We start from the raw sequence: 115,343 nt of genomic DNA on the forward strand, positions 1-115,343 counted from the left end.
GCGTTGTCGATGTTGGCAGCAGCGCCCGATACGCTTGCACCGGTCAGAACTACAGTACCGCTACCTACGGACAGGCTGACGGCGTCGAACTTGGAGCTCAGTACCAGGTCGATGTGGTTAGCCGAACCGGTGTTTGCGCCCACTTGCAGGGTCACAGTACCAGCCGAACCGTCCAGCAGGTTTTTGCCGTTCAGGTTGGTGGAAGCAGAGATACGGGTCAGTTCGTCCGACATCTGGGCGAATTCGTCGTTGGTTGCTTTCTGGTCGATGCTGCCGTTGGTACCGGTACGGGCTTTAACAGCCAGTTCACGCATACGCTGCAGAATGTCGGTCGAAGCTTGCAGAGCGCCTTCAGCGGTCTGAGCAACGGAGATACCGTCGTTGGCGTTCTGGATCGCCTGGTTGCCACCACGGATCTGGGAAGTCATACGGGTAGCGATCTGCAGGCCAGCGGCGTCGTCTTTAGCGCTGTTGATTTTCAGGCCGGAAGACAGGCGCTGCATCGAAGTCGACAGAGCGTCGGAAGCGCGGTTCAGGTTTTTCTGAACGTTCAACGACGTGGTGTTGGTGTTTACTGTTAAAGCCATGACGAATTCCTCGTTGGTTGGGTACTGCGGCTTCCGGCCCTGGCAACCGCCGGGTATGGCCTAGAGAACCTTCGTAATAGTTATCGTCGGGTTTGCAGGTTGCTTGAGGGCTTTTTGAAAAAAATTTGCCATCACCCTGCCACTCCCAAAAAAACAAAGGCTTAGCACGCCCCCACCCACGAAAAAATGACGCCATAAAACTGCCCGCAGCATCAACCCTTGTACCAGAGCCGTCGCCCCCCTTCAGCGCTGCGCGCTTTCCAGCAATTCAATCAGTTCATACTCGATGAAATCGGCAAGCCCCAACCAATCCTGGCGTTCCTGACACGCCAGAATGTCTGTCAGGACCTGTGTCCACGACTGCTGGAGATCCGCACGGGCGAGCGAAAACAACCGCTGCGCCTCGTCGAATACCTCGACCATGATCAGCGCCGCTTCGACATCACGTCCCAGACGAAACAAGCCGGCGCATTGCCGGCATGCGCTGATGCACGTCACCTGCACACTCATTGCACAAACTCCGGATTGAACTGCGTACCCACGATCATCGCCCCTGCCCGACTGCTGTTAAGGAAGCTGACCTCTGGATGCCGCGCGATATAACGCTCCAGCACGCACAGGTAGCCACGAAAATTCAGCTGCGTCCTGACCCGTTCGCCATTGCCGTCATGGACCCAGTGCCGCGCCTGCTCCAGGGCCGGGCCGAGGTCGCCATCGTCCCATCCGGCATGTGTCTTGTTCATCGGGAAGGCAAAGTCGGCGCCGAACAGGGTGATGCGCGTGCCGCCCATTTTCACCGCCAGGTCCACTGCAGGGTGAATTACGCTGCCGCCGGCATGCAATTCGGCCCGAGGGTGCTGCTCACGCAACGTGGCGTAGACCGGGCTGGCGGTATAGGCGCCATAGCGCTTGCCCTTCCAGGCCTTCAACACCTGCGGCGAGCTCATCGGCAGATACACCAGCGGAATGCCGTCGGACTCTTCGAAAGGCAGATGCCGAAAGCTGATGAGCTGATCGATCGTCACCACCAGATCGGGGATGATCCCGTGTTGACGCAAAGGCCGATAAGCCGTGTCGACACAAATGAACAACGGCCGCTCGGCCTGGCCGCGCACCGACGCCAGCCGTTCAAAATGACTTTCCAGGCTCGGTCCGGTGCCGATCACATAGATTTCGCGGCCAACGCAGGTGCCAAACAGTTGCGCCACGTCATCATCGGCCAGCAGCACGTCCAGACTGTCGCGCAAGCGCTGCTGAATCACCGGCGATTGCGGATCGAACTCGCGATTGTTGAAACTCAGGTGAACTTCATTGACCAGCCGATCACGAATCTTCGCGCTGAAATCATCGGCCAGGAGCATTTCGGCGGGCAGCGCAAAAAACGGCGTGTAGATATCCGCATGATCGCCGGCATACATCAGTTCCACTCTGGGGTCTTCCAGCCATTGCCGCTGGTCGAGCAACTGCAGCACCAACGCAAACAAGGCGCCGTTGAGGATATGCACGTACAACCGCTCAAGTGCGGCGCGCTCAAGCAACACCGACGGCAAGTCTCCAAGGCCGGTGCCGTAGACGTGCAACCGAGGCTTTTCCGGCAGGCTGGCCGCCTGCACCCTGGCCTCGTGGATCCGGTCGTGGCGACTGGTCAGTTGAATCCCGTCCACACTCAGCGTAGAGCCCAGGCCTTGCACCAGTTCGGCCTGAATGGCCGAAGTGTCTTCAGTCACCAATCGTGCAAACAGTGCCGGCCAGCGCCGCTGCAACACCTCGGCGTTGGCTTGGAAAAACTCGCTCATGGCGCCTCGCGCTCCCTTACAGGCAAAAAAATAGCGCTCAAGGTTAACCTTGAACGCTATTTTTGTATCCGCCGTTTTTGATCGGACTCAAGGGCGATAGATGATCGCCGAGCCCCACGACAGACCGACACCAAAACCGCTCAGCGCAATACGCTGCCAATCGGAATCGATGACGTGTTTTTCCAGCAGCAACGGAATGCTCGACGACACGGTATTGCCGGTCTCGACCATGTCCTTGATGAACTTCTCCGGCTCGCCTTCGAAGCGCCGCGCCACGGCGTCGACAATCGCCGCACTGCCTTGGTGAATGCAGAAGGCATCGATGTCATCCGCCTTCAGACCAGAGTCATCGAGCAACTCGTGCAAGTGTGCCGGGACTTTCAGCAACGCAAAATTGAACACCTGACGACCGTTCATGAAGAACACGCCATCGGTGACTTTCAAGTGCGGTGCACCGGAGCCGTCAGTGCCGAATTTGGCCTTGCCCAGCGCCCAGGTCGGCTCTTCGCCCATCCACGTCGCAGTCGCGGCATCGCCAAACAGCATGGTGGTATTGCGGTCTTCCGGGTCGACGATTTTCGAATACGGGTCAGCGGTGATCAGCAGGCCGTTCTTCAGGCCGGCGGCTTCCATGAAGCCCTTGATCGCGTAGATGCCGTAGACATAACCGGAACAGCCCAGGGAAATATCGAACGCCGCCACATTGGTCGGCAGACCGAGTTTGTCCTGCACGATCGCGGCGGTGTGTGGCAGGCCTTCTTCATCACCGTTCTGGGTGACGACGATCAGTGCATCGATCGATTCACGCTTCAGCTCAGGGTTATTGGCAAACAGCGCATTGGCCGCTTCCACGCACAGATCGGAAGTTTCTTGTTCAGCGTCTTTGCGCGGCAGGAACGCCGAGCCGATCTTGCCAAGGATGAATTCTTCATCCTTCTCGAATTTTGCACCTTGTGCGTAATTGTCCACGCCGGCTACAGGAACGTAGCTCGCAATGCTTTTTATGCCAATCATTACGGCTTCCCAATAAAAAACAGCCCAAGACCACCGCTCGCAAGGATTTCGAGGGGCGCCGACAAACAGAAAACGGCCGCCACAACGGGCAGCCACGGGGAGCGCAAAGGGCTATCACTGGAATCGAAAACGAGCCAGGCGCCATCTCCCCGATCAATACAATACAGTGAAGATGCGCGTTATGACTCGCAGGTCACGCTATTTTGCCGAATCGGTGCAGATCGGGTTATTCGACCAACGACCAGTCCAGCGGTGTGCCGCGCTTGATCGGCGCGCGCGCGCGGCGGCCGAGGACGGCGTCGGTGTGCTTGGGCGGCAGACCGAGACCCGGGCGAATGGCGCGCAGATTGTCCCCGGTAAAGGTGTCACCGGCGGCCATGTCGGCGGTGACGTACAGCGAGCGGCGATAGACCAGCGACTTGCGTTCCGCCTCTGTGACGCCGTAATGCACCTGGCCCATGGCTTGCCAGGCACGCTCGGTTTCCACCACCAGACTGGCCATTTCCGCTGGTTCCAGCGAAAAACTCGCATCGACGCCACCTGCTGAACGGTCGAGGGTGAAGTGCTTTTCCACCACCGTCGCGCCGAGCGCCACGGCGGCCACGGACACACCAACGCCCATCGAGTGATCCGACAGCCCCACTTCGCAACCGAACAATTCGCGCAGATGCGGGATCGTGCGTACGTTGCTGTTAAGCGGTGTCGCCGGATAAGTGCTGGTGCATTTGAGCAGCACCAGGTCCTTGCAGCCTGCCTCGCGGGCGGCGCGTACTGCTTCATCCAGCTCAGCGATGCTGGCCATGCCGGTGGAGATGATCAGCGGTTTGCCGGTGGCCGCCACACGGCGGATCAACGGCAAGTCAGTGTTTTCGAAACTGGCGATCTTGTACGCCGGCACATCAAGGCTTTCGAGAAAGTCCACCGCGCTGTCATCGAACGGCGTGGAAAAGGCGAGCATGCCCAATTCTTTGGCACGGGCGAAAATCGGCGCATGCCATTCCCACGGTGTATGAGCTTGTTCATACAAATCGTAGAGCGAAGTACCCGCCCACAGACTGCCCGGATCCTTGATGAAGAATTCGCCTTCAGCCAGGTCCAGCGTCATGGTTTCGGCGGTGTAGGTTTGCAGCTTCAGCGCATGCGCCCCGGCCTTGGCCGCGGCCTCGACAATCTGCAGGGCAAGGTCCAGCGACTGGTTATGGTTGCCGCTCATCTCGGCGATGATGAAGGGCGGCGCGTCGGCGCCGATCAAGCGGTTGCCGATCTTGAAACTAGTCATGCGGGTGATCCTTCAAAACACGGGTGAACGCACAGGCACTCTTGGTGAACCCGGCGTCACGAAACACATTCAACGAGGGACGATTGTCCGGCAATACCCGAGCGGTAATGACCGTCAGTTGCGGCCAGTGCGCGGCAACAAATACCTCGCCACGGGCCAATAGCGCCCTGCCCCACCCCAGGCCCATCCGCCGTTCGAGCAGGTAGATCGAGACTTCGGCTGCAAACCCGCGCAGGTCATACCGCACAACGCCGACCGCGCCGTCGTCCGCCTCGGCGATCAGCAGCAGGCGCTGCGGATTGCGCAAGCTCGCCGTCAGCCAGTTCAGGTGCTGCGGCCAATCGATCACGCCGCTGTCCAGCGACCAGCGCCGTACCGTTTCGGCATTGCGCCCATCGAACAGTAACTGCGCATCGTCCAGCGTCGCCGCGCGCACCTTGAGCACGGCACCGGCCAGTGCCGCCGCGACACGCTCGGCACCGCGCCCGTCGACCAGTTGCCGCGAGCGCTCGGCCAGACTCTGGCGCAAATAGTGATTGCCGGTGACAAAGCCGATGGCGTCGCGCAACTGCTCAACACTGACCTGCTCGCGGGCGCCCATGAACACATGCGCGCCGGCTGCCGCCATGACTTCGCCGTTGGCCTGCTGATTGTTCGACACGGCAATACAGATCGTCGGCAGCCCCATCGCTGCCCGCTCCCAACTGGTGCCGCCACCGGCACCAATAAACAGATCAGCTTCGGTCATGCGCTGGTAGAAGTCGCTGACAAAACTGTGCAGACGCCAGTTCGGCCTTGTCTCGCATAAGGCCTGCATCTGCGCCCATGCCGGATTGTCGGCGCCAGCGACGAAGTCAACCTGCAACTCGGCAAAATCGGCCAGCGCGAGCATCGCGTGGTGGGTTTGCCGCGCGGCATCGAAACCGCCGAAGTTGACCAATACCCGTCGGGCCCGGTCTTTGATCTCGATGGCCGGGCAGCGGAATTCTTCACGCAACATGGCATAGCGTGGGCCGAGCAAGGTGCGGCAACCTTCTGGCAACAGCGCTTGATAACTCTCGTACAGGCCCGAGAGATTCTGATTGAGCAATAGATCGACGCGGTAGCGCCGCGTGGCAAGATCATCCACTGCCGCAATTCGTGGCGCCCACTGTCGAGCAGCCGTCTGCCATTGGTGATCGAGGCCGTAGTGATCGACGATGACCCAGTCAAACTCGGCCTGACCTTCAAGCTGCATGCCCAACGCGTCGATGTCGGCCTGCCACGGCAACATCGATTCGATGGCCTGCTGTGGGTCTTCAGCGGCGTAGCGCTCGGGTAGCGCAAACGTCTCGAAGCCCTCGGCGTTCAAGGCATCCAGGCGATGCCCCGGCAAGCACCGGCAGGCAAACGCGACGTGGCTGCCCTGCGCGCGCAACACGCGCGCCAGCGTCAGGCAACGGGCAATGTGGCCGCTGCCGATGGTGGGCGAGGCGTCGGCACGAATCAAAACTCTCATTGCAACTCTCCCCCGGCCTTGAGCGCAGCGTAAAGGTATTCGGCGCGTTTCCAGTCTTCAGGGGTGTCGATGTCCTGCACCAGATGGCGGGGCAGAATCACCGGCAGGCTGGCGGGCGAATAGAGCACTTCGCCACGCAGCCACGCTGCACTGCGCCCCCAGTAAAACTGGCCAGCGTCCTGAAACGCTTCGGGCAGGTCCTGGGAGCGAGTCTCGCGAAATTCGGGATACAGCGCGGTCAAGGCGCCCTGTTCGTCCAGCGTCAGCGCACGCTGCACCGGAAAACCAAAACCGCACACGGAGAACGCGAAGGACTTGTCTGGACGTTGCTCAAGCAACTCGATGCCCTGGCGCAGATAACGTGCCTGCAACAGCGGCGCCGTGGCGTACACACAACAGGCGTAATCAAAGGCCGGCAGTTGCTGCAAGGCGTGCACGATCACAGCCGCGGTGCCGGTGTAGTCATCGGCCAGCGCCGCCGGACGCATGAAGGGCACGTGCGCACCGTGCGCTCGCGCCACATCGGCAATCTCGGCATCGTCGGTGCTGACCACCACCTGCTCGAACAAACCTGAATCCAGCGCCGTGCGGATCGAACGAACAATCATCGGCACGCCATCGAACGGCAAGAGATTCTTGCGCGGGATGCGCTTGCTGCCGCCACGGGCCGGGATGATTGCGACGTTACTCAAGGGCGTTTTTCCAGCAGAAACCAAGTGATGTCGTCCGCCGGGAATTGCGGATCGCGGTGATAGACAAAACCATAATCGAGCAGCTGCAGATCGGCATAGCGATCAAGCATCTCGCCGGCGAAATCACGTTTGAACAGCTTGCCGCTGTTGCCACGATAAGTCACTTCTACCGGCGCCGGATTGTAATATTCGGCGATCAGAATGTAGCGCTGACTCAACTCATACAACTGCGCATAAGCCGTCGGCAACAGCTGCGGTGCGAGGTGAATCAGCACACCCTTGCTCAATGTCAGGTCGTAGCGGCGTTCGCGTGGAAAATCGAACAGTGAGCCATGCCAGATCTGTGCAATGTCCAGCGCACGTGCCTGAGCACAGGCGTTGTCGTTGATCTCGACGCCGAATAGCTCACAGCGTGGAAACAGTTGATGCAACGCCTGCAAATTGTTGCCGACGTTAGTCCCCAGTTCTACCAGACTTTCGATACCTGCGGCGCGGCTGAGCGCTTTGGCAAACAACGCCTGGTTCGCCGCCATCAGCGGCTGACCCGCATTGCGCTCGACGTACTGGTTACCGAAGTCGCCCTGCCAGAACTTTTCCTGCTCACTCAACTGACGCATTGCAGATACTCATCCGTCGCCGCAGTGGCAATTATTCGGTCAGCCGACGCAATTGCTCGACCACGTAATCCTGTTGCTCATCGCTCAGCAGCGGGAACAGCGGCAGGCTGATCGCCTCGGCGTAATAACGCTCGGCTTCGGGGAAATCGCCCTCGGCGAAACCCAGGTCGCGATAGTAGGGCTGCAAGTGCACAGGAATGTAATGCAGATTCACGCCAATACCAGCACTGCGCAAGCCCTCAAACACCTGACGGTGACTGAGGCTGATGTGATCGGTCTGCAAGCGAATCACATACAGATGCCAAGCCGACTCTGCCTCAGGCTGAAGGCTGGGCAACGTCACCGGCAAATACGCCAGCAGACGATCGTAACGCGCCGCCAGTTCGCGACGCCGGGCGATGAAGTCGTCGAGTTTGCCCAGTTGCGACCAACCCAGTGCTGCCTGCAGATCGGTGATCCGATAATTGAAACCCAGCTCGATCTGCTCGTAGTACCACGGACCGTGGCTCGGCTTGCTCATCTGCTGCGGATCGCGGGTCATGCCGTGGCTGCGCAGGCGTTGCAGGCGCTCGGCCAGCTCCGGGCGATTGGTCAAGACCATACCGCCCTCGGCGCTGGTGATGATCTTCACCGGGTGGAAACTGAACACCGTCATCGCCGCGAATTGGCCACAGCCCACCGGCCGCCCGGCATAGGACGCACCGACCGCATGAGATGCATCTTCGATCACGGTGAAGTTGTAGCGCTCGGCCAGTTCGGCAATCCTGCGCATGTCGCAGCTCTGCCCGGAGAACGCCACCGCCACCAGCACTTTCGGCAAGACGCCGTCCTGCTCGGCCTGATCGAGTTTCGCTTCGAGGGCGAAGGCATCGAGGTTCCAGGTCAGCGGATCGATGTCGACGAAGTCAACGTCGGCACCGCAATAACGTCCACAGTTGGCCGAGGCGAGAAAGGTGTTCGGGGTTGTCCACAAACGATCGCCCGGCCCCAAGCCTGCCGCCAGGCAAGCAATGTGCAGCGCCGCCGTGGCGTTGCACACCGCAACGGCGAAGTCCGCCTGGCAACGTTCGGCCAGCGCCTGCTCGAAGCGCTCGATGCTCGGTCCCTGGGTCAGCCAGTCCGATTGCAGCACTTCGACGACCGCATCGATGTCTGCCTGATCGACGCTTTGCCGACCGTAGGGAATCATACCGAGAGCTTCGCGTGCAGGTCGGTGATCTGCCCGACCGAGAGGAAATGCGGATTGGTGTCGGAGCGGTATTCGAAATCTTCGCTCACGGCACGCCCCTGCTCGCCAAGATTGTCGACGGCAAAATCGACATCGACGCTGGTAAAGCGAATCGACGGCTGAATGGTGTAGTGATCCGCAAACTCCAGGGTCATGCGCGCATCGTCCAGCGGCACCATCAGCTCATGGAGCTTTTCGCCGGGACGAATGCCGACGTTCTTGTGCGGCAGATGTTCAGCCATGCCGCGCGCCAGATCGACGATGCGGATCGACGGAATCTTCGGCACGAACACTTCACCACCGTGCATGCGCGCAAAGCTGTCGAGGACAAACTGCACGCCGTGGTCGAGGGTGATCCAGAACCGCGTCATGCGCTCGTCGGTGATCGGCAACTCCTGCACGCCGTCGGCGATCAGCTTGCTGAAGAACGGCACTACCGAACCGCGCGAACCCGCCACATTGCCGTAGCGCACCACGGCAAACCGGGTTTGCTGCTCGCCGGCAATGTTGTTGGCGGCAACGAACAACTTGTCCGAGAGCAACTTGGTCGCGCCGTACAGGTTGATCGGGCTGGCCGCCTTGTCGGTGGACAACGCCACGACTTTTTTCACGCCGTTATCGATGGCGGCGGCGATGATGTTCTCCGCGCCATTGACGTTGGTGCGAATGCATTCGGTCGGGTTGTATTCCGCCGCCGGCACTTGCTTCAGCGCGGCGGCGTGCACGACGTAGTCGATGCCGCGCATGGCCTGACGCAGACGATCGGCATCGCGCACGTCACCGATGAAGTAACGCATGCATGGCGCGTTGAACGTCTGCTGCATTTCATACTGCTTCAGTTCATCACGGGAAAACACCACCACGCGCTTGGGCTGGTATTGCTCCAGCAGGCGGGCGATGAATTTGCGCCCGAACGAGCCGGTGCCGCCGGAGATGAAAATCGATTTACCGTTGAACATGTCTGAATTCCTGTGTCCTGTTCGCCAGGCTTAGCCGAGCAATTGCGCCCAATTGATCGGGGCACTTTCACCCAGGGTAAAACCTTTGCCGGTCAGCGCCAGGTTGGCGTTGTACGCCGGATCCTGGGCAAACGCCGCGCTCCACTTCTCACGCAATGCCGCCAATGCTTCAGGGGCTTGCGGCAACTCGCCGGTGTGCAAGACCTGCACCAGCGGTGTCCACACGGTGAGGTAACCAGCCTGCCCGGCCTTGAGACACAGATCGATATCGCTGAAGCCGGCGGCGAAGGTCACGTCGTCCAGGCCACCCAGCGCTTCGAACAAGTCCTTGCGCACCATCAGGCACGCCTTCGACACCGCCGAGTAGTTCTGCTCGACCGCCAAGCGCTGCATGTAACCCTCGTTAGCGTGTTTCTCGCCGATGAAGGCCGAAGCTACCCCGTCGTTCAATCCGAGAATCAAACCTGCCTGAGAGATCTTGCCGTCGCGGTCCACCAGTTTGGCACCGACGATACCGACCTCAGGACGCTGGCCGTGATTGAGCAACGACTCGATCCAGTTCGGGTTGACCACTTCACTGTCGGTGGCCAGCAGCACCAGATATTCGCCCTGCGCCTGCTGACTGGCCGCGTTGTACAGCGCCACTTGATCAAGCGGACGATCAACCTGCAGCACGCGCACTTTGGCGTTGTGCAGCGTTCCCAGCCAATCATTGATCTCGGCCGACGGGTTCGAGCCGACCGCAATCAACAGCTCATAGCGGGTGTAACGGGTTCTGAGCAGCACGCCATCCAGGCAGCGTTTCAATGCGGCAAGATCGTCGCCGGCGGAGACAATTACCGAGACCAGCGGCCGCTCGGCATGACGATAGTCAATCTGCCAGGTGCCTGGCTGCGTCGAAGTGACCTGAGCCTTGTAACCACGATTGCCCAAGTGCCGCAGCAGCGCCTGACGCTCGTGAGGATTTTCTTCCAGCACCGGCGCCCGGGTGATCAGCAGTGGCTCATCGAGATGGGCCAGACCGTCAAGACCACCCTCCTCGATGATGCGCAGCAGTACATCCAGCTCAAGCGCCTTGCTGAAATCGGCCTGATAACCGCCGAGCCCTGTCAGCACTTCGCGACGAATCAACCAGTGCCGTGCCATCAGTGACGGAACGCTTTGCAGCAGATCCAGGTTGAAGCCCGGGCGGAACAGATCCACCAGAGCCCCGTTTTCCTGGCGCTGGATTTCATCCGTGGCAACCGCACGCACACCCGGCGCAGCCATCAGTTCCAGACCGGCACGCAACAGGCCGGCAGCCGTGAACTCTTCACCCGCCTCAACCAGCAGCAACCAGTCGCTGGTCGATTGATTAACGCTCTGGTTGAGCTTGTCGACGAAGTTGCCTTGGGTCACTCGCACAAAGTGCAGGGTATTTTGTGCAGTGGTTGCCGCCGGCGGTTCACCGGTGGTGAACACCACGACCTTGAAGGCTTTGCTGTGGCCTTCGAGCAAGCTGTCCAGGGAGATTTGCAACTTGTCGATGTCGTTGTCCAGATCGAGCAGGAAGATGCCGAACTGCGGACCGCCGGCATTCTCTGCCAGGTGACGGGCAATCGCCGTGGCCTGCTCGGTATCCGGCGCACGCGCGGCGAGCCACTCGAGCAGGCGGCCGGTGAGCATCTTGGCGAATGTCGGCTGATGCCCTTCGAGCAACACCGCGTCCAGACGCGCGACCCAATCGCGCAGCACTGGCGCGTCGTCTTCCTCGTCCAGCGGTTGCAATTGCACGAGCAGTTGCTTGATCACCGCGCGATTGAACACGTTGGCGTCGTGCGCCTGCCACAAGCGGTCGAGCACACTTTCCGGGGTGTCATTGTTGCGTGCCAGCATCAGGCTCTGCTGGCGAGCCCAGATACCTTCCAGCTCTTTGAGCTGAACGCGTCCGGCCGGCATCGCGTGCAACAGAAACTCGAATTGCGTCAGTTGATCGAAAAACACTTGGTTATAGAAAGGCATTTCCACGTATTGCTTCGGCCCGAACCGACGCTGCGGGCCGGACTCGATATCGATCCAGGTCGACTCGAAGATCAACTCGGCGGTGAGTGCCCGGTAGGTCCGCAGGCTTTCGGCCAGCGTGGCAAAACTCTTCAGGGCAAACTGTTTGCCCTGCTGTGGATCCTGATGCTGAAGCTGGGTCGGCAACGACGCGAGGAACTCGGCAAACGCTTCGCGCCCGGCCACGTTCTTGGCGTCCATATAGGCCAGCGTGTGATAGATCTCGGTATTGTGATCGGACTGCTCGTAGTTGATTTCGCGCACGACATACGGGATCGGCAGAATCCGCACCTTGCCCCGGGCCAGCATGTAAAAGGTGTGACCGACTTCCTGCCACTGGAAGATCGTGTCTTGCGGCATGGCGGCGTACCAGTCGCGCAAGATCGCCGTACGCTGCACGGCATAGAACGGCGGCAGGTACTGCTGCATGTAATCGAGCAAGCGCTCCTCGGCCTGATCGGCCGAGTAGTCTTCGCAGACTTTCTTGTCACGGCGGTAGTAATTGACGCTGTTGGCCAATGCCAGATACATCAGGCTGTAGCCATGGCACAGGCTGTAATCGGGGTTGGCATCCATGAATGCCACGGCTTCGTACAGGGCATCATGCACAAGGAAGTCGTCGTCGGCGGCAAACACCATGTAGGGCGTTTGCAGTTGCTCGACACCGTAAGCCAGCTTGGCGCGAATACCCCAGTAGCCGAACTGCGGCAAGTGCTGATAATCCACGCGGGTGAATTCCTCAGGGATGCCCTGCAGCGCCACCGCCGATGAATCGAGCACCAGAATTCTGCACGGCAGGCTGCTGTAGAAGCGAATGGCTCTACGCAGAAAAGCCGGGCGTTCGTGAGAGATCAGCACAACCGTCAACTGTTCGTTGAGTGCCAGATCGGTTCCTGAAATGTTCTTGCCTTGCATATATTCCCCACAAGCGGCGCGTCGCCGAAAACCCATCGTTGTTTGTCGATTAACGCACGCGGCGCAGATAACCATCCGGCGCGACAGTGATCAGCAATTTGCTGTGGATCGACTGATCGATCTCGAAATCGCGGTTCTCTTCCAGGTAGGCCCACACCGCGGTTTTCGGGTTGTCACCCTTGCCCCACGGACGATCCGGGAACGCATCGGCCGGCATGTCTTCAACGACGGTGTCCATGACCACGCAATAGCTGCCCACCGACACCAGTGGTGCATACAGGCGAAGCTCTTCGAGGACGTGCTCGTGGGTGTGGTTGGAGTCCAGCACCACCAGCACTTTTTTGCCCTGCACACGCTCGCGCACCTGATCGACGATGGCGCTATCGATGCTCGAACCCTGGATCATGCTGATGCGTTTGAACATCGGGTGCGCTTCGATGGCTTCGCGGTTGTGCTCGCGGATATCGATGTCGATGCCCAGTACTTCGCCGTGGCCGATTAGTTCCAGGATCGAGGCGTAAAACACCAGCGAACCGCCGTGGGCGATGCCCGTCTCGACGATCACGTCCGGGCGCAGGTTCCAGATGATTTCCTGCATCGCGACCATGTCCTGCGGGAACTGAATGATCGGCCGGCCCATCCAGCTGAAGTTGTAGGTGTACTTGTGCTTGGCCGTGGTGCCGACCCAGTCCAGGGACTCGGTTTGCAGGGCCTTGTCGTTCTGCAGGCCTTCGATGTTGGCTTTTACTTCTTCGCGAAACTGTTCATGCGGATTCATTGCAACTCTCCAAAAATTCGGGAAACGGCTTACCTGAACACCCTGGCGTCCGGGTAAGGCACTGCGTTGGTCTTGATGATCCTGGCGGGATTGCCCGCCACGACCGAAAAATCCGGAACATCTTTGGTCACGACCGCACCGGCACCGATGGTCACCCAGCGACCGATGCGCAGGCGCGGCAGGATCGTGGCGTTGGTGCCGATAAAGGTCCCGTCACCGATTTCCACGCAACCGGCGATACACACGCCCGGCGCCATGAACACCGAATGGCCGATCTGCCCCTCATGCCCCACGACACTGCCGGCACTGATGCTGGTGTTGTCGCCCAGTGTCACCTCGGCCTGCATCAGCACGCCTTCCTGCAGATAACTGCCCTGCCCCATGCGGATCATGCTCAGGTCGATACCCGGATGAACGAACTGGCCAAGACGTGCACCGGCATCCACCAACTGACAGGTGGTTTCGTAGCGTAACCGCGTACTGCCGGTGATCAGATTGACGAAGCGCACGTCCTCGCCATTGAGTTCGCCGACAAGTTCGCAACCACCGAGCACCGGCACCCCGTAGAACAGCGTGCCGTGCTTGCGCGGATCGTTGTCGAGGAAGGCGAATTCGACGTTCGGCGTGCTGCGCTTGACGGCGTGCAGCATGCGCACCGCTTCCGGGTTGGCGGCCCCCAGCAAATACAGCTTCACACTGTGTGCCTGTGAGCCAGCAGATCCAGCACCACTTGCACCACGCGCTGTTGATCGGCGTCGGTCATGTCGTGATAGCTCGGCAGGTTGAAGGCGCGCTCGGGCAACGCAAACGCCAGCGGCGTGTCGACCGCGTATTCGCTGAACATCGGCAGCGACGACAGCGGCCAGAAAAACACCCGGGCGTCGATGTCGGCGGCCTGGAAGGCGGCAATCATTTGCTCGCGGTCGATGCCGGTGGCGGCATCGAACACCACGGTCGGCATCCAGTAGCCATTGCGAGCATGGGCCGGCTCGGGGTTGAGCGACACACCCGGTACGCCTTCGAGCGCTCGGGCGTAGTTGGCAAAAATCGCCCGTTTGCGCGCGATCAACTCGTCGATTCGCTCGACCTGGGCGCAGCCAACGGCGGCCTGCAGATTGCTCATTTTGTATTTGAAACCGACAAACTCCGGCCAGAACTGTTTAGTGCAACCCGCCACTCGCCCATGGTTGGACAGGGTCAGAACACGCTCATACAAAGCTTTGTCGGAAGTGACGAACATGCCGCCCTCACCGGTGGTCATGGTCTTGGTGCCATGAAACGAAAAAGCGCCGAAAGCCCCCAGCGAACCGGCAGCCTGGCCGCGCCATTGCGAGCCGATGGCTTCCGCCGCGTCTTCGATCACCGGGATGCCGAACTCGTTGCCGATGGCGAGCAGTGCGTCCATGTCACACAGGTTGCCGTACAAATGCACGGCGAGAATCGCCTTGGTGCGCGGGGTGATCGCTGCTCTGACACGTTGCGGATTCAGGCACCAGCTGTCCGCCAGTACATCGACGAACACCGGCGTGGCGCCCAGGTAAGTGATCGGTGCCGCCGACGCAATCCAGTTGGTGTTGGCCAGGATCACTTCATCGCCAGCACCCACGCCCAGGGCGGCCATGCCCATGTGCAGCGCACCGGTGCAGCTGGAGGTGGCGATGGCGTAGGTGGCGCCCAGATGCTCGGCAAAGCCGTGCTCGAAACGTGTCAGGTATTCGTAGCAACGTGCGCCCCAGCCGTTTTGTACGGCGTCCAGGGCGTACTGCGCTTCGAGTTCGCCAACGCTGGGTTTGGTGTAATGAATTCTGCTCATTGGATGATCAACTCCGGAACGGCGACGACAAAGCGTGCGCCCCATGCCTTGGCCGCAGACAGTTGCTGCGTCACTTCGCTCAACAGGTTCCACGGCAACACCAGAATGTAGTCCGGCTGCTCCTGGGCAATCCGCGCAGGTGCAACAATCGGAATGCGGCTGCCCGGCAAGCATTTTCCCTGTTTGTGCGGGTTGGCATCAGCCACCCAGGCCAACAGATCCGGTTTGACCCCGGCATAGTTGAGCAAGGTATTGCCCTTGGCCGCCGCGCCATAACCGACCACCCGTTTGCCGTCAGCCTTGGCCTGCAACAGGAAGCGCAGCAGCTCGTGCTTGATGCGTTCAGCGGCGGGCGCGAGGGTCGCGTAGTACTCGGCGGTTTTCACCCCGGCATCGAGTTCGGCCTGCAACTGTTGCTGCACCGTTGGCTGCACCGGGCGACGCTCGCCGTCCTTGCGCTGCACGAACACCCGCAATGATCCGCCGTGGGTGCTCAACTGGCTGACGTCGAACACTTCCAGGCCATTGCGCTCGCACAGCGTCTGCACGGCAGTCAGCGACAGGTAGGAATAATGTTCGTGGTACAGCGTGTCGAACTGCGCGCCGGCCATCAGCGTCAGCAGTTGCGGGAATTCGAAAGTGGCCACGCCGGTTGGCTTGAGAAACGTCGCGAAACCACCGAGGAAATCATTGATGTCCGGCACATGCGCAAGCACGTTGTTGGCCGCCATCAAATCGGCGCCCCAGCCTTCGCTTTGCAACTGCGCGGCGGTGTCGCGACCGAAGAACAACTCACGAATCTGCAGACCTTTCGCGCGCGCCGCTTGTGCGGTGCTGCGTGTCGGCTCGACGCCGAGGCACGGAATACCGCGACCGGCTACGTACTGCAGCAGGTAACCGTCGTTGGCGGCGATTTCCACCACGCGGCTGTCGGCAGTCAGGCCGAAGCGCTCGACCATCTCGGCGACATAGCACTCAGCATGGGCCAGCCAGGTGCTGGAGAACGAACTGAAATAGGCGTACTCGGCGTCGAACAGGCTGTCGGCGCTGGTGTAATCCTCGGTCTGTACCAGCCAGCATTGCTGGCACACCGCGATCTTCAGCGGCACCCACTGCTCGGCCTGCTCCAGGCGATCAGCGTGGACGTAGGCGTTGGACGGCGGCGAGGTGCCAAGGTCGATCAGCGGCAGGCTCAGCGGTGCGGCGCACCCACGGCAGTTCATAGACGCACTCCAGCAAAGTGTTGATCGAGCGCGGGATGGCTGGAATCACGCGCTGACAAATTATTGACAGGCAACGGCCAGGCAATTGCCAGCCGTGGATCGTTCACCGACAGACCGCCCTCGTGTTCCGGCGCGTAATCGGCGCTGTGCAGGTAGAGCAATTCGGCATCTTCAGTGAGGGTCTGGAAACCATGAGCGAAACCGGCCGGTATCAACAGGCTGCGGCCATCGCCGGCCTTCAGGTGCTCGGCGTGCCAGTGCAGAAACGTCGCGGAGTCAGGACGCAGATCCACCGCCACGTCCCACACTTCACCGCGCAGGCAGGTGATCAGTTTGGCTTCCGGGGCGTTGCCATTCTGATAATGCAGACCGCGCACACTGCCCTTCTCGCGAGTGCAGGAATGGTTGATCTGACGGATATGGAATTCACTGCCAAACGCGCTCAGGCTGCCTTCGCAGAACAACCGGGCGAAGTGCCCGCGTTGATCTTCGAAGCGTTTGTGCTGAACGCTGAACAGGCCAGCCAGCGGCAACGCCTCCAGGGAAAACTCGCTCACAGCGCGCCTCGATACAGGTTCAGTTGGCCGAGGGTGACGCTGCGCATGTCATCGCCGTTCTGCCACGCCAGGTGCCAGTCGAGGGTCTGGGTCAGGCATGCCTGCAAGGTCCAGCGTGGTTGCCAGCCCAGCAGTTGACGTGCGCGGCTGCTGTCCAAACGCAGCAGGCCGGCCTCGTGCAATTCGCTTTTTTCGATGCGCAGACCGCGCGCCTGCGGCCAGCGGCTGGCGAGCTGTTCGACCACTTCGCCAACGCTGCACATGTCCGCCTCGCCCGGGCCGAAGTTCCACGCCCCGGCGTATTCCGGACCTTGTTCGTAGAGGCCGGCGGCCAGTTGCAGATAACCGGCCAAAGGTTCCAGCGCGTGCTGCCATGGGCGCACGGCTTGCGGATAGCGCAGGGTCACCGGCTCGTTGGCGGTCCAGGCCTTGAGCACGTCGGGAATCAGTCGCTCTGGGGCAAAATCACCGCCGCCCAAGACGTTGCCGGCACGCGCCGTGGCCAAGGCCAGACCGTGCTCAGCGTATTTGTCCGCCGGAAAGAATGACGCGGCATAAGACTGCGCCAACAGTTCGCAGCAAGCCTTGCTGCTGCTGTAAGGATCGTGGCCACCAAGGGCTTCGTCTTCGCGGTACGGCCACAGCCATTCCTTGTTGGCGTAGACCTTGTCGGTGGTCACCAGCACACAGGCGCGCACGCAGCCGACCTGACGAATCGCTTCAAGCAGGTTCAGCGTGCCCATGACGTTGCTGGAGTAAGTGCCGAGCGGATCGCGATAGCCTTCACGCACCAGCGGTTGAGCCGCCAGGTGCAAAACAATCTCCGGCTCGGTGTCGGCGATGATTTCCAGCAAGGCACCGAGATCACGCAGGTCACCGCGCTGATCGTTGATGCCTTCGTGCACCCGCGCCAATTCAAACAGACTCGGCTCGGTCGACGGATCGAGGGAAAAACCGCTGACTTGCGCGCCGAGGCTTTGCAGCCACAGGGTCAGCCAACTGCCTTTGAAACCGGTGTGCCCGGTGACGAGGACGCGTTTGCCGCGCCAGAAATCCGCACTCAGTCCCATTGCTTCCATGGGGCCTCCCCGCTCTGCCACAGGGCTTCGAGATGGTTCTTGTCGCGCAGGGTGTCCATGGGCTGCCAGAAACCGTCGTGCTGAAACGCCATCAACTCACCGCGTGCGGCCAGTCCGTCCAGCGGGCCGGACTCCCACGACGTCGAATCGCCTTCGATCAGCGGCAGAACCTTGGGCGACAGCACGAAAAAGCCGCCGTTGATCCAGCCACCGTCGCCGCGTGGCTTCTCGGTGAAACCCAGCACCCGGTCACCTTCACGATCCAGCGCGCCGTAGCGGCCCGGCGGTTGTACGGCGGTGACGGTGGCCAGTTTGCCGTGAGTCAGGTGGAAATCGACCAATGCGCTGATGTTCAAATCGGAAACGCCGTCGCCATAGGTGAAGCAGAAGGCCTCTTCATTTTCCAGATAGCGCGCGGCTCGCCCCAGGCGGCCACCGGTCATGGTCTCTTCACCGGTATCGATCAGCGTCACACGCCATGGCTCGCTGTAATTCTGGTGAACGTCCATGCGATTTTCACGCATGTCGAAGGTCACATCGGAGGTGTGCAGGAAGTAGTTGGCGAAGAAGTCCTTGATCGCGTACCCCTTGTAGCCCAGGCAAATCACGAAATCGTGAATCCCGTGGGCGGAGTACTGCTTCATGATGTGCCAGAGAATTGGCTTGCCGCCAATCTCGATCATTGGCTTGGGCTTGAGGTGCGACTCTTCACTGATGCGCGTGCCCAGACCACCCGCCAAAATAACTGCCTTCATCCTCTCCCCTCTCGTTCGTCACAGGGCTGCGCATCGCTTTCTTGAGCGTTGCGGCCTTCTGGCTAAACCTTTCTGCCGTTTCGGGCGCAGGGGCAATGACCGCGAGCGCTCGTTTTATGGCGATTTGAGGGGGACTTGCAGGAAACGCGCCAGCTCGGTGCGCTACGTGTCGCAGGACGTGCAGCCATGAAAAAAGGGATGAATCCGTCACCGGACTCATCCCTTTCATCGAGCTGTTTCAACGATTGGAACCGGTCAGTCCGCCAGCCAGCCATTCTCCCAGTAGCGCAGGTTATCGCCACGCAGCACGTAATCGCGCAGCACCACCTCACGCAACTCATCGCCCATGCGGTAGCTGGCATCCGGATCGGCCAGGTGCATGCGAATCGCCTGCAGCCACTCATCGGTGGTGTTGGTCTTGACCCGCGTGCACGGCAGGTAGCCGCGATAGGCTTCGGTGTCAGTGCAGATCACCGGGTAGCCGCACGCGCCGTACTCCAGCAGCCGCAGGTTGCTCTTGCAGTCGTTGAAGATGTGGAACTCCAGCGGTGCGAGGGCCAGATCCAGGTTGAGGCTGGCCAGTTTCGCCGGATACACGTCGAGCGGGATCACCCCGTGGAACTCATGCATGTACGGACGCAGGTCATCCGGGCACATGCCGAAGAACACCCAGTCGACTTCATTGGCCAGTTCGCGAACCACCTCGGCGATCACGGCCAGGTCGCCGTGGTGGCTGGTGCCACCGCCCCAACCGACCCGTGGCTTTTTCGACGTACGCCGCTGGCTGCGCAGATTGCTCCAGAGGTCTTTGGCGAGCATGTTCGGCACCACACGAATGTCGTGGTGCATGTCCGACAGCGCATTGGCCAGTGGCTGAGTCGACACGACCACCCGATCACACAGGCCGATTGCTCGACGCACCATGCGCTCCATGTCCTGCTTGCTCGGCATGTTGCGGATGTGGGCATTGCGATGAGGAACGTCGATGACATAGTCATCCAGTTCGAAAATACGCCGGGCACTGAAATACTTCTTCAGCGGCGGAATTTCATCGATGGCGTGCTCCGAGTAGCGCCCTTGCAGCACGATCACGTCGGGGGCCTGACGCTCGATTTCGACGATCGACGGCAAGCCGTAGCAGATGCGCCCCTCGACCCGGTTGGCCGCCTCCAGCTCGATCATCGGCTGGCTCATGCGGTAATGGCCGATGGCAGACGCGTTGATCGGCACCACGAGCACGTTGGGCAGACTCGACCTGGAAAACGCACTCCAGCCGGTCAGCAGACCCGGTTCGAGGCTAAAGTTGCTGGCCCCGATACCTTGCAGCGCTAGGTTGACGTTGTAGGCGGGATCGCGCGCAATCTGCGGCAGCCAGCGCTGGTAAAACGCATCCTGCTCGCGCTCGTGCTGTTGTTGCTCTTCGCTTGTTGCCACGGCGACCGGGCGCGTGCCCACCGCCAGCCGGGCATGCGGATTCCACACCACCAGATAACCTTCGCGACCGACCCGCAGGCACAGATCGACGACGTTGTAGGCGACCTTCAAGTCCTGTTCGTCGAGCCCCGCGACCTCCTCGAAGACCGACTTGCGAACCATCAGGCAGTCACCGCCGACAGCGCTCAGATCCTGCACCGCCTGCAGCCGGAACATATAGCCCTCCGATTGCATCGGTTGACCAAAGAACGGCAAACCGGCCGGCCCCTGCAAGCCGAGAATAAGGCCGGCATGCAACACCCCGCCGTCCGGGTCGAACAACTTGGCGCCGACCACCCCGACTTCGGGGCGCTGCGCATGATTGAGCAATTCGTCGAGCCAATCGGCTTGCGTGATCACCGCAAAAGCGTTGAGCAGCAACACATACTCGCCACGCGCCTGGCTCACGGCAAAGTTGTGAATGGCGGCGGGGTTGTGCTTTTGCGGGTAGCGCAACACACGAATCAGGTCACTGCCCAATTGCTCCATGCCGTCGAGCCAGGTCAGCGCCTCGGCGCTTTCGCTGCCGCTGTCGACCAAGAGAATTTCGTACTCGGTATAAGCGGTGTTTTCCAGCAGCGTTTCGACACACCGCTGCAAGGCCGCCGTCTGATCCTGAGCGACGATGATCACCGACACCAGCGGGCGTCGGGCATGGCGATAGTCGACCCGGTTGAGCAGTTCACTGCCCTCGCGTCGAGTCTCGTAGGCAATCCCCAAGCGCTGCAGATGCGCATCGAGCACCCGTGGATTCTGTTCCAGGACACCCGGGTCGGTGAGCCATTGGGACAGATCGAATTTCGATTCAAGCAACACTTCGGCGACGTGCCCGATCACTTGAGTGCCGTCGCTCTCGACCATGCGCCAGAGCAGGTCGTGAGGCGCCAGTTGGGCAAAGTCAGGCGTCAGGCCGCCCAACTCCAGAACCCGCTCGCGCTTGAACGCCAGCGCCCGCCCGACGTAGGGATAGCTGCGCATGAGGTCGAGGTTGAAATCCGGCTTGAACGCAGGCTCTGCCGACTCACCACTGCGCAGACTGCCTTCGTCGCTGTACAGGCAGGTGAAGGACCGCGAATGCGCGATGCGGTCAGCCATGATCAGCAACGCCGTGGCCACCGGCCGATCACCGGGTTGCAGCAGGTAGAACCAGTCGGCGCCTTCCAGTTGCGGCAGCAAGCTATTGAGCTGCTCCAGCCCGTCGTCTTGCAGCGGCAGGCGAAACACGCGCCCATCCAGCTCCGCTTCGGCACAGGACGCGGACAGGACCAGCACCAGTTCCGCCGGGTAATCCTGATTGGCGAGGGCCTCCAGCGTACGTTCCACACCGGCGCGACTGCCTTTGTCGTCGATGATGACCGGCACTATTCGCGGCTGGTGCGACCAACCGGCGATGGTTTCCGGCAGCATCTTGCGCTGGCCTTCGGTCAGTACCCGGCACGCCAGCCATTGCGCATAGAGTTCGCCGAAACTCAGGCTGTCCACCCCGACGCCACACTCCTGGCGGCTCTGCCGGGAACCCAGGGTGCGACTCAACGGCAGCTCATCCCAAACCCTAGGCGACTCATCAGCCTTTGCCAGCGGGATGTAACGCACCCAGCCTGGCGCCGGCGCCGACTCACCGTTGCGGACCTTGAGCATTTGCGAGAGCCACTCGCGCTCGACATCCATCGCGTCCTTCATCGGTTGTTGCGCACTCAGCCGCTCCGGATAAAGACGCTCGGCGCTCAGCACGTTGTTGGACACCGCCAGGTTGCCGCGTCGCAGCAGGCAGATATACAAGGCAAAATCCAGGCTCGCGACGAAGCCGCCGCCCTCCTCGGTCAATGCCGGCAGCAGCTCGGCAACGTCCGCGCGGCGAAACAGCGCGTTGCTGAAACCGCCGAGTACGTTGACCGGGAATTTTTCAAAGATCGCCAGTAAATCGTCGCCCTTGAACAGGCCACTGACCGGCGACAGCGAAGTGTTTTCCAGACGCGCAGGCAGGATGATGTCGTTCGCGTCCCAGAGCAGTCGCTGCGCCAGCACCAGGCTGACCTCTGCACGGCGCATCTCGTGCGCCTGCTGCTCGATACAGGCGGAATACAGCAAATCATCGTCACACAGAAACTTGATGAACTCGCCCTGCGCCTGATCCAGGCAGGCTTTCAGATTGCCGACCAGGCCCAACGTGCGCGGGTTGCGGACATAACGGACGGCGACGCCGCTCTCCTCGCTGACATTCGAGACGATGGTCTCGATCTCGACGCCACGACTGTCATCGCAAACGATGATTTCCAGATGGCCATAGCCTTGGGCAACGGCACTGCGCAAAGCACGCTCGAAAAAGCGTGGATTGAAGGCGGGAATGACAAGGCTGACGAGAGGGAGTGAATTCACGGCGGGCTCACAGGCGGTACGAGCCCGCTCGGTAAAGCGAGCCCTGGAAACCGCTAAAAAACATTACTTGAAGGACGGAGCAAACGGGCGCTCACGCGCCCGCTAATCGTCAGATCTTGTTGAACAGACCCAACTGGCTGATCTTGCTGAACGCCAACTGCGCGGCTTGCAACATGGTCTGCTGCAGGGTCAGGCGGGTCATGACTTCGGCGGGATCCGAATCACGGATCGAGCCCTGGGTCGTGGTGTTCGCCGTGCTCAAGCTGAGGTTAGTCGCGGTTTGCATTTCCAGCGCCTGGCCACGGGCACCAATGGTGGTGACAGAAGCGCCAATCTGGTTGGTAGCGGCGTCGATGTTACCGAGACCCGACTCCATGACACCCTGAAACTTCTGCTTGGCAACATCATCACCGTCGATCGGCGTATTCAATGCCGTAATCATCTGGCCCAGCGTGTCGAGCACGTTCTGGGTCTGGTGATTGTTCGGCTGGATCGAGAACTGATCGCCAGCGGCCGGCGTGTTGCCCAGCGCGAAAGTCACGCCCGCAGCGGTCGCGTTGCCGCCGGCCACGGTGCCAGACGACACGGGTTTGCTGTCTGCAGTGACTGGCGCCGCATACAGATCGAACGCCGTGGCGCTGGTGAACTTGAGCACCGCGCCGCCTTGCGGGAAGGCGTTTGTATAGGCCGACTGGTCGGTGATGGTCGAACCGGTAATCACCGCAGTAGACGGGTTGCCCGGGCTGCGCGCGGTGGTGAACGAGTCAGGTTGGGTCGACAACTGGAAGCTGTGCCCGGCAATGACCGCGTCCGGGTTGGTGTCACCCGCTTTCAGGTTGATGTTCAGCTTCAGGTCGACGCCACGGAAACTGACCGTCTGGTTGGTGCCGGTGGTGTTGACGATCGCGCCGTTCTGGCTGGCTTCGGCCGTCACGTCGTTACCCAGCGCATCGGTGATTTGCAGTTGGGTGCTGCTGACGAAGCTGACGGTGTACGGCTGACCACCGGAGAACTTGGAGTTGTAGGTGGCCACATTGCCAACGGTACCGCTGGACAGCACGACACGGCCGTCATCCACTGCCGGAGCCGTCATGTTGGTGCTGGTGCGGCCGGTGTTGATGGTCTGCTGAAAGGCATCCCAACCGGTGGTATTGGTGCCGACCGTCATACCGTCGCCGATGCCCAGGTTGATCGTGGTCTGGTCACCGTTGTAGGTGTAAGTGCCGTCGGCATTCTGCGAGTACGGCGCGGTATCGGTCTTCGAACCGGAGAACATGTAGTTGCCGTTGGCATCCTTGGAGTTCATCAGGCCCAGCACTTGTTGCTGGATCTGACTCAGTTCCGCAGCGTAAGCCTGGCGATCCTTGTCGGTGCGCGTGCCGGTGTTGGCGGCCAGGGCGAGTTCCTTGGCACGCGCCAGTGCGGTGGTGATGGAATCCAGCGTGGACTCCTGCACATTCAACGAATTTGTGGTGCTGTCGACGTTGGTCTTGTACTGATCCAGCATCGCGGCCTGCTGGCCCAGTTGCAGCAAACGACCGGCGCCGATCGGATCATCGGACGCATTGGTGATGCGTTGCAGGCTGCTCGCCTCGCTGGCGGTGGCGACAGCCTTGTTGAAGTTACGCTGATAGTCCGACGCTTGCGTGCCGTAATACTGGGCGGTGGAAATGCGCATGAATTACGACTCCTTAAAGGCTGTTGATCAGCGTGGCGAAAGTTTCCTGCGCAGCTTTGATGATCTGCGAAGACGCTGTGTAGTACTGCTGGTATTTGACCAGGTTGCCGGTTTCTTCATCCAGGTTCACGCCGGACAGCGAATCGCGGGCACCTTTGGCGTTATCCAGAATCGCCGAGGTCGCGGCGCTGTCGGACTTGCCTTGGGCAGTCTTGGTGCCGACGTTGGTCACCAGCTTGTTGTAGGCGTCAGTCAGGCTGATGCCTTTACTGGCCGAACCGGTGTCGACGGTCTGCGCGGTTTGCAGGGCGACCAGCGATTGCGCGTTGCGGTTGTCCGAAGACGCCGCACCGGTCAGGTTCATGGTGAAGGTTTCGCCAGGCTTCGGCGTGCCGCCAACAGTGGTCTGCACGGAGAAGGTTTTCTGTACGTTCGGCGTAACGCTGGTGTCCAGCACCGGGTTGCCGCTGGCATCGACGATGCCGACTTTAAGTTCCAGCGCGTTCGATTGACCGGGAACGATAGTGCCGCTGCTGATGAGGCCGCCCTTGGCATCCACAAAAGTGTAAGACTGGCTGCCCCCGGTCACCGCACCGAAAACCAGTTTCACCGGCGTCGAATTCTTCAGCGCCGCCTGCATGTCAGCCTGGGCAGTCGGGTTGTAGATATCGATCTTGCTGGTCAGCGTCGGCTGGGTGAAGGTGCCCAGACCGCTGGCGCTGGCCACACCGGTCAACGGACCGGCCGCGGCGATTTTCTTCGGATCGGTGAGCACCGTCTGAATGCTCGCCGCCGCATTGCGGGTCGGGGTGATTTTGAAGCTGTCACCGGCGCTCAACGCACCACCCTTGAGCGCGAGGGTAAAGCCGTCGATCACTGGCGGCGGATTGGTCGTGGTGCTGAAAGCACCCAGGTCGGTGCCGTCGGAGCGCTTGACGGTGTAGTCAGTGGCGCTGGTGAACGTCACTTGATAATCGCTGGTGGTCAGCTTGCCGGTGTCCTTGATGGTGACATCGAGGTTACCCGAACCGGTGCTGTTGCCCGACTGCGCGATGCTGCGCGAACTGACCAGCGCGGCACTGTTGATGTTGTTGAAAATCGCCGCGCCGAAGTCACCGTTCTTGTCGATGCCTTGGGCTTGCTGGCTGTTGACCTGATCCGCGATCACCAGCGCCACTCGGCCCAGCTCGTTGAGCGACGGGTCGAGGACTTCTTTGCGGTAAGTCAGCAGGCCGCCGATTTCGCCACCGCTCATCGCCGAGGTGATGTCGATGGTGCTCGAACCGCGATCCATCTGGATGGCCATGCGCGACGGATCGTCTTTGCTCGCGACCATGCTCAGCGTGTTGGTGGTGTTGCCGATCACCAGCGGCTGACCGCTGCCGATGTAGACGTCAAAACTGGTACCACGCTCGACGACCTGTGCGCCGGTCAACTCGGACAACTGGCGTACGGCTTCGTTGCGGCTGTCGAGCAGATCGTTCGGCGCACCACCGCTGGTGGAGATCTCGCCGATCTTCTGGTTCAGGTTGGCAATCGAGGTGGCCAGCTTGTTCACCTGGGACGTCATGTCGCCCAGGCTGCCATTGATGGTGGTGTTCTGGTCGTTGAGCTGTTTGGCAATGGTGTTGAAACGACTGGTCAGCGCCTGCGCACCCGTCAGCACCGATTGACGGGAGGTGTCATCGGTCGCCGAGGTCGAAACGCCCTGCATCGTGGTGAAGAATTTCTGCAGCACGCCGGTCAGGCCGGTGTTGGTGTCCGACAGCATCGAGTCCAGCGGTGTGGCCTGCGCCAGGTAAGCAGCCGATTCGCTGTCGAGCGAAGTGGCTGTGTGCAGTTGGCTTTCCAGGTACGAGTTGTACACCCGGCGTACGTCAGCCAGGGTGGTGCCCGTACCGATGAACACGGTGCCGAACTGCTGCGAGGATTTGGTGCCCTGCACGGTTTGCTGGCGTGAATAACCGGCGGTGTCGACGTTGGCAATGTTGTTGCCTGTCGTAGCCAAAGAGGACTGGCTGGCCGACAGTCCCGACATCCCGATATTGAGCAAACTCATGGTTCAGACCTTATACCTTGTGCCTTATAAAGGCGTGGTGGATACACCCGCCGCAGCGTAGTTTTGGAAACTGTTCATCTGCTTGGCTATCTGCGAAATCTTGCTTGCGTAGTTCGGGTCGGTGGCGTAACCGGCCTTTTGCAACTCGCGTACAAACTGTTCTGGGTTATCGGCAGACTTCACGACATCTTGATAGCGATTATTGCTCTGCAGCAAAGTCACCAGATCGTGGAAGCTGTCCTTGTACGAGGCATAGGAACGGAACTCGGCCGTCTCCTTGACCATCGCGCCATTGCGGAACTCGCTGGTGATCGCCCGGGCCGAATCGCCCTTCCAGTTGCTGCTCGCCTTGATGCCGAACAGGTTGTGGCTGCTGCTGCCATCCTGGGCGCGCATGACCGATTTGCCCCAACCGGTTTCCAGCGCCGCCTGGGCCACCAGATAACGCGGATCGACGCCGATGCGGTCGGCCGCTTCCTTGGCCATCGGCAGCATGGTGTTGACGAATTCGTCGGCGGAACTGAAGGCTTTCTTCGCCGGCGCCAACGGAATCTGCGCCATGGCGCGACCATAAATCTGCATCTGTGCGCCAGAGGCTTTTTCGCCCTCGGCGCGCGCCAGCCAGTCGCCGTTGTACAGCGGGCCGGCGCCGGTCGTGGCTGCGGTCGTGGCGCGCTGCGGCAACTGGGTCGCTGCCGTCGGTGTGGCCGACGGCACCAGCCCGGCGAGCAAACGATCGGCCAGTTTCGGCGGCAAGGCCAGACGACGCTGGTTGATCATTTCCATGTCGTTGCGATGGGCGAGTTGCGTGTTCGGCGCATTCACCGAACGTGACGCCCACAACGGACGCTCGCCATTGAGGCGCGACAATGGGCCATTGGTGGCAACGGTGCCAGCGGCAACCGGTGTGACCACGGCCGCGGCTTTTGCCTTGGCTTCTTCCTGCTTGGCGGCGGACGCGGCAGCGGCCTCGCCCGGCGCCAGCGGTTTGTTCTTCGACATCTGCCGCATCAGTACGTCAGCCAGACCGATACCACCGCCCTCGCGGGACATGGAAACGGCCAGCTGCTGGTCGTACATTTCCTGATACTGCTTGGCCGCCGGCGTGTTGAGCGGGTTGTCTTCACCCAGGGCGTTGGTCGCCGAGCGCATCGACTTGAGCATTTCACCGAGGAACAGCGATTCGAATTCCTGCGCGACTTTGCGCAGGTTGCCATCGCTGTTCTTGTCGCCGACCTTGAGTTGATTCAGACGATTGAGGTCCGAGTAGGAACCCGAATCGCTGCTGCTGACCAGACCGCTCTTGCGCATATCCATGGGGTCGGCCTCAGATCACGATCAGGTCGGCTTGCAACGCGCCGGCCTGCTTCAAGGCTTCGAGAATCGCCATCAAGTCACCCGGTGCCGCGCCGACCTGGTTCACCGCCCGCACGATCTCGTCGAGGGTGGTGCCAGGGCCGAACTTGAACATCGGTTTGGCTTCCTGCTCGGCATTCACCCGCGAGCGCGGCACGACAGCGGTCTGGCCATTGGACAGAGGGCCCGGCTGGCTGACGATCGGGTCTTCGGTGATGGTCACGGTCAGGCTGCCGTGGGTCACGGCGGCTGGCGACACTTTCACGTTCTGGCCGATGACGATGGTGCCGGTACGCGAGTTGATGATGACTTTCGCCACCGCCTGACCCGGATCGACTTCGAGGTTTTCCAGAATCGACAAGTAGTCGACGCGCTGGCTCGGATCGAGCGGCGCAGTGACACGGATCGAACCGCCATCGATGGCTTGCGCGACGCCAGGGCCGAGCATGTCGTTGATCTTGTCGACGATACGCTTGGCCGTGGTGAAGTCGGAGCGATTGAGGTTCAGCGTCAGGCTGTTGCCCTGGTTGAAACCGCTCGGCACCGAACGCTCCACCGAAGCACCGCCAGGGATGCGACCGGCCGACGGAACGTTGACGGTGATCTTCGAACCGTCACGCCCTTCGGCATCGAAACCGCCAACCACCAGGTTGCCCTGAGCGACCGCGTAGACGTTGCCATCGATACCCTTGAGCGGAGTCAGCAGCAAGGTGCCGCCGCGCAGGCTCTTGGAGTTACCGATCGAGGACACAGTAATGTCGACCTGCTGACCTGGCTTGGCGAACGCCGGCAAGTCGGCACTGATCGACACCGCCGCGACGTTTTTCAACTGCACGTTGCCCGATCCCGGCGGCACCTTGATGCCGAACTGCGAGAGCATGTTGTTGAAGGTCTGCAGGGTGAACGGGGTTTGCGTCGTCTGGTCACCGGTGCCGTTAAGCCCGACCACCAGGCCGTAACCGATCAACTGGTTGGAACGCACGCCGGAAATGCTGGCGATATCTTTCAGCCGCTCGGCGTGGGCACCAAAAGCGGCGGACATCAGGGTCGCCGCCAGCATGAAGCTTTTCAGATTCAACGTAGCCACCTAGAAAGGGAACAGCGGGCTGAGGAAGAAACGGTCGAACCAGCCTGGCTGACTCGTATCGGCAAACGCGCCGGTACCCGAGTAGGTGATGCGTGCATCGGCGACCCGGGTCGACGACACGGTGTTGTCCGTGGCGATGTCATCGGCGCGCACCAGGCCGGCAATGCGCACCAGTTCGTCACCAGTGTTCAGCGTCAGCCACTTCTCGCCACGCACGGCGATGATGCCGTTGGGCAGCACGTCAGCGACGGTCACGGTGATCGAACCGGTCAGGCTGTTGCTCTGCCCGGACTTGGCGTCGCCCTTGGTCGAACGGTCGGCGCTATAGCCGGCGTTCAGACTCAGGTCATTGCCGCCGATCGGGTTGTTGGTGGTCAGACTGGAGCCGAACAACGAGGTCAGACCGACCTTGTTATCGCTGTTCTTGTCCATCTGCGAGTTGGCGTTCTTGCTCGCCTGCGTGCGCTCGTTCAGGGTGATGGTGATGATGTCCCCGACCCGGAAAGCCTTGCGGTCGCTGTACAGGTTCTGCTCGAAGCCAGCCTGATAGATCGAGCCGTTGTTGGCCGCAGCCGGCAACGGCGTGCGCGGCAACACCGGGGCGTAGTAAGGGTCATTGGGCTTGGGCGTCGGAGCGACGCAGCCCGCGAGCGAGACGACCCCACTCAATGCCAGAACAGATACAAAGCGATTCATGACCCTACCTCACGGTGTTGCAGGCGACCTCATGGCCGCCTCATAGACTTGATTACAGATTCTGCGTTACGAACGAGAGCATCTGGTCAGCGGTGGAGATCACCTTGGAGTTCATCTCGTAAGCGCGCTGAGTGGTGATCATGTTGACCATCTCTTCAACGGTGCTGACGTTGGAGGTTTCCAGGGTGTTCTGCAGGGTGGTACCGAAACCGGCCAGACCCGGGGTGCCAACTTGCGGCGCGCCGGAAGCGGCAGTTTCCAGGAACAGGTTGTTGCCCACGGCCTGCAGACCGGCCGGGTTGATGAAGTCGGCGGTTTGCAGGTTGCCGATCACCTGCGACGCAGCGTTGCCAGCGACGGTGATGGACACGGTGCCGTCGCGACCAACGGTGAAGGTCTGGGCATCGTTCGGGATGACGATGGCCGGTTCCAGAGCGAAACCGCTGGCGTTAACGATCTGGCCATTGGAATCGAGGTGGAAAGTACCGTCACGGGTGTAGGACGTGGTGCCGTCCGGTTGCAGAATCTGGAAGAAACCGCGACCGTCGATGGCCATGTCCAGCGGCTGCTCGGTGGTTTGCAGGCTGCCGGCGGTGAAGTTTTTCTGGGTGCCGACGATGCGCACACCGGTACCCAGTTGCAGACCCGACGGCAGTTCGCTGTCCTGGGTCGACTGAGCGCCCGGCTGGCGCTTGATCTGATAGAGCAAGTCCTGGAACTCGGCGCGATCACGTTTGAAACCCGTGGTCGACACGTTTGCCAGGTTGTTGGAAATGGTGGTCAGGTTGGTGTCCTGGGCGGACAGACCGGTTTTGGCAACCCATAGAGCCGGAAGCATTCGATTCTCCTCGTGCGCCTGTTTTTCGGCGCGACGTTCTGATAATTAGCTGATCTGCAAGACCCGAGCCATGGCCTGGTCGTCGTCTTTGGCGGTGTTCATCATCTTGACGTGCAACTCGAACTGCTTGGCCAGGGCCAGCACCGAGGTCATCTCTTCGACGGCGTTGACGTTGCTCGACTCAAGGAAACCCGACACCAGTTTGACGTTGGCATCGGCCGGTGCCGGCTGGCCGTCCTTGGTGTAGATCGAGCCATCGAGGCCCTTGTTCATGTTCTTGATATCCGGGTTGACCAGTTTGATCCGGTCGACTTCAGCCATGACACGCGGGCCTTCGCCCATCGCACGAATACTGATGGTGCCGTCTTCACCGACTTCGATCTGCTGCTCGGGCGGCACGGCGATCGGGCCGCCATTGCCGATCACCGGCATGCCGTTGCCGGCGCGCAGCACGCCGAGGGCGTCGACGTTGAGGCTGCCGGTGCGCACGTAGCTTTCGCCGCCATTCGGGTTCTGCACGGCGATAAAACCGTTGCCGGTCACCGCGACGTCGAGGTCACGACCGGTCTGCACCAGTGAACCAGGAGTGAAGTCGGTGGCAGGTCGTTCGCTCATGGCAAACGCACGCGCCGGAAAGCTGTCACCGAACACCGGCATCGAACGCGCCTGCTCCAGGTCGCGCTGAAAACCGTTGGTGGAGATGTTCGCCAGGTTGTTGGCATGAGCCTTCTGCGCCAGCGCATTCTGGCTGGCACCGGTCATTGCCACATAAAGGTACTTGTCCACACTCTTTCCTCTGCATGCCGGACGTTTGCCGCCCACCGCTGTACTGCTGAGCCATAAGCAATTTGCAGACCAACTTTTTTCTGGCGGACGAAGACCCGGCAAACAAAGGGCTTGAGGGATAGCGAAGGGAAATTGGAAATGTATCGAAGTCGAAAAACCGGCGGTGTTATGCCGCTTGGCGGCAAAAGATCAAAAGATCGCAGCGTGCCGCAGCTCCTACATTTGAAATGCGTATTCCTGTAGGAGCTGCCGAAGGCTGCGATCTTTTGATCTTAAGCTTCGGGATCTTTGCCGACTTCATACTCACGCAGTTTGTTGGCAATGGTGGTGTGCGAAACCCCCAGCCGCTTACCCAACTGCCGACTGCTCGGATGCTCGGAATACAACCGCTCCAGCACCGCTTTCTCAAAGCGCCCGACAATCTCGTCCAGCCCACCCTCCAGCGAGAAATCGCCAAGCGGCTGACGCACGCTGTAATCCGGCAGACGAATATGCTCGGCCTTCACCGTGCCGCCGTCGCACAGCGAAACCGCCTGGAACAGCACGTTCTCCAGTTGCCGCACGTTGCCCGGCCAGTGGTAATGACTGAGCCGATCCATCGCCGCCGGCGCCAGTTTCGGCAGCGAACAGCCGATCTGCCGACTGGCCTGATCAAGGAAATGCTCGACCAGCGGGGTCAAGCCGTCGAGGCATTCACGCAGCGGCGGGATGTGCAAGGAGAGCACGTTCAAGCGGTGATACAAATCCTGGCGAAACTCGCCCCGCGCGCACAGTTCCGACAAGTCGACCTGCGTGGCGCAGATCACCCGCACATCCAGGTAAACCTCTTCATCACTGCCAACCCGGCGGAAGCAACCGTCCTGTAGAAAGCGCAGCAACTTCACCTGCAAGCGCGGGCTCATTTCACCGACGCCGTCGAGAAACAATGTGCCGCCCGCGGTCAACTCCAGCAGGCCGAGCTTGCCTTCAGCCCGTGCCCCTTCAAAAGCGCCAGGACCGTAGCCGAACAGTTCGGTCTCAGCCATCGACTCCGGCAAGCCTGCACAGTTGAGCGCCATCAACGGCGACTGCCCGCGCGGACTGGCGAGGTGGCAAGCGCGTGCGAGCAATTCCTTACCGGTGCCGGTTTCGCCTTCAATCAATAACGGCGCATCGAGCGGTGCCATGCGCCTGGCTTCACGCACCACCGCCGCCATGACTTTAGAGCTCTGGAAAATGCTGTCGAAACCACGCAGTTCCTGTTTGCGCACGTTGTAGATGCGCTCGCCGACACGGTCGGCGCGGTGCAAGGTCAGCACCGCACCGGCCATCGCTTCACTGTCGTCATGCTCCGATTGCAGCGGCGCAATGTCGGCCAGAAAGATGTCGCCCTTGACCTTGACTCGCATGCCATTGATTCGCGATTTATTGGCGCGCACCAGTTCCGGCAAGTCGAAATCTTCGGCGTAACGCGACAGCGGAATCCCCGGCACCTCGTCGACCCGTACACCGAGCAACTGCGCCGCCGCACGGTTGGCCGCGACGATCGAGCCGCCCATGTCGATCGACAGCACCGGAAACTCCAGCGCGCCGAGCAAGGCGTTCAACTCCATGTGCCGCCGCTCGCTGGGCATCAGCCCTACCCGCTTGACGCCAAACACCCCGGCGATCGCCTCGAACTTCGGCCGCAGCGCCTGGAACTGGATATTGATCAGGTTCGGGCAATGCAGATAAATCGCATTGCCATGCTCGCCACCGACCTCACCGCGCGCCACGTTGATCCCGTAGGCAACCAGCAGGTTGAGGATGTCACGCAGGATGCCGATGCGGTTCTGGCAGTGGACTTTGATGCGCATATATAAGGCCCGACAAGATGGGGAGTTGAATACCGAACCTGTGGGAGCGAGCTTGCTCGCGAAGGCGTCAGCACATCCAGCATTGATGTGTCAGACCCAGCGCTTTCGCGAGCAAGCTCGCTCCCACAGGGTATTGAGGTGCGCCCGAAGCTCATTTTTCTGTCGAGGCACGCAGATAGTTGTCAAGATTATGTGACAGGTACTGACCTTTTCAAACCCGGGAATCACCGCAAATGCGAGATACCCGCCAAACCGTAACGATAACTTTACGAATTAAAGAGAAATTTCCTACACGCAGACGATTCAACCTGCTGCACATCAACCCGCTCTCGGGTAATTCTGAATCCATCGCTGGACATAACAAGAACGAATTCCCCTAGCAGGAGAGCAGTATGAAGCAGACGCAATACGTGGCCCGCGAGCCCGATGCGCAAGGTTTTATCGACTACCCCGCCGAAGAACACGCGGTGTGGAACACGCTGATCACTCGCCAGTTGAAAGTGATCGAAGGGCGTGCCTGCCAGGAGTATCTGGACGGTATCGAAAAACTCGGTCTGCCCCACGACCGCATTCCGCAACTCGGCGAGATCAACAAGGTGCTCGGCGAGACCACCGGTTGGCAGGTCGCCCGCGTTCCGGCACTGATCCCCTTCCAGACCTTTTTCGAACTGCTGGCCAGCAAGCAATTTCCGGTCGCTACGTTTATTCGTACCCGCGAAGAGCTGGACTACCTGCAAGAACCGGATATTTTCCACGAGATCTTTGGTCACTGCCCGCTGCTGACCAACCCGTACTTCGCCGAATTCACCCACACCTACGGCAAACTCGGTTTGCAGGCCACCAAGGAGGAACGCGTTTATCTGGCGCGTCTGTACTGGATGACCATCGAGTTCGGCCTGGTCGACACCCCGCAAGGCAAACGCATCTACGGCGGCGGCATCCTGTCCTCGCCCAAAGAAACCGTTTATTCGCTGTCGGACGAGCCGGAGCATCAAGCCTTCGATCCGCTCGAAGCCATGCGCACGCCGTATCGCATCGACATCCTGCAACCGCTGTACTTTGTCCTGCCGAATCTCAAGCGTCTGTTCGACGTGGCGCATGAAGACATCATGGCCATGGTTCGCCAAGGCATGCAGCTGGGTCTGCACGCACCGAAATTTCCGCCGAAACCGAAAGCCGCGTGAACCGCGACTTTTGCAGACAATTGAGCCTGTCAGTCGCCGCCACTTTGGTTTAGCGTGACGGCATTGACGGCTCAAACGCTTTAATAAAAAAAACACACTCGATTTCAGGAATACGCCATGTCCACTTTGAACCAAGCCCACTGCGAAGCCTGCCGCGCCGATGCGCCACAAGTCAGCGACGAAGAACTGCCGATCCTGATCAAGCAGATCCCTGACTGGAACATCGAAGTACGCGACAGCATCATGCAGCTGGAGAAAGTTTTCCTGTTCAAGAACTTCAAACACGCGCTGGCCTTCACCAACGCTGTCGGCGAGATCTCCGAGGCCGAAGGTCACCACCCGGGCCTGCTGACCGAATGGGGCAAAGTCACCGTGACCTGGTGGAGCCACTCGATCAAAGGCCTGCACCGCAACGACTTCATCATGGCCGCGCGCACTGACGAAGTGGCCAAGACCGCAGAAGGACGCAAGTAATGCACTTCGACGCCATCGGCCGGGTACCCGGCGACCCGATCCTCGGCTTGATGGAGGCGTATGCGCAGGACGCCAACCCGCGCAAATTCGACTTGGGCGTTGGCGTCTACAAGGATGCCCAGGGCCTGACGCCGATCCCGGAAGCGGTGAAAATTGCCGAAGCGCGCCTCGTCGAAAGCCAGGACACCAAGACCTACATCGGTGGTCACGGTAACCCGCTGTTCGGCAAAGTCATCAATGAGCTGGTGCTCGGCGCCGACGCGAAGCTGATCGCCGAACAACGTGCCGGCGCCACCCAGACGCCGGGCGGCACCGGTGCCCTGCGTCTGGCTGCCGACTTCATCGCCCAGTGCCTGCCGGGCAAAGGCGTGTGGCTGAGCAACCCGACCTGGCCGATCCACGAAACCATTTTCGCCGCGGCCGGGGTCAAGGTCAGTCACTACCCGTACGTGGGCAGTGACAACCGCCTCGACGTCGACGCCATGCTCGCAGTGCTCAACGAAGTACCGAAGGGCGATGTGGTGCTGCTGCACGCGTGCTGCCACAACCCGACCGGTTTTGATTTGAGCCATGACGACTGGCAGCGCGTGCTCGATGTGGTACGCGCCCGCAATCTGCTGCCGCTGATCGACTTTGCCTACCAGGGCTTTGGCGACGGTCTGGAGCAGGATGCGTGGTCGACCCGGCTGTTCGCGGCAGAAGTGCCCGAGCTACTGATCACCAGTTCCTGCTCGAAGAACTTCGGCCTGTACCGCGACCGTACCGGTGCGCTGATCGTCTGCGCGAAAACCGCCGACAAGCTCATCGACATCCGCAGCCAACTGGCCAACATTGCCCGCAACCTGTGGTCGACGCCGCCAGATCACGGCGCGGCAGTGGTCGCGACCATCCTCGCCGATCCAGAGCTGAAAGCCCGCTGGGCCGATGAAGTGGAAGCCATGCGCCTGCGCATTGCGCAACTGCGCAGCGGCCTGGTCGAAGCGCTGGAGCCACACGGTTTACGTGAGCGCTTTGCGCACATTGGCGTGCAGCGCGGGATGTTCTCTTACACCGGCCTGTCGCCGGAGCAAGTGAAACAACTGCGCGAGCATCACAGCGTGTACATGGTCAGCTCGGGCCGGGCGAACGTCGCCGGCATCGACGCCACGCGCCTCGCGCTGCTGGCCGAAGCTATCGCCAGCGTCTGCAAGTAACACCGCAATACCCTGTAGGAGCTGCCGAAGGCTGCGATCTTTTGATCTTTTTTTAAAGCAGGATCAAAAGATCGCAGCCTTCGGCAGCTCCTACATTTGTTTTGTGGTGACCTGCAGGTTTGCCCTCCCCCTGCGGCCATCTGTCGCATTAATTTGAATTAAAAGTCTGATTGTCATTTTTCCTGCTGTATCCTGCGCAGGCTTTCAAGAAGCGCGGATCTACCAGATCTATCAACAGACTTAGCGAGGAGCGCAACCATGCACGAGATTCCTAATCTCCCCTTCCCAAGCCTGCACGTACCTGAGCAGACGACCACGCAACAAGCCGGCGCGGGGCAACCCGAACCGAAAGAAGCCGTTGAGAGCCGCCCGGCCGACAACGAAGAGTAAGACCCGTCGTACAGACCGTGTGGAAAGCGCTAACATGCGCTTTCCACACTGCCTGAACCCCGAGCCCGCCATGACCGACGAATTCTCTGAAAGCCAAGCTGCCGTCCTGATCAGCGCCACCGAGAAAATGATCGAGATCTGGAACCGTCTCTCGCCCGAGAAACAAGCCGCCCTGCTCGCCCGTTTCGGCAGCGAAGAAAATGCCCTGGCGGCGCTGGTCACCACACAACTGGTTGCCCCGGCCAAATCCTGAAACGCACCCCGGCAAATAGTTTTACTTTTCCCGCCCCAGATCCGTCCGCGCCGGTATCATAAGCAGCCTATCTAATCTGCCGCTCCCGTGGATCGTTACCCATGTCGTCCTCTATGCCAGAACCCCAGCGCCCCCTGGCGGTCACGCTGCAAGTCGTTTCCATCGTCCTCTTCACCTTTATCGGTTACCTGAACATCGGCATTCCGCTCGCGGTGCTGCCGGGGTACGTCCACAGTGATCTGGGCTTTGGTGCGGTGATTGCCGGTCTGGTGATCAGCGTGCAATACCTCGCCACCCTGCTCAGCCGTCCGTATTCCGGCAAGATCATCGATAATCAGGGCAGCAAACGCGCGGTGATGATTGGCCTCGCCGGGTGTGGTTTGAGCGGTGTGTTCATGCTGATTTCGGCGTGGACCCCGAGCATGCCGATGCTCAGTTTGATCAGTCTGTTGATCGGTCGACTGGTGCTGGGCAGCGCGGAAAGCCTCGTCGGTTCCGGCTCGATTGGCTGGGGCATCGGCCGCGTTGGCGCGGCAAACACGGCCAAAGTGATTTCCTGGAATGGCATCGCCAGTTACGGCGCACTGGCGATCGGCGCACCGTTCGGTGTGTGGCTGGTCGGCCAGTTGGGTCTGTGGAGCATGGGCGTCAGCATCATCCTGCTCGCCGCGTTGGGCCTGTTGCTCGCCTGGCCAAAAACCCCGGCACCGATTGTCGCCGGCGAGCGTCTGCCGTTCATGCATGTGCTCGGCAAAGTGTTTCCCCACGGCTGCGGTCTTGCACTGGGCTCGATCGGCTTCGGTACCATCGCCACCTTCATCACCCTGTATTACGCGACCCAGCATTGGGACAACGCGGTGCTGTGCCTGAGCCTGTTCGGCGCCAGCTTCATCGGTGCGCGGCTGCTGTTCGGCAACCTGATCAACCGCCTCGGCGGCTTTCGTGTGGCGATTGCCTGTCTGTCGGTGGAAACCCTAGGCCTGCTGCTGTTGTGGCTGGCGCCGGATGCGCACTGGGCGCTGGCCGGTGCGGCGCTGAGCGGGTTTGGTTTCTCGCTGGTGTTCCCTGCGCTGGGTGTGGAAGCGGTGAATCTGGTGCCCGCGTCCAGCCGTGGCGCAGCGGTTGGCGCCTATTCGCTGTTCATCGACTTGTCGCTGGGGATCACCGGGCCATTGGCCGGGGCGATTGCGGCGGGATTCGGTTTTGCCTCGATCTTCCTCTTCGCCGCCCTCGCCTCGCTAAGCGGCTTGGCACTGAGCGTGTATCTGTACAAGCACACGGCGAAGTACCGCGAAGACTAGAAATCCACCTTGCCACGCCCGGCCTTGATGCTGCCGCGCTTGGTTTTCGATTCGAGCCGGCGCTTCTTTGAACCGAGGGTCGGCTTGGTCGGACGGCGTTTCTTTTCCACTTTGGTCGCACTGAGAATCAGCTCGACCAGACGCTCCAGCGCATCGGCGCGGTTGGCTTCCTGCGTGCGGTACTGCTGGGCCTTGATGATCAACACGCCGTCGCTGGTGATGCGACTGTCGCGCAGCGCCAGCAGCCGCTCCTTGTAGAACTCGGGCAAGGACGAGGCCGGAATGTCGAAGCGCAGGTGCATGGCGCTGGAGACCTTGTTGACGTTCTGCCCACCGGCGCCTTGCGCGCGGATGGCGGTCAGTTCGATCTCGGCATCCGGCAGATGCACGTTGTTGGAAATCACCAGCATGGAAAAGCGTCCGTAATCAGAATGCGCAGGATACCGCGAAACAGACCTCGAACCTGCTGAAGATCCATTGCAGACCTTCGCCTGTTCACGCAGAGGTCAGTGCAATCGCCATCGATTTGGCAGAAATCGATCAGCCGCCCAAGTGCGCAACTTCTTGCGCACCTGCCTTCAAAAAAACGCCCGCCAATCGCCTGCAGGCCATGTCACACGGGCCCTGTAGCCGAGTGCGCAAGAAGTTGCACAGCACTGCGCAACTTCTTGCGCACTTTGACGCGGTTTCCCACAGCAAAAATCGATTTATCCCGCAGACACACGGCGCAAACCCTTGCCGCGCAATGGCCATATAGTGGCTGGCACGGATTTTGATATCAAATCGGCACTAACGCCTGCTGAACGCAGGCAGGAAAGACAGGGTTGCTCGCCGAGCCAGCCACCCTCGGTCAAAGGAATGACGCAATGAAAGACGCAATTCGCTTGGGCGACTCCACCACTCACGGTGGCAAAGTCCTCGAAGCCTTCTCCCGCACCGACCTCAACGGCAAGCCGATTGCCGGGGTCGGTCACAAGGTCAGCTGCCCGTTGTGCAAAGGGGTTTTCCCGATTGCCGAGGGCAGCAGCACCTACACCGTCGATGGCACCCCCATCGCACTGGACGGCATGAAAACCGCCTGCGGCGCCGCACTGATCGCCAGTGGCCCGAAAGGCGCTGTCGTCAGCTAATCCTGTTTTTTCACTTTGATGCGTACCTCTGAGAAGCGGCTTGTTGTCGCCCGCTCGCTGAGGTCTTCAATTTTTGCCCGCAAAGCCCGGCCATTGTTGGCGGGTGAGATGCCGTGATGACCACTGAAACTGCTGTCGCAAAACGTGAGCCCCAAGCTGCCATCGTTCCACTCAATGCCATCGACGTTCAGGACGTCGCCAGCAGTGCGGCGGCTTTCGATGCCTGGCTGCAATCCGCCACGGATGGCGTGGTCACGCTTGATCGAATCAAGAACTACGCCGGTTTCTTGCCGGTGGTCGGCAACATCATGGCGCTGGTCGATGCGCTGAGTGACATCGTCACCCTGTCGGACGCCAAGCAACGCGACTTGCTCACGTGGGCCAGCCTTGGCATCAACCTGATCGGCGTCTTGCCGTTGCCGCCGTCGATGGCAGCGGCGCGCATGACCCTGCGGCCGACGCTGTTTCTGGTACGTCAGGAGATGAGGGCCAGCGGCAAGTTGTTGCTCAGCACTTCCGTGATCGAGGTGCTGGTCGGTCACCTGAACGCCTCGATCATCGGCACCCTCGATGACTTTGTTGAGCAAGCCAAAGGCAAGTTGCCGGGGATTCTGGCGGACGCTGGCAAGCTCGGCGAACAAATCATCAACGAGATTGCCACCGGTATCGAAACAACGGCCCTTGGCCGGTTTGATGCCAAGGGTGATCTGGAGGAAGCCAGCGCAAGAGCAAGCGTCGGGCGCGGCCAACTCCTCAACGACCCCCTCGCGACGGCCGACAACTTTTTAGCGGCTGCCAACAGCGCCTTGAAAGCGGCAGGCAAAGGGATGGTCAACAGCGTCGCGCAGAACCTGCTGCCGAACGATCTCCAGAAACAGATCACCACCGAGACCGGCAAACTGCGCGCGATGGGCCCGGAACTGCGCACGCAGCTGAGCAAGCTCGACGATAAAAATGTGCAGAACTCCATCGGCTGGCTGCTGCAGATTCTCTCCAGCGCCGTGACCCTGTGGCGCAAGCGCAATGCCCATGGCCAGAACGCCGCGGTCCATACGGAGAAGACCGGCAAGGCGACCCACACGGCTGCGGAGGGCGAGTTGGGCGCTAACAACAAGCAAGTCCCAGCGAAAAGTGCGCCCAATCCGGAGAAAGGTCCCTGTAAATGCGCCACTGAATTCAGCATCAACTTTGCCCTGGGTTCGGAAAGCCTCAGCCATACCGATTTCAGCCTGCCCGGCCCCTTCCCGATCGAATGGACGCGCACCTACAACTCGCGCCTCGACGCCTACGATCAGAGCGAACTCGGCGCTCGCTGGATCAGTGAATTCACCACACGTTTCGACTGCGTGGATGATGGCCTGACGTTCTACAGCGCCGACGGCCGCGACCACAGCTATCCGTTGCCTAAAGTCGGCCTGTTCCACTACGACGCCATCGAAGACATCACCCTGGTCCGCAACAGCGATGACCAGTTGTTGCTGTGCCGTGGTTTCGAGCGCAAGGAAACCTATGTCCGCCGTGGCCAGCGTTTTGTGCTGAGCAATATTTCGCTGCGCAACGGCGCCGGAGTGATGCTGCATTACGAGCATCGTCACGGCGAACTATCACTGCTCTCGGATCTGATCACCTATCAGGAAAACGACTTCACCAAAGTCCATTTGCACCTCGGCACGATGATCGACGATCACGGCCGGTTTATCGGCCTCTGGCAGATCGTTGACGGCGAACCGCTGCGCCAGCTCTGCGCCTATCAGTACGACGCCTATGGCGACCTGATTCAGGCGCAGGACGAGAACGGCGCCGTCTGGTCGTATCAGTTCGAGCATCACCTGATCACCCGCTACACCGACCGCACCGGGCGCGGCATGAACCTGCAGTGGGATGGCCAGAGCCCCAAGGCCAAAGCCGTGCGCGAATGGGCCGACGACGGCAGTTTCGACACGCGTCTGGAATGGGACGAAAACATTCGTCTGACCTACGTCACTGACGCGCTCGGCAACGAAACCTGGCACTACTACGACATCCTTGGCTACACCTACCGCATCCGTTACGCCGATGAACGTTCAGAATGGTTCTTCCGCGACGAGGCCAAAAACATCGTGCGCCGCGTCAATGCCGACGGCAGCACCGATCGCTACAGCTACGATGAGCGCAGCAACCTGCTCGAACACATCCGCGCCGACCATACCGTGATGCATTACGCCTACGACGATCAGGACCTGCTGATCAAGATCAGCGATGCCGAGGGCGGTCAGTGGCAGCGCGCCTATGACGACCAAGGCAACCTGGTCGAAGCGCTGGATCCGCTGGGCAACAAAACCGAATACGCCTACAACAAATCCGGCCAGCCCACCGCGATCAAGGACGCCAACGGCAACGAAAAAACCCTCGACTACAACGACGCCGGGCAACTGGTCGAGTACGTCGATTGCTCGGGCAAAACCAGCGCCTGGGAGTACAACGAATTCGGGCAAATGGTCTGCTTCACCGACGCTGCCGGGAACGCCACCGAATACGAATACAAGGCCGGCCAATTGGTGTTGATCAAGCACCCGGACAAGACCGAAGAGCGTTTCGAGCGAGACGCCGAAGGTCGGCTGCTGGCGCACGTCGACGCTCTCGATCGTTGCACCACGTGGAGCTACAGCGCTGCCGGTTTGATCGCTGAACGTGTCGATGCCGCCGAACAAACCTTGCGCTATCGCTGGGACCGTCTCGGACGGTTAACGGCGCTGGAAAACGAAAACGAACAACGCGCGCACTTCCACTACGACCCGGTCGGTCGTCTGCTCGAGGAACGCGGTTTCGACGGCCGCAGCACGCGCTATCAGTACGACCCGCTCACCGGTCGCCTCGCGCAATCGATCAATGGCCAACGCGTCATCTCTTTGAGCTTCGACCCGATGGGCCGCTTGACCGAACGTCGCGCCACCCTGGGCGAGCAGTCGCAAAGCGAGACTTTCGCTTACGACGGCAACGGTAACCTGGTGCTGGCCGACAACGCCGACAGCCGCCTGCAATGGTTTCACGACCCGGCCGGCAATCTGCTGCGCGAGCACCAGCATTATCTCGGCCTGGAAAAACCCACCGTCGCAATCTGGCAGCACGAGTACGACGTGCTCAACCAACGAGTCGCCAGCGTTCGCCCCGACGGCCACCGCGTCAGCTGGTTGACTTACGGCAGCGGCCATTTGCTCGGCCTGCGCCTCGATGAACACGAACTGATCGGCTACGAACGCGACGACCTGCACCGCGAAGTCGCCCGCCATCAAGGCAACCACCTGCTGCAAACCCAAAGCTGGGACCCGGCCGGCCGTTTGCAAGAACAACTGCTGGGACGCAGCGACGACAAATCCACACTGCTCAAACGCGAATACAGCTACGACGCCGCCGGCCAACTGACCGACATCAACGACAGCCGTCGTGGCCCGCTCGCCTATCGTTACGATCCCGTCGGCCGACTGCTCAGCGCCACCACACGTCAAGGCGTGGAAACCTTCGCCTTCGACCCGGCCGGCAACCTGCTCGACGACAAAACGACAGAAATTCGCCGCCCACTGGACCTGACCCCACCGCGCAGCAAACTGGTCGATAACCTGCTGCGCGAATACGCCGGCACCCACTACGACTACGACGAACGCGGCAACCAGATTCAGCGCTGGCACAACGGCCAACGCAGTGATCTACGTTGGGATCTGTTTGATCGATTGGTGCATTTCGAAGACACGCGCCTGAGCGTGGATTTTGCCTACGACGCACTGGGACGACGCCTGCACAAAAATTCCCGCGCGCATTACAAACAGCGCCCGGAAGCAGGTTCCCTCTGGAACAGAAACGAACACGCCCGCAAACAACGCGAACTTGGCTGCGGGCTCACGCTTTACGGTTGGGATGGTGACAACCTCGCCTGGGAAAGCAGTCCGGCACAGAGCGATGGCGAACCCGGCCGCACGGTGCACTACGTCTTCGAACCGGGCACTTTTGTCCCTGTGGCCCAGGCTGTACGGCATGCGCCAATTGATCTGATTGGGCTGCCGGATTACAGCGGTGAATACAGCCTCGATGACGACCCGGTGTGGAATCACAAGGCAACGGCTTTACCGTTTGATGCGTTGGCCTGGTATCAGTGTGATCACCTGGGTACGCCGCAGGAGCTGACCGATTCCCAAGGCAACATGGCGTGGACCGCGCAGTACAAGGCGTGGGGACAGGTGACGGAACAGCGCTCGGAATGGGCGCGGCAGCATGGCGTTGTGAACCCGATACGGTTCCAGGGGCAGTATCACGATCATGAGACGGGGCTGCATTACAACCGGTATCGGTACTATGATCCGGGGGTTGGGCGGTTTATCTCGCAGGATCCGATACGTTATGAAGGTGGACTTAACCTTTACCGGTATGCACCTAACCCAATGGAGTGGATTGACCCATTGGGATTGGAGACTGTTGTTGCTACCAAAAGTCGCGCAAGCGCAATGAGGAAGGCACAACAACACGCTCAAGTTCCAAGGGTAGGAAGAGGCGGACAGGATATTTCTACTCAAGAACTGAACGGTGACAGTGACGGACGATTCTGTGCTTGCTTGAAAAAGCGTGGAGTTAAAACGCTGGGACGCCGTGGTTACGACAACTCTGAAGTTTTCGATCACCCAGATGGTCATCCTCACATGGTCGGAGAAGGACACCCCGATCACCACAGCACTCCACATGTTCACGCAAAGAACAAAAAAGGGGAGTCAAAAATATTCACTTATCCGGGGGGAATGTAGTGTGAAAAACTACAAAATTATTTGTTATCGGGCGAGATTCGATGATTTCAAAAAAATCTCTAGCAGTCGCATTAGGAGTATCCCTGCGGAAATTAATGATGATTTCGCACTGCTAGCCTCTGTTGATCAAAACGGCTTAATCGGTTTCGATAGATCTAAGGAGGGCGCTGCTGCGATTAAATCCCTAGTTGACAATTGCTACTACATCGATATCAATGGAAAACTTCAGCCACCATCAAGCAAGAAACTTCACTACATGCCATTTTTTTTGTTTAGAGATAAAGATGGGGAGTTCGAGCGCGCAGTGAGCGAACATAGGCGATACGAAATAGACGTCAAAAAGTATGAAATACTTTCAAGGCATCGAAGGGTGGAAAAACCTACTCCTCCCACCCTAACTATTTTTTTGCAGAGCGATGACTTTTCTATAAGCCAAGAGGCATACAATCTTTTCAAAAATGCCTGCCGATATGTCGCGATCACGAAGATTTCTGGCGAATATGGGCATGGCGCATTTGACGTTTTTTCCAGCGACTTAAATTGCTTTTTTGACGAATTTTACAGTGTTGCAGGGGAGTCCGCGGAGTGGATCATGATTGATAATCCATCTCAACTCCCAATACACTAGCTTACAAAAAGCCTTGGCCTACATATGATTTCAACTGATTTTCATAAGCTGATTGAGTTGATTATAGATGGCGTGGTTAATCTCCACGCAGTCTGGCCTGGCTTATTGAATTTCTTGAATATAGTCCACCCTTGAAAAAATCAAGATAATCTCACCCCTCCTTTTCTAACGGTTTAAATGAAGAACATTAGTCATATGAGAACCAAGAATTAAAAGGGTAGCCATAATGAAAACCATCGTTGATATTGCGTCTGTTCTTGCTACCAAATCTGGTGGATTTCGCTTTGATACCTCATGCGACTCATTATGGTATCTGGCTACAGGCTACGATTACGGGTCGATTTTTGACTATTTGGGACCCATTTTCTTTCGATATAACATATATACTGTGCTTGCTGCCGAACTCGATTCAAGTAGCAGTATTGCGAAGAAACTAGACTTACATAAAAGAGCATTTGGAAAGATCGGTTTAGACGCGACAAACAAAAGAAGACACCTCGAATTAAACTTAGACATTGAGGGGAGGCATAATTTCTGCGACCTCTCAACTGCCTCCAGCATCGAAGAAATAAAAATACTTTTGACAGCCATATACAAAGGATGGAATGCATTAATATTTTTGTCAGAGATGGAATTGGATGAAAGTGATAAAAAAGAGATTCTGAGTGTAATTAGTGAAACTTATAGAGCTTCAGGTACAGACTTCTCTCAAGCCTCCTCATTAAAGTTATTTCATAAAGTGATAGCAGTACTATGTTCGAAAAAATGCATTGTCGTCATGCTAGGTGAAGATCACTCTGACACTCGAGCAATATTAATCTCTGGACCTCCCGAACAGATAGTAGAATTTTCAGAGCTTGCGAATAACTTGGTTGAAGCCGACCCCGCCCCTACTCCAACACCGTTTACTCGTGAATTTATACTTAAAACTCCTTTCGTGAGACGGCGTATGCTTTAGATATAAAGAAAATCCTAAAGCTGCATTACTCTCTTCGCGCTCCAATGGTTAATTTGACTTTCGTGCACAAGCACAAAGAATCTCTCGTAAAAAGACCAAGCTATTGAAGATCAAACAAACGAAGTCTGTCCCTAGTAGAAGCGACAACTTCTCATCTAGTCATGATCCGGGGTGCCGTCCACCTCAAACCAAGTACGGCCCATCAGAGATGAGGAGTAACCCAATCAGGTATGCAATCCTCACCACCTATAGGTAGTGTCTATGGAACAAGTAAGCAAGGTTTCGGAGGCCTTTCATCGTTTTGAAGATGGGTTAATTCTTTCTTTCGAATTTTTAAACCTTCCCAATGAACCCCTTGCCGCGCAAGTAATATTCCATGCCAGAGATCATAGAGTTAAAGGCAACGTATGGAAGAGAGTAAGGGTGGTAGTGGGGGCGGTGGAGGATTTAAGTGCAAAAGTTAAAGGCAATCAGTTTAACTCGATATGCTCTGGGGTTAGGATCTTGAAATTTGACGACGTCTGGTGTGTGGAAATTGATGGAAATTACGACATGGATGCCGACCCTACTTCACTTACCCAGATACGCGAGGATGGAGAGCTTTACATAATTGGTCGACAGATAAAAATCCTCGAGATTGAAGACTGATTTTTATAGACTTGATTTTCAATCATATCATTTGACCAGCGAGCAACCCGTCTGCTCGTGATAACTTTTCATTATGAAACTCTTTTCGGACGAATCATGTCCTTGAGAATTAATAAAGTATACCTTTCCTCTAGCAGCCACCCTTGAAAAATTAAAATGAATATAGACGCTTATAAAAGAAATATCCTCTATAGGAAGTCGCAAGGAAAAACACTTAGCCACTATAAAGAAAAGATAGCCTCCATTTCAGATCTAGCCTTTAATGAGTCACTGCTTTTAAGTTTACCAGAAACAGATAGCATAATTGCAGCGCTTATGACGAAGCGCGAAATCTCCTGTGTGCGCAGAGAATATTCGTCATCCATCGAAGCACTTAATTTTTTTTCGTCAGCAATCGAAAATCGTAAATACTATTTGCTTATAGATGAGGACTGGAGATACTGCGGAGCTTACATGCTCGCAAGCGACATTTCTCTATGTGCGAGTTTTGATTTTGATAAATTCAAAAGTGACGAGATCAGGTTAATTGGCGCTGACCTTTCTACCCAGCTTTCTGTTGATTATAGCGAAACTTGCGGAGAGAAAATATTTGAATGCTGCATTAGAAAATATGAGCACTCCTAAAAATCCAAGGTAATGCTAATAAAAAACTGAAAAACGTAGAGCAGGACCTTATGATTAGCAACGCTGATGAATTTAAGTATTATTCGGAAAGCAAAAACGAGATAGAAAATGCAAAAATAAATGAAGTTGCGACAGAGGAAGTTTGGCTCGAGGTTATCTCAAGACACCCTGAGCTTTCACGACTAGTTGTTGCAAACGGATCAATCTCTACTGATGTGCTTGAGAAGCTCTCACTAAGCGACGACGTCGATGTTCGCTGGGATGTTGCAATGAAGAGGCGCATCAATAGAAGTACTTTTGAGAGGCTGGCAACTGATAAGTCCGTAATGGTTAGACATAGAATTGCATGTAACCCGAAGACACCAAAAGATTTATTAACTCTACTTGCGACAGATGAAGATGACATGATCGCCGAGGCAGCAAAAAAAAGGCTCTAAAGTGAATCAGACCGCTCACGGACTCACGCGCGCATCTGGACTCTGCACCGAACTCCATCCCTATTTCGAGTATCATCTCCACCTTTGCCCTCAAGACCTCAATGCAGGAAGCATAACCATGACCAACAAAGCAGTTATCGTATTCAGCGGCGGGCAGGACTCCACCACGTGCTTGATCCACGCCCTGACCCACTACGATGAAGTCCACTGCATCACGTTTGACTATGGTCAGCGTCATCACGCGGAAATTGAAGTGGCGCAGCATCTGTCGAAAAAGCTCGGTGTGACCGTGCATAAAACGCTGGATGTGTCCTTGCTCAATGAGCTAGCCATCAGCAGCCTGACGCGCGATAACATTCCGGTTCCGACCGTGAACAGCTCTGGCGAGAGCCTGCCAAGCACCTTCGTTCCAGGGCGGAACATTTTGTTTCTGACGCTGGCTTCTATCTATGCCTATCAAGTCCAGGCCAAAACGGTCATTACCGGTGTCTGTGAAACCGACTTCTCGGGCTATCCCGATTGCCGGGATGAATTCGTCAAGGCGTTGAATAAAGCCCTTGAATTAGGCATGGATTACAGGCTGCAACTGGAGACGCCATTGATGTGGCTGAACAAGGCTGAAACCTGGGCCTTGGCGGATTACCACCATCAACTGGATCTGGTTCGCGAAGAAACACTGACTTGCTACAACGGCATCAAAGGCACTGGATGCTCCGATTGTGATGCCTGTAATCTTCGTGCCAAAGGCTTGAATGAGTTCCTGAACAATAAAGTACAGGTGACTCAACGTTTGAAAGAGAAACTTGGCTTAAAGTAACTGCAACAAGAAGCGCTCACTCAAGCATGCCGAGTGAGCGCCCTCCTCTGCTTACTGCGTCTGCGCACCCGTCAGGTACTTCTTGAACAATGATCTTGCGCCGTAGGCCGGCAAGATATTAAAGAAGGCAAAACCTACCTTGATTGCGATCTGAACGAAGATCATGCCCAGTATCGCGCTATTTTCCATCGTCCCGTAGAAAGCGATATAGCAGAACAGAAAGCTGTCGATGATCACAGCAAACAATGTGCTTAAAAACACTCGCAAAAACAGAAACCTGGAATTTGTGAGTTCTTTGATTTTGCACAACAGGTACGAGTTTATATTCTCTGAAACCAGGAACGATACAGAAGACGCTACAAGGACTGCGGACAACTGACTGATAACATCGTTATAAGCGCCATCGAGTTTCCAGCCCGGCAGACCCGGAAGATGGGTAGTGATAGCCAACAGAATGATAATCGCGGCGTTGCTGATGAACGCGAACAGGATCGCTTTTCGCGCGAGCCTCAGGCCAAACGTTTCATTGAGCAAGTCAACGATCAGAAACGTCAGCGGATAGAGGAAAGTGCCCGGCGTTACGACAATATCGAAATACTCGAGGTAGATCGGTTTTGTCGCTGCAATACTGGTAAAAATGTAAAGCGTGAACAGCATCAGGTTCAGGATGATGTAGATCATCCAGGAACTCTCATGACGGTCATTTATTTCGTAAGCGGTGAGTGCTCCGCCCTGGGAGTAAAACTTCTTGTAGAGGTTTTTCACTTCGATTTTATTCAGATTATCCATAATCTCACTATTCAACACTTCACTTAGCTTTATTTTAATTATCTTGCCTGTCGCAATGACCATGATAACGGCCAAGCTTTTTCCATTTTCGAACCCCAGCAACTTGTACTTGCTGTTTTCAACGTCAACATTGCAATCCATTAAATCGTTCCTCGATTACATCTCCGATCACGCATACACGATCCGTATCAAAGCTGCCTTCATGGCTTATAGATAACTTCGCTGTGATTTTGTCATACACCAGCTTTTCCCTGTCGCTGGTCGATGCTCCTTTCTGCACGATCAACAGATCGCCGGGTTCATTCAGGCCGCTGATTTCGTTTTCCAGCAGCACGCCAATCAGGTTAAAAGACGCGCCAAAATAGTAAGTCAATGGATGAATAGTGGCCAACTCACCAATTCTCTTATCCAGACTTTGCAGCAGCAGACTTTCTTTAATCACCGGAACCGCCGCCGGATTCATATTCCCCTGTGGCGAAATACTGCTTTCGATGATTTCCTTTTCTTCAAAATCAATCGTCTCTATTTCTTCGTAAGACACGCCGAAGAAATCAGAAATCTTGCGCACAGTGGACTGCTGGACATTGACCACCTTGCCTTCAAGAATGTTATAGATGGTCGTGCGGGTCAAACCACTGGAGTGACACAAGGACAACTGCGTCTCCCCGCGACTCTTTATCAGGTATTTGATGTTGTTCTTCAGATTCTCCGATCTTTCTCTTCTGTGCATCACATGCTTATCATCCATTTTTAACTGCAATCAATGTCACGTCCCGAATGATCATTCCGGACATACACAAGTGAGGTAGGAAATTGCAGTTATATCCCTGTCAGTGCCGCGCAGGATCATAGCATTCTCCCTCCCTGGGTTCGGTATAAAAAGTCAGCTTTCACAGGCTGCTTTCGCCAACGTGCGGGTGTCATTTCAGCCTCCGTACGGACTCGTCAGTTCCTTTCGACTTCCATCCTAGGCCGGAAAATCGGCACCGGGCAATGCCTGTTTTACACCCGACGCGACCACAAAAAGAATCATTTTCTTTGAAGAATGTTCTTTTTTTTGATTAATTCTGTGGCGTTCCTCACTGAAAAATTTATGATGCGTCAATCCGGCGTCGCATTCTCGAGAGTGAAAGAACGAAAAACCGGGAGGCCTGTACAGGGTTTAGTTTTGCGCGCACAGCGGTCAAAACACGGATTCGCCTGTACAGATCTGGCAAGCAAGGACATGCGCAAATCACGCAAAACCAGGGAAGGAATAAGCAATGGCAGTCATTACTGAACCACTCAAGAACCAGGCTGACTTGCTGCGACGCGGTCTGGCAGATCTCCGCGCAGAAGACGCCGAACTGGCGGCCATTCTCGACGCTGAAGTCACGCGTCAACAGCACACGCTTTCACTGGTCTCGTCCTCCTGCGCAGTCCAGCCGCGAACCTTGGCGGCCTCCGCTTCCGTGCTGGTCAACGTGACCGCTGAAGGCATGTCCGGCAAGCGCCACAGCGCAGGGTGCGAGAACGTCGAGCGGGTGGAGTCGCTGGCCATCCGCCGGGCGCGGCAACTGTTCGCTGCGCAATACGCCAACGTGCAGCCACACTCAGCGTCGAACGCTGTTTACCAAGTGCTCACGGCGTTGCTTGAGCCTGGCGATACCTTGCTGGGCATGGCGGTGGAACACGGCGGTCATCTCACGCATGGCAGCCTCGCCGCGTTTTCCGGCGCCTACTACAAGGCGATCCAGTACGGCACGACAGCGGACGGCCTTATCGATTACGACAAGGTTCGCCTGCTCGCACTCGCCCACCGCCCACGCGTCATCCTCTGCGGCGCCACCGCCTATTCACGCGTGGTGGACTTCCAGCGGTTTCGTGAAATTGCCGATGAAGCCGGGGCTATCCTGCTCGCCGACATTTCGCATATCGCCGGGCTCGTCGCCACCGGGCGCCATCCAAGTCCGATCGACGCCGCCCACGTCACCGTCACGTGCACGCACAAGCAACTCGCCGGGCCTCGCGGTGGCGTGATTCTCAGCGGTGCTGATGCGAACACCAAGATTCCCGGTTTGCGGACCACCTTCAGTCGCCTGCTTGATCAAGCCGTTTACCCGCGAATGCAGGGCGCGCCTGCTGCCAACATGGTCGCTGCGAAGGCTGCCGCGCTGGGTTATGCAATGTCCGCAGCATTCGACGCCTGCATGGCGCAGGTCCGCAGTACGGCGGATGAAATGGCCAAAGCGTTTCAGGCCAAGGATTATGAAGTGGTTGGCGGCTGCAGTGAAAACCACACGGTGCTGGTTCGCTTGCGGGGTGGCATCACGGGCGCTATCGCGGAGGCGGCGCTGGGACACTGCGGGATCATCGTCAACAAACATCGCGTACCCGACGATCCCCGTTCGGCACTGGTTACCAGCGGGCTGCGTATCGGCACCGCTGCTCTGGCGCAACGCCGGGTCGATGTCCACGGCAGCCGCCAGATCGTCGATTTGATCGTGCGGATTCTGAACACGGTGGCGCCGCTCGGCGAACAGGATTACACCCTGGAACCGCTGCTCCTCACGCAGTTTCGCTCAGAGGTCGAAACCCTGTGCAGGGACTATCCTTTCGCCGACTATCAATAGCGCTTCAACATTTGCATCCATAAAAAAACCCGGCACTCAGGCCGGGTTTTGTTTTTCTGCGTCAGCGCTTACTTGGCAGCACCTGCCGCGTGCACGGCCTGCTGCGCGCCGCGCTTGTTCTTGATCACGTAGCAGACCCACATGAACACGACCCACACCGGAATCGCATACACCGAGATCTGAATGCCCGGGATCAGCAGCATCACGCCGAGGATGAACGCAACAAACGCCAGGCAAATGTAGTTGCCGTACGGGTACCACAGCGCCTTGAACAGCGGCGTCTGCTGGGTCTTGTTCATGTGCTGGCGGAACTTGAAGTGCGAGAAGCTGATCATCGCCCAGTTGATCACCAGCGTTGCAACCACCAGCGACATCAGCAGTTCCAGCGCGTGTTGCGGGATCAGGTAGTTCAGCAGCACAGCGACCAGCGTCACCGCCGCCGAAGCCAGAATCGAACGCACCGGCACGCCACGCTTGTCGATCTTCGCCAGACCTTTCGGCGCATCGCCCTGCTCGGCCATGCCCAGCAGCATGCGGCTGTTGCAGTAGGTGCCGCTGTTGTACACCGACAACGCTGCGGTCAACACCACAAAGTTGAGGATGTGCGCGGCGGTGTTGCTGCCGAGCATCGAGAACACTTGCACGAACGGGCTGCCGCTGTACGAATCGCCAGACGCGTTGAGGGTTGCCAGCAGGCTGTCCCATGGGGTCAGCGACAGCAGGATCACCAGTGCACCGATGTAGAAAATCAGGATCCGGTAGATCACCTGGTTGATCGCTTTCGGGATCACGGTTTTCGGCTTGTCGGCTTCAGCTGCGGTAAAACCGAGCATTTCCAGACCGCCGAAGGAAAACATGATGATCGCCATGGCCATTACCAGACCGCTGACGCCGTTCGGGAAGAAACCACCGTGCGACCACAGGTTTGTCACCGAAGCCTGCGGGCCGCCGTTGCCGCTGACCAGCAGGTAGCTGCCGAGCGCAATCATGCCGACGATCGCTACGACCTTGATGATCGCGAACCAGAATTCGGCTTCACCGAAGACTTTGACGTTGGCCAGGTTGATCGCGTTGATCAGCACGAAGAAGGCTGCCGCAGAGACCCAGGTCGGGATGTCCGGCGCCCAGTAGTGGATGTATTTGCCGACTGCGGTCAGCTCCGACATGCCTACCAGAATGTACAGAATCCAGCAGTTCCAGCCTGACAGGAAACCGGCAAAACCGCCCCAGTACTTGTGCGCGAAATGGCTGAAGGAACCGGCCACCGGCTCTTCGACAATCATCTCACCGAGCTGGCGCATGATCATGAAGGCGATGAAGCCGCAGATGGCGTAGCCGAGGATCATCGACGGGCCGGCGGATTTCAGTACCCCGGCCGAGCCGAGGAACAATCCGGTACCGATCGCGCCACCGAGGGCGATCAGTTGAATGTGGCGATTTTTCAGGCCGCGTTTCAGCTCGCCTGATTGCGAGGGTTGTCCACTCATGAAAAAGGTCTCACGCAAGGTTTGATGATGTTCAGTAGACGTTGCTGCCAGGTTGCGATTTCAGGCAGCCCCGATCAAACCCCAGCGCAGGCACCAGGAGTTCAGCTTATTTACAACGGTCATGCGTCACCTGTTTGTTTTTATCTGTGACGAAATCGAACCCGAAACGCTTGTGGCGCCACGGAGTGAACAAGGCGGATAGCCTTGAGATTTTTGCGATTACGCAGAGGGTCACAGTTAAAACGCGGCGCATTGTACACCGCTAACCCCCTGCTGCCAGACCCCGCTGGATCAGCGTGATGGTTGCCGGGATTGCGTGTGTCCGCCTCGAGATACTCGAGCGGCTGCAAAAATTGAGTCAGGCCTTTGCAGGCCATCGGCGTGGACGAGGAAAAAACCGTCCCACGGAGAGAGGTGGAGATCAGTCACGGCGTTCATTGCGCCTCCTTCTTGTTATGCACCTGCACGACAGGCATGGGGCGCATCTCACCCTGCAAACGCCGCTGAAACAAGCGCGCCAGAGCCTTGCGCAACGCCCGGCCGACCAGGCTTCGGCAGCTTTTCCTTACAGCCCCCATAGAGGGTGGTATTCACTCGGTTTTCCCGGCTTTTTCGTAAACATTTCTTTACGACGCGTAACGCAGAGTTTCCATTTCAGAAAATTCTGTCGGATGTCTGCAAATTGACGGTCGCTAGCTTGCTAATGAAAACCACGACTTAGTTTTTTGTTTTCAAATAAGAAAAACCCAGTGAAAAAACAGAATAAAAAGTCTATTTAAAAATTAAATGAATAATTTTTTGCATTACAAAAAACCCTGAACTAGGTTCTTCACGTCTTGCCGGCCACCTCGACCGGCCAGTCACAACCGTGAAAGTCATCTAGGAGATCGACCATGCAAGCACTGGAAAAAGACTTGGATACCGAACTGCAACTGGACGAATGGTTTGAAGCACCGACCCACGAGGCAGCTGTAGAAATGATGCAAGCCGACGCGGTGGTTCCGTTCGGCACGGCGATGTGGCCTCTGTAAGACATCACCGGGCAGGCACGATCCGGCCGGTCGTGCCTGCCGCTTTCTTCACGGTCAGTCAGGGAGGACTCATGGATAAGCCCCGCGCGATCTCGCATTTCCTTTACTACCTCGAACACCACCCTGCCCTTGCCGGCATCGACTCGGCGAAGGTGTTGCTCGGCCACACGGCTGATTACGAAGCGCTGACCGGCGCCATCGCCGAACAGGCTGGCGATCATCCACGCTTCACGTTCAGCGCCCGACGTCTGGACCTGGAGAGCACCGCAGCGCTGACCTCGGCAATCACCGACAGCGATCTGTACATTTTCTTCTACGACTCTTCCACCCTGCCCAACCCGCGCCCCGACGGCCCGGAATTCGTCCGCGCGCTGCAAGCGGTGATGGCGGAAAACTGGAAGAAGTCGCTGCTGTTCAAGGACTACGGCGAGTATTTCTACGACACCTTCAGCGTCACCCCGCAGCGCATCGCCGGGCTCAACAGTCACCTGATCCAGCGCATGTCCCAGGCGACCACGCTGAGCTTCAAGGACGACGACGGCTCATGGTTTGAAACGCCACTGAGCAGCATCAAGAAGTGGACCGACATCAACGGCGTCGGCAACTTCGACCTCGCCCCCGGCGAAATCGCCACGCACAGCGAAGCCATCAACGGCCATGTGAAATTCAAGGGCACATTCCTCAGCACCATCCCGTTTGCGCGCAAGTACGGCGTGCTGGAGTCGCCGCTGGAGTTATGGATCGAGAACTCGACCATCAGCCGCATCGCCACGGAGGTGCCGGGGCTGGAGCATGATTTCAACAAGTACCTGGATGCGAATCCGTCGAACCGGCGGATTGAAGAGTTGGGGATTGGCACCAATGAAGGCGTGAAGGATTTGTATGCGCGTAATGCCGGGTTTGAGGAGCGGCATTGTGGGTTGCATCTTGGGTTGGGCGGTGGCGCCAAGGGTAGTCATCACCTGGACCTGATCTTTTCGGGCGGCGTTTTGGCGCTGGATGACAAGCCGGTGTTTGACGGGCGCTTTGTGTTCTAGCCCCAAGATTTCTTTATTGAAGCTACCGGCCCTTTCGCGAGCAAGCTCGCTCCCACAGGGGATTTGTGTACGACATAGCTCCAATGTGGGAGCGAGCTTGCTCGCGAAGAGGCCCTACCAGGCGCTACATACCGTTCACCAGACGAAAAAAAACGCCAACCCTGAGGTTGGCGTTTTTGCTTGAGCTTGAAGCTTGCCGCTAGAAGCTCACAACTGCCTTATTCCGGCTTTTTACGACCAAACCCCGGACGCTGACCGGAACCGGCCGGTGCGCCACGGCGCTTGCCTGACGGCTTGTCGCCATCAACCAGCTTGATCCCCGGGCGCTTCGGTGCAGGCTTGGCCGGGCGCTTGTTGGTGGTGTCTGCTGGACGATCAGCCACTGGCGTACCGCGACCAGCAGGTGCGCCACGTTCGCCACGCTCGGTGCGACCGTTGGCCGGACGCGGTGCGCGCTCGCCGTCACGGGCGGCAACTGGCTTGCGACCTGGGCGCTCGCCTTCGATCTGCGGCTCACGGCTTGGGCGTGGGCCGGTCGGCGCACCAGCGGCTGGACGCAGTGTACGCACGCGCTCGGTCTTGCCCATCGGACGCGACGATTTACGCTGCATGCGCTCAAGCTTGTCTTTGCTCTTGGCGTTCAGTTGCGGCATCGCCACCGGCGTCAGGCCGACTTCAGCACTGAGAATGTCGACTTCGTACTGGCTCATTTCGCGCCAGCGGCCCATCGGCAGGTCGGAGTTGAGGAACACCGGGCCGAAACGCACGCGCTTCAGACGGCTGACCACCAGACCTTGCGATTCCCACAGACGACGAACCTCACGGTTACGGCCTTCCATCACCACGCAGTGGTACCAGTGGTTGAAGCCTTCGCCGCCCGGTGCCTGTTTGATGTCGGTGAACTTGGCCGGGCCGTCTTCCAGCACCACGCCAGCCTTCAGACGCTCGATCATCTCGTCGTCGACTTCACCGCGTACACGCACGGCGTACTCACGGTCCATCTCGTAGGACGGGTGCATCAGGCGGTTGGCCAGCTCACCATCAGTGGTGAACATCAGCAGACCGGTGGTGTTGATGTCGAGACGACCGATGTTGATCCAGCGGCCTTCTTTCGGACGCGGCAGCTTGTCGAACACGGTCGGACGGCCTTCCGGGTCGTCACGGGTGCAGATCTCGCCATCGGGTTTGTTGTACATGATCACGCGGCGTACCGATTCGGCCGCCTCTTCGCGTTTGATCACCTTGCCATCAATGGTGATGGCGTCGTGCATGTCGACGCGCAGACCGAGGGTGGCGTCTTTGCCATTGACCTTGATCCGGCCTTGGCTGATCCAGGATTCCACGTCACGGCGCGAGCCGACGCCGATACGGGCGAGGACTTTCTGCAGCTTTTCGCCTGCTGGGCCGATTTCCTGGTCGTCTTTCTGAATGATGTCGCTCATCTGGGCACCTCCCGGTGTGGTCTGTTCAGGCGGCGCCTGAAGCATTGAAATCTGGGTTCTAGGCCGAAGGGATCGGCGAAGGGTCGCGAATCATACGCGGATGTGCGCCGTCGCGCATCAGAGACTAGCTGATCGATCGACAGTTATTTCTTTTTCCGCCGACCGGCGCCGCCAAGTTTGATCAGGCGCAGCGCGGCTTCGGCCAGTACGGTGCGCTTGTCGTCCTTGTCGAGTTTCTTCCAGGCCTTGATTTCGCGCTTGCTGCGGCCGCAGCCGAGGCAGATGTCTTCGGTGAATTTGCAGAGGCTGATGCACGGGTCTTTTGTTGAAGTCATCAGCATCTCCTGGCTTACGCTAAACCCTGTGGGAGCGAGCTTGCTCGCGAAGGCGGTATGTCAGATACATCATCTTTGAATGACACTCCGCTTTCGCGAGCAAGCTCGCTCCCACAGGGGCCGTCATTGTTCTCCGGATTCGGTCAGTCTTCGAATTCGCGGCGTTCGGCCTCGATCGCTTCGGCCAAGGCGCGGGCTTCGGCTTCTTCTTCGCTCAGCTCGGGTTCGGGTGCTGGCGCCGGTTGTTCAAGGGCAGCGACGGCGGCCAACAGCTTTTCGCGGGCTTCGGCGACGCCAAGAATGTCCTCTTCCGGTTCGGCTTCTGGCTCGGCTTCAAGTTCAACTTCGATGGTTGGCTCGGCGATCTGCGGCTCAGGCTCAGGCTCAGGCTCAGGCTCAGTCTCGGTTTCTGCATCAACCGTCGGCACTTCACCATCCACCGCATCCCGCAGCAAATCATCGAAGTCGGTCTTGATCCCCTCCTCCATGCTGTCCAGTTCCAGCAGCAAGGTATGGAAACTGGTCTCTTCCTTCTCTTCCTCCGGCTCGGCGCTGGCGTCGGCCAGTTCCTGCAAGCCCTGCGGAACCGGGGCGTCGTCAAAATCGAGCACCGGGTCGGTTTCCATTTCGCGCAGTTCGGCCAGCGGCGGCAGGTCTTCGAGGTTCTTCAGGTTGAAGTGATCGAGAAAACCCTTGGTGGTGGCAAACATCGCCGGTTTGCCCGGCACGTCGCGGTAACCCACAACACGAATCCACTCCCGCTCCAGCAAGGTTTTGACGATGTTGCTGTTCACCGCCACGCCACGCACGTCTTCGATCTCGCCCCGAGTAATCGGCTGGCGGTAGGCGATCAGCGCGATGGTTTCCAACAGCGCACGGGAATAACGCTGCGGGCGCTCTTCCCACAAGCGGCCAACCCACGGCGAAAACTTCTCGCGGATCTGCAAACGATAGCCCGACGAGACTTCCTTGAGCTCGAACGCGCGGCCCTCGCAGGACTTGCCCAACAGGGTCAGGGCTTTCTTGAAGACCGCTGGCTCGGGCCGCTCGCCCTCTTCAAACAGTTCAAACAGGCGCTCAAGGGATTGCGGCTTTCCCGAGGCCAACAGAAAGGCTTCAAGCAGGGGTGCCAGCTCGCGGGGTTCAGTCAGGTTCATGTTTCGACTCGTTATTCGGCTCGGGCTCGCACGTGGATCGCGGCGAACGGCTCATTCTGCACCAGCTCGACCAAGGATTCCTTGACCAGTTCAAGGATCGCCATAAAGGTCACCACCACACCCAACCGGCCCTCTTCGGCGGTGAACAGCTCGACGAACGGCACAAAACCGCCGCCCTTGAGCCGTTCCAGCACATCGCTCATGCGCTCGCGGGTGGACAGTGCCTCGCGGCTGACCTGGTGGCTTTCAAACATATCGCCACGGCGCAGCACTTCGGCCATGCACATCAAAATCTCTTCCAGCGCGACATCCGGCAACAGCTTGCGCGCGCGGGCTTCCGGGGCGTCGAGCTTGGGCACGATAACGTCGCGGCCAACCCGGCTCAAGCCGTCGATGCCTTCGGCAGCAGCCTTGAAACGCTCGTATTCCTGCAAGCGGCGGATCAGTTCGGCGCGCGGATCGTCTTCTTCGTCTTCGACGGTTTCGGCGCGCGGCAGGAGCATGCGCGACTTGATCTCGGCGAGCATCGCGGCCATCACCAGATACTCGGCGGCCAGCTCCAGGCGCACCGACTGCATCAACTCGACATAACCCATGTACTGGCGGGTGATTTCCGCCACCGGGATGTCGAGGATGTTGATGTTCTGTTTGCGGATCAGGTACAGCAGCAGGTCGAGCGGGCCTTCAAAGGCTTCGAGAAAGACTTCCAGCGCATCCGGCGGAATGTACAGGTCCAGCGGCATTTCCATGACCGCCTGGCCATAGACCATGGCAAACGGCAGCTCTTGCTGAGCACCGGCCTGGGGATCGGCAACGGTTTCCACTGCGGACATTCAGGCCTCGACCATGAACGGCGTCGGATCGCCGCAACCAACGCGCACCACTTCCGGGTCGTCGCCGGTCAGGTCGATCACGGTGGAGGCTTTGATGCCGCCAAAACCGCCGTCAATGATCAGGTCCACCTGATGTTCGAGCAATTGGCGCATTTCGTACGGATCGCTGAGCGGGTCTTCATCGCCGGGCATGATCAGGGTCACGCTCATCAGCGGCTCGCCCAGTTCGGCCAGCAGCGCCAGCGCAATCGGATGGCTCGGCACGCGCAAGCCGATGGTGCGCTTCTTCGGATGCAACAACAGACGCGGCACTTCGCGGGTGGCGTTGAGAATGAAGGTGTAAGGCCCCGGCAGGTGCGCCTTGAGAATGCGGAAGGTGCCGGTGTCGATCTTGGCGTAGTTGCCCAGTTGCGACAGGTCGCTGCAGATCAGCGCAAAGTTGTGCTTTTCATCGAGCTGACGCAGGCGACGAACACGCTCGATCGCGGTTTTATCGCCGATCTGGCAACCGATCGCGTAGGAAGAGTCCGTGGGATAAACCACCACCCCGCCCTTGCGGATGATCTCGACTGCCTGTTTTATCAGGCGCGCTTGCGGGTTTTCCGGATGTATCTGGAAAAATTGACTCACATTCTCTACCTGTTCAGACGGCGGCAATATCTGTGTCATGTTTGAACCGACACCACAGGGGTGGAAGGTCCTCGGGAACCGGCCGGTACTGGCCGATCTCGGACCAGCCGCCAGGGCCATGGAAGTCACTGCCGGCGCTGACCAGCAGACCGAACTCACGGGCAAGGATTGCCAGGCTGCCGACCTGTTCCGCAGGCTGATGGCCATTGACCACCTCAATTGCATGCCCGCCTGCTTGAATATAGTCGGCAATCAGCTTTCGGCGCTTGCTGCGGGTGAAATCGTAGTGCCACGGATGCGCCAGGCTGACCCAGGCCCCGGCGGCCCGCAGTGTGCCAACGGTGTCTTCCAGCGTCGGCCAGTGCAACTTGACGTCACCCAGCTTGCCGGCGCCAAGCCATTTGCGGAATGCCTCGGCGCGATCCTTTACAAACCCTTCACGCACCATCCAGTCGGCGAAATGCGGACGGGCCGGGGCGTTGCCGCTGTCGCCCAGTTCCTGCTGGATTTTCCGCGCGCCTTCGAGGGCACCGGGCATGCCTTTAAGGGCGAGCTTGCGGCTTATTTCTTCCGACCGCAGCCAGCGGCCATCGTGCAACTTGGCGATGGCCTCGACCAACGGCGCGGCGTTGACGTCGAAACCGTAGCCCAATACATGAATGGTCGCGCCGCCCCAGGTACAGGACAGTTCGACGCCGTTGACCAGTTGCATGCCCAATTCGGTCGCGGCCGTGCGCGCTTCGGCGAGGCCCTCGAGGGTGTCGTGGTCGGTCAACGCCAGGACTCGCACGCCGTTCTCGAACGCACGCGCAACCAGAACCGCAGGCGCCAGGGCGCCATCGGAGGCCGTGCTATGGCAGTGCAAATCAACATTCACGGGGAGTTGTAACCTCAAATCAGCTGGCGCTATCGCGCGCCCATATGTTTGTTATTATGCCGCCACATCCAGCTTCTGGCTCTCACTGTGAAACAATTCATCGATTTCATCCCGCTTCTGCTGTTCTTCATCGTTTACAAACTTGATCCACGGGTCGTCGACATCGCTGGCCATGAAGTCACTGTAGGCGGTATTTACAGCGCCACGGCGATGCTGATCATCAGTTCCCTGGTGGTGTACGGCGCGTTGTTCATCAAACAGCGCAAGCTGGAAAAGAGCCAATGGCTGACCCTGATCGCCTGCCTGGTGTTCGGCAGCCTGACGCTGGCCTTCCACAGCGAGACCTTCCTGAAATGGAAAGCGCCGGTGGTCAACTGGCTGTTCGCCGTCGCCTTCATCGGCAGTCACTTCATCGGTGACCGTCTGCTGATCAAACGCATCATGGGCCACGCGCTGACCCTGCCGGATCCGGTGTGGACCCGCCTGAACATCGCCTGGATCGCCTTTTTCCTGTTCTGCGGCGCTGCCAACCTGTTCGTCGCCTTCACCTTCCAGAGTTACTGGGTGGATTTCAAGGTGTTCGGCAGCCTGGGCATGACCTTGGTATTCCTGGTCGCACAGGGCATTTACCTGTCGCGCCATCTGCACGATGCCGATACCACAACAACACCAAAAACCGAGGACTGACATGCTCTACGCCATCATTGCCACCGACGTTGCCAACTCACTGGAAGCACGCCTGGCCGCGCGCCCTGCGCATCTGGAACGCCTGCAAGCGCTCAAGGGCGAAGGCCGCATCGTATTGGCCGGTCCGCACCCGGCCGTCGACAGCAATGATCCGGGCGCAGCGGGTTTCACCGGCAGCCTGATCGTCGCCGAATTCGATTCGCTGAGCGCCGCACAGGCCTGGGCTGACGCCGATCCGTACATTGCCGCCGGCGTCTATGCCAACGTGATCGTCAAGCCGTTCAAGCAAGTCCTGCCGTAACTCTGTCCCCACGCGATGAACCTTGTCAGTTCATCGCGTTCTCAATCGCTCATTATTCTCGTTTGCCTGCCGACAACCTGCCCAATATCCATTTGGAAACAGGTGTCGCGATGCGCAAGGGTCCGTTGTGTCTGATGTTGGTCACGTTGTCGATCATGGCCCCCGCCCATGGTGAGGAAACCACCGAAAGCGGCAGCTCCACGCCATTGTCGTTAAGCGCCGGCAGCCAGATCACCGAGTTGCAGCAGCGCCTCAAGGCCAGCGAGCAGCAGCGGGAAGAACTGAGCAAACAACTGCAAAATGCCGACAACACCCGTGAAAGCGTCCAGCTCGCCCGGTTGCGCCAGGAGAACCAGCGTCTCAAGCTGCAACTCAAGGAAGCCCAGGCCAGCCCACTGCCGCGTCTGTTGACCGAACAACAGCAGTGGTTCGTTACGGGCGCCGGAGTAGCGCTATTAGCGCTGCTCTGCGGTATCTTTGCCAGTGGTGCAAGCCGAAAACGTCGGCAATGGCTAAATTGAGTGAGTCATGAGCGAGCTGTTACTGATTGATGATGACCAGGAGTTGTGCGAACTCCTGAGTAGCTGGCTGAGCCAGGAAGGCTTCCATGTGCGCGCCTGCCATGACGGCCAGAGCGCCCGCAAGGCGTTGGCCGAAACAGCCCCGGCGGCAGTGGTGCTGGACGTGATGCTGCCCGATGGCAGTGGTCTGGAACTGCTCAAGCAATTGCGCAACGACCACGCCGACCTGCCGGTGCTGATGCTCTCGGCCCGTGGCGAGCCGCTGGATCGCATCCTCGGCCTGGAACTGGGTGCCGACGATTACCTGGCCAAACCTTGTGATCCGCGCGAACTGACTGCGCGCCTGCGCGCGGTGTTGCGCCGCAGTCACCCGGCGGCCGTGTCGACGCAACTTGAATTGGGCGACCTGAGTTTCAGCCCGGTGCGTGGTGTGGTCAGCATCGACGAAAAAGAACTGACCCTCACCGTCTCCGAAAGCCGTCTGCTCGAAGCCCTGCTCAAGCAGCCTGGCGAGCCGCTGGACAAACAGGAACTGGCGCAGCTCGCCCTCGGCCGCAAGCTGACCCTGTACGACCGCAGCCTCGACATGCATGTCAGCAACCTGCGCAAAAAGATCGGCCCGCATCCGGACGGCCGCCCGCGCATCGTCGCCCTGCGCAGTCGCGGTTACTTCTATAGTCTGTAGGTTTTGTCAGGTCAGCGCTTGAGCGTCTTTACCGAAGCTTTACGCAGCGCTGACCGCCGCTGACCTTGATCTCCGTAATCTGTACTCATCCGGAACGTACCGGGAACGAGACAAGGAGATACACCATGCGCAAGACTCTTATCGCTCTGATGTTCGCTGCCGCTCTGCCAACCGTCGCCATGGCCATGCCGCAAGACGGCGGCCCGATGGGGGGCCCGCTCGACGGCCCACGCCACGGCGGTCAGATGCACGGCATGCACGGCAAAGGCCCGTACAGCCAACTCGACCTGTCCCGCGAACAGCGCGAGCAGATCCGCAAGATCATGGGCGAGCAGATGCACGAGCGTAAGCAAGTGGTCGACAAGTACCTGGAAAAACTCTCGCCGGCTGACCAGAAAGCCATGAAAGACGAGATGGCGGCCAACCACAAGAAAGCCGAAACCGATGTCCGCGCCGTGTTGAAACCGGATCAACAGAAGAAATTCGACGAGACCCAGAAGAAGCAAGCCGAACGTCGCGCCGAATGGGCCGAGTTCAAGGCGTGGAAAGCGCAACAGGCGCAAAAGGCGCAATAATGATCTAACTTCAGGCCCGACGGCTCCCCCCGTCGGGCCTGTTTTCACCCGTTGAACTGTGGGAGCGAGCTTGCTCGCGAATGCGGTGTATCAGACGCAGAAATGTTGACTGACACACCGCATTCGCGAGCAAGCTCGCTCCCACATGGGTTCTGCATTGCTTTGAGGATTTTCTGTGCGTTCATTGTTCTGGCGTATTCTCGCGAGCTTCTGGCTGGCCATCGCTCTGGTGGCCGGGTTGTCCATTCTGCTCGGGCATATGCTCAACCAGGACGCGTGGATCCTCAGCCGCCATCCAGGTCTCAACACCCTTGCCGGCGAATGGACGCAAACCTATGAAGCCCAGGGTGAAGAAGCCGCCCAGGACATTCTCGAACAGCGCAAACGCCAATATCACATCGACGTTCAGGTGCTCAACGAATCCGGCGACCCGGTAGTGCGCGGCACCTTCCCGCGCCGCGCCGCCGCTTTTGAGGCACGCCAGAACAACGATGACCGACGCTTGCCATGGCGGCGCCTGACCGATGAGTTCACCAGCGAAAAAACCGGTGACACCTACCTGTTCATCTACCGCATCCCGCACCCGGAACTCGATTCCTGGCACCGGGAAAGTCTGCTTTGGCCACTGAGCGCGCTGGGCATCGCGCTGGTGGTGCTGACGCTGTTCAGCCTGCTGGTGACCTTCTCCATCACCCGCCCGCTCAGCCGTTTGCGCGGCGCGGTGCATGATCTGGGGCAGACCACCTATCAGCAAAACAGCCTGGCGAAACTGGCCAACCGTCGCGATGAATTCGGCGTACTGGCCAATGACTTCAATCGCATGGGCGCACGTTTGCAGAGCCTGATCGGCAGTCAGCGGCAGCTGTTGCGCGACGTGTCTCACGAATTGCGCTCGCCGCTGGCGCGGTTGCGCATTGCCTTGGCACTGGCGGAACGGGCCAACCCCGAAGAACGCGAGAAACTCTGGCCACGGCTGACCCGTGAATGTGATCGGCTGGAAGCGTTGATCAGTGAAATTCTGGTATTGGCGCGAGTCGATGCTGACAATGCCAGTGCTGAAGAGGTGGATTTGAATGCACTTCTCGGCACGCTACAGAAAGACGCGAAGCTTGCATCCCCCGAGCAGATTGTCCGTCTCGATGCCGAACCGCAGTTGAACCTCAAGGGCTGGCCGACCATGATCGAGCGCGCCGTCGATAATCTGCTGCGCAATGCCCAGCGCTTCAACCCGGAGGGTCTGGCGATTGAAATGCAAGCCTCGCGTCAGGGTGAAAAAATCATCGTCAGCGTGCGTGACCATGGGCCGGGGGTGCAGGCCGAACATTTGAGTCAATTGGGCGAGCCGTTTTATCGGGCGCCGGGGCAGACGGCGGCGGGACATGGCTTGGGCTTGGCGATTGCGCGAAGGGCGGCGGAGCGCCATGGTGGGAGTCTGACGCTGGCCAATCATCCGCAGGGCGGGTTTATTGCGAGTCTGGAATTGCCGCTTGTACCCGGAGCTATCGTTCAACCCTGAAAGCCCCCTCACCCCAGCCCTCTCCCGGAGGGAGAGGGAGCCGGCCGAGTTGTCTTGCGTCAGACATCGACCTGAAACACCGCGTTGATTATGGATTCTGAATCCGTAATCAACTCTGTATTCGAATTGAGCCGAAGTCGATTCTGGATTCCACGAAGATCGCCCACGTCGGCGTACCTCTAAAGCATCCCCCAATCAGTCCCCTCTCCCCCCGGGAGAGGGTTAGGGTGAGGGGCTTTTGATCTTCAGGCGATGGCGGGCCAGGCGCTGACGAACTCGGTCAGGTCGACCTTCTCAGCTACGCGAGGCTCTTTCTGCGGCGTGCCAAGGTAAAGAAACGCAATCACCTCTTCACCTTCCGCCAGCCCCAAACCTTTGGCTACGTGCTGCGAATAAGCCAGATCCCCCGTGCGCCAAACCGCACCGATCCCCTGCGCATACGCCGCCAGCAAAATCCCGTGCGCCGCACACCCGGCCGCCAGCAACTGCTCAGCCTTCGGATATTTAACGTGCTCCTGCAATTTAGCGATCACCACAACCACCAGCGGTGCACGTAGCGGGCCGTTGCGGGCCTTGTCGATCATCGCTTCGGTGACTTCGCCTTCCTGCATCTGTGCAGCCTCGGCCAGCAACTCGCCCATCTGCTCGCGCGCTGCGCCTTCGACGGTCAGAAAGCGATACGGCTGCAAATGCCCGTGATCCGGCGCGCGCAACGCTGCGCCAAACAGGGCTTCGCGCTGCTCGGCAGTGGGGGCCGGTTCGACCAGTCGTGGAACGGAAACACGGTTGAGCAACGCGTCGAGAGCCTGCATCGGCCACCTCCTGAAAAATATGTGCGGCTATTCTAGCTTTATCTGTACACAGGATGCCGGTTTACATGCCCTGCCCCACGGGTAGAATGGCGCCCTTCTCACATCAGCCCGAGCGGACTTCATGGCGTTGCCGACCTTACGGATCATTGGTTTCATTATCGGCATCTTCCTGATCACCCTGGCCGTGGCCATGGTCGTGCCGATGGCCACCCTGGTGATTTTCGAACGCACCAGCGACCTGCCGTCGTTCCTCTGGGCGAGCATGATCACCTTCGTCGCCGGCCTCGCACTAGTGATTCCCGGCCGCCCGGAGCACATTCACCTTCGCCCGCGCGACATGTACCTGTTGACTGTCAGCAGTTGGCTGGTGGTGTGCATTTTCGCCGCGCTGCCGTTTCTGCTGACCCAGCACATCAGCTACACCGACTCGTTTTTCGAAAGTATGTCGGGCATCACCGCGACCGGCTCGACCGTGCTCAATCATCTCGACGACATGTCTCCCGGCATCCTGATGTGGCGCTCGTTGCTGCACTGGATCGGCGGTATCGGCTTTATCGGTATGGCGGTAGCGATTCTGCCGCTGCTGCGTATCGGTGGCATGCGCCTGTTCCAGACCGAATCCTCGGACCGCTCGGAAAAGGTCATGCCGCGCTCGCACATGGTGGCGCGGTTGATTGTGGCCGCATACGTCGGCATCACCATCCTCGGCAGCCTCGCGTTCTGGTGGGCCGGGATGAGCCCGTTCGACGCGATCAACCATGCAATGTCGGCAATTTCCACCGGTGGTTTCTCGACCTCCGACCAATCCCTGGCCAAGTGGACGCAACCAGCGGTGCACTGGGTGGCGGTGGTCATCATGATTCTTGGCAGCCTGCCGTTCACTCTGTACGTGGCGACCTTGCGCGGCAATCGTAAGGCGCTGATCAAGGATCAACAGGTGCAGGGTTTGCTCGGGATGCTGCTGGTGACCTGGCTGGTGCTCGGCACCTGGTACTGGTGGACGACCAACCTGCACTGGCTGGACGCCTTGCGTCATGTCGCGTTGAACGTGACCTCGGTGGTCACCACTACCGGCTTCGCCCTCGGCGACTACAGCCTGTGGGGCAACTTCTCGCTAATGCTGTTTTTCTATCTGGGCTTTGTCGGCGGTTGTTCCGGTTCGACGGCTGGCGGGATCAAGATTTTCCGGTTCCAGGTCGCCTACATACTGCTCAAGGCTAACCTTAATCAGTTGATTCACCCACGCGCGGTGATCAAACAGAAGTACAACGGCCATCGCCTCGACGAAGAAATCGTCCGATCGATTCTGACTTTTTCGTTCTTCTTCGCCATCACCATCTGCGTGATCGCCCTGTTGCTGTCGCTGCTCGGCGTCGACTGGATGACTGCGCTGACCGGCGCCGCCAGTACCGTGTCCGGCGTCGGCCCGGGCCTTGGCGAAACCATTGGCCCGGCGGGCAACTTCGCCACCCTGCCGGACGCGGCCAAGTGGATCCTGTCGTTCGGCATGCTGCTCGGCCGACTGGAGATCATTACGGTGTTTGTGCTGTGTATTCCGGCCTTTTGGCGTCATTGATCGCACTCGGCGCCTGCAACAACCGCGTCCGGTAATCGCCGGGCGTGGTATCGAACCAGCGGCGGAACGCACGAAAGAAGTTGCTCGGGTCGGCGAAACCCAACAGATAGGCAATCTCCAGCAAGGTCATGCTTGGTTGCGCCAGATACTGCTCGGCCAGTTCACGGCGGGTGTCATCGAGCAACTGCTGAAAACTCGTGCCCTCCTCCTGCAAGCGGCGCTGCAAGGTACGCTGCGACAAATGCAGGGTCTGCGCCACGGTATCGCGCTTCGGTTCGCCTTGTGGCAACAACCGGCACAGCACCTGTCGCGCCTTGTGGGTCACACGACTTTCGGAAAACCGCGCCAGATATTCCCCGGCAAACCGGTCATGCAACAGCGCCATCGCCTCGTTGGCGGTGGGCAGCGGCGCCTCCATGTCGGCGCGTTCGAAGATCAGCGCATCGTACGGCGCGTTGAACACCAACGGCGCGTGGAAGGCTTGTTTGTAGGGTTGCAGATTTTCCGGCTGATCACCCTGCACCAGCACTTTGACCGGATGCAGCGTGCGCCCGGTCAGCCAGCCGCACAGGCCCAGCGCACAGGCCAGCGAGGCTTCGGCGCTTTGCCGGGTCGGCGGCAGATGGTCGCCGTGTACGGTCAGAATCAGCGCGTAACCTTCTTCCAGCAGACGGAAGCTCAGGTCGGCACTTTCGGCGATGATCCGCTGATAGCGCACCAGTCGCTGGAAGCCTTCGGCCAGAGTATTGCTCGACATCAATGCGTAGCCGGCGACATGAAACGACGCCGGTCGCACCACTTTGCCCATGTTCAGGCCGATCGCCGGATTGCCGGACAGCTCGACCGCCCGTTGCCACAGGCGAGTCATGGAATCTTGCGGGAAACGCGCATCCGGATCATCCAGAGCCGTGTAATCAAGCCCCAGTTGCTTGAACAGAACCCGGCAATCCAGGCCGTCCATCTCCAATGCTTTGACAATCCCCATCGCCCAGCTTGCAGAAGTCGTTCGTTCGCTCATGGCGTTTTTCTTTTACATGAGGGGCCGCATGTTACGGCCTGATTTGCGAAGGATACTAAAGTGGCGCCGATTGTCACTGGCCCACGCCAATGATCACTCTAGACTCAAATAAGCTACCCGCAGAACAACTCGTCGCCAGAACAATAACCACAGAGAACGCGGTCGTGGAAAACATCAAGCATTTCAGCAGCTTCGCTGAGTTCTATCCGTATTACCTCAGCGAACACAGCAACAGCACCTGCCGGCGCCTGCATTTCATCGGCACCTCGCTGGTGATTTTCATTCTCGCGATAACCATCGCCAACGGCGCCTGGCTGCTGTTGTTGGCGCTGCCGCCGGCCGGCTACGGCTTCGCCTGGGTTGGCCACTTCTTCTTTGAAAAGAACCGACCGGCAACTTTTCAGCATCCGCTGTACAGCCTGCTCGGCGACTTTGTCATGTACCGCGACATGATTCTGGGTCGCGTGGCCTTCTGAAAACCGACAACGAGGACGGCCGATGCACGCCAATGCCCGCTTCACCCATATGAAGGACGGTACACAGGAAGACTGGGCGATCATCGCCGCCGATTTCAGTGCCTACGCGAAACAGTTGCCGTCCCGGATCATGAGCCATCTGAAGCTGCTCGAAGGTGATTTCGGTGGTTTCCCGGTGGATCGCCTGACTCATTCACTGCAAACCGCGACCCGCGCGCTTCGTGACGGACGCGACGAGGAATACGTGGTCTGCGCCTTGTTGCATGACATTGGCGACACCTTGGGTTCGTACAACCATCCGGACATTGCAGCGGCGATTCTCAAGCCGTTCGTCAGTGCCGAGAATCTGTGGATGGTCGAGAAGCATGGGGTATTTCAGGGTTACTACTTCTTTCATCATCTGGGTATGGATCGGCATCTGCGCGAGCAGTTCAAGGAGCATCCGCAGTTTCAGGCGACCGCCGAGTTCTGTGCCAAATACGATGCGGCGGCGTTTGATCCGGGCTATGACACGCTGCCTTTGAGCTTTTTCGAACCAATGATGGAACGGTTGTTTGCGCAGCCGAAGAACTCGATTTACAAAGCTGCAATGGAGGAACACAGCCCCGCCTGAGAACGCCACAATCCAAAATGTGGGAGCGAGCCTGCTCGCGAATGCGGAGTGTCAGGCGACACGGCTTTGCGTGATTTATCGCTTTCGCGAGCAGGCTCGCTCCCACAGGGTTCTCTTTCGCTCAGGCGAGTTCGGCGACTTTGGCCGCCTTTAGCTCCGCCTCCCGCGCCTGCGCATCCGCCAGCCGATACAACTCGATCGTACCGTCCCAATGCTCGATCAACGCGGTGCACGACTCCACCCAATCACCGCAATTAAGGTAATCGACCTCGCCCACCTTGCGGATTTCGGCATGGTGAATGTGCCCGCACACCACACCATGCAACTCGCGCTTCACACACTCGTGGGCAATGGCTTCTTCAAAATCACTGATGAAACTCACCGCCGTCTTAACCTTGTGTTTCAGGTACGCCGAGAGTGACCAGTAACCGTAGCCATACCGCGCCCGCCAATGGTTGAGCCAGCGGTTGAGGGTCAGGGTGAATTCGTAGGCGGAGTCGCCGAGGAAGGCCAGCCAGCGGTGATAACGGGTGATGACATCGAACTGATCGCCGTGAATCACCAGCAGATGCCGACCATCGGCGGTGACATGCACCGCCTCGTCGACCAGTTGGATATTGCCCAGAATCAGCTTCGAATACCGACGCAGGAATTCGTCGTGGTTGCCGGTGACGTAGATCACCTCGGTGCCGCGCTTGCTCATGGTCAGCAAACGCCGGATCACGTTGGTGTGCGCCTGCGGCCAGTACATACCGCCGCGCAGTTTCCAGCCGTCAATAATGTCGCCGACCAGATAAATCTTGTCGGCGTGATAGCCCTTGAGAAATTGCGACAAGTGCTCGGCCTGACAATCTCGCGTGCCCAGGTGCACGTCGGAAATCCACAGGGTTCGCACCCGTTGTTTGCGACTGGGTCTGGCGAGCTCGGCGCTGGTCATGGGCAACCCTCTGCGATGTTTTCGCCACTCTGCGCGTGCCCGGTTAATCGACCATGACAAACATGAGTCAGTCCTGTGACAACGCATCCGGCGTGCGCCGGTGTAGACTGACGACCACTTCGGAGACGACCTGCCATGCGACCGATCCTTACCCTGCGCCAGTACACCCACGATCTGATCGTGCACAGCCACGAGCACGCGCAATTGGTGTTCGGCCTGTCCGGTGCACTGGATTTCGAGGTCGAGGGTTGTGGCAGTCAGGTGCGTCAGCAGAGTTTCGTAGTGATTCCGTCCGGCGCTCATCATGCCTGCGGCAGTCCCGACGGCAGCCGCTGTCTGGTCCTCGACATCCCTGAGGGGCAATGGGTGAAGGACTCACTGGGTGAGCACGCCGAGGCCAGTCAACGCTTGCTCGATCAGCCCGCGCGCTTGTCGCTGGATTCAGGACAAAGCCAGTTGGTCAGCTGGCTGGCGAACAGCCCGGTGAGCGATCCGTTGATCGCGCAGCAAGGCGCGGTATTGCTGCTGGCCAGTCTCAATCACACGCAACCTGGCGAACTCGTCGCACGTCGCCTGCCCTACGCCGCGCTGGATGCGCACATCGAGCAAAACGCCGCTTATCCGCTGCAAGTCGCCGATCTTGCCCGCGTGGCCGGGTTGTCCAGCGCGCGCCTGCATGCACGGTTCATGGCCGAATGCGGGCAGACGCCGATGGATTACATCCGCAGTCGGCGCCTGCATCTGGCGGTGCAAATGCTGCGCGACACGGTTTTGCCAATGGGTGAAATTGCCAGTCGCGTCGGCTACAACTCGCAGAGTGCCTTCTCAGCTGCCGTCCTTCGTGAGTTCGGCTCATCACCCGGACAGCTTCGGCGCGATTCCTACGACAAAAGACGATAGTCTGCCGACAGACTTATTGGCCTCGACGCGCTTCAATACAGGAGCTGCCGCAGACGAACGATGTCCGTCTGCGGCAGCTCCTGTATTTGAATTGTGTTTGAGATAGAAGGATTGCAATGACTCCGCGTACCGCCCTCGGCGCTCTGCATATCGGCGCCTTGATGTTTGGCCTGACGGGTGTGTTCGGCAAACTCGCTGCCGCCTCCCCCGCTGTGATTGTCTTCGGGCGCGCCGCTTTCGCTGTGCTCGCCCTGGCGTTCTTCGCCCGCTTCGCCAGCCAGAGCGGCTGGCAGAAACTGCAGGCCGTGGACTGGCGGCGTGTGGCCCTCAGCGGCGTGTTGCTGGCCGGGCACTGGGTGAGCTTCTTCCTGTCTGTGAAGATCGCCGGTGTCGCCATCGCAACATTGGGTTTTGCCAGTTTCCCGGCCTTCACGGTGATTCTCGAAGGGCTGATTTTCCGCGAACGCATCCGTGCCAATGAAATTCTGCTGGTGGTGTTGGTCAGCATTGGCCTGATTCTGGTGACCCCGGCCTTCGACCTGGGCAGCGGCGCGACCATCGGTTTGCTTTGGTCGGTGCTGTCGGGCCTGCTGTTCTCGCTGCTGTCGCTGACCAACCGCGCCAGCTCCGGACGCATCCCGGCGGTGCAGGCAGCGTTGTGTCAAAACGTCGTGGTGGCCCTGTGTCTGCTACCGGTCGCGGCGCCGCAACTGAGCGAAGTCCGGGCACTGGACTGGCTGTGGATCGCCCTGCTCGGGGTGTTCTGCACCGGCGTCGCGCACAGCCTGTTCGTCGCCAGTCTGGCGGTGATCAAGGCGCGCACGGCAGCGGTGGTGTTTGCGCTGGAGCCGGTCTACGGCATCACCGTCGCCTGGCTGCTGTTCAATGAAAACCCGACGCCGAAGATGCTGATTGGTGGCGCACTGATCATTGTTGCCATCGTCGTGTCAGCACGGATGTCCGGCCATGCCGACAAGAAAACCGCCGCCGAGGCCGCGTCTCACTGAGTGCGGTCGTTGTGGCCGAGGTCGCGCTCAGGATCGATCTGATCGCGAACTCGCTGCTTAAGCACCTTGGCTTCCGGGAAGCCGCCGTCCGCCTTGCGTTCCCAGATCTGCACGCCGGCGCAGGTAATCTGAAACACTCCGCCCGTGCCGGGCACCAACGAGACCTTGCCGAGGTCATCGGCAAAGGTGCTGAGCAGTTCCTGCGCCAGCCACGCGGCGCGCAGAAGCCACTGGCATTGGGTGCAATAGGTGATGACAACTTCTGCTTTTGCGACAGTCATGTTCGCTGAAACTCCTGAGACAGAGGGCGCCGCTATAATAGCCGGCTTTAACGCTTGCCCCGAGACTCACAATGCGCCGTCTGCTGTTCTGCCTGCTGCTTGGTTTCCTTCCAGTCTTTGTTCACGCCACTGAGGCGCCGCGACCGAAAGTCGGCCTGGTGCTGTCCGGCGGCGCGGCGCGCGGGCTGGCGCATATCGGCGTGCTCAAGGCGCTGGAAGAGCAAGGCATCAAGATCGATGCGATCGCCGGCACCAGCATGGGCGCAGTGATCGGCGGTCTGTACGCCTCGGGCTACAAGATTGATGAACTGGAAAAACTCGCGTTGAACATCGATTGGCAAGCCGCGCTGTCCGACGCCCCACCGCGCGAAGACGTGCCGTTTCGGCGCAAGCAGGATGACCGCGACTTTCTGGTGAAACAGAAACTGAGCTTTCGCGACGACGGCAGTCTCGGCCTGCCACTGGGCGTGATTCAGGGTCAGAACCTCGCACTGCTGCTGGAAAGTCTTTTGGCGCATACCAGCGACACCCGGGACTTCGACAAATTGCCGATCCCGTTCCGCGCCGTGGCTACCGACATTTCCAATGGCGAAAAAGTGGTCTTCCGCAAAGGCCACTTGCCGCAGGTGATCCGCGCGAGCATGTCGATCCCGGCGGTGTTCGCCCCAGTCGAACTCGATGGCCGGCTGTTGGTGGACGGCGGCATGACCGACAATATCCCCCTCGATGTAGCGCGGGAAATGGGCGTCGACGTGGCCATCGTCGTCGATATCGGCACCCCGCTGCGCAATCGCAAACAACTGACCACCGTGGTCGATGTGCTGAACCAGTCGATCACCCTGATGACCCGCAGTAACTCCGAAGAACAACTGGCCGCGCTGAAATCCTCCGATGTGCTGATCCAGCCCGCACTGGCGGCGTTCGGCGTCACCGATTTCGGCAAGGCTCAGGAGATGATCGACGCCGGTTACCGCGCGACCCGAATCCTCGATGCGCGCCTTGCTCAGCTCAAGCCCGACGAATCCCAGGATGCCGAACTCAATGCCGCGCGCTCGCCGGGGCAGCGCACGCCGATCATTACCGCAATCCGCGTCGAGAACGACTCGAAAGTCGACGACGACGTCATTCGTTACTACATTCGCCAGCACATCGGCGAACCACTGGATCTGGGCCGACTGCACTCGGACATGGGCACTTTGTATGGCCTCGACTACTTCGAGCAGGTGCAATACCGCGTAGTGCACAAGGGCCAGGATCACACACTGGTGATCAGCGCCCGGGGCAAACGCAGCGGCACCGATTACTTGCGGGTCGGCCTCAATCTGTCCGACGACATGCGCGGCGACAGCGCCTTCAACCTCGGCGCCAGCTACCGCATCAACGGCATCAACCGCCTCGGCGCGGAATGGCTGACCCGCGCGCAAATTGGTGACAAACAAGAGCTGTACACCGAGTTTTATCAACCGCTGGACGTCGGTTCGCGCTACTTCGTCGCGCCGTATGCTTCGTTCGAAGCGCAGAACGTTGAAGCGGTGCTCGACAACGATCCGATCGCGCAGTATCGCGTCGAGCGTTACGGTTTCGGCCTCAACTTCGGTCGACAGATCGGCAACAACGGCGAAGTACGGTTCGGTGTCGGCGAGGCCTGGGGCAAGGCCGATGTACGGATTGGCGATCAGGATCTGCCGAGTGAAAACTTCAACGAAGGTTTCTATGCCCTTAAATATTCATACGACTCACTGGATAACGTCTACTTCCCTCACGAAGGCAAGGACGTCAGCCTGACGCTGACGCAGTTTGAACCGGGCCTGGGGTCGGACACGCGTTATCGACAGTGGGACTTTAAAATCGACAAAGCCATGAGCCATGGCCCGGACACGCTGATTCTCGGTGGGCGCTACGGGCGCACGCTGGACGACGCCAATGTGGTGACATCGAGTTTTCTTCTCGGCGGTGCGCGACAGTTGTCGGGTTTCCGTGAGGACGCGATTTCCGGACAGAACATCAGCCTGATGCGCGCGGTGTACTACCGCCGGTTGACGCCGCGCTCGTATCTGCCGCTGGATTTTCCGCTCTACGCCGGCGCCTCACTGGAACGTGGACGGGCGTGGAACAATGACAATGAGTTCGACAGTGGCTACATCAACGCCGCGAGTGTGTTTATCGGTTTTGACACGCCGCTGGGGCCGTTGAATTTCAGTTATGGGTTGAATGATGCGAATGAGCAGGCGGTGTATCTGAATCTTGGCCAGACCTTCTGATCAGGGCGCCTGAGAATCCGTCTTCGCGAGCAGGCTCGCTCCCACAGAGGAACGCATTCCAATGTGGGAGTGAGCCTGCTCGCGATGGCAATATTCGATACGCCGCTGAAACATTGGCTTCAGCGAATCCCCGCCAGCAACGTCCGCGCCGTTTGCTTCAACGGCTCATCCCCCTCCTTGAGCAATTCGTTGAGCAACGCAATCGCACTGTCGATGTCACCGTCGTCAATGCACGTCTGCGCCTGTTCGAGCTTTCCGGAATTTTCGTCATGGATCGGCTCCGGCTCCTGCGAATCCAGCGGTTGCAACACCAGTGACGGCTCGGTATCGGCAAATTCATTGAGAAAATCTTCATCCAGCGGCTCGGCCTCCGGCTCGGGGATCCACTCAAGCTCAGCGTCTTCGCTGGTCGCCTCCGGCAACTCGAAGTCCTGAGGCAGTACTCGCAGGCTGGAACCCAGCGCCGAGGTGTCAGCCGACGGTCCGGTTGAGGCCGGGCGGCTGTCCTCCAGATCCCAACTGGAATCCATCGACAACTCGCCCAGATTCAACTCGAAATCATCTTCTGGCACCGGTGGTGCCGGGACAATGGGGGCCGCCGCAATGACCGGCGGCGCGCCGGCCAACGGCGCCGCGCCTGCCAGTTTCGGATGTCGAGCGCGCACATCCTGTAACGTCTGGACAGGCACGCCCAGCTCACGCAAATGACTTTCCTGTTGTTCAAACGCGGCGCTGTCACCCTGGCGCCCCAGTACTTCAAGCAACTGCAAACCGATATCGGTGCGCTCCGGTTCTTTGTGCAAGGCATCGCGCAGCAGCCCGGCAGCTTCGCCGAGTCGGCCATAGGCCAGATAGATCCCTACTGCTTCCAGCACATCACCCGCCGCCGGTTCTTCGCGGTGTTGGGCAGAGACCGGAGCGCTGACTGATCCTGCGTTTTCGGCTTCAGGCAAATCCGGCTCACTGCCCTGCGGCAAAAACGGTTGCGGTTCGTCAGCCGGTGTCTGTTGTTGCCGGCGACGGTGCACAAACAACCCGGCCAGTGCCCCCAGCAACAGCAACAAGCCACCGAGCAATGGCCAGTTCAAACCGTCATCGCTGAACGCGACCGGCGTCACAACAGGGGGCGAAGCCGGTACGGGTGTCACTACAGTCGGTGGCGGCGCTTGCTGAAGCTCGACCAGGCGCGTTTGCAGGTCAATGATCTGCTTCTTGCCGTCGGCAATCTGCACATCTTGTGTCTGCAGTTTTGCATTGAGTTCGTCGACAGTCTTCTGCAGTTGCTGGCCCAGCAACACACTGGCGGCCAATTGCTCGGCCAGCGCATCGGTGGCGGGCGGGGTGGCAGGCGTTGGCACCGAATCGCGCTTGCCCTGCGCTGCCTGCGGCGCAGCCACGGCAGGCTCGACAGTAGGAAAACCGGAGGATTGCGCAAGTGGATCCGGCTCATCGGTGGCCGGCACGATTCCCGGTGAGCCCGGTGGATCGATCAGCAACGTGTATTCACGCAGCAAACGACCATTGGGCTGATTGAGTTGCACCAGGAAATTCAGAAAGGGTTCGTTGACCGGTTTACTGGAGGTCACCCGGATCATCTGGCGATTGCCATGCAGGATCGGAATGAACCTGAGGTCGTTGAGGAAGAACACCCGCTCGACTCCGGCCTCGGCGAATTCATCCGCCGTGGCCAGTCGCACCGCCAGATCGTTTTGCGTCAGCCCGCCGACATCGACCAACGCGATGTCGGCCTTGAGCGGCTGATTGAGGCCTGAATGAACAGTGATATCACCCAGCCCCAAGGCCATCGACCAGGCCGAATAGCTGAATACGCCAGCGACCAGCAGCCATTTGGCGCCACCGCGCAGTACCACGTGCCGACTTGCGAGCATGAGCATCCCTTAAATAAGCAAAACCGACTTCTATGCGTTCGCACATCCGGTACGAACACGATATTGCCCAGTAGTTCTTATAGTCGGCTCAGCGCGATCTCTCAAAGATACGGCACGGGGATGTGCCTCAAGATTTTTCCAGGTTGCCCAGAATGTGCCCGTGAACCCGCATGCACACCTTCAAATCCGCCTCGTCGACGCCTTCGAACAATTCGTGACGCAGTTGTGTGGCAATGGTTTCGATCTGTTCGATCAGCGGCAGGGCCGGTGCACAGAGGACGATTTTTTTCGCCCGGCGGTCTTCCATCACGGACTGGCGTTGCACCAGGCCCTGGCTTTCCAGACTATCGAGCAAGCGTGCAAGGGTCGGCCCTTCGACGCCGACGCTCTGTGCCAGCTCGCGTTGGGTCGGTGCCTCTTCGAAACGCGCCAGATGCAGCAGCACCAGCCAGCGCGCCTGGGACAGACCCAGCCCGGCCAGTCGGCGGTCCAGTTCGGCTCGCCAGCCACGGGACATCTGGGCCAGTTGCATGCCAAAGCGGTGTTGATCGGTTAACGGCATAAAACACTCACGGTTAGACTGAAAATAAAGAAAATCTAATTATTAGCCAGCTAAGCATGAGCTGCAGTTATAGGCAAGTGGCGGTCTGTACTGAATCGTTACATCTCGAGGCCCCCCTCACCCTAGCCCTCTCCCAGAGGGAGAGGGGACTGATCGGGGGATATTTGGGAATTACGCCGACCTGACAGCTCAACGCTGAATCCATAATCGACCCGGTCATTCAGGTCGATGTATGGCGCAAGACACCTCAGTCGGCCCCCTCTCCCTCCGGGAGAGGGCTGGGGTGAGGGGCGACGGCCAAATTACATCTCGAATTCCGACTGCAATGCAGCCCGCACGCAATACAACACGCCTTCCGGAACACGCCCAGCAAACAGCTCAGCGATTTCGGCGACCGACGGCAACTCGCCCTCGCCATCGAGGAACGCGTCCTGCACCTCACCCATCAACTCTTCAGGCAAATCCAGCGCCTGCTCGAGCGACAACTGCTGCTTGCCAATGGCCTCGGCAAGCATCGTGTACACATTCTTCTCCGAGCACTGCAGCTGACCGGAGATCTGCAGCGGCGTCATGCCGGCGCGGGCCAGGGTGATCAGTTCGTGGCGCACGTCAGCCACCGCTTTCGGCGCCTCGACCTCGCCGCCGAGCACTTCGAGGAAGGCATCGCCGTAGCGTTCCAGCTTGCGCGCACCGACGCCGCTGACCCGGGCCATTTCCGCCAGTGAAGTCGGTTGGCTGCGGAGCATTTCCAGCAGCGTCGAATCGGGGAAGATGACGTACGGCGGCACACCATGTTCTTCGGCCAGTTTGCGTCGCAGCGCGCGCAGGGCTTCCCACTGTTCGCGCTCTTCACCGCGCACCAGTTGGCTGGCCGGGCTCTTGCTCGCGGTTTTGGCGGTAACCTGCGGTTTGAGGTCGCGGCGCAATTCAAGGCTCACTTCGCCCTTGAGCAACGGCCGGCAACTGTCATTCAGACGCAGGCCGCCATAACCCTCGTGATCGACATCCGCCAGACCGCGCGCTACCAGTTGACGGAACAACGAGCGCCATTCGCTTTCGCTCAACGCCTTGCCGACGCCCCACACCGACAGGTGCTGATGGCCGAAACTGCGGATTTTTTCGTTGTCCTTGCCCAAGAGCACATCAACCAGATGACCGACGCCATAACGCTGACCGGTACGGAAAATCGCCGACAGCGCCTGACGTGCGGGTTCGGTGGCGTCCCAGGTCTGCACGCCATCGATACAGTTGTCGCAATGGCCACACGGCTCGGGCATGTCTTCATCGAAATACGCGAGCAGGGTCTGACGACGGCAGCGGGTTTCTTCACACAGCGACAGCATCGCGTCGAGCTTGTGTTGTTCCAGACGCTTGTGCCGCTCATCGCCTTCGGAGTTCTGCAGCATCTGCTTGAGCATCACCACGTCTTGCAGACCGTAGGCCATCCAGGCATCCGCCGGCAGACCGTCACGGCCGCCGCGCCCGGTTTCCTGGTAATACGCCTCAAGAGATTTCGGCAGATCGAGGTGGGCGACGAAGCGCACGTTGGGCTTGTCGATGCCCATGCCGAACGCCACGGTAGCGACCATGATCAAGCCTTCCTCATTGAGGAAGCGCTTCTGATTGAAGGCACGCAGATCATTGGGCAGACCGGCGTGATACGGCAGCGCCGGGAAGCCCTGCTCGCTCAGGAACGCTGCGACTTCCTCGACTTTCTTGCGTGACAGGCAATAAACGATGCCGGCATCGCTGCGCCGTTCGGCGAGGAACGCCAGCAACTGCTTGCGCGGCTGCTCTTTGGGCACAATGCGGTAAAAGATGTTCGGGCGGTCGAAGCTCGACAGGAAGCGCTCGGCATTTTGCAGGTGCAGACGCGTGACGATCTCTTCGCGGGTACGCTTGTCGGCTGTGGCCGTCAGGGCGATGCGCGGTACGTCGGGGAACATCTCGGCCAATTGACCCAGTTGCAGGTATTCCGGACGGAAATCGTGACCCCATTGCGATACGCAGTGCGCCTCATCAATGGCGAACAGCGCGATGTTCAGCCCTTGCAGGAACGACAGCATGCGCGGCTGTACCAGACGTTCGGGCGCCAGATACAACATCTTCACTTCGCCACGTTTGATTCGCGTGGCGAGGTCGCGCTGCTGTTCGGCGCTCAGTGTCGAGTTCAAGGCAGCGGCGGCAACGCCCAATTCTTCAAGAGTAGCGACCTGATCGTCCATCAATGCGATCAACGGCGAGACCACCACGGCCAGGCCCTCGCGAAGCAGCGCCGGCACCTGGAAGCACAGGGATTTGCCGCCACCGGTAGGCATCAGCACCAGCGCATCACCGCCGCTGGCAACGCGCTCAATGATTGCACCCTGACGGCCACGGAAACTGTCGTAGCCGAAGATGTCCTTGAGGACGCGTTGAGCCTGTTCGAGCATAAAAACTCCAAAAATCTACCGAAACATCCCTGCACAGGCTGGTTCAGGACAGCCAGGGCTGCTTAAACAAAACGTAAGAGCGCATTGCACGACATCCGCAATACGAGCAGGGAGCGCAAAACGCGGCAGTATACCCGAGGCCTTCGCTGCACAGGGTGCCGCTGATAAGACACAGATAAATCCCCTGTGGGAGCGAGCCCGCTCGCGAATACGCAGGATCAGTCGATACAAAGGTGCCTGATACGCCGCTTTCGCGAGCAGGCTCGCTCCCACAGGATTTGTATGCAGCCCGGCAATTGCGGCAAATCTGCCATGCGGCTGGCTTGAGCGCGCAAGAAGGCCTAGAATTCCCGCATTGTTTATTCCCCAAGGTAGCCCCGTAATGTCCTTCGCTGAGCAACTGACCCGCCTGCAAGTTTTCCTCGACGCCGACGAGCTGCATGACGAGGCGCTGGATTACGTGGCCGCTCACGGCTACCTGACCGCGCTGTCGATCTGCGCCGAAGATGTACCGGAGCGTGAGTGGATCGACGCCCTGTTCGCCGAAGAGCCGCATTACAGCAGCGACGCTCAGCGCGAAGAGATCGAAGCCACCCTGATCGGCCTCAAGGCGCACATCGCCCGTCAACTGGCCTCGGATGAAGAGTTCGAGCTGCCATGCGAACTGGATCTGGGCGACGAGCCGGACGATTCCGAGCTGCGCGGCTGGTGCATTGGCTTCATGGAAGGCGTATTCCTGCGTGAAGCCGCCTGGTTCGAAACCGCCGAAGAAGAAGTCAGCGAAATGCTCCTGCCGATCATGGTCGGTTCGGGCCTGTTCGACGAACAGCCGGAATTCGAAGACATCGCCAAAGACGCCAACCTGATGGACGACATGATCGTACAGATTCCGGAAGCCCTGACCGCGCTGTACCTGCTGTGCCAGGCGCCTGACGAAAAACCGGCGATCCTCAAGCCACGTCACCACTAAGATCCGGCCTATGGACAATCCCATAGGCAACCGCCCCCTGATGTTGCGCTACTTCCTGCTGGCCATCGGCTGGCTCAGCGTGGCATTGGGGGTGATCGGGATTTTCCTGCCCGTCCTGCCCACTACCCCTTTCCTTCTGCTCGCCGCGGCCTGTTTCGCGCGTAGCTCTCCGCGCTTTTATCGCTGGCTTGTCGAGCATCCCCGGCTCGGCCCGTGGATCCGCGATTACCTCGATGGCAATGGCATACCGCTCAAGGGCAAGGTCTACGCGATCGGGCTGATGTGGGCGAGCATTCTGTTCTCGTGCTACCTGGTGCCACTGCCGTGGGCGCGGGGGTTTATGTTGACCAGTGCGGTGTTGGTGACGGTTTATATTTTGCGGCAGAAAACCCTGCACAAACGCTGATGACGGGCGAATAACCGTTCGTCAGGAAAAGGCACTCACCTGTCAGATCTGACAGGTGCGCAATCTCCAATTAAGCGCTCTGATAACCCCTGCCCGTTCCCACCATGCAGGAGCCTCATCCGTGACCACCTCAACCCCACCGGAAAACACCGTCCTCGTCCTGAAACCGCCACTAATCAACGGCCAGACCGAGTCAGTGGTAGGCGCACACATCGGCGCGTCTCTGGTGGCCTATGAGCTGGTCGACGACGGTAAAGGCGCCGTTGTCATCATCGATCCACCGTTGTCGGGCACCATGGATCCCGGCGATGTCATGGAGCTTTGGCTTGAGGATGAAGTGACCGCACTGGACAGCAAGACCATTGAGGATCCGAACGTGCGCACCACGTTGCGCATCCCCAAGGGTCGACTGCATCCGGACAAGGTCAACAAGCTTTACTACACCGTCAGGCGTGGGAGCGCCAATCGAGGCACTTCCACCCCATCGCTGGAAATCCTCTATAACCGCATCCGCCCCGGCTTCAAAGATCGTCTGACCGACCCCGGTGGCCACTCCGAACTCAAATTGCTATTGCCCGATGTGATCAAGGACGGCGTCGGCCCGGAATTCGTCAGCGCCGAAGTGTGCGTGGCCTATCCGTATTGCCGGGCGTACGACCTCATCACCCTCAAGTGCAACGGCGAACTGCTGGAGCCCAAGCCCAAGGTCAATCCGAATCAGGCGCCGCAACCGCCGAATCCCGGTGACGAACCCCCTATCACCATTTGCTTCACCATCACCCGCGCCTATCTCGACAAGGCGAAACGTCTGGATAAAAAACTGCATTTCTCCTACACCGTCACCGACCAGATCGGCAACGGCCCGGACACCGATGCGCCGTGGTCGCCGGTGCAGAGTGTGGATGAGGATCTGGATGGCACGCGCCTGCCTATGCCGATCCTCCTGGAACGACTGGAAGACTTCCCGGGAGATGACGCGAGCATCATCGATCTGGAAAAACTGGCCGGTAAGCCGTTATTGGTGGTGGTTCTGACGGCGGACAACCGCTTTATGGCGGGCGATGAAGTGCTCGCAACCTACACCGCTAAAAACACAGGCCAGCCCGCCGACGTAGTGGTGACTGTTCCCGGCAAAGTTGAAGCAGACCCGTTCGGCTCCAAGAAAACCTTGTTCCTTGAAGTGCCCAACGACAAGGTTTTCGCGGGCAGTAACGTCACCGTAACTTATGAATTGCACAGGCCCGATGTGGGTCTGGTGGGTAACTCCAACACGGCGAAAGCAACGGTGACAGGCACTAACCCGGTGGAACTGCTGCCGCCATTTCTAGTGGCACCGGCGGTCAGCCCGATTGATCTGCTGGCCTATCCGAACGGCGTGACCATGCGGATCGAATACCTCCAGGCCCAAGGCAACGACAAGGCCCGACTGGTGGAGGTCAATCCGCCAACGGGCGCGTCGCCGTTCCCACTGGTGGAATTCAACAGCAACAAGCGGGTGAACACAGTGTTAAGTCCGAAGTTTCTGGCGGCGCGGGATGGCAAAGTGATTGAGCTGCGCTGGGATCTGAATCGCAATGGCACGCCGGCGGGGCAATCAGACTCGGTCAACATCAGGGTGCTGAAGATTGCAGATGGGGATGCGCGCCTGTCGACACCGAACATCGCCGGCAATACGGGAACGGAACTGGAGGTTAATGAACTGGCCACCGACGCCCGGATTATCGCGCTGAAGTGGCCGTCGTTCGAGCCAGGGCAACCGATCTGGGTAACGTGCAAGGGTTTTGACAACGCTGGCAACCCGGTCAATACCAATGTCAGGTCAGGAGAGCCAAATGATTCGGTGGATGGGTTGTCAGTACCGGCACCAGTTGAATGGCTGAAGTTGCTCAAGGACGGCAGCCAAGTGACCGTGGAACTCGCCGTCGGTTTTGCCGGTTCAACAGACAAGGCTCAGGCGGTTGTATTTCCACTGCGGCTTTATGCTGTCACCTCCATTCCAGAGTTTATCGTCGATACTTCACCGCTCACACTCCAGGGCAGAAATGTATCTATCGCAGGTACAAATACCCCGTGGGAAAGAACAGGCGCAGACCCTGCCAATACCGCAGCTCTTCGCGCTGCAAACGGTGGCACCCGCCCATACGTCTATAGCTCGTCCGATGACCGCATTGCATCTGTCGATGACTTAGGCACAGTCAGAAGTGAGGGAAATGGCTCGGCCATCATTACGGTAACGGACTCTGCCGGACAATCAAAAAGCTACACCGTTACCACCGGCAATGTAATCAACTATATTTACAGCCCCAGCATTTACGTACCAGATTTCCAGAAATGGGTCACTTCTGTTGGCGGAAGAATAATTCCACTAGATGAACTCTCAACCGTGCACACCCCAATCCTGAATATTAAATACCGATTTACCGAAACATACGCTTGGGTCTATGTAACGCGTTTCCTAAGATCTGAAAATAATATTTATTACGACTTTTTAGCTGTCAACAAAAACGGCTTCTCAGCAAGAACAGGATATGGGGGAGACCGTCAAAGTGCGATATGCATGAAATAACCCCGTACTTTTGCCTTGGGCTTTGACTTGAATATCACAACCTTCAGCGAGCCATTAGGACAAAGGGGACGGACTTATTTAATAAGTGATTTAAACAGCGGGGCTTGATCGAGGTTTTTTCTGCTGACCGCGAAGGGGCCAGTGAAGTCAGCGCAAAATCCATTTTAAACACGGTCGTTTAAAAGACACCTTCAGATACGCCTTACAGGCTACAAATTCTTGCGCCATTGCCTACAGCTACGCCAGAATCCGCCGGCTTGTGCGCCTTGGGGGCGGGTTCTATTGTGGTGCGGTCGCTGACGAATCAGCGATCGGGTTTAGCGATCCGATACCTTACAGACGCTCAATCCCCAGTCTCAATTGCAGCTTTGTCTATCTGCACTTGGCGTCATGGTGGCTGTGCGTGGGAGACCTTCGGGTCTACCCGGGGTTTCTGTGACCCGGATCGCTAACCTGCGTACAGCCGCCACCTTTACTTGTTTAGCGATGAGCCGTGGCGGCCAAATCAACCACGGAGTCTCACCATGATCAAACCAACACCCAACCCACCCGAAACCGACCCCACCTCCCCCTACGAATCCCTCGATTCAAAAAAACTCCACGAAGCCGCCGACCGCGCCCTCGATCACTACCTCTGCCCACCCGGCTCCACCCCACCGCCACGCAAAACCCGCCGGATGTACGCCGTGACCGCAGACTTCAAAAACGAAGAACTGCTGGCCGATGCCAGCGAAACACTCGCCTCAGCCAGAACCATCGCCCATGACTTCGCCCACCTCATACCCGCGTCACAGCGCAGGACGCTGTTGGGGATCGCGCAATTGATCATGCTCGGCGAACTGGCGGTGAATCGGGTGATGGATAATCTGGAGTTACCGGGTTGATGCAGGCGTGATCAACCGCTGAGTTATTCGGCGTCAGATCTGACGCTTTCGCGAGCAGGCTCGCTCCCACAGTTAACCGAACTCCAATGTGGGAGCGAGCCTGCTCGCGAAGGGGCCAGAATGAGCAACGCCATACCATCAGACAGAAAAAACCCGCCGCCCCATAACCGGGACGGCGGGTTTTGTCATTTCAGGCGTCGCTTACACCGTATCCACCTTCAACGAATGATCATTCAGCATGCCGCTGATGATCGTCGCCGTGTCATGCCCACCGGCAACCACCCCACCCGCTCCCGGCGTCACCCCGTAATGGCTGGCGAGGTTGACGCCGGCCAGGTCGATGGTCTGGTTCGGCGTGGCACCGGCCATGGCGCTGACGTCGATGCTGGTGAGCACCGAGGCGCCGCTGCCGCTGACAGTAAAGTGCAGATAGTCATCCAGCGAGGCGGTGGTGCCGTTTTCACCTTGCAGCAGTTGCGACAGGTCGAGCTTGTCAGTGCCGGGGGTGAAGTCGGTGATCAGGTCGTGGCCGCTATTGCCCTTGAGCCACTGGAAGGTATCGGCCCCTGAGCCACCGGTCATGGTGTTGTTGCCCATGCCGCCGATCAGCAGGTCGTCGCCACCGCCACCGTTGAGGATGTCGTTGCCCAAACCACCGTTGATGACGTTGTTATTGTTGTCACCGGTCAACGTGTCATTGAAGTTCGAGCCGACCAGATTTTCGATGCCGGTCAGCGTATCGGTGCCGGCGCCAAGGGTGTTTTGCGCACCGAGCAGGCCGAGGTTGACGGTGACCGCAGCGGTGGCGTGGGCATAGCTGGCGGTATCGATACCGGTGCCGCCGTCGAGCAGGTCATTGCCTGGGCCGCTGTAGAGCAAGTCGTTGCCGGCGCCGCCGTGCAGTTCGTTGTTGCCGGAACCGGCGGTAAGCACATCGTTGCCGTCGCCGGCGTTGATGATGTTGTCGCCGCTGCCGGCCACCAGCACGTCATCCCCCGAGGTGCCGGTGAGGGTGTGGCCGTCCTGATAGCTGATGGTCACATTGGCCGTGTCGCTGCCGCCGTGGTTATCGTTGGCGGTGTAGCTGCCGTGGAAGTCCGGGGTGATGTCGTGGGCCCCGGCGTAGTTGACCGTCATGGTCAGTTGATAGTTTTCCGCCGCGTTGGGGTTACCGCCGCCGCTGGGGTTGCTGATGTTGGTGACGTGGATCTGGTAGGTGCCATCGGCGCTGGCAGTGATGGTGCCGCCATCGGCAATCGCGACGAACGCGCCACCGTTGAGCGAGTACTCCAGAGTGATGTGCCCGGCTGCCAGGTTGTGATCCAGGTTCAGCGTTTCGCCCTGTTTCAGTTTGACCGTGATCAGGTCTTCATCGTTGGCATTGGCGTTGGTCACCGCGCCGAGGTAGCCGCTGATCACCAGTACAGCGGTCATCGCTGCGGTGTTGGCCGCGAAGGCATTGCGCACATCGGCCAGGGTCTGGTTGGCGGCGCTGTTGCTGTTGCCGTTGAACGTAATGGCGCCGGTGCCGGTGAAGTCCGCGCCCTTCGCCACCCAACCGGTGTTGAAGGTGGTTGGTGAGGCGTTGAGCGTATCGCCATTCGGATCGGTATCGTTGGCCAACAGCAACTCGCCCGGCACGACGATATTACCCGAGAGCACGTTGGTGATGACGTGATCGTCCACCGCCACTGGCGGCGCGTTGGGGATCACCTTCACGGTAAGCGTCGAACTGGCAAGGTCGCCATCGTTGTCGCTGACGGTGAAGCCGATGTTCTCGGTGATCACCACCGCCGTGGTTTTCTGCGAGGTGTAGGTGTAGTCGCCGCTGTCGAGGTTGATCAGCAGTGTGCCGCCGTTATTGGTGGCAATGCTCAGCGTGTTGTTGGCGGTGTTGAAGGTGCCGTGGTTGATGCCGCCGCTTGGCGTCAACGAGCCTTGCCCGCTGAGGGCTTTCGGATCGTAGGTGTAAGTGGTGCCGTCAATCACGATGGACTTGATGAAACCGCCATCGGCGCCGAAGGTGCCGCCCTCGCCCAGCAACGAACCAGTGACCGGCGCCCCCTGCACAGTGCCCGAGAGCACCGAGTTGAGTTGATTGAGATCGGTGACCACCACCGCGTTGGTGTTGGTGTGGCTGATGCCGTCATAGGCCAGCGGGTCGAGGTTGGCGTTGCTCACCCCGCTGCCGAGGCCGATCGCGTAGTTCTTGATGTTGTTGGCATCGAGGAAGTTTTTCAGCGCGGCTTCATCAGCGGCGTTGATGTCGCCTTCGTTAGGCTTGCCGTCCGAGAAGAAGTAACCGACGTTCTGCGCCCCGGTGAGTTTGCCCGAGGTGTTGAAGGCGGTTTGCATCACCGCCACCGCGGCGTCGTAGTTGGTGCCGCCACCCGCGGTCAGGCCGGCGAGAATCGTCTTCGCGGTCGCCACATCGACCCATACCGTGGTTCGATCAGTGGCGTTGCTGCTGAAGGTGACGAGCTGGACTTTGACATCGCCGAGGTCGTCGTACTTGTCGAGCAACGCGCTGATCGCCTGCTTGGCCAGGGCCAGCCGCGACAGGCCCGGCACACCCGAGGCGTCGGCCATACTGCCGGAGATGTCGAGCACGATGAGCAGGTTGGAATCGATCTCCACCGCTGCCACCGAGCGATCCGACGCCACCGCTTTTGGTACGTCATCGACGATGTTCACCACAAGGGTGCTGGTGGTGCTGTTGCCCAGTGCATCGGTGGCTTTGTAGGTGAAACTTTCGCTGAGGGTGTTCGCCCCGTCGTTGGCGTTCGGTGTGGTTTTCGGTGCCGAGGTCAGCGTGTAGGTGTAGGTGCCGTCGGCGTTGAGCTGGATCTGCCCGTAAGTGCCAGTGGCGCTGCCGACCAGGGTGTAGGTGATCGCGCCTGTGCCGCCAGTGACCGCACCAACCAGCGTGCCGGTCGCGGTTTCGCCGGTGTTGGTCGGATCGCTGCCGGTGACCGTACCGGGGGCCAGATCCGCGCCGTCCTTGCTCAGGTCGAGGGCTTTTTCATACACCGTCACGTCCTGATCGACCGAGGCCACCAGTTTGCTGTCGGCGACATTAATGGTGATGGTCGTGGTGCTTTCATCGCCATCGCTGTCGCGGATGGTGTAGGTGAAGGTGTCGGTGGCGCCCGGTGGGCTCACCGAGTTCGGGTTGCTGTGATAGACGGCATTGCCCGCCGCATCGAGGGTCAGGTAACCGAAGTTGCCATTGATGTTGCTGTTGAGGCCGCCGATGGCCGAGCTGCCGGTGTTGCTGCCGGCGCGCACGCCGACCACCGTGGCCGCGCCATCGGCACCACTGATGTCATTGCCCAATACGCTGACGTTGACCGTACCGCCCTCGGTCACCGAGCCGGTGTCGGGTTTGGCGGTTGGCAGGTCGTCGATGATGTTGACGTTGATCTGGCCGTTAGCCGTGCTGCCATCAGTGTCCGTGGCCACGACGTTGAAGTTCTCGGTGAGGCTGTTGGCACCGTTGGCGTTCGGGTGGGTTTCGTTGTCGACCAGGGTGTAGCTGTAACTGACGACCCCGGTCGCCGGATTGTAACCGGTGACGGTGAAAGTGCTGCCCAGCGGCGAGACGACAGATTGCGGGAAGCCTGCGGCAACACCGTTGGTGACCACGGCAATGCCACCGACGGTCAGGGTTTGCAGGCCATCGAGCGCAGTGACGGTGAAGGTGCCGCTCTGGGTCAGCGCCGGGGTGTCGGGGCTGGTGCCGTCGCCGAGGTTTTTCTCGTAGACGGTGAGTTCGCCGCCATTGACGTCGAGGCCGTTGAGCACCACCGGATCGTCGTTGTTGTGGATGTTCAGCACCAGGTTGGCGGTGCTGGTATCGCCATCGGCATCGGTCAGGGTGTAGGTGAACGTCTCGCTGCCGTTGCCGCCGCCGTGCAGGTTTTTGAAGTCGGCATCGTTGGGGTTCAGCGTGTAGGTGTACGTGCCGTTGGCGTTGAGCACCAGCGTGCCGTAAGTGCCGGTGAACGTGCCGGCGGTGATCGGCCCGGCATTCGCTCCGGTCGCGACCACGTCGGCGCCTTGTACATCGTTGGTCAGCACATTGCCGGTCAGGGTCAGTTGCGTTTCCGAGGCCGTGTTGGCGTTACTGTCGTTCACGGCTTTCGGCACGTCATCGACGATGCTGACGACAATGGTGCTGGTGACGATGTTGCCCAGTGAATCGGTGGCCTGATAGGTGAAGGTTTCACTCAGGGTGTTGGCGCCGTCGTCGGCATGCGGGGTGGTGCTCGCCGGCGAGGTCAGCGTGTAGGTGTAAGTGCCGTTGGGGTTGAGGACGATTTGCCCGTAGTTGCCGGTGGCGCTGCCGACCAGCGCATAGCTGATCGCGCCGACCGCCCCGGTGACCGAGCCGACCAAGGTGCCGGACGCGGTTTCGCCGGTGCTGGTCGGATCGCTGCCAGTGACTGTACCGGGAGCCAGATCCGCGCCGTCCTTGGTCAGGTCGAGGGCTTTCTCGAAGACCGTGACGTCGGTGTCGCTGGTCGCGCACAGTTTGCTGTTGGCGACATCGATGGTGATGGTGGTGGTGCTTTCATCACCGTCGGAATCACGCACGGTGTAGGTGAACACATCCACCGCGCCCGGGCCGCTCACGGTGTTGGGATTGCTGTGATAGACCGCGTTGCCGTTGGCGTCCAGGGTCAGGTAACCGTAGGTGCCATTGATGTTGCTGTTGAGGCCGCCGATGGCCGAGGTCGAGGTATCAGAACCGGCACGCACGCCGACCACTGCGCCGGTCACGGCCGGGCCGTCAGCGCCGCCTATGTCGTTGTCGAGGACATTGCCACTGACCGTGCCGCCCTCCGCCACCGATGCGGCGTCAGGGTGGGCGCTGGGCAAATCATCGACGATGTTGACGTTGATCTGGCCGTTGGCGGTGCTGCCATCGGTGTCGGTGGCGACGACGTTGAAGTTCTCGGTAATGCTGTTGGCGCCGTTGGCGTTCGGATGGGTTTCGTTGTCGACCAGGGTGTAGCTGTAGCTCACAACACCGGTAGCAGGGTTATAGCCGGTGATGGTCAACGTGCTGCCGAGTGGCGTGACGATCGATTGCGGGAAGCCTGCGGCCACGCCGCCGGTCACCACGCTGATGCCGCCCACGGTCAGGGTTTGCAAGCCATCGAGCGCGGTGACGGTGAAAGTGCCGCTTTGGGTCAGCGCCGGGGTGTCGGGGCTGGTGCCGTCGCTGAGGTTTTTCTCGTAGACGGTGAGCTCGCCGCCATTGACGTCGAGGCCGTTGAGATAGACCTGATCGTCATTGTTGTGGATGTTCAGCACCAGGTTCGCGGTACTGGTATCACCGTCGGAATCGGTGATGGTGTAGGCGAAGGTCTCGGTGCCGTTGCCACCGCCGTGCAGGTTTTTGAAGTCGGCGTCGTTGGTGTTCAGCGTGTAGGTGTAGGTGCCGTTGGCATTGAGTACCAAGGTGCCGTAAGTCCCGGTGAAAGTGCCCGGAGTGACCGGCCCGCTCGGTACGCGGTCGGCGCCTTGCACATCGTTGGTCAGGACGTTGCCGGTCAGGGTCAGCAGGGTTTCCGACGCAGTGCCGGTGTTGCTGTCATCCACAGCTTTTGGCAGATCGTCGACGATATTGATATCGAGGGTGCCATTGGCGGTGGTGCCGTTGTCATCGACCACGGTGACCGCGAACTGCTCAGGCAGATTGTTCGCGCCATTGGCGGTTGGATGCGCTTCGTTGTCGACCAGGGTGTAGCTGTAGCTGACCACGCCGGTGGTGGCGTTGAAACCGGTGATGGTCAGTGTGCTGCCCAGCGGTGTGGTGACCGATTGTGGGAAACCTGCGGCCACACCGTTGGTCACGACGGCGATGCCACCGACGGTCAGCGTGGTGACGCCATCGAGTGCAGTGATGGTGAACGTGCCGTTCTGAGTCAGCGCGGTGGAGTCGGGCGCGCTGCCGTCCGTGAGGTTTTTCTCGTAAACGGTGAGTTCGCCGCCATTCACGTCGAGGCCGTTGATGATCACCGGATCGTCGTTGTTGTGGATCTGCAACACCAGATTCGCCGTGCTGGTATCACCGTCGGAATCGGTGATCGTATAGGCGAAGGTTTCCGTGCCGTTGCCACCGCCGTGCAGGTTTTTGAAGTCGGCATCGCTGGTGTTCAGCGTGTAGGTATACGTGCCGTTGGCGTTGAGGACCAAGGTGCCGTAAGTCCCGGTGAAAGTGCCCGGAGTGACCGGCCCGCTCGGTACGCGGTCGGCGCCTTGCACATCGTTGGTCAGGACATTGCCAGTCAGGGTCAGCAGGGTTTCCGACGCAGTACCGGTGTTGCTGTCATCCACAGCTTTTGGCAGATCGTCGACGATATTGATGTCGAGGGTGGCATTGGCGGTGGTGCCGTTGTCATCGACCACGGTGACGGCGAATTGCTCAGGCAGATTGTTCGCGCCGTTGGCGTTTGGATGCGCTTCGTTGTCGACCAGGGTGTAGCTGTAGCTGACCACGCCGGTGGTGGCGTTGAAACCGGTGATGGTCAGTGTGCTGCCCAACGGAGTGGTCACGGATTGCGGAAAGCCTGCGGCGACGCCGTTGGTGACGACGGCGATGCCACCGACGGTCAGCGTGGTGACGCCATCGAGTGCAGTGATGGTGAACGTGCCGCTTTGGGTCAGCGCGGTGGAGTCGGGAGCGCTGCCGTCGCTGAGGTTTTTCTCGTAGACGGTGAGTTCACCGCCATTGACGTCGAGGCCGTTGATGATCACCGGATCGTCGTTGTTGTGGATCTGCAGCACGAGATTGGCGGTGCTGGTATCACCGTCCGAATCGGTGATGGTGTAGGCGAAGGTTTCCGTGCCGTTGCCGCCGCCGTGCAGGTTTTTGAAGTCGGCGTCGTTGGTGTTCAGCGTGTAGGTGTAGGTGCCGTTGGCATTGAGTACCAAGGTGCCGTAAGTCCCGGTGAAAGTGCCTGGGGTTACCGGCCCAGTAGGTACGCGGTCGGCGCCTTGCACATCGTTGGTCAGGACATTGCCAGTCAGGGTCAGCAGGGTTTCCGACGCAGTACCGGTGTTGCTGTCATCCACAGCTTTTGGCAGATCGTCGACGATATTGATGTCGAGGGTGCCATTGGCGGTGGTGCCGTTGTCATCGACCACGGTGACGGCGAACTGCTCAGGCAGATTGTTCGCGCCATTGGCGGTTGGATGCGCTTCGTTGTCGACCAGGGTGTAGCTGTAGCTGACCACGCCGGTGGTGGCGTTGAAACCGGTGATGGTCAGTGTGCTGCCCAGCGGTGTGGTGACCGATTGTGGGAAGCCGGCAGCCACACCGTTGGTCACGACGGCGATGCCGCCGACGGTCAGGGTGGTGACGCCATCGAGTGCAGTGATGGTGAACGTGCCGCTTTGGGTCAACGCGGTGGAGTCGGGAGCGCTGCCGTCGCTGAGGTTTTTCTCGTAGACCGTCAGCTCGCCGCCCTCGACGTTCAGGCCATTGATGACCACCGGGTCGTCGTTGTTATGAATCTGCAGGACCAGATTGGCGGTGCTGGTATCACCGTCCGAATCGGTGATCGTGTAGGCGAAGGTTTCCGTGCCGTTACCGCCACCGTGCAGGTTTTTGAAGTCGGCATCGTTGGTGTTGAGCGTGTAGGTGTAAGTGCCGTTGGCATTCAGTACCAAGGTGCCGTAAGTGCCGGTGAAAGTGCCTGGAGTGACGGGCCCGGTGGGCACACGGTCAGCACCTTGCACATCATTGGTCAGCACGTTGCCGGTCAGTGTCAGCTGCGTTTCAGACGCCGTGCCATTGTTGTCATCAAAGGCTTTTGGCACATCGTCGGTGATGTTGACGTCGAGCGTGCCGGTCGCGGTGTCGCCATTGCTGTCGCCGGCAATCACGGTGAACTGTTCACTGAGATTGTTCGCGCCGTCACCGGCCGCGTGGCTTTCGTTGCCGTTGAGGGTGTAGCTGTAGCTGACAACGCCAGTCGCCGGGTTGTAACCGGTGATGGTCAGGGTGTTGCCCAGTTGCGAGGTGATCGATTGCGGAAAGCCGATCGGCACGCCACCAACGATGACATTGATGCCACCAATGCTCAGGCTGGTCAGACCGTCCGGCGCCGACACGGTAAAGCTGCCGCTTTGCGTGAGTGCGCCAGGGTTGGCCGCCGAGCCGGCAGGCAGATTGGCTTCATTGAGATTGAGTTCGCCGCCCGCCACGTTCAGGCCCGTGAGGGTTACAGGATTGTTGACCGGTGGCGGCACTACGACAGCCGGGGTGTCATCGCCGTTGTCGATCACCGCGTTGTGGCGTTCTTCAGGGAATTCGGGAATACCGCCGAATCCGGCGGTGGGGAAACCGATGATCGGGTCGACGCGTCCACCGACTTCCGTCAGCAGGACAAAACTGTGGCCGCCGCCCGCCTCTCCCGGTGCGCCGCCCGGGGCATTCGGACCGGCCGCAGTGGCTTCAGCGGTTTTGCTCGGGTCGTCACCGGCGGCGATGGCTTTCTGGATCTGCTCGACGTCAGTCAATTGCGCGTCGCTCGGGGTCACAGCCTCCGCAGCATTGACATGCGTCGCCTGACCCGCCAGCAGTTCACCGGTCATGGTCATGCTGCTGCCGCGTCCGAGGGTCAGTTCCTGGCCGTTTTGCAGATGAACGGCGACGGCGCCCTCCGCGCCGGTGATCAGTTGATCGCCGGCATACAGGCGATCCCCCTCAACCAGTGCGCGTTTAGTACCGTCGGCTGACTGGGCGAAAACCTGGCCAATGACTTTAGTGACTATCCCGATGAGCGTTGCCATGTGAAATCCTCCGCTGCCGACCACCGTCGGCACTGGTAAGCGAAGCAGCCCATGGCTCAATCGGGTTGTCGCAGGCGACGCTCGCACCTTCGACAGTTCGTTTCGCAGGTGGCTTCTTTCGGAAACATCAGTGCTATCAAGCACTTCCGCATCCTGATCAAAGCCATACGCCTACTAACGCTACGTAACGGTGGTGAATCACCCGAGTGACAAAAATCTGTCGCTCATCAACCGTTACGCGTCCCTCCCCTTCAGCAGTACTTCGCCGTATGTCGCAAAGTGAGTGGAACTTTCCTCAAGCCTTTTTGCGCTCCCTAAAGCGCATAAAACAAAGGCTTTCATGCTGAACAATGTGCCGGTTTTTACAAAGCGCATAAGTTTTTTTCGGCATAAGGCTTATGAAAAATTTTTCTTAGCTACGCTCTAGGATGTTCTTAGCTCTGTTGTTACAAGAGTGAAACGCTTAGACCTATAAATATCGTCAAATATTTGGCGACAGTAACACACCATCAGGACTCAGGGAGATGCACCCATGCGCGTTCTAACCCCCCTCTGCAGCGCGGTTTTGCTGGCCATGGCTTGCACTTCTCAAGCCCAGGCCATGAACCTCACCGAAGCAATACAAAGCACCATCGCCACTCACCCGGAACTGGCCTCGCGCGTGGACGCCCGCCTGTCGGCTGATGAACAAATCAAAGTGGCCAAGGGCGGCTTCTATCCGTCGGTCGATTTGAACGCTGCGTATGGCCGTGGCTACAGCGATAACACCAACACCCGGGCCTTCGGTAATCACCACACCGAAATCCTCAATTACACCCAGTCCGAGTTGCGCCTGCGGCAGATGCTGTTCGACGGCTTCAACACCGCCAACGAAGTCGAGCGCACCAAAGGCGTGTCGAATTCGCGCGCGTATTACGCGCAAGGCACCGCCCAGGATCTGGCCCTGCGTACCATCGAGGTTTACCTCGAAGTGCTCAAGCGTCGCGAACTGGTGACCCTGGCCAGGAACAACCTGCAGGCGCATTTGCGGGTCAACGACCAGATCGGCCTGCGCACCGAGCGCGGCGTCGGCAGCACCGCTGACTCCGATCAATCGGTCGCTCGTAAAGCGCTGGCGCAAAACAACCTCGACACCGCCGAAGTCGATCTGGCGGACGCCGAATCGAACTTCTACAGCGTGGTCGGGCGCATGCCCGATGAACTGGAAACCCCGGCTTCGACCCGTGGCGAATTGCCGACCAGCCTGCCGGAAGCGCAGCAGAGCATGGTCGAAAACAACCCGTATCTGAAATCGGCGCAGGCTGATGTGCAATCGGCCGAGAGCCAGTACGAAGTCGCCAAGTCGCCGTTCTATCCACGTTTCGATGCTGAAGCCGCAGTCGGTGCGAACAACAACGTGCAGGGCGATGAAGGCCACGACAACGAATGGCGTGTAGGTGTGGTGATGAACTACAACCTGTTCCGTGGCGGAAGTGACAAGGCACGTCTGGCCTCCGATGCGCATCAGATCAACCAGGCGATGGATATCCGCAACAACGCCCTGCGTCAGTTGAACGAGAACATTCACCTGGCGTGGAACGCCATGCTTAACGCGAAGAAACAGACCCCGACCGCCCGCGAATACGCGGAAACCACCAAACGCGTACGCGCGGCCTATCAGGATCAGTTCGGCCTCGGCCAACGGACTTTGCTCGACTTGCTCGACAGTGAAAACGAGCTCTACAACGCCAACCGTCGCTACACCGAAATCCGCTACACCGAGGAGTATTCGATGTACCGCGTGCTGGCGAACATGGGCCAGTTGCTGAGCAAACAAAGGGTGGTGCTGCCGGCCGATGCGATCGCTGCGACCGAAGTGAAAAACGAAGCGCGCCTGCCCGAACTGAAATAAACGGCGCAGAAGTTAGCTTTGCCCCGATCGTTCCCACGCAGAGCGTGGGTACGATCAATGAAGCGGTAACAGGGGAGCGATCAATATGACCAGCATGGAACCCGGCCACACCGGGGTCGATCCGCGGCTGAGCTTCGATGATCCGTTACTCGACGGTCTGTTGATCCTCTGCAAACTGCATGGCGCGACAGTCAGTCGCGCCAGCCTGAGTGCGGGGCTGCCCCTCAACAAACAGCGTCTGAGTCTGGACCTGCTGCCCCGCGCAGCCGCCCGGGCCGGGTTGCAGGCGCGTATTCTGCGCCGCGAGCTGAAAGACATCTCGCCACTTAATCTGCCAATTCTGCTGCTGCTCAACGACGGTCGCACTGCTGTTTTACGGCGCTTCGGCGACGACGGCAAAGCACTGATCCTGCCCAGCGAAGCCGATGGCGGCGAGCAATGGATCAACCGTGAAGAACTCGCTGAGCACTACAGCGGTCAGGCCTTGTTCGCTCGGCCGCGCCACGAACTCGAAGACCTCCGTTCACCGCTGGTGCCACGAGTGCATGCGTGGTTTCGCGACACCCTGAAGCTGTCGAAATGGCTCTACAGCGATGCGATCCTCGCCAGTTTCCTGATCAACTTGCTAGGCCTGATGGTGCCGCTGTTCGTCATGCAGACCTATGACCGCGTGGTGCCGAATCAGGCCACCTCGACCTTGTGGGTGCTGTCGATCGGGTTGTTGATCGGCACCGGGTTTGAACTGGTGTTGCGGGTGGTGCGTGCGCACTTGCTCGACACTGCCGGCAAGAAAACCGATGTGATCCTTTCCGCCACATTGTTCGAGCGCATCACCGGCATGTCGATGAAGGCACGGCCGGCGACCATCGGCGGTTTCGCCCAGAGCATTCATGACTTTCAGGGCCTGCGTGAATTTCTCACGGCGGTGACGTTGACCAGTCTGATCGACCTGCCTTTCGTGGTGTTGATGCTGGTAGTGATCGGCTTGCTCGGCGGCTGGCTGGTGGTGATTCCCCTGCTGGCGTTTCCGATCACTATCCTCTTCGCAATGATCATTCAGGTGCGCCTGCGTGACACCGTGCAAAAGAGCCTGAGCCTCGGCGCCGAACGCCAAGCGGTACTGATCGAAACCCTCGGTGGCCTGGAAACCCTCAAGGCCTGCAGCGCCGAAAGCGAGCGCCAGCACAAATGGGAAAGCACCCACGGCGCCCTCACCCGCCTCGACAGCCATGCGCGCAATCTCTCGGCACTGGCCACCAATGGCACGCTGTTCATTCAGCAATTCTCGGGGATGGCGACGATTGTCGCCGGGGTCTACAGCATCATCGCCGGCAACCTCAGCGTCGGTGCACTGGTCGCCAGCTACATGCTCGGCAGCCGCGTGCTCGCACCGCTGGGGCAGATTGCCGGGCTGATCACCCGCTATCAGCAAGCACAACTGACCATGAAAAGCACCGATGCGCTGATGGCTCTGCCGCAGGAACGCGACGGCAAACAGCGGCCGCTGGAACGTACGCAACTGCAAGGCGCGCTGGACGTCAGCGGCGTGACCTTTCATTACAACGGCCAGAATGCGCCGGCGCTGAGCAATGTCAGCTTCAGCCTGAAACCCGGTGAGCGGGTCGGCATCATCGGCCGCAGCGGTTCGGGCAAAAGCACGTTGGCGCGATTGGTCATGGGTTTCTATGAACCCGAAGAAGGCCAACTGCTGCTCGACGGCCTCGACCTGAGACAACTTGACGTCGCCGACCTGCGCCAACAGATCGGTTACGTCGCCCACGATCTGCCGCTGCTCGCCGGCAGCTTGCGCGACAACCTCACACTCGGCGCGCGCTACATCAGCGATTCACGGATGCTCGAAGTCGCCGAACTGACCGGCGTCACCGAACTCGCTCGCCAGCATCCGCAAGGCTTCGACCGGCCGGTGGGCGAGCGCGGACAATTGCTCTCCGGCGGCCAACGCCAGGCCGTTTTGCTGGCGCGATCGCTGCTGCTCGACCCGCCGATCATGCTGCTCGACGAGCCCACCAGTGCCATGGACAACAGTAGCGAAGACCAACTGCGGCAGAAGCTGCACGGCTGGGTGCAAGGCAAAACGTTGCTGCTGGTCACCCACCGCACTTCGATGCTGAGTCTGGTGGACCGGTTGCTGGTGCTGGACAACGGCCGGGTCGTCGCCGACGGTCCGAAAGAAGCGGTCATCGATGCACTGCGCAAGGGCCGTGTCGGCTCGGCGGCGGTTTAGGAGTTGCCCCATGTCTGCTTCCTCCGATAGCAAAGATCGCGGCTACTTCGACAGTTTCGGCAAAAGCGCCGAAGCCGAATTCATGCCGGAAACCGCTGGCGCTTCATTGCAGGATTCACCGCGCTGGTCGCGGATCACCGTGTGGCTGGCGGCGGCGTTGCTGATCAGCGCGGTGGTCTGGGCCAAATTCGCCGTGCTCGAAGAAGTGACCATGGGCGAAGGCAAGGCGATTCCGTCGAGCAAGGTTCAGGTGATCCAGAACCTTGAAGGCGGCATCGTCACCGAGATCTTTGTGCGTGAAGGGCAAATGGTTAACAAGGGCGACACCTTGCTGCGCCTGGATGACACGCGTTTCCGCTCGAACAAGGGTGAGAGTGAGGCGGATCGTTATGCGTTGACGGCGCAGGTCGAACGGCTGTCGGCGGAGGCCGAGGGCCGGCCGTTCAAGCTCTCCGATGAGGTCATCGCCAAGGCGCCGCAAGTCGCCGAGGACGAACGCTCACTGTACGAACAACGCCAGCGCCGGTTGGCCAGTGAGCAGCGCACGTTGAGCGAACAACTGCGGCAGAAGACTCAGGAACTCGCCGAGTTTCGCTCCAAGCAAGGTCAGTTCAGCTCGAGTCTGGCGCTGCTGCAGCAAGAGATGAACATGTCCGAACCGCTGGTGAAAACCGGCGCGGTGTCACCCGTGGAAATCCTCCGCCTCAAACGCAGCGCGGTGGAAATCCGAGGCTCATTGAACGCGACGACGCTGGCCATCCCCCGCGCTGAATCGGCGATTGCCGAGATCCGCAGCAAGATCGACGAGTCGGAACAGACCTTCCGTTCCGAGGCCGCGAAAGAGCTGAATGAGAAACGCACCGACCTGTCGAAAATCACCGCGACCAGCATCGCCATCGACGACCGCGTGACCCGCACCACCGTGACCTCACCGGTGCATGGGGTGATCAAGCAATTGAAGGTCAACACCATCGGCGGCGTGGTCCAACCGGGCAGCGACATGGTCGAAATCGTGCCGCTGGAAGACAACCTGTTGATCGAGGCTAAAGTGCGGCCGCAGGACGTCGCGTTCCTGCATCCGGGGCAGAAGGCGATGGTCAAGTTCAGTGCTTATGACTACACGATTTATGGTGGGCTGAGCGCCAAACTGGAACTGATCGGTGCGGACACGATTACCGATGACAAGGGCAACAGTTTTTATCTGATTCAGGTGCGCACTGATAAGAACCACTTGGGCGGGGATGTGAAACCGTTGCTGATTATTCCGGGGATGGTGGCGACGGTGGACATTATTACCGGGGAGAAAAGTGTCCTGGATTATCTGCTCAAACCCGTGCTGAAAGCCCGGACCGAGGCGATGCGTGAGCGCTAGTCATTGTTGAGATTTGCGGTGATTGATCTGGCGCCTTCGCGAGCAAGCTCGCTCCCACATTTTGGAACGCGTTCCCCTGTGGGAGCGAGCTTGCTCGCGAAGAGGCCGGCACAATCAACGCCTATCTATCGCCATGGTTACGTTGGAAGGTCTCCGCCCCCATCGCCGCAATCTGCCCCTCGATCAACGCTTCGAACGGCTTGAGCAACGACTCGAATGAGGCCGGAGCCTCCAGCGTCTGCAACGCCTGCACAATCGCTTCAATCGTTGACAACGCCCCCGGCCCCGGTGCCTTGCGCAAGCGATAGCGCGACACCCCACCTTCGGCCAGCGTCACCCGTGGCAACGCCGCCAGCAGCGGATTGAGGTGCAACATTTTGCGCGCCTTGCGCCAGGTGCCATCCGGAACGACCAACAACAGTGGTTCATCGGACTCGCCGTAAGCCTGCATCGGCTGCGCATCATCAGCGGGAAACAACAACCGCGCCCGATAGCCCGGACGGTTCAGCAGCGTCGGCAAATCCTCGAACACCTCGCCAACAATCAGCTCGGCATTGCTCAACCCCAGCGCCGCCAACCGCGCGGTATTCAACGCATGACTGACCTCGCTCGGATGCTGCAACAGCAACACCCGCGTGCGGCTGTCGAGGCTCGGGATCAGCGGGCACAGACAATGGGTTTGGGGGCGCAGGCAGCGCGGGCATTGAATTCTGGACATCGGTCTTAAACCTGATTGAGCTGTGCTTTGAGCAAATCGCGGAAGGTCTGGATCAGCGGTTCACGGCTACGGCCCCGGCGCATGATCATCGAAAACGGTGCCTGATAACCGAAGGTCGCCGGCAGCAACACGCGCAGGTCACCCTTGTCGGCCCAGGCCTGAGCGTAGTGCTCCGGCAAATAACCGATGTAGGCACCGGACAGCACCAGAATCAGCTGTGCCTCCATACTTTCCACCGTCGCGGCGCTGTGTTTGAAGCCGTGGCGTGCGAGTTCCGCCTGACTCCAGTACCCACGCCCGACCATGCGCTGCTGGGTGATGACCTGTTCAGGGATACGCCGCTCGTTGAACAACGGATGGCGGCTGCTGCAATACAACCAGTGCTGCTCGCGGTACAGCGGCATGTAGATCAGGCCGCTCATGCGCGTGGAGAACGCACCGATGGCCAGATCGAGTCGGTTGTCCTGCACGCCAAGTTGCAGTTCGTACGGACTCATCACCGACAGATGCAAATGCACCGCCGGGTGTTCCTGGCTGTAGGCGCCGATGGCCTCGGCGAATGGCAAGGCCTTGTCGCTGACGGTGGAGTCGATCACGCCGAGGTTGAGCGTGCCGCGCAGTTCGCCCTTGAGCGCGGCGGCGTATTGCTCGAAACCTTCGAGTTCGGCGAGCAGGCGCAGGGTTTCCTGATGGAACAACTCGCCCTTGCTGGTCAGGCTGAACCCACCGCGCCCGCGATGACACAGCACCAGGCCGAGCGCGGCTTCGAGCTGGCTCATGTAGGTGCTGATCGCCGAGGTCGACAGGTTGAGTTCCTGCTGGGCGTTGGCGAAACCCTGATGACGCACGACGCTGACGAAGATGCGCAACAGTTTCAGGTCGGGTAAAGCGTTGGCCATGTCTGCTCCGGGCTTTAGAGATGTGTTGCCTGATAGAACCTTCCCTCACCCCAGCCCTCTCCCGGAGGGAGAGGGAGCCGACCGCGGTGCTCTCAGGATGCGCATCGACCTGTGATATCGAGTCGATCTCAGGATTTGAAAGCCATGGAGATCAGCCCCCTCTCCCTTCGGGAGAGGGCTGGGGTGAGGGCAGCGATATCCAGCCGATCACTATCTTGAACCCGCCAAAGTCTAATCCCAGCCTCACCATTAGTTTAGAAAAATCTGAACTAAGTTTTTGCCCGTAGCGATTCTTTCCCCGCACTACATTTCGCATCATCGGCCCCACAGCGGCGTCCGAACCCTTGCTCAACGGCGCGCCGACATAAATAAAACAAAGACGATGAGGCCTTACCCGTGGACAAGATTCTTCACCAACCACTGGGCGGCAACGAAATGCCGCGCTTCGGCGGCATCGCCACCATGCTCCGACTCCCCCATGTACCGACCGCTGCCGGCCTGGACGCTGCTTTCGTAGGCGTGCCACTGGACATCGGTACTTCGCTGCGCCCCGGCACCCGCTTCGGGCCACGCGACATCCGCACCGAATCGGTGATGATCCGCCCGTACAACATGGCCACCGGCGCTGCGCCGTTCGACTCGCTGTCGGTTGCCGACATCGGTGACGTGGCGATCAACACCTTCAACCTGCTCGACGCCGTGCGCATCATCGAAGAAGCCTACGACAACATCCTCGAGCACAACGTGATCCCGATGACCCTGGGTGGCGACCACACCATCACCTTGCCGATCCTGCGTGCGATTCATAAAAAGCACGGCAAGGTCGGACTGGTGCACATCGATGCCCACGCTGACGTCAACGATCACATGTTCGGCGAGAAAATCGCCCACGGTACGACCTTCCGTCGCGCTGTCGAAGAAGGTCTGCTCGATTGCGATCGCGTGGTGCAGATCGGTCTGCGCGCCCAGGGTTACACCGCTGAAGACTTCAACTGGAGCCGCGATCAGGGCTTCCGCGTGGTTCAGGCCGAAGAGTGCTGGCACAAGTCGCTGGCACCGCTGATGGCTGAAGTGCGCGAGAAAGTCGGCGGCGGCCCGGTGTACCTGAGCTTCGACATCGACGGCATCGATCCGGCCTGGGCCCCTGGCACCGGCACCCCGGAAATCGGCGGTCTGACGACCATTCAGGCAATTGAAATCATCCGTGGCTGCCAAGGCCTCGACCTGATCGGCTGCGATCTGGTAGAAGTCTCGCCCGCTTATGACACCACCGGCAACACCTCGCTGCTGGCCGCCAACCTGCTGTACGAAATGCTCTGCGTACTGCCTGGCGTGGTCCATCGCTGAGGGTCGGGTCATGAACGCACGTGATCAGGTTTTGCAAGCGGCCGCCGACCTGGTGTCCGCCTTCGCCCGTAACGATCGCGAAGCTTATTTCGGCGCGTTCAGCGCCGATGCAAGTTTCGTTTTCTACACCCTCGAACAGCCGCTGCTGTCGCGCGATGCCTATCAGGCCTTGTGGGACAGCTGGCGCGCCGAGGATGGCTTCGAGGTGCTGTCGTGCACCTCGAGCAACGCCTTCGTCAGCCTGCAAGGTGACGTGGCGATTTTCATCCATGACGTGGCCACCGAGCTGCGCATGCAAGGGGAGCAACACTTCAGCCAGGAGCGCGAGACGATTGTTTTCAAGAAACAAACGTCGAGCCTAGAACAACAAGGCCATTGGCTGGCCTGTCACGAACATTTGTCCGCAATGCCGGAAGGGCTGCCATCCCCTTAGCCAAACAGGTGACGCCTCACGCACGATGAGGCGCGCCTTTATGATCGGAGCAGATCATGAATAACAACAACAACGACCAAAGCCTTACGCAGATTGAAACCCACGGGGTCGAACAGATCCCGGACCACGAACGCAACGCAGGCCCGACGGACTTGTTCCGGATGATCTTCGGCGGTTCGAATACCTTTGCCACCGCCGTGCTCGGCAGTTTCCCGGTGCTGTTCGGTCTGTCTTTTCAGGCCGGCGTCTGGGCGATTGTGTCGGGCGTGCTGCTTGGCTCGCTGATCCTCGCACCGATGGGCCTGTTCGGCCCGCTCAACGGCACCAACAATGCCGTGTCGTCCGGTGCGCACTTCGGCGTGCACGGGCGGATCGTCGGTTCGTTCCTGTCGCTGTTGACCGCTATCGCGTTTTTCTCGCTCTCGGTGTGGAGTTCGGGGGATGCGCTGATCGGTGGTGCAAAACGCCTGATCGGTCTGCCGGAAACCGACCTGACCCTTGGCCTGGCCTACGGTCTGTTCGCGATTCTGGTGCTGACCGTGTGCATCTACGGCTTCCGCTTTTTACTGTGGGTGAACAAGATCGCGGTGTGGAGCGCCAGCCTGTTGTTCCTGCTGGGCATCTTCGCCTTTGCCGGTCCTTTCGACGCGCATTACGCCGGCACCGTCAGCCTCGGTCAGCCGGGCTTCTGGGCCGCGTTCATCGGTGCCGCCCTGGTGGCAATGAGCAACCCGATTTCCTTCGGCGCGTTCCTCGGCGACTGGTCGCGCTACATCCCGCGTGAAACGTCCAAGCAACGCATCATGGCGGCGGTGGTGCTGTCGCAGATCGCCACGTTCATCCCGTTCCTGTTCGGCCTGACCACCGCGACCATCGTCGCGATCAAGGCGCCGGACTACATCGCGGCGAACAACTATGTCGGTGGTTTGCTCGCGGTGTCGCCGAGCTGGTTCTTCCTGCCGGTGTGCCTGATTGCGGTGATCGGCGGCATGTCCACCGGCACCACCTCGCTGTATGGCACCGGGCTGGACATGTCCAGCGTGTTCCCGCGTGTTCTCTCGCGAGTGAAAGCGACGCTGCTGATCGGCGTGCTGTCGATTGCCTTCATCTTCATCGGGCGCTTTGCGGCGAACCTGGTGCAAAGCGTGTCGACTTTCGCCGTGCTGATCATCACCTGCACCACGCCATGGATGGTGATCATGATCATCGGCCTCTTGGTGCGTCGCGGCTTCTATTGCCCGGATGACCTGCAAGTCTTCACGCGCGGCGAACAGGGTGGGCGTTACTGGTTCAGCCACGGCTGGAACTGGCGTGGCCTGGGTGCATGGATCCCGAGCGCGGCGGTTGGCTTGTGCTTCGTCAATTTGCCGGGGCAGTTCGTTGGCCCACTGGGTGAAATGGCCGGCGGCATCGACATCAGCTTGCCGGTGACCCTCGGCCTGGCCTCGGTGGTGTACCTGACGCTGCTGAGCCTGTTCCCGGAACCGCGCGAGGTGTTCGGCCCGAAGGATGACCGCAGCCAAGTCGTAGAAAAAACTGAACTGCGTCAGGCCGCCTGACGCCGATCCCCTGTGGGAGCGAGCCTGCTCGCGAAGACTTCAGCACATTCAACATTGATGTGACTGACAGACCGCCTTCGCGAGCAGGCTCGCTCCCACAGTGAGATTCGAATTCAGCCTCAACATAAAAAAGACAATCGGAGACACGCCATCATGGCTTTGGATTTATTCGTCGTCCTCATCTACGCCGCCGGCATGCTCTTGCTCGGCTACTTCGGCATGCGCAAGGCCAAGACCAACGAGGACTTTCTCGTCGCCGGGCGTAACCTCGGCCCAAGCCTGTACATGGGCACCATGGCCGCGACCGTACTCGGTGGTGCGTCAACCGTCGGCACCGTACGTCTGGGCTACGTGCACGGCATCTCCGGTTTCTGGCTGTGCGCGGCACTCGGTTGCGGCATCGTTGCGCTGAACCTGTTCCTCGCCAAACCGCTACTGAAACTGAAGATCTACACCGTTACCCAGGTCCTGGAAAAACGCTACAACCCGATGGCCCGCTCAGCGAGCGCGGCGATCATGCTGGCCTACGCACTGATGATCGGCGTGACCTCGATCCTGGCGATCGGCACCGTGTTGCAAGTGCTGTTTGACCTGCCATTCTGGGTTTCGGTACTCGTTGGTGGCGGCGTCGTGGTGATCTACTCGGCGATTGGTGGCATGTGGTCGCTGACCCTCACCGACATCGTCCAGTTCATCATCAAGACCGTGGGCCTGATGTTCATCCTGTTGCCGATCTGCCTGTACCGCGTCGGCGGCTGGGACGAACTGGTGCTGAAACTGCCGGCCACTGCCTTCAGCTTCACCACGATCGGCTGGGACACGATCATCACCTACTTCATGATCTACTTCTTCGGCATCCTGATCGGTCAGGACATCTGGCAACGGGTGTTCACCGTCAGAACCGCGAAAGTCGCGCAATATGCCGGCAGCATCGCCGGCATCTACTGCATCGTCTACGGCCTGGCCTGCGCGCTGATCGGCATGGCTGCGCATGTGCTGATCCCGGATCTGGACAACGTCAACAACGCTTTCGCCGCCATCGTCAAACTGTCGCTGCCGGACGGCATTCGGGGTCTGGTGATCGCTGCGGCACTCGCTGCGATGATGTCCACCGCCAGCGCCGGCCTGCTCGCCGCTGCCACCACCATAACGGAAGACCTGCTGCCGAAACTGCGTGGCGGCAAACAGTCGAGCCTGGGCATCAACCGCCTGTTCACCCTGCTGACCGGTGTTGTCGTACTGGGTATCGCGTTGGTAGTGAACGATGTAATCAGCGCCCTGACCCTCGCTTACAACCTCTTGGTGGGCGGCATGCTGATCCCGCTGATCGGTGCGATCTTCTGGAAACGCGCGACCACCGCCGGCGCCATCGCCAGCATGGGCCTGGGTTTTGCCACCGCGCTGCTGTTCATGTTCAAGGACGGTCTGGACGCCAACACGCCGATCTACTACAGCCTGGCTGTGGGTCTGGTGAGTTTTGTGGTGGTGAGCCTCGCCTCGCGCCGTCCTGTCTCGGTGGCTCGCGCGATCTAAGCTGAAACATAACGACTTGATGCTTTCTTCGACGAGTGTGGCGTCGGTTGCCACACTCGTTTTTTTACGCCGGGAGAAAAGTACTGATGAAGATCGTTTCTCGCGATCAGTGGTTTGAGGTGCAGCACCTGAGCGATGGCGTTCGGCTGATTCACGAGCCGTATATTCGGCCGTTTTACCGCTGCAACCTCTGGCACGTTCAGGGTCGCGACAAAGACCTGTTGCTGGATAGCGGTTCGGGGCTGGTGAGCCTGCGCGAGCAGTTGCCATGGATCACCGAGCGTCCACTGGTGGCGGTGGCCAGTCATTGCCATTTCGACCATATCGCCGGGCATCATGAGTTTGCTGAACGGCTGGTGCATCGCGCCGAAGCGGACATCCTTGCAGCGCCGGATGGCGAGAACGATCTGAGCCGCGCGTTCGTCGGCGATGACATGTTCGAAGCGCATCCGGACTGCCCGTTGTGCTACGCCGAATACCGGGTCAAAGCCGCGCCGGCCACCGGGTTTGTCGAGGACGGTGATGTGCTCGATCTGGGCAATCGCACGCTGCAAGTGCTGCACACACCGGGGCATTCGCCGGGCGGGATCAGCCTGTATGAGGCGGCGACGCAAACCCTGTTCAGCGGCGACATCATCTACGACGGGCCGCTGATCGAAGACGCCTACCACTCCGATCTGCAGGACTACGCCGCCAGTCTGCGACGTTTGCAGAAGTTGCCAATACGCACCGTGCATGGCGGGCATTTCGGCAGCTTTTCCGGGGAGCATTTGCGCTCGATGATTGACCAGTGGTTACGCGGCCACGCCTGAGGCCTGCTTCAATCAAGCAGAATAACCATCAGAAAAAATCTGCCATGAGAAGAGCTGCCGTGCGTGCCGCCGTGCATCGATATATCCGGCGTCTGCTGGAAACCCGCGAATTCACCGACAACACCAGCCTGGTGCAATTGGGCCTGGAGAAAGCCGATATAGAAGATCTGATCTTCCATCTGGAAGATGAATTCGGACTGACGGCGTTCACCGCCGAGGAAGACCGCATGCTCAAGACCGCGAAGACCGCGAATGACTTGAGCAGTTTTTTGCTGGAAATCGGCCGGCACTGAAAAGCAAAAGATCGCAGCCTGCGGCAGCGCCTACATTAATCCATGTAGGCGCTGCCGCAGGCTGCGATCTCTTGATCTTGAATCCTTGATCTCGGATCGGGGGCGTTACCGGCGCCGTTGTTGACGGCGACGCTGCTCGTCATCGGTGCGGATCGGTACAGGTTGTAGAGGCGGTTCGATCAAACCGAGGGCAACACCCAAATCGTGCAGCCAGTTTTGAATTTTCTCTTTCATCGTCATGCCCCCTTCAGGGTGGTGCTGAGCGGCCGGAATTCTGAGGTCGCTTCGCACTGATAATAGTCCGAAGTCCTACGCAATGCTCGGCCAAATCCGCAATGATCTGTTACTGAATTGAACAGAATATGCCGCCATTGGTTCAGGCTGTTTCCCGGGTTTCGATCTGAGCCGCAGGATAGACAGCCTGCTGCACCTCGATCCAGGCATTGAGGTTGGCGCCGACCATGCCCTTGCGCCACATGAGCCATGTTGTCGCAGCCACAAATGGCTCGGCCAACGGATGCACCGCGACGCTATCGCGCCCCGGCAGACTGGCCAGCATCGACTCCGACATCAACGCCACGCCACTGCCGGCAATCACGCAGGCGAGCATGCCCTGATACGACTCGATCTCCATCGCCCGGCCCATAGTCGCGTGATAGTGCGAAAACCACGCCTCCAGGCGCATGCGGTAGGAACAGCCGCGACGAAAGGTGAACACCGAACGCCCTTCAACATCCCGGGCGCTGCGCACCGGCGGATGATCGATTTCAGTGATCAGCACCAGCCGCTCCTCGCACAACGGCACGCCGTCGAGCCCGGCCAGTTCCAGCGGGCCGTCGACCAACGCGGCATCAAGACGGCCGGTGAGCAAGCCCTCCAGCAACTCCCCACTGGGCGCTGACTGCACCTGTAGATTCACCGCTGGATACTGTTTGTGATAACGCGCCAGCAGCGCCGGCAGATGAATCGCCGCCGTGCTGTACATGGTGCCCAACGCAAAATCGCCGGCCGGTTTGCCGCCCATCACCGCCGCACTGGCCTGATCGCGCAAGGCGAACAGTTTGCCGGTGTAGTCCAGCAGGACTTTTCCCGCAGGCGACAGCTGCAAACGCTGACGCTCACGGACGAAAAGCTCGACACCGAGTTGTTCTTCGAGCTGTTTGAGCCGGGTCGACAGGTTCGACGGCACCCGGTGCAGGCGTTCGGCGGCGCGGGTGATTGATCCCTCCTCGGCCACGGCCTGAAAGATCCGCAGTTGGCTGAACTCCACAACCTTTCTCCATAACAGAACAAGTTACTCACTATTATTCAATTTTAAAGAAAGTCAATCAGTCCTAGCCTGACGGTCATTGATCCTTCAAAGGAATCCCGACCATGTCGCCCCTGATTCGCTTATCCGCCTGCTTCGTGGCCCTGATGATGGCCATGGGTATCGGGCGTTTCGCCCTCACCCCGCAAATGCCACACCTGCTCAGCGAAGGCCAGATCGACCTGACGGCCGCCGGTCTGATTGCGGCGGCCAACTACCTCGGCTACTTGCTCGGCGCGGTCGACGCGATGTTCGCGCATCGCCCGCAGCAGGTTCAGCGGCGCCTGCACGGCGGCTTGTGGTTGTGCGTGCTGCTGACCCTGGCGTCGTTTTGGGCCGATGGTTTCTGGTCGCACCTGGTGCTGCGTTTTGGCACCGGAGTGGCAAGTGCCTGGGTTCTGGTGATGATCACGTCTTTAAGCCAACCCTTGGCAGCCGCAGCGGGTCGTCCACGTTTGGGCGCTCTGGTATTTGCCGGACCGGGTTTGGGGATTTTTCTGACGGGGTTGTTGGCGCTGGTCTCACATCTACTGAATCAGACGTCCGCAACGTTGTGGCTGATTTATGCAGTGGCTGCGTTGGTGATGATGTTGGGCGTATGGCGACTGCTGCCAACGCCTGTCGCAACGGCAACGGTGGTTGCAGCGCCAGTCAGTCCATCGAATCGGGGCATCGGACGGCTGGCCTTGATCTATGCACTTTACGGCGTCGGCTACATCATTCCGGCGACCTTTCTGTCGCAAATGGCTAATGCGCAGTTTCACGGACAATGGCAGGCGGATCTGTTCTGGCCTTGCTTTGGTCTGGCTGCGGCGCTTGGTGTGTTGCTGGTGAGCCTGCGGCGTCACGATCCCGCAACCACCCGGCACTGGTTGATGGCGACGTTGTGGCTGCAAGCGGCAGGCGTGTTCGCCTGTCTGCTGGGCAGCGGCATCGGCCTCGCACTGGGGGTGATCCTCTGCGGCACGCCATTCCTCGCCTGCATGCAACTGGTCATGCAGCGCTCGCGGGAACTGGCGCCGCACGCCACCCAGCGCAATGCCGGCATGCTCACCGCGTGCTTCGCCGTCGGCCAACTCAGCGGCCCGTTGCTGGCGGCGCTGAGCAGCCATTTCAGCGGTGGCTTGCAGCCGGCGCTGATCATCGCCGGCAGCGGCTTGCTGATTGCCGGCGGCCTGGCGATGCAGTCGGCTAGCGCTGGCCCAGCGCTTTGCGCAAACGCCGACGCAGCCACTGCTCGGCGCTGACAAAGGTAATACCGAGCAGCACCAGCACGGCGCCGACCACGAAGTTAACAGTCAACTGTTCGCCGAGCAGCAACACGCCAAAGGTGACGCCGAACAGTGGCGTCATGAACGAAAATACCGCGAGGTTGGCTGCCAGATACCGGCGCAGCAACCAGAACCAGATCAGGTAGCTGAAGAACGACACCACCAGCCCCTGAAACAATACGCTGGCCACCGCCACAGGGGTCAGGCTGACGTGGGTGATCTGCCCGCTGAACAGCGCGATCAGCAGCAGGCCGAGGAAGCCGACGATCAACTGATAGAACAAGGTCAGCGTCACCGGTGCTTCCGACAGCCGCGAGGCGCGCACTACCACTGTGGTTGCGCCCCAACAGGCGCCAGCCAGCACGCCAAAGGCATCGCCGAGCAGCATGCGCCGGTCAAGGTTGTCCCACGACACACCGCCGGCGAAGGCAATCGCGATGCCGATAAACGCGAGCAGAATGCCCAGCCATTGCAGCGGTCGCAGGCGCTCACTGGCCAACAGGAAATGCACACCCAACGCGGTGAAAATCGGTGCGGTGTAGAGGAAAACCGACATGTGTGCGGCGGTGGTCAGCTGCAAACCTTCGGCGATGAAGAAGAACTCCAGACCGAACAGCGCACCGGCCAGCAGCCCGCCACGCCAGGTCACGCCAACCTGATCCCAGCCGCCCTTCCAGCAGATCAGCAAACCGACCAGCAACGCAGAAATTCCGGAGCGCGCCGCCGCTTGCATCACCGGCGCAATGTCCGGCGCCGCCCATTTGATCATCACTTGCTGCACGCCCCAGATCAGGCAGAGGCCGACCATCACTTGCAGGGCAAAACTGTCGGCGTTGCGCCGCTCAATACTCACCGCAACACCTCGAACATACACAACATGGCAGGCCATCCAATGGTCAGAAAACAATGCTGGGGATTATCAATCAGTCGGGCGGAAAAAGCCGTCTGGAAAAGACATTTAGTTCTTCAGTGGCGGCAGGGGTGAATGGCTGTCGGCTGCGCCGCCATTCGCGAGCAAGCTCGCTCCCACAATTGAACGCATTTCCCTGTGGGAGCGAGCTTGCTCGCGAAGAGGTCCGCACCGCCAACCCGCATTTCGGATCAGACCGTGGCAAACCGCCTCGCCAACAAAAAACCAACAGCACAAGCCACAGCCGTGGCAAACGTTCCCCATGCCCAATCCATCAACGTCACCTGCACCGACCAGCCACGCAACGTCGCCCAATTGGTCAGGTCATACGTGCCGTAAGCTATCAACCCCAACAATGCGCCCCGCTTCGCCGCCCACTGCCAGGTCGCTGCCGGCAGCACCACAAACACCACACAGCCGAAAACATACAGGCAATAAAAAACCGCTGCGGGAACCAGCAGCGGTTTTTCCAGCATCAGCGAACCGAGCAGTTCGCGATAGGTCGGCGCCATCAACAGGCCGAGCCAGACGCCGTCGAGCAACAGAAACGTCACCAGCGTGGCAACGTAGGCAACCAGAGACTTCTTCATCACACCCGCCCTCATGTAGGAGCTGCCGAAGGCTGCGATCTGTTGATCTTCAAAGTCAAAAGATCGCAGCCTTCGGCAGCTCCTACATGGGGCCAGCGGTGTCTCAGGTTAGTTCAATGCGATCAGCATGAATAACGATCTTGCCTTCCTTGTACAGCGCGCCGATAGCCTTCTTGAAGTTGCCTTTGCTGACGCCGAACAGGCTGCTGATCAACGCTGGATCGCTCTTGTCGCTGACCGGCAGTGTGCCGCTGTTGTCGCGCAACCTGGCGAGGATCTTCGAGTTCAGGCTGCTGGCCGCTTCCTGACCAACCGGTTGCAGGCTCAAGGCAATCTTGCCGTCGGCGCGGACTTCCTTGATGTAGCCCTTCTCGCTCATGCCGGCGCGCATGAACTTGAAGATTTCATTCTTGTGAATCAAGCCCCAGTGCTTGTTGTTGATGATCGCCTTGAAACCCATGTCGGTGGCTTCGGCAACCAGCAGATCAACTTCCTGGCCCTGGCTGTAATTGGCCGGGGTCTTGTCGAGGTAGCGATCCAGACGCGCTGTGGCGGTGATGCGGCGGGTGTGCTTGTCGAGATAGACGTGCACCACGCAGTATTCGCCGGCGGTCATCTGGCGCTTTTCTTCGGAATACGGCAGCAACAGATCCTTCGGCAGCCCCCAATCGAGGAACACACCGATGCTGTTGACTTCAACAACTTTCAGACTGGCAAATTCGCCGACCTGAACTTTGGGTTTTTCCGTGGTAGCGAGAAGTTTGTCTTCGCTGTCCAGATAAACAAATACGTTGAGCCAATCTTCATCTTCGGTCGGAATATCTTTCGGGATATAACGATTAGGCAAAAGAATCTCGCCGTCAGCACCGCCATCCAGATATAAACCGAAGTTAGTGTGTTTAACCACTTGCAAACTGTTGTAACGCCCGACTAAAGCCATTTCCAGAACCCTCATTGCGTGGGCGGCATTCTACCCGTTTTTGGCGTGGCCGTCGGGCGGCAGATCTGCGCGCTGTTGAAACCCGCTCAACGCCTTGATTTTCCTTGTTCGCGGGAGGGCTGAGGTGCCGCTCGTCAGGCTGGCAGAACCGCTTACCGTTGAGCATCCCGGTGCGCCAGCAGCTAAATGTTTTTATTTAAAACAGCAGGTTAGGCGGATATTTCGAATATTGAATCGAGAATAATGCAGCACAGCGCTGGGTTATTCCGGGGGATATTTACCAAGCAATTGTCAAGTTATTCCTGTACGATGCCTGGCCGAGTTACTTTTCTACAGGTTAATGGCCGCCATGCGTGTAAAAGCATCCACCAGCAAAGCAAAGCCAGCTCCAGCCGTTGAAACCAGCGAATCGATCAACGATCAGATCGCAGCGTTCCTCAAGTCCGGCGGCGAGATTCAGCAAATTGCCAAAGGCGTCAGTGGCCAGACATTCGGCCCGTCCAAGCAGATCAGCCTGGGCAAGAAGTAACACCCGGTTTTACACCCGTCCAGAGGCGCTTTGAGCTTCGAAGCGTCTGGACTGGCTCCGCGCAACATCCCCTTCGCTTTAAACAAAAATCCTTGTAAATCGACGAACGGCCATCAATGCCGATCATTCGCCGGTATCCTTGCACGCGTCTAGATCAAGCGTTTCAGCAGGCCCGCCGCCTGTGCTCGCTGTTCATGGAGTGACGCATGCGCAAATCATCCTGTTTATCACTTGTAGGCCTGCTGGCTTGCGCGACCGCGCACGCGCAGATTTTCCAGCGTGAACTGGGCGATTTCGATCTCAAACTCGGCACCACGCCTTCACGCAGCATGGCCCAGGGTCTGGTCAAACCGGCTGCCGTCGGTTCCTTCCACGGCGGCCTCGACCTTAGCCACGACAGTGGCCTCTACGTTGGCCAATACGCGCCGAGCATGGGCATCACACCTGGCAAGAATCTCGAAATCGATTCCTACGTCGGCTTCAAACAACCTTTCGATCAAACCCTCGGCTATGAAGTCGGGATGATCCACTACAGCTATCCCAAGGTAGATACCCTCGACAGCCAAGAGCTGTTCGGTGGTCTGACCTTGCTCGGCAGCCGTTTCGGTGTGGCCTTCAGCAACGATCCGGATAAACAGAACAACACGTTGTTTGCCGACCTTGGCGGCAATCAACCGTTCGGCATCGGCGTCAGCATGAAATACACCACTCACCAACTGAACACGCCAGTGGCCGTGGACGGCGGTTATGTCAGCAGCTTTACCGATTGGTCGGTGAAACTGTCCCGGCCGTTCATGGGTGTCGATCTCGACCTGATCTACAGCAACTCCAGCCTCAGCGGCAGCGATTGCTCGGCTTATTCCGGGCACAACAGCCAGTGCGACGGGCTCGTCACGCTCAAGGCTGCGCGCGCGTTCTATTGATCGGCTGAACTGCCGGGTTCATTCTGCGTTCACATAGGAATCAGTCCCTCGAAGCCAGGCTCACGCAAGGATTCGCCCATGTCTCGCTGGTTCAAACACATCGCCGCGCTACTGATTTTCACCCTCGCCCTCGGCGCTTGCAGTCGCGTCGGCCTGGCCTATCGCAACCTCGACGTCATTATTCCATGGACGCTCAGCGACTATCTGGACATGAACGGCGAGCAGAAAGACTGGTTCAACGAACGCCTCAAGGACCACCTGAGCTGGCATTGCACCACGCAATTGCCGGGCTATCTGGACTGGCTTGATCGCCTGCAAACCATGGTCGAAACCAATCAGGTCAGCGATGCCGCGTTACAGGCGCGCACTGCGGAAGCCAAGCAGGCGATTGCCGAAACCGCTCGAGAGATCACCCCGTCGGCGATCGAGTTGCTGCAAGGGCTGGATGACAAGCAAGTGGCCGAGATGAATGACGCGTTTGCCAAAGATCTGCGCAAGCGTCAGCAGGAATACCTTAAACCACCGCTTGATCAGCAAATTGCCGAGCGCGGGGCGCGAATGGTCAAACGTCTGAACGACTGGCTCGGCCCCTTGAGCGCCACGCAAGAGCAGCGGGTCATGGCGTGGTCGACCGCGTTGGACGATCAGTACACGCAATGGATTGCCAACCGCGCCCATTGGCAGAAGCAGTTCAGTGCAGCTGTCGCACAACGCAAAAGTCCCGAATTCCCACAGAGAATCGAGACGCTTCTGGTCAATCGCGAGAGTTTATGGACAGCGGATTACCGCAAGGCCTTCGCCGATACTGAAGCGCAGGGACGCTCGCTGGCGGTGGATTTGATGGCTGAGAGTACGCCGCAACAGCGGCAGCGTTTGTTGAAGAAGATCGAGGGGGTGCGTAAAGACTTCAACGACCTCAAGTGCTTCAAGGCCGCGCAAAAAACCTGAACATACCCGAATCCAATGTAGGAGTGAGCCTGCTCGCGATAGCGGACTTCCAGCGACATCAATGCTGACTGGAAGATCGCTATCGCGAGCAGGCTCACTCCTACAGGGGGATCTGCGTGAACTCAGGCGATCTGGGCTTTGGAAGCCACTTCATCAAACGTCGCCTCAGCCAGCGCATCCTCCTGCTCATCCAGCACCTGACGCGGGTGATCATTGCCGGGAATGCTGCTGTCGATCAGGCTCAACAGGCTTGAGCCGCGAGGCGTCAGGACAAAATTGTTTCCGGTGCTGCCCTCCTCATCCGGACGCGGTGCAATGTAACCGCGCAACAGCAGCAACCTTTCATATTCGCAAGCCAGCGTTTTCAGATGATCCAGATTCTCGATCGGCTCGCCGGCGATGGCTTTCGCCGCCGCATAGTCTTCGGCGTAGGCGCGAGGGGCAAAGCTATGGCCGGCGCTGTTCTGCACTTCATGCAGCAAGCGTTCAATCAAATCCCAGTTGTAAGTCGTCATCCTGATTCAACCTCCGGTGCGCGTGATTTATGGCGCGTTCATAGGTTGTGACCTGAGCGGTTCCCAGCCGTTCAGCCGCATTTCCCGAGGCGACCGACCGGCGGTCTGTCGATTTCCCGCAGGGTTAAACGACTAGTCTGAAACAGACGGTTTCAACCCCGCAGGAGAAATCATCATGAAAGTTGAGAATCACCCGGTGGTATCGCGCGAAGAATGGCTCGCCGCCCGTAAGCAACATCTGGCCCACGAAAAAGCCTTCACCAAGGAACGCGACCGCCTCAGCGCTGAACGTCGCGCGCTGCCGTGGGTGAAGGTCGACAAGGACTACCATTTCCAGGGGCCGAACGGCGAACTGAAACTGGCTGACCTGTTTGGCATACACAGCCAACTGGTGGTTTACCACTTCATGTTTGCCAAAGACTGGGAGGAAGGTTGCCAGGGGTGCTCGTTCCTCAGTGACCACATCGATGGCGCCAACCTACATCTCGCGCATCACGATATCGCCGTGGTTGCGGTTTCGCATGCGCCGTTCAACGAGTTCCAGGACTTTAAACGGCGGATGGGCTGGAAGTTTGACTGGGTGTCGTCAGAGGGTTGCGACTTCAACTATGACTTCGGGGTTTGCGCCCGGGCTGAAAAGGTCGCTGCTGGCAAGGCTACGTACAACTACGAAAAGACTGAGAGTGCCGAGGAGGAAATGCCGGGATTGAGTGTGTTTTATCGCGATGAGGCCGGGGAGATTTTCCACACCTACTCGACCTACGCTCGCGGTCTCGACATGCTGGTCGGCGCCTACAACTACCTCGACCTCACGCCCAAGGGCAGGAATGAAGACGAGATCATGGACTGGGTGCGGCATCATGATCGGTATGAAGGTACGGCAAAATCTGCCTGCTGCCACGATCAATGAGACGGTCAGTCAGATCCTGATTTTCCATTAGCGTGCATCACAAGGGATTTGCCTTGAGTAAATCCCTTTAGCGCTATCAAAAACTTCAATCGTCTTGAGGCTCAATATACTTCAAGTCAATTTTCAACTTGCCTAGCACAACATCCAACGTAACCTCGCACGCATTCCAGACCGGTAGCGCAGCTATCATGTTTTGCGCTTTATACAGTTTTCTGAGGGCAATCAGACTTTTATGGATACCGACATCCACTTCAGGACTTCCCGGACTAAACCAATCCTTCTCTCCCGCCCCATCAATATAATCAAACAGCAATTTACAATGATCGTCCTCGGCAGAAAGTTCAGCCTCAACGATAACTGCAGTCGCTGAATCAGGTGCAGTGTCAATCAGTATCTGGCCAATACGGCGATAAATCTCGTCTTCGCTCATCCTGTTCGCCCTGAGCAGCCAAAGGTTGCTCTCGTGCTTCCCTCCATTTCCGATGAAGCAGGTGACAACATCGCTGTCAGACATGGGCCTGTCACCCTTATCCTCTGAACCTGAAATCTGTACGCATCAAAGCTAACACTTCGCGCCAATTCCAGAGAATCCCCTCTAGATGGTCAAAAGCAACACTCCGCCCCACTTCGCTTTCAGAAAAGACATTCATCGCTTTTTTACAAGCA

The 115,343-nt window shown here is 59.2% G+C and carries 102 protein-coding genes (2 of these 102 running past the window's edge); 47 read left to right on the forward strand and 55 right to left on the reverse strand.

All coding sequences use genetic code 11. The features are described 5' to 3' along the window. From HUW52_RS23300 to HUW52_RS23430, 27 genes are all read right to left on the reverse strand, one after another. Positions 1-587, reverse strand: partial view of a flagellin domain-containing protein gene (locus tag HUW52_RS23300; protein WP_016984295.1) — the 5' portion only. 265 nt of this gene lie to the left of the window's left edge; 587 of the gene's 852 nt are visible here — the first part of the coding sequence; its start codon is at positions 585-587; its stop codon lies off the left edge, out of view. Between the two features lie 243 nt (positions 588-830). Then, a complete protein-coding gene (locus HUW52_RS23305) occupies positions 831-1,097 on the reverse strand; it encodes a hypothetical protein (protein WP_016984294.1) in 267 nt (88 codons plus the stop codon). Next, on the reverse strand, positions 1,094-2,383 hold the full coding sequence (locus tag HUW52_RS23310) for a motility associated factor glycosyltransferase family protein (protein ID WP_175555005.1): 1,290 nt from the start codon (positions 2,381-2,383) through the stop codon (positions 1,094-1,096). Before HUW52_RS23310 ends, HUW52_RS23305 begins: the two co-directional genes overlap by 4 nt. A gap of 87 nt (positions 2,384-2,470) precedes the next feature. Continuing rightward, positions 2,471-3,397 (reverse strand): ketoacyl-ACP synthase III, encoded by a 927-nt coding sequence (locus HUW52_RS23315; protein WP_175555006.1) that lies wholly within the window; start codon positions 3,395-3,397, stop codon positions 2,471-2,473. Positions 3,398-3,623: 226 nt separating this feature from the next. Further along, positions 3,624-4,676 (reverse strand): pseudaminic acid synthase, encoded by a 1,053-nt coding sequence (pseI, locus tag HUW52_RS23320; protein WP_175555007.1) that lies wholly within the window; start codon positions 4,674-4,676, stop codon positions 3,624-3,626. After that, positions 4,669-6,174 (reverse strand): UDP-2,4-diacetamido-2,4,6-trideoxy-beta-L-altropyranose hydrolase, encoded by a 1,506-nt coding sequence (gene pseG, locus HUW52_RS23325; RefSeq protein WP_175555008.1) that lies wholly within the window; start codon positions 6,172-6,174, stop codon positions 4,669-4,671. Before pseG ends, pseI begins: the two co-directional genes overlap by 8 nt. After that, positions 6,171-6,866: a pseudaminic acid cytidylyltransferase gene (pseF, locus tag HUW52_RS23330; protein ID WP_175555009.1), complete on the reverse strand. Its 696-nt coding sequence runs from the start codon at positions 6,864-6,866 to the stop codon at positions 6,171-6,173. The genes pseG and pseF overlap by 4 nt, the downstream gene beginning before the upstream one ends. Next, positions 6,863-7,483: a pseudaminic acid biosynthesis-associated methylase gene (locus HUW52_RS23335; protein WP_175555010.1), complete on the reverse strand. Its 621-nt coding sequence runs from the start codon at positions 7,481-7,483 to the stop codon at positions 6,863-6,865. Before HUW52_RS23335 ends, pseF begins: the two co-directional genes overlap by 4 nt. A gap of 31 nt (positions 7,484-7,514) precedes the next feature. Continuing rightward, positions 7,515-8,672, reverse strand: a complete 1,158-nt coding sequence (gene pseC, locus HUW52_RS23340) for a UDP-4-amino-4,6-dideoxy-N-acetyl-beta-L-altrosamine transaminase (RefSeq protein ID WP_175555011.1) — start codon at positions 8,670-8,672, stop codon at positions 7,515-7,517. Continuing rightward, positions 8,669-9,670: a UDP-N-acetylglucosamine 4,6-dehydratase (inverting) gene (pseB, locus tag HUW52_RS23345; protein ID WP_175555012.1), complete on the reverse strand. Its 1,002-nt coding sequence runs from the start codon at positions 9,668-9,670 to the stop codon at positions 8,669-8,671. Before pseB ends, pseC begins: the two co-directional genes overlap by 4 nt. A 30-nt stretch (positions 9,671-9,700) precedes the next feature. Continuing rightward, on the reverse strand, positions 9,701-12,625 hold the full coding sequence (locus HUW52_RS23350) for a TIGR00180 family glycosyltransferase (protein ID WP_175555013.1): 2,925 nt from the start codon (positions 12,623-12,625) through the stop codon (positions 9,701-9,703). Positions 12,626-12,674: 49 nt separating this feature from the next. Next, positions 12,675-13,403: a cephalosporin hydroxylase family protein gene (locus HUW52_RS23355; protein ID WP_175555014.1), complete on the reverse strand. Its 729-nt coding sequence runs from the start codon at positions 13,401-13,403 to the stop codon at positions 12,675-12,677. 29 nt (positions 13,404-13,432) lie between these two features. Further along, on the reverse strand, positions 13,433-14,098 hold the full coding sequence (locus tag HUW52_RS23360) for an acetyltransferase (RefSeq protein WP_016984283.1): 666 nt from the start codon (positions 14,096-14,098) through the stop codon (positions 13,433-13,435). Next, positions 14,095-15,216, reverse strand: a complete 1,122-nt coding sequence (locus HUW52_RS23365) for a DegT/DnrJ/EryC1/StrS aminotransferase family protein (RefSeq protein ID WP_175555015.1) — start codon at positions 15,214-15,216, stop codon at positions 14,095-14,097. The genes HUW52_RS23360 and HUW52_RS23365 overlap by 4 nt, the downstream gene beginning before the upstream one ends. Further along, positions 15,213-16,439, reverse strand: a complete 1,227-nt coding sequence (locus tag HUW52_RS23370) for a class I SAM-dependent methyltransferase (RefSeq protein ID WP_175555016.1) — start codon at positions 16,437-16,439, stop codon at positions 15,213-15,215. The genes HUW52_RS23365 and HUW52_RS23370 overlap by 4 nt, the downstream gene beginning before the upstream one ends. Continuing rightward, positions 16,436-16,996, reverse strand: coding sequence for a dTDP-4-dehydrorhamnose 3,5-epimerase family protein (locus tag HUW52_RS23375; RefSeq protein WP_175555017.1), 561 nt, complete (start codon positions 16,994-16,996; stop codon positions 16,436-16,438). Before HUW52_RS23375 ends, HUW52_RS23370 begins: the two co-directional genes overlap by 4 nt. Continuing rightward, positions 16,993-18,075: a CDP-glucose 4,6-dehydratase gene (gene rfbG, locus HUW52_RS23380; RefSeq protein WP_175555018.1), complete on the reverse strand. Its 1,083-nt coding sequence runs from the start codon at positions 18,073-18,075 to the stop codon at positions 16,993-16,995. Before rfbG ends, HUW52_RS23375 begins: the two co-directional genes overlap by 4 nt. Beyond that, complete coding sequence (rfbF, locus tag HUW52_RS23385) at positions 18,057-18,830, reverse strand: glucose-1-phosphate cytidylyltransferase (RefSeq protein WP_016984278.1); 774 nt, start codon at positions 18,828-18,830, stop codon at positions 18,057-18,059. Before rfbF ends, rfbG begins: the two co-directional genes overlap by 19 nt. Before the next feature lie 255 nt (positions 18,831-19,085). Then, entirely contained in the window at positions 19,086-22,679 is a 3,594-nt protein-coding gene (locus HUW52_RS23390; protein WP_175555019.1) for a glycosyltransferase, read from the reverse strand. 109 nt (positions 22,680-22,788) lie between these two features. Continuing rightward, the gene (locus tag HUW52_RS23395; protein ID WP_175555020.1) at positions 22,789-24,357 is read right to left on the reverse strand and encodes a flagellar hook-associated protein 3; all 1,569 of its coding nucleotides are present in this window, start codon (positions 24,355-24,357) and stop codon (positions 22,789-22,791) included. A 13-nt stretch (positions 24,358-24,370) separates the two neighbouring features. Further along, on the reverse strand, positions 24,371-26,416 hold the full coding sequence (flgK, locus tag HUW52_RS23400) for a flagellar hook-associated protein FlgK (protein ID WP_175555021.1): 2,046 nt from the start codon (positions 26,414-26,416) through the stop codon (positions 24,371-24,373). Between the two features lie 24 nt (positions 26,417-26,440). Continuing rightward, positions 26,441-27,733 carry a flagellar assembly peptidoglycan hydrolase FlgJ gene (gene flgJ, locus HUW52_RS23405; RefSeq protein ID WP_175555022.1) on the reverse strand — a complete coding sequence of 431 codons (1,293 nt, stop codon included), beginning with the start codon at positions 27,731-27,733 and terminating at the stop codon, positions 26,441-26,443. A 10-nt stretch (positions 27,734-27,743) separates the two neighbouring features. After that, positions 27,744-28,832 carry a flagellar basal body P-ring protein FlgI gene (locus HUW52_RS23410; RefSeq protein WP_042704956.1) on the reverse strand — a complete coding sequence of 363 codons (1,089 nt, stop codon included), beginning with the start codon at positions 28,830-28,832 and terminating at the stop codon, positions 27,744-27,746. A gap of 27 nt (positions 28,833-28,859) precedes the next feature. Then, positions 28,860-29,555 (reverse strand): flagellar basal body L-ring protein FlgH, encoded by a 696-nt coding sequence (gene flgH, locus HUW52_RS23415; RefSeq protein ID WP_038363773.1) that lies wholly within the window; start codon positions 29,553-29,555, stop codon positions 28,860-28,862. A gap of 52 nt (positions 29,556-29,607) precedes the next feature. Beyond that, entirely contained in the window at positions 29,608-30,393 is a 786-nt protein-coding gene (flgG, locus tag HUW52_RS23420) for a flagellar basal-body rod protein FlgG (protein ID WP_007920118.1), read from the reverse strand. A 45-nt stretch (positions 30,394-30,438) separates the two neighbouring features. Then, positions 30,439-31,179: a flagellar basal body rod protein FlgF gene (locus HUW52_RS23425; RefSeq protein WP_007920119.1), complete on the reverse strand. Its 741-nt coding sequence runs from the start codon at positions 31,177-31,179 to the stop codon at positions 30,439-30,441. A gap of 272 nt (positions 31,180-31,451) precedes the next feature. Then, the gene (locus HUW52_RS23430; RefSeq protein ID WP_175555023.1) at positions 31,452-33,014 is read right to left on the reverse strand and encodes a sigma-54-dependent transcriptional regulator; all 1,563 of its coding nucleotides are present in this window, start codon (positions 33,012-33,014) and stop codon (positions 31,452-31,454) included. 392 nt (positions 33,015-33,406) lie between these two features. Here HUW52_RS23430 and phhA point away from each other — a divergent pair, with 392 nt between their 5' ends. From phhA to HUW52_RS23455, 6 genes are all read left to right on the forward strand, one after another. Continuing rightward, a complete protein-coding gene (gene phhA, locus HUW52_RS23435; RefSeq protein ID WP_007920123.1) occupies positions 33,407-34,198 on the forward strand; it encodes a phenylalanine 4-monooxygenase in 792 nt (263 codons plus the stop codon). Positions 34,199-34,315: 117 nt separating this feature from the next. Next, positions 34,316-34,672, forward strand: coding sequence for a 4a-hydroxytetrahydrobiopterin dehydratase (locus HUW52_RS23440; protein ID WP_003222798.1), 357 nt, complete (start codon positions 34,316-34,318; stop codon positions 34,670-34,672). After that, positions 34,672-35,865: an amino acid aminotransferase gene (locus HUW52_RS23445; RefSeq protein ID WP_175555024.1), complete on the forward strand. Its 1,194-nt coding sequence runs from the start codon at positions 34,672-34,674 to the stop codon at positions 35,863-35,865. Before HUW52_RS23440 ends, HUW52_RS23445 begins: the two co-directional genes overlap by 1 nt. 258 nt (positions 35,866-36,123) lie before the next feature. Further along, positions 36,124-36,255 (forward strand): hypothetical protein, encoded by a 132-nt coding sequence (locus HUW52_RS30495; protein ID WP_016987951.1) that lies wholly within the window; start codon positions 36,124-36,126, stop codon positions 36,253-36,255. 70 nt (positions 36,256-36,325) lie between these two features. Next, positions 36,326-36,508, forward strand: a complete 183-nt coding sequence (locus tag HUW52_RS23450; protein WP_026000833.1) for a hypothetical protein — start codon at positions 36,326-36,328, stop codon at positions 36,506-36,508. Between the two features lie 113 nt (positions 36,509-36,621). Next, complete coding sequence (locus HUW52_RS23455; RefSeq protein WP_175555726.1) at positions 36,622-37,809, forward strand: MFS transporter; 1,188 nt, start codon at positions 36,622-36,624, stop codon at positions 37,807-37,809. Here HUW52_RS23455 and arfB read toward each other — a convergent pair. Continuing rightward, positions 37,806-38,219 carry an alternative ribosome rescue aminoacyl-tRNA hydrolase ArfB gene (arfB, locus tag HUW52_RS23460; protein ID WP_007920134.1) on the reverse strand — a complete coding sequence of 138 codons (414 nt, stop codon included), beginning with the start codon at positions 38,217-38,219 and terminating at the stop codon, positions 37,806-37,808. The two genes, HUW52_RS23455 and arfB, sit on opposite strands and share 4 nt — an antisense overlap. Positions 38,220-38,675: 456 nt before the next feature. Between arfB and HUW52_RS23465 the strand changes: the two genes are divergently transcribed. From HUW52_RS23465 to queC, 8 genes are all read left to right on the forward strand, one after another. Continuing rightward, positions 38,676-38,939 carry a PAAR domain-containing protein gene (locus HUW52_RS23465; RefSeq protein WP_007920142.1) on the forward strand — a complete coding sequence of 88 codons (264 nt, stop codon included), beginning with the start codon at positions 38,676-38,678 and terminating at the stop codon, positions 38,937-38,939. 116 nt (positions 38,940-39,055) lie between these two features. Continuing rightward, entirely contained in the window at positions 39,056-43,708 is a 4,653-nt protein-coding gene (locus HUW52_RS23470) for an RHS repeat-associated core domain-containing protein (protein ID WP_256667863.1), read from the forward strand. Between the two features lies 1 nt (position 43,709). Next, positions 43,710-44,336 (forward strand): hypothetical protein, encoded by a 627-nt coding sequence (locus HUW52_RS23475; RefSeq protein ID WP_016987919.1) that lies wholly within the window; start codon positions 43,710-43,712, stop codon positions 44,334-44,336. Between the two features lie 226 nt (positions 44,337-44,562). Then, on the forward strand, positions 44,563-45,294 hold the full coding sequence (locus tag HUW52_RS23480) for a hypothetical protein (protein ID WP_175555025.1): 732 nt from the start codon (positions 44,563-44,565) through the stop codon (positions 45,292-45,294). A 261-nt stretch (positions 45,295-45,555) separates the two neighbouring features. After that, complete coding sequence (locus tag HUW52_RS23485; RefSeq protein ID WP_175555026.1) at positions 45,556-45,942, forward strand: hypothetical protein; 387 nt, start codon at positions 45,556-45,558, stop codon at positions 45,940-45,942. Between the two features lie 156 nt (positions 45,943-46,098). Then, entirely contained in the window at positions 46,099-46,566 is a 468-nt protein-coding gene (locus HUW52_RS23490) for a hypothetical protein (protein WP_175555027.1), read from the forward strand. Positions 46,567-46,616: 50 nt separating this feature from the next. Continuing rightward, positions 46,617-47,003 (forward strand): hypothetical protein, encoded by a 387-nt coding sequence (locus HUW52_RS23495; protein ID WP_175555028.1) that lies wholly within the window; start codon positions 46,617-46,619, stop codon positions 47,001-47,003. 118 nt (positions 47,004-47,121) lie between these two features. Continuing rightward, on the forward strand, positions 47,122-47,820 hold the full coding sequence (gene queC / locus HUW52_RS23500; protein ID WP_175555029.1) for a 7-cyano-7-deazaguanine synthase QueC: 699 nt from the start codon (positions 47,122-47,124) through the stop codon (positions 47,818-47,820). Between the two features lie 51 nt (positions 47,821-47,871). Here the strand turns inward: queC and HUW52_RS23505 are convergent, their stop codons facing one another. After that, positions 47,872-48,750 carry a queuosine precursor transporter gene (locus HUW52_RS23505; protein WP_175555030.1) on the reverse strand — a complete coding sequence of 293 codons (879 nt, stop codon included), beginning with the start codon at positions 48,748-48,750 and terminating at the stop codon, positions 47,872-47,874. After that, positions 48,734-49,339: a helix-turn-helix transcriptional regulator gene (locus tag HUW52_RS23510; RefSeq protein ID WP_175555727.1), complete on the reverse strand. Its 606-nt coding sequence runs from the start codon at positions 49,337-49,339 to the stop codon at positions 48,734-48,736. The genes HUW52_RS23505 and HUW52_RS23510 overlap by 17 nt, the downstream gene beginning before the upstream one ends. Before the next feature lie 532 nt (positions 49,340-49,871). Between HUW52_RS23510 and glyA the strand changes: the two genes are divergently transcribed. Beyond that, positions 49,872-51,221 carry a serine hydroxymethyltransferase gene (gene glyA / locus HUW52_RS23515; protein WP_175555031.1) on the forward strand — a complete coding sequence of 450 codons (1,350 nt, stop codon included), beginning with the start codon at positions 49,872-49,874 and terminating at the stop codon, positions 51,219-51,221. A gap of 68 nt (positions 51,222-51,289) precedes the next feature. Here the strand turns inward: glyA and HUW52_RS23520 are convergent, their stop codons facing one another. Beyond that, positions 51,290-52,708 (reverse strand): amino acid permease, encoded by a 1,419-nt coding sequence (locus tag HUW52_RS23520; RefSeq protein ID WP_034153251.1) that lies wholly within the window; start codon positions 52,706-52,708, stop codon positions 51,290-51,292. 893 nt (positions 52,709-53,601) lie between these two features. Here HUW52_RS23520 and HUW52_RS23525 point away from each other — a divergent pair. Then, positions 53,602-53,739 carry a hypothetical protein gene (locus tag HUW52_RS23525; RefSeq protein WP_003222780.1) on the forward strand — a complete coding sequence of 46 codons (138 nt, stop codon included), beginning with the start codon at positions 53,602-53,604 and terminating at the stop codon, positions 53,737-53,739. Positions 53,740-53,810: 71 nt separating this feature from the next. Then, positions 53,811-54,776 (forward strand): hypothetical protein, encoded by a 966-nt coding sequence (locus HUW52_RS23530; protein WP_016987928.1) that lies wholly within the window; start codon positions 53,811-53,813, stop codon positions 54,774-54,776. 218 nt (positions 54,777-54,994) lie between these two features. On the opposite strand, the gene rluB is transcribed toward HUW52_RS23530, so the two are convergent. From rluB to HUW52_RS23560, 6 genes are all read right to left on the reverse strand, one after another. Then, the gene (rluB, locus tag HUW52_RS23535) at positions 54,995-56,218 is read right to left on the reverse strand and encodes a 23S rRNA pseudouridine(2605) synthase RluB (protein WP_141127197.1); all 1,224 of its coding nucleotides are present in this window, start codon (positions 56,216-56,218) and stop codon (positions 54,995-54,997) included. A 143-nt stretch (positions 56,219-56,361) separates the two neighbouring features. After that, the gene (locus HUW52_RS23540) at positions 56,362-56,553 is read right to left on the reverse strand and encodes a DUF1289 domain-containing protein (RefSeq protein ID WP_016987930.1); all 192 of its coding nucleotides are present in this window, start codon (positions 56,551-56,553) and stop codon (positions 56,362-56,364) included. A gap of 143 nt (positions 56,554-56,696) precedes the next feature. Further along, positions 56,697-57,710 (reverse strand): SMC-Scp complex subunit ScpB, encoded by a 1,014-nt coding sequence (gene scpB / locus HUW52_RS23545; RefSeq protein WP_175555032.1) that lies wholly within the window; start codon positions 57,708-57,710, stop codon positions 56,697-56,699. Positions 57,711-57,721: 11 nt separating this feature from the next. Beyond that, positions 57,722-58,420 carry a ScpA family protein gene (locus tag HUW52_RS23550; RefSeq protein WP_172828192.1) on the reverse strand — a complete coding sequence of 233 codons (699 nt, stop codon included), beginning with the start codon at positions 58,418-58,420 and terminating at the stop codon, positions 57,722-57,724. A 123-nt stretch (positions 58,421-58,543) separates the two neighbouring features. Continuing rightward, positions 58,544-59,173, reverse strand: coding sequence for an L-threonylcarbamoyladenylate synthase (locus tag HUW52_RS23555; protein WP_095114461.1), 630 nt, complete (start codon positions 59,171-59,173; stop codon positions 58,544-58,546). A gap of 13 nt (positions 59,174-59,186) precedes the next feature. After that, a complete protein-coding gene (locus HUW52_RS23560) occupies positions 59,187-60,050 on the reverse strand; it encodes a PHP domain-containing protein (protein ID WP_175555033.1) in 864 nt (287 codons plus the stop codon). An 87-nt stretch (positions 60,051-60,137) separates the two neighbouring features. On the opposite strand from HUW52_RS23560, the gene HUW52_RS23565 reads away from it, so the two are divergent. The 6 genes from HUW52_RS23565 (at position 60,138) to HUW52_RS23590 (ending at position 64,335) form a co-directional block, all read left to right on the forward strand. Beyond that, on the forward strand, positions 60,138-60,737 hold the full coding sequence (locus tag HUW52_RS23565) for a septation protein A (RefSeq protein WP_007919675.1): 600 nt from the start codon (positions 60,138-60,140) through the stop codon (positions 60,735-60,737). Between the two features lies 1 nt (position 60,738). Beyond that, positions 60,739-61,038, forward strand: a complete 300-nt coding sequence (locus tag HUW52_RS23570; protein ID WP_016987935.1) for a YciI family protein — start codon at positions 60,739-60,741, stop codon at positions 61,036-61,038. 110 nt (positions 61,039-61,148) lie between these two features. Beyond that, positions 61,149-61,559: a translation initiation factor 2 gene (locus HUW52_RS23575; protein ID WP_016987936.1), complete on the forward strand. Its 411-nt coding sequence runs from the start codon at positions 61,149-61,151 to the stop codon at positions 61,557-61,559. Positions 61,560-61,566: 7 nt separating this feature from the next. Beyond that, on the forward strand, positions 61,567-62,244 hold the full coding sequence (locus HUW52_RS23580; RefSeq protein ID WP_016987937.1) for a response regulator transcription factor: 678 nt from the start codon (positions 61,567-61,569) through the stop codon (positions 62,242-62,244). 125 nt (positions 62,245-62,369) lie between these two features. Continuing rightward, positions 62,370-62,819 carry a Spy/CpxP family protein refolding chaperone gene (locus HUW52_RS23585; protein WP_175555034.1) on the forward strand — a complete coding sequence of 150 codons (450 nt, stop codon included), beginning with the start codon at positions 62,370-62,372 and terminating at the stop codon, positions 62,817-62,819. Between the two features lie 175 nt (positions 62,820-62,994). Beyond that, the gene (locus HUW52_RS23590) at positions 62,995-64,335 is read left to right on the forward strand and encodes a cell wall metabolism sensor histidine kinase WalK (protein WP_175555035.1); all 1,341 of its coding nucleotides are present in this window, start codon (positions 62,995-62,997) and stop codon (positions 64,333-64,335) included. 245 nt (positions 64,336-64,580) lie between these two features. Here HUW52_RS23590 and HUW52_RS23595 read toward each other — a convergent pair whose 3' ends face one another. Beyond that, positions 64,581-65,147, reverse strand: coding sequence for a nitroreductase family protein (locus tag HUW52_RS23595; RefSeq protein WP_175555036.1), 567 nt, complete (start codon positions 65,145-65,147; stop codon positions 64,581-64,583). Positions 65,148-65,268: 121 nt separating this feature from the next. Here HUW52_RS23595 and HUW52_RS23600 point away from each other — a divergent pair, with 121 nt between their 5' ends. Then, on the forward strand, positions 65,269-66,723 hold the full coding sequence (locus HUW52_RS23600) for a TrkH family potassium uptake protein (protein ID WP_016984216.1): 1,455 nt from the start codon (positions 65,269-65,271) through the stop codon (positions 66,721-66,723). On the opposite strand, the gene HUW52_RS23605 is transcribed toward HUW52_RS23600, so the two are convergent. After that, entirely contained in the window at positions 66,680-67,741 is a 1,062-nt protein-coding gene (locus HUW52_RS23605; protein ID WP_016984215.1) for an AraC family transcriptional regulator, read from the reverse strand. The genes HUW52_RS23600 and HUW52_RS23605 overlap by 44 nt on opposite strands. Positions 67,742-67,905: 164 nt before the next feature. Here HUW52_RS23605 and HUW52_RS23610 point away from each other — a divergent pair, with 164 nt between their 5' ends. Further along, positions 67,906-68,217 (forward strand): DUF962 domain-containing protein, encoded by a 312-nt coding sequence (locus tag HUW52_RS23610; protein WP_016984214.1) that lies wholly within the window; start codon positions 67,906-67,908, stop codon positions 68,215-68,217. Positions 68,218-68,239: 22 nt separating this feature from the next. Next, positions 68,240-68,830 (forward strand): HD domain-containing protein, encoded by a 591-nt coding sequence (locus HUW52_RS23615; protein ID WP_175555037.1) that lies wholly within the window; start codon positions 68,240-68,242, stop codon positions 68,828-68,830. 121 nt (positions 68,831-68,951) lie between these two features. Here HUW52_RS23615 and HUW52_RS23620 read toward each other — a convergent pair whose 3' ends face one another. Continuing rightward, on the reverse strand, positions 68,952-69,767 hold the full coding sequence (locus HUW52_RS23620) for a UDP-2,3-diacylglucosamine diphosphatase (RefSeq protein WP_007919701.1): 816 nt from the start codon (positions 69,765-69,767) through the stop codon (positions 68,952-68,954). A 135-nt stretch (positions 69,768-69,902) separates the two neighbouring features. Here HUW52_RS23620 and HUW52_RS23625 point away from each other — a divergent pair, with 135 nt between their 5' ends. Both HUW52_RS23625 and HUW52_RS23630 read left to right on the forward strand, forming a co-directional pair. Continuing rightward, complete coding sequence (locus HUW52_RS23625) at positions 69,903-70,667, forward strand: AraC family transcriptional regulator (RefSeq protein WP_016984212.1); 765 nt, start codon at positions 69,903-69,905, stop codon at positions 70,665-70,667. A gap of 116 nt (positions 70,668-70,783) precedes the next feature. Beyond that, the gene (locus HUW52_RS23630; RefSeq protein ID WP_175555038.1) at positions 70,784-71,674 is read left to right on the forward strand and encodes a DMT family transporter; all 891 of its coding nucleotides are present in this window, start codon (positions 70,784-70,786) and stop codon (positions 71,672-71,674) included. Here the strand turns inward: HUW52_RS23630 and HUW52_RS23635 are convergent. Next, positions 71,668-71,955, reverse strand: a complete 288-nt coding sequence (locus tag HUW52_RS23635; protein ID WP_016984210.1) for a SelT/SelW/SelH family protein — start codon at positions 71,953-71,955, stop codon at positions 71,668-71,670. The two genes, HUW52_RS23630 and HUW52_RS23635, sit on opposite strands and share 7 nt — an antisense overlap. Positions 71,956-72,026: 71 nt before the next feature. On the opposite strand from HUW52_RS23635, the gene HUW52_RS23640 reads away from it, so the two are divergent. Then, on the forward strand, positions 72,027-74,216 hold the full coding sequence (locus tag HUW52_RS23640) for a patatin-like phospholipase family protein (protein ID WP_016984209.1): 2,190 nt from the start codon (positions 72,027-72,029) through the stop codon (positions 74,214-74,216). A 119-nt stretch (positions 74,217-74,335) separates the two neighbouring features. Here HUW52_RS23640 and HUW52_RS23645 read toward each other — a convergent pair whose 3' ends face one another. From HUW52_RS23645 to recQ, 3 genes are all read right to left on the reverse strand, one after another. After that, positions 74,336-76,105 carry a FimV/HubP family polar landmark protein gene (locus HUW52_RS23645; RefSeq protein ID WP_175555039.1) on the reverse strand — a complete coding sequence of 590 codons (1,770 nt, stop codon included), beginning with the start codon at positions 76,103-76,105 and terminating at the stop codon, positions 74,336-74,338. Positions 76,106-76,232: 127 nt separating this feature from the next. After that, a complete protein-coding gene (locus HUW52_RS23650) occupies positions 76,233-76,667 on the reverse strand; it encodes a MarR family transcriptional regulator (protein WP_016984207.1) in 435 nt (144 codons plus the stop codon). Positions 76,668-76,969: 302 nt separating this feature from the next. After that, the gene (gene recQ / locus HUW52_RS23655; protein ID WP_016984206.1) at positions 76,970-79,099 is read right to left on the reverse strand and encodes a DNA helicase RecQ; all 2,130 of its coding nucleotides are present in this window, start codon (positions 79,097-79,099) and stop codon (positions 76,970-76,972) included. Positions 79,100-79,481: 382 nt separating this feature from the next. On the opposite strand from recQ, the gene HUW52_RS23660 reads away from it, so the two are divergent. The 4 genes from HUW52_RS23660 to HUW52_RS23680 all read left to right on the forward strand — a co-directional run bounded on the left by HUW52_RS23660 (position 79,482) and on the right by HUW52_RS23680 (position 83,925). Then, positions 79,482-80,069: a YecA family protein gene (locus tag HUW52_RS23660; RefSeq protein ID WP_016984205.1), complete on the forward strand. Its 588-nt coding sequence runs from the start codon at positions 79,482-79,484 to the stop codon at positions 80,067-80,069. A 10-nt stretch (positions 80,070-80,079) separates the two neighbouring features. Then, positions 80,080-80,475 carry a YbaN family protein gene (locus HUW52_RS23665; RefSeq protein WP_175555040.1) on the forward strand — a complete coding sequence of 132 codons (396 nt, stop codon included), beginning with the start codon at positions 80,080-80,082 and terminating at the stop codon, positions 80,473-80,475. A gap of 121 nt (positions 80,476-80,596) precedes the next feature. Then, entirely contained in the window at positions 80,597-83,041 is a 2,445-nt protein-coding gene (locus HUW52_RS23670; protein WP_175555041.1) for an Ig-like domain-containing protein, read from the forward strand. A 524-nt stretch (positions 83,042-83,565) separates the two neighbouring features. After that, the gene (locus tag HUW52_RS23680) at positions 83,566-83,925 is read left to right on the forward strand and encodes a DUF6124 family protein (RefSeq protein ID WP_016985927.1); all 360 of its coding nucleotides are present in this window, start codon (positions 83,566-83,568) and stop codon (positions 83,923-83,925) included. Positions 83,926-84,126: 201 nt separating this feature from the next. Here the strand turns inward: HUW52_RS23680 and HUW52_RS23685 are convergent, their stop codons facing one another. Continuing rightward, the gene (locus HUW52_RS23685; protein WP_175555042.1) at positions 84,127-92,730 is read right to left on the reverse strand and encodes a retention module-containing protein; all 8,604 of its coding nucleotides are present in this window, start codon (positions 92,728-92,730) and stop codon (positions 84,127-84,129) included. Between the two features lie 532 nt (positions 92,731-93,262). On the opposite strand from HUW52_RS23685, the gene HUW52_RS23690 reads away from it, so the two are divergent. The 3 genes from HUW52_RS23690 to HUW52_RS23700 all read left to right on the forward strand — a co-directional run bounded on the left by HUW52_RS23690 (position 93,263) and on the right by HUW52_RS23700 (position 98,238). Next, on the forward strand, positions 93,263-94,621 hold the full coding sequence (locus HUW52_RS23690) for a TolC family outer membrane protein (protein WP_175555043.1): 1,359 nt from the start codon (positions 93,263-93,265) through the stop codon (positions 94,619-94,621). 85 nt (positions 94,622-94,706) lie between these two features. Then, positions 94,707-96,866: a type I secretion system permease/ATPase gene (locus HUW52_RS23695; RefSeq protein WP_175555044.1), complete on the forward strand. Its 2,160-nt coding sequence runs from the start codon at positions 94,707-94,709 to the stop codon at positions 96,864-96,866. 10 nt (positions 96,867-96,876) lie between these two features. After that, on the forward strand, positions 96,877-98,238 hold the full coding sequence (locus HUW52_RS23700) for an HlyD family type I secretion periplasmic adaptor subunit (RefSeq protein WP_016985930.1): 1,362 nt from the start codon (positions 96,877-96,879) through the stop codon (positions 98,236-98,238). Positions 98,239-98,359: 121 nt separating this feature from the next. On the opposite strand, the gene HUW52_RS23705 is transcribed toward HUW52_RS23700, so the two are convergent. Then, the gene (locus HUW52_RS23705; protein ID WP_175555045.1) at positions 98,360-98,956 is read right to left on the reverse strand and encodes a tRNA-uridine aminocarboxypropyltransferase; all 597 of its coding nucleotides are present in this window, start codon (positions 98,954-98,956) and stop codon (positions 98,360-98,362) included. A gap of 5 nt (positions 98,957-98,961) precedes the next feature. Next, a complete protein-coding gene (locus HUW52_RS23710; protein WP_141128955.1) occupies positions 98,962-99,855 on the reverse strand; it encodes a LysR family transcriptional regulator in 894 nt (297 codons plus the stop codon). A 396-nt stretch (positions 99,856-100,251) separates the two neighbouring features. Here HUW52_RS23710 and speB point away from each other — a divergent pair, with 396 nt between their 5' ends. The 6 genes from speB to HUW52_RS23740 all read left to right on the forward strand — a co-directional run bounded on the left by speB (position 100,252) and on the right by HUW52_RS23740 (position 105,832). Beyond that, positions 100,252-101,202 (forward strand): agmatinase, encoded by a 951-nt coding sequence (gene speB / locus HUW52_RS23715; RefSeq protein WP_175555046.1) that lies wholly within the window; start codon positions 100,252-100,254, stop codon positions 101,200-101,202. Positions 101,203-101,212: 10 nt separating this feature from the next. Beyond that, complete coding sequence (locus HUW52_RS23720; protein ID WP_175555047.1) at positions 101,213-101,635, forward strand: nuclear transport factor 2 family protein; 423 nt, start codon at positions 101,213-101,215, stop codon at positions 101,633-101,635. Between the two features lie 56 nt (positions 101,636-101,691). Next, positions 101,692-103,194, forward strand: a complete 1,503-nt coding sequence (locus HUW52_RS23725; protein WP_175555048.1) for a cytosine permease — start codon at positions 101,692-101,694, stop codon at positions 103,192-103,194. Positions 103,195-103,347: 153 nt separating this feature from the next. Then, complete coding sequence (locus HUW52_RS23730) at positions 103,348-104,727, forward strand: sodium:solute symporter (protein ID WP_016985934.1); 1,380 nt, start codon at positions 103,348-103,350, stop codon at positions 104,725-104,727. 86 nt (positions 104,728-104,813) lie between these two features. Beyond that, a complete protein-coding gene (locus tag HUW52_RS23735) occupies positions 104,814-105,539 on the forward strand; it encodes an MBL fold metallo-hydrolase (RefSeq protein WP_175555049.1) in 726 nt (241 codons plus the stop codon). Between the two features lie 44 nt (positions 105,540-105,583). Continuing rightward, positions 105,584-105,832 carry an acyl carrier protein gene (locus tag HUW52_RS23740; RefSeq protein WP_175555050.1) on the forward strand — a complete coding sequence of 83 codons (249 nt, stop codon included), beginning with the start codon at positions 105,584-105,586 and terminating at the stop codon, positions 105,830-105,832. Positions 105,833-105,937: 105 nt separating this feature from the next. On the opposite strand, the gene HUW52_RS30500 is transcribed toward HUW52_RS23740, so the two are convergent. Then, positions 105,938-106,066, reverse strand: coding sequence for a PA1414 family protein (locus HUW52_RS30500; protein ID WP_007914492.1), 129 nt, complete (start codon positions 106,064-106,066; stop codon positions 105,938-105,940). Between the two features lie 142 nt (positions 106,067-106,208). Then, positions 106,209-107,102 carry a LysR family transcriptional regulator gene (locus HUW52_RS23745; protein WP_016985938.1) on the reverse strand — a complete coding sequence of 298 codons (894 nt, stop codon included), beginning with the start codon at positions 107,100-107,102 and terminating at the stop codon, positions 106,209-106,211. Positions 107,103-107,206: 104 nt separating this feature from the next. Here HUW52_RS23745 and HUW52_RS23750 point away from each other — a divergent pair, with 104 nt between their 5' ends. After that, on the forward strand, positions 107,207-108,388 hold the full coding sequence (locus HUW52_RS23750; protein ID WP_175555051.1) for an MFS transporter: 1,182 nt from the start codon (positions 107,207-107,209) through the stop codon (positions 108,386-108,388). Here HUW52_RS23750 and HUW52_RS23755 read toward each other — a convergent pair. From HUW52_RS23755 to HUW52_RS23765, 3 genes are all read right to left on the reverse strand, one after another. Continuing rightward, the gene (locus tag HUW52_RS23755; protein WP_016985940.1) at positions 108,333-109,265 is read right to left on the reverse strand and encodes a DMT family transporter; all 933 of its coding nucleotides are present in this window, start codon (positions 109,263-109,265) and stop codon (positions 108,333-108,335) included. The two genes, HUW52_RS23750 and HUW52_RS23755, sit on opposite strands and share 56 nt — an antisense overlap. Positions 109,266-109,513: 248 nt before the next feature. Beyond that, positions 109,514-109,912 carry a DUF2177 family protein gene (locus HUW52_RS23760; protein WP_175555052.1) on the reverse strand — a complete coding sequence of 133 codons (399 nt, stop codon included), beginning with the start codon at positions 109,910-109,912 and terminating at the stop codon, positions 109,514-109,516. 103 nt (positions 109,913-110,015) lie between these two features. Then, a complete protein-coding gene (locus HUW52_RS23765) occupies positions 110,016-110,852 on the reverse strand; it encodes a S1 RNA-binding domain-containing protein (protein WP_016985942.1) in 837 nt (278 codons plus the stop codon). Between the two features lie 340 nt (positions 110,853-111,192). Between HUW52_RS23765 and HUW52_RS23770 the strand changes: the two genes are divergently transcribed. From HUW52_RS23770 to HUW52_RS23780, 3 genes are all read left to right on the forward strand, one after another. Continuing rightward, positions 111,193-111,381: a hypothetical protein gene (locus HUW52_RS23770; protein ID WP_016985943.1), complete on the forward strand. Its 189-nt coding sequence runs from the start codon at positions 111,193-111,195 to the stop codon at positions 111,379-111,381. Positions 111,382-111,587: 206 nt separating this feature from the next. Beyond that, positions 111,588-112,304, forward strand: coding sequence for a TorF family putative porin (locus HUW52_RS23775; protein ID WP_175555053.1), 717 nt, complete (start codon positions 111,588-111,590; stop codon positions 112,302-112,304). A 78-nt stretch (positions 112,305-112,382) separates the two neighbouring features. Next, entirely contained in the window at positions 112,383-113,252 is an 870-nt protein-coding gene (locus tag HUW52_RS23780; RefSeq protein ID WP_175555054.1) for a DUF6279 family lipoprotein, read from the forward strand. A 122-nt stretch (positions 113,253-113,374) separates the two neighbouring features. On the opposite strand, the gene HUW52_RS23785 is transcribed toward HUW52_RS23780, so the two are convergent. Next, the gene (locus HUW52_RS23785) at positions 113,375-113,767 is read right to left on the reverse strand and encodes a transcriptional regulator (protein WP_175555055.1); all 393 of its coding nucleotides are present in this window, start codon (positions 113,765-113,767) and stop codon (positions 113,375-113,377) included. A 175-nt stretch (positions 113,768-113,942) separates the two neighbouring features. On the opposite strand from HUW52_RS23785, the gene HUW52_RS23790 reads away from it, so the two are divergent. Then, positions 113,943-114,677 carry a thioredoxin family protein gene (locus HUW52_RS23790; protein ID WP_175555056.1) on the forward strand — a complete coding sequence of 245 codons (735 nt, stop codon included), beginning with the start codon at positions 113,943-113,945 and terminating at the stop codon, positions 114,675-114,677. An 85-nt stretch (positions 114,678-114,762) separates the two neighbouring features. Here the strand turns inward: HUW52_RS23790 and HUW52_RS23795 are convergent, their stop codons facing one another. Continuing rightward, a complete protein-coding gene (locus tag HUW52_RS23795; protein WP_016985947.1) occupies positions 114,763-115,191 on the reverse strand; it encodes a hypothetical protein in 429 nt (142 codons plus the stop codon). Between the two features lie 13 nt (positions 115,192-115,204). Further along, on the reverse strand, positions 115,205-115,343 hold the 3' end of the coding sequence (locus HUW52_RS23800; RefSeq protein ID WP_157786318.1) for a hypothetical protein. It continues 200 nt past the right edge of the window; the window shows 139 of its 339 coding nt (coding positions 201-339); its start codon lies off the right edge, out of view — the gene reads right to left on this strand; it ends in the stop codon at positions 115,205-115,207.

The organism is Pseudomonas sp. 43A, assembly GCF_013363935.1.
GTDB classification, from domain to species: Bacteria; Pseudomonadota; Gammaproteobacteria; order Pseudomonadales; family Pseudomonadaceae; genus Aquipseudomonas; species Aquipseudomonas crudilactis.

Coding starts and splice junctions, on each gene's coding strand:
- HUW52_RS23680 (WP_016985927.1), top strand. CDS start 83,566: ATGATCAAACCAACACCCAACCCACCCGAAACCGACCCCACCTCCCCC.
- phhA (WP_007920123.1), top strand. CDS start 33,407: ATGAAGCAGACGCAATACGTGGCCCGCGAGCCCGATGCGCAAGGTTTT.
- HUW52_RS23575 (WP_016987936.1), top strand. CDS start 61,149: ATGCGCAAGGGTCCGTTGTGTCTGATGTTGGTCACGTTGTCGATCATG.
- HUW52_RS30495 (WP_016987951.1), top strand. CDS start 36,124: ATGCACGAGATTCCTAATCTCCCCTTCCCAAGCCTGCACGTACCTGAG.
- HUW52_RS23640 (WP_016984209.1), top strand. CDS start 72,027: ATGCGCCGTCTGCTGTTCTGCCTGCTGCTTGGTTTCCTTCCAGTCTTT.
- HUW52_RS23315 (WP_175555006.1), bottom strand. CDS start 3,397: ATGATTGGCATAAAAAGCATTGCGAGCTACGTTCCTGTAGCCGGCGTG.
- HUW52_RS23785 (WP_175555055.1), bottom strand. CDS start 113,767: ATGACGACTTACAACTGGGATTTGATTGAACGCTTGCTGCATGAAGTG.
- HUW52_RS23485 (WP_175555026.1), top strand. CDS start 45,556: ATGGAACAAGTAAGCAAGGTTTCGGAGGCCTTTCATCGTTTTGAAGAT.
- pseB (WP_175555012.1), bottom strand. CDS start 9,670: ATGTTCAACGGTAAATCGATTTTCATCTCCGGCGGCACCGGCTCGTTC.
- HUW52_RS23455 (WP_175555726.1), top strand. CDS start 36,622: ATGCCAGAACCCCAGCGCCCCCTGGCGGTCACGCTGCAAGTCGTTTCC.
- HUW52_RS23540 (WP_016987930.1), bottom strand. CDS start 56,553: ATGACTTCAACAAAAGACCCGTGCATCAGCCTCTGCAAATTCACCGAA.
- scpB (WP_175555032.1), bottom strand. CDS start 57,710: ATGAACCTGACTGAACCCCGCGAGCTGGCACCCCTGCTTGAAGCCTTT.
- HUW52_RS23740 (WP_175555050.1), top strand. CDS start 105,584: ATGAGAAGAGCTGCCGTGCGTGCCGCCGTGCATCGATATATCCGGCGT.
- HUW52_RS23305 (WP_016984294.1), bottom strand. CDS start 1,097: ATGAGTGTGCAGGTGACGTGCATCAGCGCATGCCGGCAATGCGCCGGC.
- HUW52_RS23690 (WP_175555043.1), top strand. CDS start 93,263: ATGCGCGTTCTAACCCCCCTCTGCAGCGCGGTTTTGCTGGCCATGGCT.
- HUW52_RS23650 (WP_016984207.1), bottom strand. CDS start 76,667: ATGCCGTTAACCGATCAACACCGCTTTGGCATGCAACTGGCCCAGATG.
- queC (WP_175555029.1), top strand. CDS start 47,122: ATGACCAACAAAGCAGTTATCGTATTCAGCGGCGGGCAGGACTCCACC.
- HUW52_RS23665 (WP_175555040.1), top strand. CDS start 80,080: ATGGACAATCCCATAGGCAACCGCCCCCTGATGTTGCGCTACTTCCTG.
- HUW52_RS23520 (WP_034153251.1), bottom strand. CDS start 52,708: ATGAGTGGACAACCCTCGCAATCAGGCGAGCTGAAACGCGGCCTGAAA.
- HUW52_RS23440 (WP_003222798.1), top strand. CDS start 34,316: ATGTCCACTTTGAACCAAGCCCACTGCGAAGCCTGCCGCGCCGATGCG.
- flgH (WP_038363773.1), bottom strand. CDS start 29,555: ATGAATCGCTTTGTATCTGTTCTGGCATTGAGTGGGGTCGTCTCGCTC.
- HUW52_RS23790 (WP_175555056.1), top strand. CDS start 113,943: ATGAAAGTTGAGAATCACCCGGTGGTATCGCGCGAAGAATGGCTCGCC.
- HUW52_RS23585 (WP_175555034.1), top strand. CDS start 62,370: ATGCGCAAGACTCTTATCGCTCTGATGTTCGCTGCCGCTCTGCCAACC.
- HUW52_RS23775 (WP_175555053.1), top strand. CDS start 111,588: ATGCGCAAATCATCCTGTTTATCACTTGTAGGCCTGCTGGCTTGCGCG.
- HUW52_RS23530 (WP_016987928.1), top strand. CDS start 53,811: ATGGATAAGCCCCGCGCGATCTCGCATTTCCTTTACTACCTCGAACAC.
- HUW52_RS23630 (WP_175555038.1), top strand. CDS start 70,784: ATGACTCCGCGTACCGCCCTCGGCGCTCTGCATATCGGCGCCTTGATG.
- flgJ (WP_175555022.1), bottom strand. CDS start 27,733: ATGGATATGCGCAAGAGCGGTCTGGTCAGCAGCAGCGATTCGGGTTCC.
- HUW52_RS23365 (WP_175555015.1), bottom strand. CDS start 15,216: ATGAGCAGAATTCATTACACCAAACCCAGCGTTGGCGAACTCGAAGCG.
- HUW52_RS23395 (WP_175555020.1), bottom strand. CDS start 24,357: ATGCGCATTTCCACCGCCCAGTATTACGGCACGCAAGCGTCGGACTAT.
- HUW52_RS23465 (WP_007920142.1), top strand. CDS start 38,676: ATGAAAGACGCAATTCGCTTGGGCGACTCCACCACTCACGGTGGCAAA.
- HUW52_RS23370 (WP_175555016.1), bottom strand. CDS start 16,439: ATGAACTGCCGTGGGTGCGCCGCACCGCTGAGCCTGCCGCTGATCGAC.
- HUW52_RS23580 (WP_016987937.1), top strand. CDS start 61,567: ATGAGCGAGCTGTTACTGATTGATGATGACCAGGAGTTGTGCGAACTC.
- glyA (WP_175555031.1), top strand. CDS start 49,872: ATGGCAGTCATTACTGAACCACTCAAGAACCAGGCTGACTTGCTGCGA.
- HUW52_RS23350 (WP_175555013.1), bottom strand. CDS start 12,625: ATGCAAGGCAAGAACATTTCAGGAACCGATCTGGCACTCAACGAACAG.
- HUW52_RS23700 (WP_016985930.1), top strand. CDS start 96,877: ATGTCTGCTTCCTCCGATAGCAAAGATCGCGGCTACTTCGACAGTTTC.
- HUW52_RS23750 (WP_175555051.1), top strand. CDS start 107,207: ATGTCGCCCCTGATTCGCTTATCCGCCTGCTTCGTGGCCCTGATGATG.
- pseI (WP_175555007.1), bottom strand. CDS start 4,676: ATGACTAGTTTCAAGATCGGCAACCGCTTGATCGGCGCCGACGCGCCG.
- rfbG (WP_175555018.1), bottom strand. CDS start 18,075: ATGGAAGCAATGGGACTGAGTGCGGATTTCTGGCGCGGCAAACGCGTC.
- HUW52_RS30500 (WP_007914492.1), bottom strand. CDS start 106,066: ATGAAAGAGAAAATTCAAAACTGGCTGCACGATTTGGGTGTTGCCCTC.
- HUW52_RS23410 (WP_042704956.1), bottom strand. CDS start 28,832: ATGCTGGCGGCGACCCTGATGTCCGCCGCTTTTGGTGCCCACGCCGAG.
- HUW52_RS23795 (WP_016985947.1), bottom strand. CDS start 115,191: ATGTCTGACAGCGATGTTGTCACCTGCTTCATCGGAAATGGAGGGAAG.
- HUW52_RS23480 (WP_175555025.1), top strand. CDS start 44,563: ATGAAAACCATCGTTGATATTGCGTCTGTTCTTGCTACCAAATCTGGT.
- HUW52_RS23490 (WP_175555027.1), top strand. CDS start 46,099: ATGAATATAGACGCTTATAAAAGAAATATCCTCTATAGGAAGTCGCAA.
- HUW52_RS23685 (WP_175555042.1), bottom strand. CDS start 92,730: ATGGCAACGCTCATCGGGATAGTCACTAAAGTCATTGGCCAGGTTTTC.
- HUW52_RS23615 (WP_175555037.1), top strand. CDS start 68,240: ATGCACGCCAATGCCCGCTTCACCCATATGAAGGACGGTACACAGGAA.
- HUW52_RS23335 (WP_175555010.1), bottom strand. CDS start 7,483: ATGCGTCAGTTGAGTGAGCAGGAAAAGTTCTGGCAGGGCGACTTCGGT.
- HUW52_RS23710 (WP_141128955.1), bottom strand. CDS start 99,855: ATGGCCAACGCTTTACCCGACCTGAAACTGTTGCGCATCTTCGTCAGC.
- flgG (WP_007920118.1), bottom strand. CDS start 30,393: ATGCTTCCGGCTCTATGGGTTGCCAAAACCGGTCTGTCCGCCCAGGAC.
- HUW52_RS23620 (WP_007919701.1), bottom strand. CDS start 69,767: ATGACCAGCGCCGAGCTCGCCAGACCCAGTCGCAAACAACGGGTGCGA.
- HUW52_RS23695 (WP_175555044.1), top strand. CDS start 94,707: ATGACCAGCATGGAACCCGGCCACACCGGGGTCGATCCGCGGCTGAGC.
- HUW52_RS23445 (WP_175555024.1), top strand. CDS start 34,672: ATGCACTTCGACGCCATCGGCCGGGTACCCGGCGACCCGATCCTCGGC.
- HUW52_RS23600 (WP_016984216.1), top strand. CDS start 65,269: ATGGCGTTGCCGACCTTACGGATCATTGGTTTCATTATCGGCATCTTC.
- HUW52_RS23525 (WP_003222780.1), top strand. CDS start 53,602: ATGCAAGCACTGGAAAAAGACTTGGATACCGAACTGCAACTGGACGAA.
- HUW52_RS23635 (WP_016984210.1), bottom strand. CDS start 71,955: ATGACTGTCGCAAAAGCAGAAGTTGTCATCACCTATTGCACCCAATGC.
- HUW52_RS23705 (WP_175555045.1), bottom strand. CDS start 98,956: ATGTCCAGAATTCAATGCCCGCGCTGCCTGCGCCCCCAAACCCATTGT.
- HUW52_RS23470 (WP_256667863.1), top strand. CDS start 39,056: ATGACCACTGAAACTGCTGTCGCAAAACGTGAGCCCCAAGCTGCCATC.
- HUW52_RS23725 (WP_175555048.1), top strand. CDS start 101,692: ATGAATAACAACAACAACGACCAAAGCCTTACGCAGATTGAAACCCAC.
- rluB (WP_141127197.1), bottom strand. CDS start 56,218: ATGAGCGACATCATTCAGAAAGACGACCAGGAAATCGGCCCAGCAGGC.
- HUW52_RS23495 (WP_175555028.1), top strand. CDS start 46,617: ATGATTAGCAACGCTGATGAATTTAAGTATTATTCGGAAAGCAAAAAC.
- HUW52_RS23760 (WP_175555052.1), bottom strand. CDS start 109,912: ATGAAGAAGTCTCTGGTTGCCTACGTTGCCACGCTGGTGACGTTTCTG.
- HUW52_RS23595 (WP_175555036.1), bottom strand. CDS start 65,147: ATGCAGGCTCTCGACGCGTTGCTCAACCGTGTTTCCGTTCCACGACTG.
- HUW52_RS23430 (WP_175555023.1), bottom strand. CDS start 33,014: ATGCGCATCAAAGTCCACTGCCAGAACCGCATCGGCATCCTGCGTGAC.
- HUW52_RS23570 (WP_016987935.1), top strand. CDS start 60,739: ATGCTCTACGCCATCATTGCCACCGACGTTGCCAACTCACTGGAAGCA.
- HUW52_RS23770 (WP_016985943.1), top strand. CDS start 111,193: ATGGCCGCCATGCGTGTAAAAGCATCCACCAGCAAAGCAAAGCCAGCT.
- HUW52_RS23450 (WP_026000833.1), top strand. CDS start 36,326: ATGACCGACGAATTCTCTGAAAGCCAAGCTGCCGTCCTGATCAGCGCC.
- HUW52_RS23605 (WP_016984215.1), bottom strand. CDS start 67,741: ATGAGCGAACGAACGACTTCTGCAAGCTGGGCGATGGGGATTGTCAAA.
- HUW52_RS23730 (WP_016985934.1), top strand. CDS start 103,348: ATGGCTTTGGATTTATTCGTCGTCCTCATCTACGCCGCCGGCATGCTC.
- rfbF (WP_016984278.1), bottom strand. CDS start 18,830: ATGAAGGCAGTTATTTTGGCGGGTGGTCTGGGCACGCGCATCAGTGAA.
- HUW52_RS23720 (WP_175555047.1), top strand. CDS start 101,213: ATGAACGCACGTGATCAGGTTTTGCAAGCGGCCGCCGACCTGGTGTCC.
- pseG (WP_175555008.1), bottom strand. CDS start 6,174: ATGAGAGTTTTGATTCGTGCCGACGCCTCGCCCACCATCGGCAGCGGC.
- arfB (WP_007920134.1), bottom strand. CDS start 38,219: ATGCTGGTGATTTCCAACAACGTGCATCTGCCGGATGCCGAGATCGAA.
- HUW52_RS23505 (WP_175555030.1), bottom strand. CDS start 48,750: ATGGATTGCAATGTTGACGTTGAAAACAGCAAGTACAAGTTGCTGGGG.
- HUW52_RS23510 (WP_175555727.1), bottom strand. CDS start 49,339: ATGCACAGAAGAGAAAGATCGGAGAATCTGAAGAACAACATCAAATAC.
- HUW52_RS23310 (WP_175555005.1), bottom strand. CDS start 2,383: ATGAGCGAGTTTTTCCAAGCCAACGCCGAGGTGTTGCAGCGGCGCTGG.
- HUW52_RS23780 (WP_175555054.1), top strand. CDS start 112,383: ATGTCTCGCTGGTTCAAACACATCGCCGCGCTACTGATTTTCACCCTC.
- pseC (WP_175555011.1), bottom strand. CDS start 8,672: ATGATTCCCTACGGTCGGCAAAGCGTCGATCAGGCAGACATCGATGCG.
- HUW52_RS23625 (WP_016984212.1), top strand. CDS start 69,903: ATGCGACCGATCCTTACCCTGCGCCAGTACACCCACGATCTGATCGTG.
- HUW52_RS23765 (WP_016985942.1), bottom strand. CDS start 110,852: ATGGCTTTAGTCGGGCGTTACAACAGTTTGCAAGTGGTTAAACACACT.
- HUW52_RS23355 (WP_175555014.1), bottom strand. CDS start 13,403: ATGAATCCGCATGAACAGTTTCGCGAAGAAGTAAAAGCCAACATCGAA.
- HUW52_RS23660 (WP_016984205.1), top strand. CDS start 79,482: ATGTCCTTCGCTGAGCAACTGACCCGCCTGCAAGTTTTCCTCGACGCC.
- recQ (WP_016984206.1), bottom strand. CDS start 79,099: ATGCTCGAACAGGCTCAACGCGTCCTCAAGGACATCTTCGGCTACGAC.
- HUW52_RS23735 (WP_175555049.1), top strand. CDS start 104,814: ATGAAGATCGTTTCTCGCGATCAGTGGTTTGAGGTGCAGCACCTGAGC.
- flgK (WP_175555021.1), bottom strand. CDS start 26,416: ATGAGTTTGCTCAATATCGGGATGTCGGGACTGTCGGCCAGCCAGTCC.
- HUW52_RS23645 (WP_175555039.1), bottom strand. CDS start 76,105: ATGCTCGCAAGTCGGCACGTGGTACTGCGCGGTGGCGCCAAATGGCTG.